Consider the following 115,343-nt stretch of genomic DNA (forward strand, 5'->3'; position numbering starts at 1 on the left):
AGACCAGGTGGTGACCCAGACCTACACGGTGACGGTCAACGATGGCAACGGCGGCACCGTGGATCAACAGGTGACCGTGACCATCACCGGCACCAACGACGTGCCCACCATTACTGCGGCCACCGATGTCACTGGCGCGGTCACTGAAATTGTCGACGGCGGTACCGGTGAAAATACCGCTACCCTATCCGATAGTGGTTCCTTTACCATCGACGATGTGGATCTCACCGATGTGCAAACCGTCAGCATCACTTCCGACACCAGCGGTTACCTCGGCACCTTCACCCCAACCGTCAGCAACAATACGACGGGGGATGGTACCGGCCAGGTGGACTGGACCTTCAGCGTGCCCGATGCCGACATCGATTACCTGGCCAAAGACCAGGTGGTGACCCAGACCTACACGGTAACCATCAACGATGGCAACGGCGGTACCGTGGATCAGCAGGTGACCGTGACCATCACCGGCACCAACGACGTGCCCACCATTACTGCCGCCACTGATGTCACTGGTGCGGTGACCGAAATCACCGATGGTGCCAGTGGCGAGAACACCGCTACCCTGTCCGACAATGGTTCCTTTACCATCGCCGACGTCGATCTCACTGATGTGCAGACCGTCAGCGTCACTTCCGACACCACAGGTTACCTCGGCACCTTTACCCCAACCGTCAGCAACAACACCACCAATGATGGCACTGGCCAGGTAGACTGGACCTTCAGCGTACCGGATGCGGACATTGACCATCTGGCAGCCGGTGAGACCCTGACTCAGAATTACACGGTAACAGTCGATGACGGCAACGGTGGTACTGTTGATCAGGTGGTAACCGTAACGATCACCGGCACCAATGATGCGCCTATTTTAAGTCTTGGAGATCCGGCAACTGGCGGTGGTTCAGGACTACTTGGCGAGGTCTTTGAAACTGATTCAGCAATAAATAACCTGACCGACCTCGGTAATCTGGTCAACAACACACCTACTGCAACGTTTACAGCAAGTAATCTGAATTATGGAAACTTCGGAACTCTGGGAGAATTTCTGGGGGATGATGCTCATACGCTAAGCACTGATATTAGTAATAACGCAATGGAAACCCTTGGTTTCCGCTTCACAGGCTTCATTCAACTGGAAGCCGGCCAGCATGACTTTACAGTCACTTCTGACGATGGATTCCGTCTCAATATTGGCGGGCAGAACATCAGTGAGTTTTTCGGCTTAAGACCCGCTGAAGCAACAACCGGATCATATACAGCTCCAGCGGATGGTTTTTATAGTTTTGAACTGGTCTATTGGGAAAATACCGGAAGTGCAGCACTTCAAGTCACTAGCACTGCAACATTGGGTGCAGTACTGAGCGGAGATAATATCTTATACGACAGCATCGTTTCCTATACAGAAAATGATCCTGCCAGCCCTGTTGCTGACGACCTGGAACTGACTGAACTGGATGTTGAGGATATCCAGTCCGCCACCGTTTCCATCAGCGATGGCTATGTCGCCAGTGAAGATACCCTGCACTTTACTGACCAGAACGGCATCACCGGCAGCTGGGATGCAGCCTCTGGTACACTCACTCTGTCCGGTAATGCCTCACCGGCCAATTACCAAGCCGCTCTGCGCTCCGTTACTTACAGCAACAGCTCCGACAACCCCGATATTACCGGCCGGGTGATCAGCCTTACCGTCTCTGATGGCCATATCACCAGTAACGAAGTCAACCGGGGCATTTCCATCACCGCAGTGAACGATGGACCGCAGCTGATCACTAACGAACTAGCAATTGACGAAGGTGCTACGGTGATTCTCGGTTCTGACAATCTCAGTGCAACCGACCCCGACCACGATGACAACAGCCTGACGTTCATCCTCAGCAACATCCAGAATGGCTCACTGAGCGGTGCAACCGACAACGGTGATGGTACCTTCAGCTTTACCCAGCAACAGCTGCTGGATGGCACTGTCAGCTTTACCCACGATGGCAGCAATACCGCACCGGCCTACCAGGTGACCCTGACCGATGGCCCGGCAATCACCGCCGCCACCTCGGCAACCATTACCTTTACCGAAGTTAACGACGCTCCTACCGCTGCGGACAACACACTCACGGTGAATGAGGACCAGAGTTATACGTTCACCATCGGTGATTTCAATTTCAGTGATGTGGACAGCGGCGACACACTGCAATCCATTACCATCACCAGCCTGCCAGCCGCTGGTTCACTCCTGTTGAACGGGGTCGCCGTCACGGCTAACCAGTCCATTACCGCTTCCGATATCAGTCTTCTGACTTATACTCCCGCGCTCAATGATAATGGTACGGGTTATACCTTTTTCGGGTTTACCGTCAGTGATGGCCAACTCGACAGTAACGAGCACACCCTGACGTTTGATGTCACGGCGGTGAATGATGCTGCTGAAGTAACGAATCTGGATACCCTGAACTACACCGCCAACGGAGATCTCCGGATTATCGATGGTGACCTGACCCTGGCCGACGTGGACTCCACCACACTGCAAAGTGCCACCGTTCAGATCACCGGCAATTTCAACAGCAGCGAAGATGCCCTGTCGTTTACCAATCAAAGTGGCATCAACGGTAGTTGGGACTCAGCCAGCGGCACCCTGACCTTAAGCGGATCAGCATCTCTGGCGGACTATGAAACGGCCCTGGAGTCCATCAGCTACCAGAATACCAGCAATGACCGGGATACCGCCCAGCGAACCATCAGCATCACGGTTAACGACGGTGTTGACAGCAGTATCGCGACAACGACCGCCATTAATGTTAGCCAGTTTAACCAGATTCCCGGTGTACTCGACCAGAACTACTCCCTGTCCCTGACTGGAAATGCCACCGATTATCTGATTGCTAACCCGGTGTCCGATTTCCCATCGGACTCGTTTACCATTGAGTCCTGGTTCAAAACCTCTGGCAGTGGAGATGGACTGTTCTCTTATGCCGTGCCCAGCAATAACAATGAAATCCTATTATTTGGCCAGGAAGACCTGAGGCTTTATATCGGTAGCAGCAATGTTTCAACCGGTATTAATATCGCTGATGGCAACTGGCATCACGTGGCCTGGACCTGGGACAGTGCAACCGGCAGCACCCGCGTCTTTATTGATGGCAGTCAGCAATACTCCGGCACCCTGGCCCAGGGACATTCCATCCAGAATGGTGGTGCCCTGGTGTTTGGCCAGGAACAGGACAGTGTTGGGGGCGGCTTCGATACATCCCAGGCCTACAATGGTCAGATCCGTGACATCCGGGTTTGGAATGCTGATCGCACACAGACTGACATTGATAACCAGAAAGACTCCGCCCTGACCGGAACCGAGAGTAACCTGATCAGCTATTACCCCATGAGTGGTGGCAGTGGTGATGTGGTGGATGCCGGACCTGCCCGCAATGACTTGCAGCGCTTTGGGGCAAGCTGGGAAGAAGCCCCCAGGGAGACCAGTGAAGACCAGGCCTTTGCCATCAACACCATCAGCTTCTCCGACGCGGATTCCGGCAGTGATACCGTTGAAGTTACGCTAACCATCACCAACGGTACCCTGCAATTGGCATCAACCAGTGGTGTCACCATCACCGCCGGTGCGGATAACTCGGCAACCATGACTCTGCAGGGGAATCTGACTGACTTGAACAGCGCCATCAATGGCCTGCAGTATCAGCCAGCCAGCAATTTCCACGGCACAGCAACCCTCTCCGCCAGCATCAATGACCTGGGCAATGCTGACGGTGCCGATGCCCAGAGCAGCAGCATTACCCGCACCATTACCATTAACAGTGTCAATGATGCTGCTGTGATCACCGGTGATGACAGTGCCACTCTCACAGAAGACAACAGCAGTACATTAACCGCCACCGGTACCTTAAGCATTACCGATGTTGACGCGGGAGAGAGCAGCTTCACTGCGGCTACCGTGAACGGCAGTTATGGCAACCTGATCATCGATAACACTGGAGCCTGGAGCTACAGCGCTGACAACAGTCAGGCCGTAATCCAACAATTGGGCAGCAGCGAAAGCCTCACCGACACCCTGACCATCACCTCATTTGATGGTACTGAGCACCAGCTGACCTTCACCATCAATGGCACCAATGATATTCCCGTCGCTGCCAGCAGTACCCTGAGTGTCAATGAAGACCAGAGTCTCTCCTTTACCACGGCAGATTTTGGCTTCTCGGATACCGACAGCAATGACAGTCTGCAATCCATTACCATCACTCAACTGCCTGCTGCCGGGACACTGACCCTCAACGGGTCCGCGATCAGTGCCAACCAGAGCATTGCTGCTGCCAATATCAACCAGCTGTCGTACACCCCGGCACAGGATGCTAATGGCACAGGCTATGCCTCTATTGGTTTTACCGTCAGTGATGGTCTGGCCAACAGTACAGAACAGACATTGACCATCGATGTCTCTGCCATTAATGATGCGGCTGAACTCACAGGGCTGGATGCTCTCAACTACACGGCCAATGGTGACCTCAGGATTATTGATGGTGATCTGACCCTGACCGATGTGGACTCTACCACATTGCAAAGTGCCACCGTGCAGATCACCGGCAATTACAGCAGCAGTGAAGATATCCTGGCATTTACCGACCAGAACGGCATCACTGGCAGCTGGGATTCAGCCAATGGCACCCTGACACTCAGTGGCTCGGCGACACTGGCAGACTATGAAACCGCTCTGGAATCGGTTAGCTACCAGAATACCGCCAATGACCGCAGCACGGCACAACGCACACTGAGCATTACTGTCAATGACGGAACCGATGACAGTACAGCAGCTACCACAGCCATCAATGTCAGCCAGTACAACCAGGTTCCCGGAATACTGGATCAAAACTACTCTCTGTCATTGTCGGGCAATGCATCGGATTACCTGATTGCCAACCCGGTATCCGGCTTCCCCAGCACTTCATTTACCATCGAAACCTGGGTAAAAACCACCGGCTCAGCAGAAGGTATTTTCTCCTACGCCACATCAAACAGTGACAATGAGATTCTATTGTTTGGCCAGGAAAACCTTGAACTGGGCATTGATAACTCATACCTGAGTACCGGTATTGATGTGTCCGATGGTAACTGGCACCACATCGCATGGACATGGGACAGTGCCACCGGTAATACCAAGGTCTTTGTCGATGGTACTGAGCAGTACAGCGGTACGTTAAAACAGGGGTATACCATTGAAGATGGTGGTGCACTGGTCTTTGGCCAGGAGCAGGATAGTGTGGGCGGTGGCTTCCAGTCTTCACAGGCGTATGATGGCCAGATTCGCGATATCCGGGTCTGGGATGCTGATCGTACGCAGACTGACATTGATAACCAGAAAGACAGCGCTCTGAACGGCACCGAGAGCAACCTAGTCAGTTATTACCCCATGAGTGGCGGCAGTGGTGATGTGGTGGATGCCGGCCCTGCCCGCAACGACCTGCAGCGCTTCGGGGCGACCTGGGAAGAAGCTTCCAGAGAGACCAATGAAGATCAGGCCTTTGCGATCAGCACCATCAGTTTCTCCGATGCGGATTCCGGCAGCGGTACCGTTGAAGTAACACTGACCATCACCAACGGTACCCTGCAGCTGGCGTCGACCAGTGGTGTCACCATCACCGCCGGTGCGGATAACTCAGCGACCATGACTTTACAGGGGAGTCTGGCTGACCTGAACTCCGCCATCAATGGCCTGCAGTATCACCCAGCCAGCAATTTCCATGGCACCGCAACCCTCTCTACCAGCATCAATGACCTGGGCAATACCGACGGTGCCGATGCCCAGAGCAGCAGCATTACCCGCAACATTACCGTTAATAGTGTGAATGACCCGGCGGTGATTGCGGGGGATGACAGCGCTACGTTCACCGAAGACAGTGCTGCCACGTTAACCGCTTCTGGCTCATTAACTATTTCCGATGACGATATTGGTGAAGCCAGCTTCAATGCAGAAACCATCAATGGCAGCTATGGAACTCTGACAATTGATGCTGCTGGTGCATGGACTTACACCGCTGATAACAGCCAGACAGCAATACAGGAGCTGGGTGATAGTGAAAGCCTGACAGATACCATTACTGTGTCGTCAGTTGATGGCACGACCCATCAGATAACATTCACCCTGAACGGCATCAACGATGCTCCAGTAGCCAGCACCCCAATTACTGCACAGCCCAATCTGCCCGTAGGGGTACAGATCAGTTTTGACGCATCAGACCTGAAGAGCAAAACCGATCTTGAGTCCGATGGCTGGAACTTCTTCGATAATGATGAAATCCGTGAGAATGATATCCGCGAAACTACTCTGGCTAACGTTGACACTCAGTCTTTTGACGACAATATGAAATACATCAGCCTGGACGGTGACAATAGTTCGGCTGAAGCCTTTTTGATTCAGGACTATCTAAGTGCAGGTGCTCATGACCTGCCAACCATGTATTACAACTTTACCAATGATGAACTGTCAGCCTTCAAGGAAGTCGGTTTCCGAATCTCCATGACGGTTATGGCATCTGGCCAGACCAATATTTCTTTGGGAGAACCTGCCAGTGCCAGTACCAATAACCGCTTCAGCTTTGAAGGTGGTGTACCGGATGATAACCAGTTTCATGACATCATTATTGAAGGCCACTTCACTGCCGGTGATTCTCTGGTCATCGATTCATATACCGTAGATGGCAGTACTGCCTCTTATGCAGTGGCGAATGATGGTCGAAACAGTGCATTTGATGACTTCACTCTGTCGCTAGGAGCCTGGGGATCTTCCACACAATCTGTTGACCACAGCCTGTTATTACAAACAGCGACAATGGAAGCATTACCAAGGGAGTTTGGTACTGATGAAGATGCACTCTTCACTCTACCGCTGCCAGCTAATGCATTCACTGATATTGATGCTACAGACACCCTGACGTACTCCCTGAAATCTGGTGCGCCCAGTTGGATATCCATCAACACCAGCACCGGAGAAGTATCGGGAACCCCAGACAACAGTGATGTCGGAACTCATACTATTACCATCATTGCAACCGACTCTCAGGGAGCCACCGCCGAGAGCAGCTTTGCTGTTAATGTGATAAACACAAATGACGCTCCAGAGCTCTCTGATGCCAGCTTCTCGGTTAATGAGAACGTAGCCAGTGATGGCTCTATTGTTCTTGGCACGATGACCGCAACCGATGTTGATGTCGGCCAAAGTAAAACCTACAGCATTCTCTCTGGTAATGATGACGGGCATTTCGCCATCGACAGCAATACCGGTGAGATTTCTGTTGTTGGCAATCTTGACCACGAAGGAACCGCACAATACAACCTGACTGTTCAGGTAACAGATGATGGCACTCCAGCTCTAAGTGATACCGCCTCGGTAACTGTTGATGTGAATGACATCAATGAAGCACCAACGGCGATGACGCTCAGCAATGCATTCATAGCAGAAAATGCTGTCGGTGCCGTGATCGGAACCCTCTCAGCCACAGATCAGGATGATAGCAATGAAGCATTTGGCATCCATGACTACACGGTCAGCGACAACCGCTTTGAAGTCGTTAATGGCCAGCTCAAACTCAAAGCTGGAGAATCGCTGAATTTTGAAGTAGACGGCAGCACACTGGATGTTACGGTCACTGCCACAGACAATAATTCTGCCGGACTTTCTTTCAGTGAAACCTTCACACTGAGCATCGGTAACCTGAATGAACCACCGGCCATTGATGACCAGACGTTCTCTGTTGATGAAACTGTAGCCAGTGACGGCTCAACAGTGGTTGGCCGGGTTTCAGCTGTGGACGTCGATGCTGGCGACGCCCTGACCTATTCCATTGTTTCTGGCAATGAAGATGGTCATTTCGAGATCGACAACAGCACCGGTGATATCCGTGTTGTCAAGACGCTCGATTTTGAAACAGCCAGTCGTTACGACCTGACCGTTGCCGTTGAAGACAGTCAGGGTGACAGCCGCAGCGCGAATGTACAGATTGACATTAATGACATTAATGAAGCACCTGAACTGGACCGGGGGCTCCAGAATCAATCATCCGGTGTCAGTGCCAGCGTTGGAGACAGCTTTTCCTATGTCATACCCGAGAGTGCATTTAAGGATCAGGATATCGGAGACAGCCTATCCTACAGTATCAGCGGTCTGCCTGCTGGGCTCCTGTTTAACCCAATCACCCGGGCAATTACCGGCATACCTGCAGCAACCGAAGTTGGGGATCATACCGTCAGTGTGGCTGTCACGGATAACGATGGTCTGACCACTTCGGATACCTTCACATTGAGAGTGGGCAATACCAAAGTTCTGGAGGGTGATGAAAACAGCCTGATTAATCTGGCGGCAGAAACCGGTATTAACAGTTATACCATCACAACACTTCCCAGTCTCGGTACTGTGAAAAAAGCGGATGGTACAGCGGTGGGCGTTAATGATGTTCTCACCAGTGCCGAGCTTGAAGGGTTACTCTACGATGCACCAAAAGAGTACGACAATGTCACTGATCTTGGCCAGTTAACCTATCAATACCAGGATGGTGGTACAGAAACCAAATCGGCTCGAATCGTTGTTGAAGCGGTTAACGATCTGCCTGAAATCACCGCCCCCACCAGTAAGGATACATCCACACTCTCCCTTAACCCCATTGCCGGTGTCTATGTAGAAGATGACGACATTGGTTCGGAGATAATGGAGATATCCCTGTCCGTCAACAGCGGTAAATTATTCCTGGGGGCTACCGAAGGTCTTGAATTTATCAGTGGTGGAAACGGTGAGTCGTCCATGACGATTCGCGGCAGGCTAACCCAAGGCCCTGAACCCGTTGCAGACCTTAATTTCAGCTTCCGGGACACTGCAGATCCAGCACTTGACCAGAGAACAGGCATCGAAGGAACACTCTCAGGGACAACTCGCATAGATGATCCGGTTAAAGGAGGTGTCATTCAGTTTGATGCTAATAACGATTACATCAATCTGAACCAGTCCTACGACCTGGGCAGTGAGTGGACGATTTCAACCAAGTTTAAAAACCCTTACCACGACAACAACCTCTGGGGCACACTGACGCGTGGAGAAGGCGATGATCATCAGATCATCATTCATAACACCACGGGGGAACTCGGGGTTTATGACAACAGCGGTGGCACCAACTTCAATGGCTCAGGCTTCTTCATGAATAATCTTGGAGACACCTGGCACACATTAACAGCCGTTGGTAAAGATGGGAAAACCTATTTCTACCTGGACAATGAACACGTTGGAACCAGTGATTATCAATCCACAACCGATGTAAAAAGTATCGGTAACCACCTGTCTGGTGGTAGTCAGCCGTTTGCAGAATTCCTGGACGATTTCCGAATTTATGACACTGCCATTGTACCTGAGCTGAATCTCGACACGGCCATTGGGGCAGACCAGGATGACTTCCATCTGGGATTCACAGACCAGGCCACTGCCAATCGTGATGATGAGCATGATATATCCACCACATTCAATGGCGTAGAGCAGATCGAAGACAATACCCAGGGTGGTGTTGCTCACTTTGACCAGGCCAATGACCGGATATCTCTGGACAGTAATTTCACCATGGGTGATAGCTGGACCATCAGCACTGAGTTTCATACCGCACAGACTGGCATCACCTATGCAACGCTTGCCAAGGGAACCTTGAATCATCACGTCCTGTTGCAAAACGGGGAGCTAGGCTCATGGAATAATGACAGTGCTCAGGGTACCACCGGGTTCTATGGATCCGGTTATTCTCTTTCAAGTCTTACTGATGGGTGGCACACATTAACCGCTGTCGGGGAAGGCGGAAAAACCTACTTCTACATTGATAATCAGCATGTAGGCACCAGTGATTATCAGGCCACTGATGACCTGGTCACTCTGGGCAACAATGCCGGTGGAGGTCAGCTATTTGCAGAGTATCTGGACAGTATTCGAATTTATAACCAGGCCCTTGAGCCTGATCACGTTAACCTCCAGGGACCGGTGCAAAAAGCGCTCGAAGGACTCGCTTATACCCCAGAAAGTGATGCGACCGGTGACATGCTTACCATCACGACCAATGACTTGAACAATACGACGGGGGTTGATGGTGCCAAGAGCGATACCCACAGCGTTAACCTGAATATCACACAGCTCCCCTTCCCTATTGAGGAAGACTTTGTTTCGTCACCAACGGACTGGACGATACAGGGAGATGCTGAATACAAAGCGTCTGTCACCGGTGCAACCGATGGCGGGTTGTTGCAATTGACCGGGTTAGGTAACTCTGAAACCGGCTTTACTGTGATGGATACCCCCTTCTCCTCTTCGCTGGGGATTCAGGTTGAGTTTGATTACTTTGCCGGTGGTGGCAGCGCTGCAGACGGTATGGTGTTCTTCCTGGTGGATGGAAGCCAGACAACAGTCACTGCCGGCGCTACCGGAGGAAATCTCGGGTACGGCCCTTACGGAGCAACATCGGGTCTCTCACAGGCTTATCTGGGGGTTGGTTTTGATGAATATGGCAACTTTGCGGGCAACTCATCAACCCGGAAGGACAGTGTTGTTATTCGTGACGGCGGTAACGGCACCACAGGCTACAGTATCCTGGATCATCAGAAAGTAGACTCCTTTGGTGGGATTGACGATACCGACCTCAACACGGATTCCAGTGGCGATGGCAACGGTTACGACTGGCGCAAGGTGCGTCTGACCCTGGACTCTGAGCAGAAGCTGACACTGGAGATGAGCTGGGACAATGGTGGCAGCTGGGAAACCATTTATAACCAGTACGATTATGCCGCCAATACCTCCCAGACTGTACCAGACACATTTAAGCTTGGCTTTGGGGCGGCCACAGGTGGCGCAACCAACTATCACTGGGTGGATAATGTTTCCGTCAAAGTTCCTACCGATCTGAACGTTACCAACCCGGTAGGGCCTTCAAATGCAGCTGTAGGTGATGAAGTCAGCTGGCAGTTTACTGTAGAAAATACGGGTGATAACCACGCCTTTGATACCCAGATGGACTGGAGTGCTCCATCGGGTCTGGATAACGTTACATGGACGTATACGACGACCAATGGACAGACAAGTTCTGGCAGCGGCAATATTGATACCCTGGTCGACCTGCTCAAGGGAGAATCGGCAACCTTTACCATTACCGGCACATTAACCACGACGGCAGCGGCCAGTATGAGCCAGAGCTTTACGGCAACGCTGGCGGATGCTTATTGCGGCACCACTGATGGCACTAACCTATACAGTTCCAACATTGATACTGATATCCTGCTGTTAAACATGGAGCTCTCTACAGACGTCATCGCAGAAATGACCTACACCGGGGATGGCAGTGTTAAAGTCGCCGATATCACCGTTACCGCTGGCAACAATGTTGATGCCGACCTTACTCTCTCTGGCAGCGACGCAGATAAGTTCACCATTATTGAGGATAACGGACAGTTTTCGCTGCATATCAACCAGGGAACCACACTGGACCACGAAACGGACCCTGACTATGATCTGACCATCACCCTCTCTGATGGTAATGGCCTCAGTGCATCAAACACCAAAAATTTCACTATTCGGGTGGCTGATGTTAATGAAGCACCTACCGAAATAGTGATACCTGTTGGCGGATTGTTCATTAATGAGTGGGAAGATGGGGCTTTATCAGGAAGCATATCGGTAACTGATGCTGACTCATCCAATGGTGCATTTGGTACTCACACGTATACCCTGAGCGACAACCGTTTTACCATAGAAAACGGCGTACTTAAGCTCAAATCTGGAGAAACACTGAACGCAGACACGGAGTCCTCGGTTTCTCTGGATATCACCGCAACCGACAACGGCGGTCTTGCGATAACACGGACGGTCACAATTCAGGTGAATGACCTTCCTCCACAGCCTCCGGTAATTGAAACGGTCACGCTCAATAATGACTTCCAGCCTGTCATTACAGGTACAGCTCAGCCCAATACCACGCTGAGTTTCACCATCAACAGCACCAACTACTCAACCTCTGTCACCAATGATGGCAGCTGGAGCTTTACACCCGCATTAACACTGAATCATGCAGACCCTCTGAATATCGGCATTACGTCTACCGATGCAGGCAACAATGTCAGCTCTTCAACCAGTTACAGTGCCACCATCAGCCGGGGAGATGGACTCGATAATACTCTAACAGGCGGTAATGGCATTGACCTGATGGAAGGTGGTGCCGGCAGTGACCAGATCAATGCCGGTGATGGTAACGATATTATTCAGGGCAACCAGCTCAATACCGGTGGACGGTATGATGAGCTTTTGAGCAATGGCAGCTTTGAAGACTTTACTGTCATTGTTGATCATGGCAACTACCGTGAAGTCACTCTGGACCACTGGAAAGCCATTAATACTGCCTCAATATCCAGCACCAGTGAAACAGTGGATGCAACGTTGCTTCCAGAGATAGAAGCAGAATCCTGGAATGCCAGTGCCCTGTTAAGCAACACCGATAACACTCCGAGGGTAGAGCTCGATTTTACAGGCTCTGCCGTTGACTCGTTGATGCAAAAAGTAACGACTGTTGATGATGCTACCTACACACTGGAGTTTGAGGCCATTGGTCGCAGTGGTGTTGCCGAAAATGATATCGAAGTCTGGTGGGATGGTATCTATGTCGACACCGTATCTCCGGGTACCACTGAGTGGGAAACCTATACATTTGCAGTAACCGGTGATGGTACTGAACAGAGCGTTATGCTCAGGGAGCCTCCTGGCCAGAACAGTGGTGGAGGGCCTGTCGTCAATAATGTGAGCCTCTCCGGATTATTGGCTGATAACTCCGGCAACAGTGGCAATCTCATTCAAAATGGGGATTTTGAAAACTATACCGTGCAGGTTGACCATGGTTCCTGGCAGGAGGCACTGGTCGATGACTGGCAAAACCTGAACACTGGAAGTATCACTTCTGCGCAGTATACCTCAGGTATTGAGGTCGACAGTTTTGGTGAGTCAAATATTGAACTGGCATTCTGGGCTCCCGCCAAAACCGATACCACCGCCCGGCTGGAGCTGGATGGCAACAATTCCGATGTTGATGCCATCTACCAGCAGGTCAACACCCTGAATGGTGAGAACTATATCCTTACCTTTGAAGCCTACACCCGTGCGGCCAACTCCGGTGATGTGGAAGTCTGGTGGGGTGACCAATACATCCAGACCATCAGTATTGGAGCCAGTTGGGAAACCCATACCGTTACGCTCAGTGGTGATGGTTCACAACAAACACTGATGATCAGGGAAGTGCCCGGACAGAATAATGCCCAGGGAACCATTCTGAATAATGTCAGCTTACGTGGTGTTCTTACGGAATCCGATACGCTAAATGGAGGCTCCGGTGATGACCAGATCTTCGGATCCAGTGGTCATGATGTTCTTACCGGTGGAGCAGATGAGGATATCATCACCTCTGGAATCGGGAGAGACCGTCTGGTCTGGCAGGCTGGCGATGAAGGGACGGCAGCCTCTCCGACTCTTGACCGCATTAAGGATTTCGCACTGGGCAGTAATGGAGACATTCTGGATCTGCACGCTCTCCTCTCAGGAGAAGAAAATACGGCACTCGACCAATACATCCAGTTCCGCACCGAAGGCTCTGACAGCATTATTGATCTTAGCCCAACAGCCAATGGGGAAGTTACTCAGCAAATCATCCTTGAAAACGTGGATATAACCACACTGGGTAACAATAATGCGGACATCATCAGTCAGTTACAAAGCAACGGTCAACTGATAGTCAGCAGGCCTCTGTCAATTACCACGCCCATCATGGCCGATGATCAGATCAATACCCTGGAAAAAAGCGGGGTATTTGTTGCAGGTATTGGTGAACCCAACGCTTCTGTAGAAATCCAGATCCGGCACGCCGATGTGATTGATCCTGACATCAGGCCTGACTCTGTTCCGAATGCTGTGGCGTCCTGGACATTGAATGGTGATATGACCGGGACTCACACACTGTCCAGTAATGAGACCCTCAGCTTTACCAATGGTCCTGTCGATAACTGGCAGGCAATTCAGTTTGATGGTTCCAATGATAATCTCTGGGCTGACTCTGACTTTATTTCTGAAACAGATCATGCCGTTTCCCTGTGGTTCAGAACAACAGACTCTGCAGGCGGTTTATTTGAAGTAGTAACTGGTTCCAGTGCTTTTGACCGGGAAGTCTATTTTGAAAACGGCGAGTTGAAAGCTTATGTCTGGCAGAGTGGTGGAGCCGAAATTATCAATGGCGGTGCAAACTTTAATGATGGTGAGTGGCACCATGTTGTGCATACCTATGGTGGTAGCGCTGGCGGGCAGAAGCTGTATGTTGATGGTGTGGAAGTTGCTTCAGGATCCTATGATCATTCTGATTTCACATCACACTCTCATATTCGGTTAGGCTATAGCCTTCCGGGTAGCAGTGGCTTCCTCAATGGTGAAATTGCCGGCGTTGAAGTGTTTGACCAGGGCCTGACAGCCGGTAATGTTGCTTCCATCTATAACACGGTCACTGAAACAGTCACTGTTGATGTTGATGGTACCTGGAGCCTATCTGGAGAAGTACTGGATATTGATGCCCTTTCCGATGGGCAGCTGACAGTGACAGCCACTCAGACAGACACCAGCAATAACGTAACGTCTGTATCAGAGTCCGTGACATTCTCAGGCGTAACGCCAACACTGATGTCTGCGGAAATCATTGCGAATACCGTCAATCTGGTCATGACCTTCAGTGAAGATCTGGATATTAACTGTATTCCGGAGCTGGACGACTTTACGGTGACCATCAATGGCAATGCTGCCAACGTACTGAATGTCTCTTACTTAAGTGCCACGGAAATCCGTTTGAGCCTGGATCAAACCATCAATAACAGCGATACCCTATTACTCGGCTATACACCCGCAGCACATCCGGTTCAGGAAGTGGCGGGCATCAATACACTGGCAGCGATCACAGATGCCAGTGTAACCGTCACCCCTGACACCATGGCACCTGTGCGTCAGGATATGACGGTCGAAGGAACTCAGCTGATGATTGACTTTAACGAGTCTCTGGACAGTGCTGATGTGCCTGACATCAGCGCGTTCAGTGTTTCTCTGCTGGGTGGCGGCACACGATCCGTTACCGCCGTCAATATCTCCGATCAGCAGGTTACCCTCACGCTGGATAGCTCCGTTGGCGATGCCGATATTGTTCGACTGTCCTATGATATGGCCAATGCCAGCAACAGTGGAGGCTCTCCGCTGCAAGATGATCAGGGTAATAATGTCACCGGCTTCACCAGTGTTCTGGTTGAAAACAATACCGACACCACACCTCCAACCCTCAACAATGCCGAAGTGGATGGAGACACTCTGACACTGACCTATTCCGAGGCCTTGAATGAAAGTGCAGGACTTTCCGGCATTGAATGGGGAGCGGGTAAAAATGGTCAGGGAACAGGTCTGGAGTTCAATGGTTTTGAGGGCACCGGTGAAATTAATGGACTATCAACCGGTGGCACCATGACCCTGGCTGCCTGGGTACGCTATGACAGCTTTGCAGAAAACTGGTCCAGAATTTTTGATTTTGGCGATGCAGCAGGGAACGACAATATTATTCTTGCCCACGAAGGCGTCGGAAATAATCTGATTTTTGAAACCTGGAATGGCTCATCGCTAACCACCCGAGTCCGAGTTGATGACTTCTTTACCGAAGGGGAATGGGTTCACCTTGCAGCCACCATTGACAGTAGTGGCACTCACCGGGTCTATGCGAATGGACAGGAAGTGGGATCAGAGAATGGCACTTCCATTCCTGTGATGACACGGACAAACAACTTTGTCGGCAAGAGTAACTGGACTCAGGATGACCCAATGGATGGTGCGATCGATGAAGTGCTGATTGTTGACCGTGATCTGAGCGCTTCTGAGGTATCTGACCTGTTTAATGCAGCCGATTTTGCCACCTATACATCCAGCCTCACTGGTGACACCTATCACGCCTATGACTTTGAGGAAGGCGCAGGTTCTTCAGCCAGTGATCTGAACAGCAACAGCCAGCCAATGACGCTAACCGGAGATTCTGTTGTCGAGGTACAGGTAGGTGGCGTTACACGCAATATCAACAGCACAACCATCAGCGGTAACCAGGTCACATTACAGCTTGCCAGCTCTGTCTCAGATGGAGAGTCAGTCTCTCTCAGTTACTCACCAGCCTCCAGTGATAACAGCAGTAACGCTGACAGGATTGAGGATTTGCGGGGATTTGATGCAGCGGGGTTCAATCATGGTGATGTTACTGTTTTCAATATTACCGACACTGTATCTCCAAACCTGAACAGCGCTGAAGTGACTGGTAACACCCTGACATTGACACTGAATGAATCACTGAATGCCAATGCAACCATAAGTCCAACGCTGTTTACCATCACCGCAGATGGTCAGGATAAGACGATTTCCACCATCACTATTCAGGGACAGCAAATTACGCTGACTCTGAATGATGCCGTCAATGATGGTGAGCTGGTGACCATTGATTACACACCTCCCGCCAGCAGTACAGCCCTGGATAATGATCGTCTGGAAGATCTGGCGGGTAATGACACTGCTGCCATTACCAGTTTCAGTGTGGATAACCTGACGAACACCGAAGGGCAACCCGAAGTGATTCGAGTGTTCAGTGATGACAATAACCAGTGGTATCAAGACAGCAATACCATTACTGTCAAAGTTCAGTTCTCCGAGCGTGTGGAAGTCACTGGTCAGCCAACCCTGCAACTGGAAACCGGGATACTGGATCGACTTGCTACTTATAGTGGCGGTTCCAGTACTGACACACTGTCGTTCACCTATACCGTCACCCGACCCGATGAAACGGCAGACCTCAATGCCATCAGCACTGACGCTCTCAGCCTGGATGGAGGAACACTGACTGACCTGCTGGGCAATAATGCCATTCTGGATCTTCCCGCTCTGGATAGCACCGATGCGTTAGCTCAGCAGAATGACCTTCGAGTTGACAGCGTGATACCCACGGTTGGTGTTCTAAATAATAATGTTGTTTATGAGGCCGGTGTACTTGTTCTCACCGGTGGAGGATTCTCATCACTTCGCTCCCCTGGAGAGCCTACGGATACTGATCTAACCAGTCGTCTGGACTGGAGTAAATTCTCCTGGCGAATAATTAATAACAGTGGAAGTAATACCGATGTCAGCTTTACTGAGTCAGATGTCAGCTCAGTATTTGCCGTCAGTGATCAGGAACTGTATATCAAATTAAGCAGTAGCAAGCTGGCAACCCTGCGCGCAACAACCGGCTTTGGTAATGCAGAAGGTCAGGACCTGGTACGTATAACCAGTGATGGATTCTTCAGGGATGCTGCTGGTAATACCATGAGTGATAGCAACACTGCTGGTGTACAGATATTTGTTCTTCCTCCGGATGGCGTTGCCCCTAGTGTTACTGAAATATTCAGCTTGAGTGCTAATGGTGAGTACGCTATTGGTTCAGTGGTTCGCCTGCAGGTCTGCTTTGATGAGCCTGTCGAAGTCACCGGAGAGCCTATTATGATGCTGGGTACCGGTGAGCAAGCTCGTGCAGCCCGCTTCGTCTCCGGTTCTGGTACACGAGAACTGTTGTTCGAATACACCGTACAATCAGGCGATGAATCCACTGAACTGGACGTATATAGTGCTACTGCTCTGAAAATGAATAACGGTTCGATCAAAGACCTGTCAGGAAACAATGCCTCTCAGCTGGTTCCTTTCGCCTCTGCTGAAGGCTCCCTGGCCAGTAAATCAGACCTGATCATCGACGGTATCGCCCCTGAGGTCAGTATTATTGGACTCACACTCGCACCAGAAGGCGCTGATGACCAGATACTGACTCTGACCGGCAATGGTTTTGAGACCATATTAGGGGGAAGTGAATCAGCTGGGCAGGTGTTACAAGGCAATGACCTTGCCCGCTTCGACTGGAACAATATTTCGTTTGATCTCAGGCAGCCGGACAGCACCTTCGAAACCGTCACATTAAGTCAAAGTGATATCAGCTCGGTAGCCGTTCACAATGATCGTCTGGAAATCATTCTGGATGAAGGCGCTACCCGCATTCAGAACAATGATGGCTATAGTACGATTACTGGTGATGTCAGGCTAAACATCACTCCCGGCTTTATTGGCGATCAGGCTGGAAACGCCTCTACTACCGATGCGATCTCTGATGCCGTCATTACGGTGAGCAGTAATGGTGCCAGTGTTGTGGAGGTTTCTGCAGTTACTGCAGATGGTAGCTATATGGCCGGTGACCAGATCGAGATCCGGGTTCGCTTCAGTGAAAAGGTCACCCTGCAGAACTACGATGAAAATAACGATCCACTGCTGCTGATGCTGAATGACCGACAGCCAGATGGTGGTAACCCCTATGGAGGCAATGCCGTCTATGTTTCTGGTAGCGGTTCCCGGGATCTGATCTTCCGTCATACATTAACCGCCGGTGAAAATGTTGATGACCTGAACTACCGGGATACCGGTTCACTGGTCTTTAACATGGACTTCCTGGGAGGAAGCTCCACCAGCAGCCTTGAGAATGGAGCAGGCAACGATGCCAACCTTGCGCTTCCAGATACCAACAGTCCCCAATCTCTGGCCGGAAACAGCGATATTGTTGTTGATACAACGGCTCCACAGACAACGGTTACCAGTGCTGCTTACGATGAAGACAACAACCAGCTGTTGTTAAAAGGCACATTGTTCGAACAACTGCTCAACAACAGTGAAAGTATGACGGGGAATATTGCGGGTCGCCTGGACTGGAGCAAGCTGGTTATTGATATCGATAAAGATAACAACATTACCCAGAATGTCACCCTGTCTGCAGCAGACATTATCTCCGCAAGACTGGCCGGCACCGATACACTGACCATTCAGTTCACCGACAATAAAGCCAGTGAGCTGGAAACTATTTTCGGTTACAAGGGAGCTGAAGACGGAGTCGATATAGAGTCTGGGTTCCTGGCAGATCTTGCTGGTAATGCGGCCACTAATGCAGTGACCAGCGACCTGACACTGGACTACTCCGATGTTGCAGCGCCAACAGTATTGCAGATCAGGCTTGATGAATCAGGTCATTACAAGCCAGGTGATCAGATTTGCATTCTGATTCAGCTGAGTGAGACCGTTAATATCAGTGGTATTGACCCTGCCAACAGCAGCACCAAACCCACCTTAGCGCTTGATAATGGTACGACGGCTGTGTACGAAAGCGGGGCTGGCAGCGATACCCTGAAGTTTATTTACACCGTCAGTGACAATGACAGTGAAAACACAACAGCGCTTAACTACACCTCTTCATCCGCCCTGTCCGTACCCTCTGGTGTCAATATCTTTGATAATGCCGGTAACAGTCTGATCGAGACTCTGCCAGGCACCAGCAGTAATGATGCCCTGGCACAAACCGGTACCGGTGTTATTGATGTCACCGTCCCTGAAATTGCGCAGGTTCGCAGTATTACAGCGGATGGTGATTACAACGAAGGCAAACAGATACAGCTGGAAGTCACGTTCAGCGAAGCAGTCAATATCACCGGCTCACCTGCACTTCATTTGAACACAGGTGCACAGGCTTCCTACGCTTCAGGCTCTGGAACCAACAAACTGATTTTCAATTATACGATTGGTGCCGGAGAAAATACTGCGGACCTGGATATATTGTCTGGCGAACCGTTTGATCTGGGTAATGGCACGATCAGAGACCTTGCCGGTAATGACCTTCGCAATTATCTTCTGGAAGATATGGGGGCATACTGGCGCTTTGACTCAGCCAGCGGAACAACGGTCAGTGATGACGCACCTGATGACAGTGTGAATGATCAGGCAACCCTGACAAGTGGGGCGACACTGATTACCGGTGGTGTAACGGGTCAGGCACTCAGTCTGGACGGTGTCGATGATTATGTTGCTATTGGGGACTCTACGGAAATCAACAGTTACAGTGGAACCATTGCTGAAAGAACAATCAGTCTTGCGTTCAAACCGGATGAAAGTAATGACTTGAACAGCAGGCAGTTCCTCTACGACGAAGGTGGCTCAACCAACGGTTTCAACATTTATATCGAGAATGGCAATCTCTATATAGGCGCCTGGAGTGAATCCACCAGCTGGAATGGTCAATGGTTAAACGTCGACATCAGCGGTATTGATAAAACCCAGTGGCACACGGTTTCTCTGGTTCTCAACGGCACTGATGGCACGCTTCAAGGCTTCCTGAATAGCGAAGAGTTCGACTCAACTACGGGTGAAGCCGTCAACTCCCATGCTTCAACCTACATTGGTGCACAAGTTGGCAGTACAAAACTGCATACCGGAGACTTCTCTACTACTGGTTCATATTTCCAGGGGCTGGTTGATGATGTCCGCATCTACAACGACACAAGTCCACTGGCCAGTCAGGCAGACCTGAACATAGACACTATTGCCCCTGATCTTGCCGTGACAAATTACTTCTTCAGAGGGGGACGCCCAGGCAGTGGTGACCCCAACGGGTATGGTCACTTCTCCATAGACTTTAATCAGGACCTGCCGGTGGGTGGAGGGGAAAGTGTTGGTGATTACTATGCAGTAGACTGGTCAAAACTGGTGTTTATGGGTGAAGATCGCTTTGGTAACCCAACCTCATTCTACTTTACAGAGGATGATATCAGCTCATTTTCCAGACACACCAATAGCAGTTTGGCCGAGCGAGCAATTGTGTCGTTTAAAGAGGAGTCTTTCTATGAGTTCCTGCACTGGGATGGATTCTCTTACTTTATGGAGGTTGGCTCTAATGGTCGGGTTAATGAGGATGTCAACATCCGGCTTGATCAGGGCTGGTTGATTGACCCCGCAGGAAACCCCTCTACATTCGAGCTGCCGGAACAGCAGCTGAAAATGATTACCTATCATCAGACTCATGCTGTGAATACGGCATACTTAAACGACATTTCTGCCAAAAATGCGGATGGTATTTATAAGCTGGGTGATGAGATCAATATAACCGTAACCTTTGACCAGATCGTTAAGGTTGATACAACGGCCGGAGCCCCTACTCTGACGTTGAATAACGGAAGAACGGCAACGTTGGTAGAAGGTGATGAGACGAAGTCCAAAGTCTTTAACTTTACCTACACCATTCAAAATAGCGATACCGTCAATGACCTGGATGTTACCAGTATCAATGCCAATGGCGGCCGCTTCTACAGTGGTGGTGGTCCCAACAGTGGTGCAATAGACATCAGCTCTACAACGTTGAATAACCTGTCCACTGATGAGACATTGGCTGGCTCAAAGACGATTCATATCGATACTGATATTCCCACCCCCACAATCAGTAACGCTGACTATGATCCGGACGCCAATATAATCCAGCTTGAAGGCACTGGCTTTAATGATATTCTCAGTGCCAGCGCCCCGGCAGAAACAACAGAACTGCGACTGATTCTTGACTGGAGCAAGTTCAGTTACAACGTGAATGGCTCTCTGGCATTGAATTTCAGCAAAGACGATGTGCTCAGTGCCCGTGTGATTGATAACAGTCATCTGAGAATCGAGTTAACTCCAGCCAAAGCTGATGATATTGAGAACAACAGTGGTGGTGACTACAGCAATGATGAGATTGATATCTCTGCGGGCTTCATCAGCGACCTTGCTGGTAATACAGCAACGACAGATGCGCTTTCCGGTGGCTCGGTAGCCCAGAGTGACCTGAAAGTGCCAGAGCTTACGGCTTCCCTTGCTTCTGGTAACGATCTGGTACTGACCTTCTCCGAGAATATCTCTGGAGCGCCCTCCAATTCCGAATTCACTATCACAGTAAACAACACACAGAGAACAATTTCCGGAATTGCAATCAGTGGGCAGGAGGCAACCATCAGTTTTGATGGAAGCAGTCTGTCAGGAGCTGAACAGTTGATCTTCAGTTATACCGGCTCCAGTTTGCAAGATTCAGCAGGCAACCCCGCACAAACCATTAATGATGGGATTGCTGGCACCACATACAACTCAGGCAACACACTGAAAAACCTTATCGGTGATCTTGGTGATGATATCTTTGTGATTGACCATGATGATGTTACCGTTTCTGGTAATCGTGGAGCTGATACCTTTGACTTTAATTTCAATGGCAATGATCAAAACCCTGCTGACCTGATCATTACCGACTTTAACACCAATGAAGGGGATCTATTGAAACTGGATGACATTCTTGTCGATAGTAATAATAGTCTGGATCAACATTTCCACTTTGTTTCCAGTGGGAGTGATACCATCATGGAAATTCGTCCTGAAGCGGATGGAGATATTACCAAGCGGGTAACTTTCAAAGATGTAAACCTTCTCAGTCTTGGCAACAATGACAATGAAATTCTTAATAGCCTGATCAATAACAATAATTTTGATCATGGTGAATAAGTCATGAAAAACACCACTGCTCAGTGTTTATTTTATTAGCGCAGTCCACTCCCCACACAACTGAACAAACCTTGACAGCAATCATGAAAGATGAAATGTTGCTGTGTAATTTATTGCCAGATAAATGGCCTAAAAAAAACGATTAGAACAACTAGCCTTCAAACACAATAGTTGAGAGCCTTCTCGGACTTCTGGAGGATATGCTCTCTCGAGAAATGGAGACGACGGATGTCTGAAGCGTCTGCTGAAAGCCTTAAAAAAACACCTTTATACAACCTTCATCTGGCTCAGGGTGCCAAAATGGTGCCTTTTGCCGGTTATGAGATGCCTGTGCAATACCCATCAGGTGTCAAAACTGAGCACCTTCACACCCGAAATAAAGCCGGTGTTTTTGATGTTTCTCATATGGGGCAGTTGACACTTTCCGGTGATGGAGCAGACCACTTTCTAGAATCACTGGTGCCGGTTGATATTGTTGACCTTCCTGTTGGAAAGCAGCGTTACGCTCTGTTTACCAATGAAGCCGGCGGCATTCTCGATGACCTGATGGTCACTCGCTACGATGACTGCCTTTACCTGGTGGTCAATGCGGCCTGCAAAGAGCAGGATATTCAGCACCTGCAAGCCCATCTGCCGGATGGCGTGACACTTGAACGATTAAACGATCGTGCACTTATTGCCATTCAGGGTCCTATGGCAGTAGATGTCATGCACAGACTGATTCCAGAGGTCGCGGATATGGTCTTTATGGACTCACGACAACTCTCCATTGATGGCGTGCCCTGCTTTATCAGCCGTTCCGGTTACACTGGGGAAGATGGTTTTGAAATATCTATCCCGGAGAAAGAGGCTGAACGTATCACCCGACTGCTGCTCGACCACCCGGAAGTTGAGCTCATCGGCCTAGGCGCCAGAGACTCCCTTCGTCTGGAGTCTGGCCTATGCCTCTATGGCCACGATATCGATGTAAATACAACGCCAGTTGAAGCGAGCCTGATCTGGGCAATCAGTAAAAATCGTCGTCATGACGGTGAGCGTGCTGGTGGCTTCCCCGGGGCAGAGATGATTCTGAAGCAAATTGAAACCAAGCAGGTTGAAACCAAACGTATCGGTCTTATTGGAAGCAGCAGAGCACCAGTTCGTGAAGGCGCTGACCTGGTTGATGAGCAAGGACAGAGTATTGGCCGGGTGACATCTGGAACTTTTGGTCCTTCCGTTGAATCTCCGGTTGCTATGGCACTGATCAATGCCAATTATGCGACACTGGGTACAGAAGTGTATGCCCTGGTCCGGGGTAAAAAGCTGCCAATGACGGTCAGCAAAATGCCATTTATTGAACAGCGTTATTATCGAGGTTAACCCCTGTAAAATAGAAACTGCTGACTGAAGCCTTCAGCTGGCAGTTTGTCCTTTCTTTTATCCCCTGCAATTGATTGACGTTTTTTCCATTTCCCCAGTTATAGACATATCCTCCCTTCGACACTAAAAGCATAAATATTCACAAATAATTGAAAAACAATTGATTTACATCGATAAAAAAATAAATAAAATGCATAAAAATAGATATTTATGCATCCCATGGAGTTTTTCAGTGACACAACCAGACATTACCTCATTAATCCCCATCTTCATCACACTGGTTTTGTCACTGGTCACCCGAAACGTGGTCATTGGTCTATTCACGGGCGTTCTTACCGGCGTGTTCATGATCAATGGTTTTTTCCAGCCTCTGGATACTTTTGGTGTTCTGGTAAAAGGCTATCTGGTGCCACAGCTGACGGATAGTTATAACGCCGGAGTGCTGGTATTACTGGTCTTTATTGGAGGCTTTGTCGCCCTGATGGAAAAGTCAGGTGGTGGCCAGGCTTTTGCCCAGACTGTGACCCATTGGATAAGTTCCAGATTCAGGGCTCAAATAGCAGCATGGTTGGGTGGCATTGTTATCTTCTTCTCAGACCTCGGCACTCCATTGATCGTTGGTCCAGTTTTTCGCCCTTTATTTGATAAGCTGAAACTTTCCCGTCAGAAACTGGCCTTCATAATCGACTCTACCTCCTCACCAGTGGCAATTCTGATTCCATTCATTGGCTGGGGGGTTTACATCATGAGTTTGATCCAGAAGGAATTTACCAACCTGGGGGTGACCATATCGGACTGGGAAGCGTTTATCAGGGCAATTCCATTTCAGTTCTATGCCTTTTTGGCCATTGCCGTTGTCCCTCTGATTGCCTTTAAAAAACTGGACTTCGGCCCGATGGCTGATGCAGAAGCCAGGGCACAGGCAGGCGAAAATACCGGGCTATTCGATGAAGATATGCTCAAGCCATTTACCCACAAAAATGCCAAAGCTTCTTTTGTCTGGCTTCCCCTGCTGGTCATGGCAACCGTACTGTTGAGTATGCTGATACCACAGGGCTTTCCGTTTCAGAAAGTGGCAGGTTCTTCATTCCGTGCTGCACTGTCCAGCGCTTATTTCTTTGCCGCAATCACATTGATATCCATGATGGCTTACAATGGTGTCCGCAGTCTGAACGATGGCATCAATACATACCTGAATGGCATGAGCAAAATGATGTCAGTAGCCATTATTTTGATACTGGCCTGGACCTTAAGTTCTGTGGGTAAAGAGTTAGGTGCAGCTGCTTATATTGCCGAACAGGCACAGGCTGGCTTTCCCTACTGGCTGGTACCTGCGGTGGCATTCTTACTTGCTGCGATCATCTCTTTTGCCACAGGCTCATCATGGGGAACCTTTGCGATTATGATGCCTCTGGTTATTCCCACCGCACTGGCAATTGATGCACCTCTGTATGTTTGTATTGGTGCTGTACTCTCTGGAGGACTGTTCGGAGATCACTGTTCACCGGTATCCGAAACCACTATTCTCTCATCCACAGGCTCAGGCTCTGATCAATTCGCCCACTTCAGAACTCAGCTACCCTACGCATTACTCAATGGTGGTATTGCCCTGATCAGTTTTCTGATTGCCGGCTTGACCGCAAGCCCGCTTGTGCTTATCGGCAGTCTGGCATTGCAAGTTATTCTGGTTTTCACCTTATCCAAAGGCTATATGCATAAATGCTCAACCAATAACCCCATCGCTGCATAAATTTTCAAGCCGGTTTAGCAGAGGCTGAATCGGCTTCAATAACTGTTGAAGCCGACGTTACCAGCAATCACAATAATTTTTGCCTATTAATATTCAGCCAACCCAGTTTAGAAAATTTAATAACAAATCAACCAGATACGTCTTTTCCCTGCTGGAAAGTTAATATTTATTGAGAAATAATGCATAATCAATCTAAACAAAATTTAATCAATAGCTGTCAGACAACCTGACTGCGCTTTTTACCGATATCGATAGATAATTACCGACATTTCCTGACTCTTTCATTAACCGGACAGGAAATTTGAATTTTTTGAATCATACTTTTATGCATGGCTGAGTTTGAGGAGCCCAAGGCTTGTTATGAAGCAGTTTACAGCCGTAAGAAAGAAACAAACCAGCCTTAGTAACTGGTTAACCTTTTTAATCCCATCCCTGATCGGGCTGTTGTTATTTGTCACTCCGGTCAGTCTTGGTGGTGAATTTACCATTCCTGTAGCATTGCTGGCCGGTGGGTTAAAAGCACTTCTGAAAGAGCAGCTGACCGCTATTATCACTATTATCGTGACGTTTACCGGTTTGATGACCATCATCACTAAGGTATTCCAGCCCCAGTCGATCATAAAACGGCCTTTTCTCACTTCTCTATTTGATATCACACCGCTGTGGTGCCTGGTAAGAGTTGCCGGGATGGTCTTTGTCATATTCAGTTACTTTGAAGTTGGTCCTGAAGCCGTATGGTCTGGTGCAACTGGTGGCATGGTCTTGAATGACCTGATGCCCACCCTTTTCTCGGTCTTTATTTTTGCCGGGCTGTTACTTCCTCTGTTAATGAATTTTGGTTTGCTGGAACTGCTGGGTACTCTGATGACCCGGATCATGCGCCCGGTTTTCAATCTGCCAGGCCGCTCGGCCATCGACTGCATTGCCTCATGGCTGGGTGATGGCAGTGTCGGTATTCTGATGACCAGCAAGCAGTATGAAACCTCTTATTACACCCAACGTGAAGCGGCTGTTATCGGTACCACATTTTCTGTTGTATCTATTACTTTCTCGTTGGTGGTTATTGCCCAGGTTGGCCTGGACCATATGTTTACCCAGTTCTACCTGACGGTTTGCTTTGCCGGTCTGGTGGCCGCGTTTATTGTCCCCAAGCTCCCTCCTCTTTCCAGAAAAAAAGATGTTTTTATCTGCGGTAAAGTACGCAGTAATGATGATGAAATCATTCCTGAAAATATAAGTGCTTTTGCATGGGGTCTGGAACAGGCACTGGATAAAGCAGCAAAAATAACCAGCCCAATGAAAGTTATTCAGGATGGCGGCAAGAATGCCATTGATATGGTGTTTGGAGTACTGCCCGTGGTGATGGGAATAGGAACCATTGCTCTGGTGATTGCTGAGTACACCCCTGTGTTCCAGTACCTGGGAATGCCATTCCTGCCATTACTGGAATGGTTGCAGATTCCCGAGGCTCAGGCTGCATCCACCACTATGATGGTTGGTTTCACCGATATGTTTGTGCCTTCTATTCTGGCGGCATCCATTGACAACGACATGACCCGGTTTGTTATTGCCGCATTATCACTGACTCAGCTGATTTACCTGTCTGAAGTGGGCGCACTGCTACTGGGGAGCAAGATCCCGGTCACCTTGTTTGAGTTGTTTATTATCTTTATTCTCAGAACACTGGTCACACTGCCTGTTATTGCGGCTATTGCTCACCTTATTTTCTGATTCAGAATACCCAGGAGGCTGATAGAACATAGCCTCCCTGTGCGTAGCTCATAAGTTTGAGGTACGCGCCTGAATCATTTAATCAGTTTGGCAATTTCACGAAACTGCGGAGCTTCCGCAGATTTCATCAACTCAAAAAGCGCCATTTCAACGGTGGTCAGATCTGCTCCCAAAGCAGACATTTTATCCAGAGCCACCTCTTTACTCTGCATGGTTCTTGATGATACGGCATCTACCAGCACTTCAACTTCATAGCCTCCTGCCAGAAGGTCCATAGCCGTCTGATAGACACAAATATGCGCTTCTATTCCAGTTAACAAAACCTGTCTACTTCCCGTTTTTTCAAGTGCTGAAACAAAATCAGGCTCACCACAGGCACTGAAAGATGATTTTCTTACAGGACTGCAACCAGATAATTCACTGGTCAGCTCAGAAATAGTGTTACCCAGTTTTTCCGGGATCTGTTCCAACCAGAGAATTGGTATATTCAGCAGCTTCGCCCCTTTCACCATAGTCACAATATTATGAAACAGTGATTCATGCTCATGCATCAGGGTTGCCAGTTTTCCCTGAACATCAACAACCACCAGAACTGAACTCTCAAGATTCAGCATAAACATTTCCCCTGATCAGCTTTTGTCTAATAACAATGACTTACCTTCTAGCAACACAATACGTGTTACCCGATGTTAACTTTCGGCATTTATTGATCCATATCCATTTTTTAATCAGTAGATACCGGTATATTCAAGACAGCCCCTATTAGAGGCTAACTCAAGCAGGGTCGCTTCAACAAATAAACATTACTAATGGAGTTCCAGCCGTGACCAGTGTAACCAACCTAAACGACACCAGAGTTGATATGGATATCAGGACAGCAGACTTAAAAGAAGGGATGGAGCACTTTCAAAAACTGAAATTTCTGGCTCATAAAATTGAAACCGACCCTTGTAAAATAATCTGTGAAACCAGCCAAGTAAACGACAGTACTCTGATTCATGCACACTTTGATTTCTGCTGCGCCGTTGAGAAAATTATTTTCCAGATGAACTGCCAGTTTAACAGTGACTATCGGCTACTTTGAGACTATAGAACCCTGATTAAACAATAAGGGGCGCAAGCAGAAACCCAAAAACTACACATAATGAAATACAGATAACTCCTGGAATAAAGAAAGGATGATTGAATACCAGCTTACCAATTCGAGTGGAGCCTGTTTCATCCATTTCAACGGCAGCCAGCAGTGTAGGATAAGTCGGCAGGACAAAAAGCGCACTGACAGCAGCAAATGATGCAATAGCAGTCACCGGGTCAACAATAGCCAGTGCTGCCGGCATCAGGGCGCGAGTGGTCGCAGCCTGGGAATACAGTAGCATTGAGGCAAAAAAAAGCGCTAAAGCCAGCAACCAGGGATATTCATCCAGAATGTCCCCGGCAAGCTCCTGAATACTCTCGATGTGTTCTCCCACAAACGTATTGCCCAACCATGCAACTCCAAGAACACAAATACAGGCACTCATTCCCGACTTGAACGTCTGGGCATTGAGAATATGGTTAGTATCAATATCGGTCACAATGGTGATTAAACAGGCCGCACTCAACATAAAAGCGATGATGGCACTATCCCGGGATAATACCGGATCTTTGATAATCCCCACTTTATCACTGACTAGCGTTGCATAAATCACCACTGCCAGAATGCTTAACCCAAAAATCAGTACTGATGCTTTAGCGCCTGATTTTATTGACGTCTGAACAGTTTCTCTGGGTTTAATCAGGCCTTCAGATAACCGCTGAAGATAGACATCATCCTGATTGAGATCACTACCCAGATAATTACACACTATCGACGTCAGCATAACGGCGATAAATGTCGTGGGAATGCAGATAAAGAGCAGATCCAGATAGTCAACACCAAACGGTTCCAGTAAACCACTGAACACGACCACGGCGGCTGAAACCGGAGAAGCAGTGATCGCTACCTGAGAAGCGATCACTGAAATACTCAGTGGACGTGATGGACGAACACCATTTTCACGGGCAACAGCAGCAATAACAGGCAATGTTGAATAAGCAGTATGGCCTGTACCCGCCAGTAGAGTCATACAGTAAGTGATTGCCGGAGCAAGAAAGGTGACATGTTGCGGCCGTTTTCTGAGCAGCTTGTCTGCAATATGCACGAGATAGTCAAGCCCCCCTGCAACCTGCATTGCAGCCACCGCACCAATCACAGACATAATAATCAAGATAACATCTACCGGAATGGTGCCAGGGCTCAGACCAAGTCCCAGCGTCAGCACAACGACACCCACAGCACCGGCGAAACCAATACCAATACTGCCCAGCCGGGCTCCCAGGAAAATAAATACCAGAACAATGATTAGCTGTAGCCATATCATGCAAAGCCCTCTGAGAGATTAATCTCAACAATCTCAAGTCCATAGGTAGATAATTTAAGATAGCCTGAAAAGAGCAAAAGCCTTTACTGCACAGGGTGATCAATCCCCAGCAGCGTTCTCAATTAAACATGTAACAGCCACCCATGGATTACACCAGCCAAAGTGCAGGCTACATTCCGTGGTTAATCCACAAACACTCATGCAGCGTTTAATAATTTACATCAGGAATCTGTGTCATTCGTCTTCCCTGAGCACTGATGAGATGAACCGACCTCACGGCTACGTGAGAACGCCCTTGGGTAAATATCGACCGAAGACTTCAAAAATTATCACTATCCCGCTATAGCACCGGATTCCTGATGTAAAGCCAGAGACCTTTGATATCAGTTGCCAGGAGCAAACAACTGATATCAACAAATAGTGCAGCGGATCAGGGCGCTCCTATGACGAGGCACGATCCTGATCCGCTGAGCTCGCAACGAAACGTCAACAAGCCCTAAAATTCATCCGGTGGAGGAAACTTAATACTGTGCATAGTATCTTCAATCTCAGGAACCCACATTGATGGAAAAATCCAGGACGTCAGAAAAACACCGGCCATAAGACTGGCTGTCAGGGGGAAATAGTTACTGATACCAAGCTGCCTCATCAGTAGATAAGATACGGAAGGTGCTCCTAGAAATGCCAGCCCTGGTACCATCCAGGAAAATGACCGCCGTGTTGTATAGGTAATCACCTCACTCTTGGAGCGAACCGATGCCTCTGCGGCCTGACAGAGATTTTCGGTATAAACCCGGAATATTGTAGTGTTCGGAACTTGTTTCACCACTTTTTTTCGAACCGTCCTGGTACGCTCTCTGGGAATCATTTTGTCGCCCCGGGTACCCCATTCATAAGTTTCAGGGTGTTCATAATAAATTTCGGTTTCATCTTCCTCCTCAATAACCTCAATATCTCTGGTTCCACCTTCATGCAGCAACACTTCACAATAATTCCAGGCCAAAGGTACTGGTCCCATTGAAAAGTAGCCTTTCCTGTCAACTCTTACAATCTGACCACTTCTGAATGCGCTGCGCTTTGATATTGTTTTATTCCAGTGAAAGAGAAAAGTTCGATCTGCTTCTTCATACCGGCCAGTTCTTTTGAAATAACTGGTATCCTCAAACTCTATAATATTATGAACATCGGTAACCAATTCTTTGGTTGCATAATAAAAATTATAAAGGGATGAGAATAATGAGTTTTCTTCATCCCACAGTTCAAATCTGGGCATGAATGGTTTAACGACATCAATGACAACAAGCTCATTTTTGTGAGTCCCTGACATCTTTTTTCCAACTTCACCAGACTCTGCACCGAGACGTTCCACCAGGACAGGATGGTTATGATATTTACTGTCTATAATTCCCGGGCTTCTTACTTCAGACCCCAGCTTAAAATCAGAAACAACATTTTTTACAGCCCAGCCATAAGGCACCCCTGCAATGGCATAAGGCCAGTTTGTTGTACCTGTATCCTCATTAAGCATATTATCAAAGGTTCCCAGCATTACACTGTCCATATATCTCATGTAATGCTCCCCACGGCGAACCGGATCTATAATGTGATGATTAAAAACATCCTGATACTCTCCTGTAAACTTGGAAAACGGAATGATCAGAGGTTCCATCACCATGTCATTAAATAGATAATTACTACTATCAAGGAAATTCATGAGTAATGATGGGGTATCCTGAGCTTTAGAGTGAACTAAATCTTTGTAGTAATTACTTTCTGTATTTTGTGCATCCGCTTTCAGATCATCCCCTTCAGATTCATCATCTTCATCCAGATAATCTTCGTCAAAATAGTCTTCGTCATCATCGTCATACAGGAAATCATCTGTCAGCTGATCATTTATATAAGGGGGTGACTCTGATACAGCATCCTCATGAATATCGGAAAAGGCATCAATGGATAAAAAAACAAGAAAAAAAACACTAAAAAATGAGAAGTTACGAATATTACAATCCTGCCTCATTACAAACCCCGACAAGTATTTTATTGTTTTCAGACACTTCATCATTCAATGATGAAATATATACTTAAATTTAAAAAAGCTATAAATAAAAAATTCAAACAACAAATAAATATCGGCTCCAATAATTAATAGCACTTATATGACAACTGACACGTAAATTTGTTCCATTCCAGATTATTTATGTCCGAAAATTTGAAAAACACTCTGCTCTCGAGGGCTCTGAAACCTGATAAATTGAATTAACATCAATTAAATTTTCTAAACCCACTAGAAGTAGTGTGAGCTGAACAGAAAGACAATACCCTAAGGGGCATAAATGCGAAATGAGAAGTCATCGCCTTTATGTCCTATAGTTAGTATCTATGCTGATAACCATCAATGTAAAAATTCTGTTTGGTTCTACAGTCAAGCAGGGATTTAAAAAACACAACTGCTACAAGTTACACAAATTGAGTAAAAAATATCAACGTCATAAAAGCAAAGGCTATATGTACTAACAATCACACTCTCTTGCTTGTTCAAAAAGTCAAGATAGTATTGCAGCCTTTCGGTATAAGTAAGCGCCAAGATCGGCAGATATGGGCGTAAAAAAAAAATACTGTTAGACTATCCGGCCTGGTTAAATAACAAGGCAAGAGATCGATGGAAGCCTCTAATCTCAACCCAGCTCCCATATGGAGAAGAGCTGCGGCTATGTTGTACGACTCTCTATTAATTCTGGCTCTTTTATTCATGGCGGGGTTTCTCAATCTCTTCATCCAGCTCCAGATTTTTGGTGACGAGCAATTGAAAGCGATGACAGAGCAAGGCTATAACCTCGGGGGACCTTTTTTCTACACAGCATTACTGGTCATCATGTATGGTTTTTTTGGCTTTTTCTGGACCCGGTCCGGGCAGACACTTGGCATGCAGGCGTGGCGAATCAAAATTGTGGACAGGGAAAATCATTTGATCACTCCGTGGCAAAGCATTATCCGCTTTTTAGTGGCTATTCCCTCATTATCTCTCGCTGGAGCAGGACTTCTTTGGGCTCTCGTTGATCAGAAAAAGCGAAGCTGGCAGGATCTGGCATCATCATCCAGAGTCATCCTTCTGGAAAAAACTGCAAAGAAAAACTGACTATCCCAACTATTAAATCGCTGTATCCCAGGGTCTATTGACGCTTTGTTGTAGACTCTGATGTAGAAAAACTGATAGCGACTTCCCCCCACCATCAACAAGAAAACCCAAAACCAAATAGGAAAAGACCGAAAGCTTTATTGGTATTTTTACCTATACAGCATTAGAATGGAGTCGTAGCGATCCACGCACACCTATATATCGAGCAGTATTTATTGGGCTATTCATTGCAAACAGGTTTTCAGCAGGCAGTATAAAAAAGGGAGACTTTAGTATGAACACCCAACGATTTGAATATTTTTTATCTCAGCTGACGGACGTCTTCCGTCGTATAACTGGCCAATCTGCCCCCTTTGATCGCTTAAACCAACTTGAAGAGTGCAGACTATACTGCCCAGTGACACGAGCTCCACAACGCCCAGTAAAGAGCCAGTTCAAGTACCCATACAAAGACATGTGATTCAGAGACGACACCTGTCAGTAAATATGTACATCAGGTGTCGTCATCTTTTATTACTTGATCAAAAATATATCGAGGTCAGGCCGCTCGCCTCAATAAAACAGCACCCGCCAGCAGACATATCAGGATAGGGATTAAAACAGAAAGCATCGGCGGAAACCCAAACACCAGACTCGATGGCCCCATCAGATTCTGAACAATCATGAACACGATGCCAGTAATCACACCAGAAAAAATCCTCAGCCCCATACTGACCGAGCGCAAAGGGCCAAACACAAAAGAAATCCCCACAATAACCAGCGACAGTATGGAAAGAGGCTGAAGCAGTTTTGTCCACAGAGCCAGATCATACTCTCCAGCATCCAGTCCCTGGGCTGCCAGATACTGTGTGTAGGTAAGCAGCCCGGAGATGGGCAAAGCTTCCGGCTTAACCACAACGACTTTTAACAGGGTCGTTGTCAGGCTGGTATCCCAAGGCTCAACAAGACTTTCTTCAGTGATAAACTTTTCATTCTCCCGCCGGATTGTGGTCACATTTTCCAGCAGCCAGTGGTTCCCCTGATATATACCGCGTTTTGCAAACGAACTCTCCTGAAGCGTCATATCGTCGTCAAAAACATAGCGACTGACGCCATAGAGCACACCATTAGGTTCAACTGCATTGAAGTACATGAACTCGCTGCCTTCGCGGTGCCAGAAGCCTTCTCCTGTGTATGTACCATCGGAAGAACGGGCAATCGCCTTTCTGGTTTCTGCAACCTGCTCCGTCATGGGCGCCAGATATTCACCAAGCAACAATCCAGCAAGGACCATGACCAACGCTGGTTTCATCACGGCACCCAATATACGCCAGAGCGAAACACCGGCAGCTCTCATGACCACCAGTTCACTGTTGGATGCCATGGAGCCCAGTCCTACCAAACAGCCCACCAGCGAAGAGACCGGTATCAACTCATAGAGTTTTTTAGGAATCATCAGCAAGGTATAAATCAACGCATCCAGCGACTGATAATTACCTCTGACATCATCTAACTGCCCAAGAAATGAAAACAGCGCTTCCAGAAATACCAGGATCAGCAAGACAACAACCGTTGCCCCCAGGACGTTCCGGGATATGTAATTATCCAACTTACGCATGACCAGCCCTCCGGCGCGACAGCCAGAGTTTGCCCGGCTCAAATAAATACATCATCAAGGCAATCAACAGAAACAGGCTGTGAATCGGCCATAAGCCAATGTCAGGTGGCAAACGGCCATCTTCAATGGCCCCACGACCACTCATAAGCAGGGCAAGATAAAGCAGATAAAGTAAAATGCCGGGAAGCAGCTTTACATAGCGCCCCTGTCTTGGATTGACCTGAGAAAGCGGCAATGCCAGCAAAACAACAATCGGTATTAATAATGGCAGGGAGATACGCCACTGAAGTTCGGCACGATACCCCAGCTTATCGGAAGCCAAGAGTTTTTCTGTTGGTAGAGCCTGCTCTTTACTGATCTCTTTTCTGGAGTTCCGCTCTTCCATACGTAGACCATAATTCTCAAACTCAATTTCTCTAAGGGGTAAAATTCCGGGAGTCAGATCATAACGATAGCCATCCTCCAGTATCAGGTATCGCTGCCCATCTTCTCCAGCATTGGCCTCAATCCGTGCAGTTTCAGCCATCAGCAGTGTCATGGAGCCCATATTGCTGCTATTCACATTTCGGTTGGCAATAAACACCTTATTCATCTGCTGGTGATCATCGGTCAACTCTTCCGCATAGGTTACGCGCTGCCAGCCAAACTTCTGAAAACGGCCTGAAACCAATGTATCGAACTCGGTAAGTGAGTTCTGCTCAGCAAAGATTCGTTCAACCTTCTGGATACCAAGAGGTGCAACCACAAGACTTAATAACCCCACCAGTAACATAACACCGATGGCAGGAATCATGGTCATGGCCAATAGTTGATTGCGGTTTAAGCCACAGGCACTGAGCACTGTCATCTCGTTATCAACATACAGCCGCCCATAGGCGAGAATAATACCCAGAAACAGGCCCAGTGGCAGAATCATCACCAGGAATTCCGGAATCCGGTAGCCCATGATGGCAAAGAGAAAATCCGCTTTCAGCGTTCCGGTCGCCGCCTGGGCCAGATAGTTCACAAAGCGGCCGCTCATGATGATGAGAAGGACAACCGATGTGACAGCGAGCATGACCTGCAGCATCTGTCGGGACAGGTAACGAAATATTATTAAAGGCATGCCTTGGTGAAGTTCGCAATAATTAAGTCGGACAATTATACGTCAAGCGCCGCAATATAACGGCGCTTTTTACAACAGCAGTCTCCGGCTATACCCAAAGGATTTGGAGTTGTTACGCAGCGGCAAATGAGCGAATCCCCGGGAGCTTAGAAATACTAAGTGACCGGGGTGAGCGAATGCAGCCAACTAAAGTAGCAACTTCAAAGGCGACGGGTATATCTGACAGAGTCGTAGAATAAACATACAATTAATCTGTTTCTTTTCCACGTTCTGGTGCCAGAGCGTCTGGTTGAAATGGCTCAACCATATTATTATCCATAAAATCGGATAACTTGTCCCCTTGGAGAGACGATGGAATTTGTTGTTAAGAGCGGCGCCGCTGAAAAACAGAAAACAGCCTGTCTTGTTATTGGTGTCCACAAAAAGAACCTGCCTGCTTCTGCCACTGCCATAGACTCATTGACCGAAGGGTATCTGAGTGCAGTACTGAAGCGGGGTGATCTGGACTTTAAACCCGGTCACTCACTGATGCTACTGCATACTCACCATGCACCATTTGAACGCCTCCTGCTACTGGCCATGGGTGAAAGTAACAAGCCTCTCACCGAAGCCGAGTTCAAAAAACTGACTGGGAACCTCACCAGCCAGCTCAAAACAGCAAAATCCAAAGAGACCACCATTGCCCTGGAAGACCTGTCTGTAGAAGGTAAGTCACTTCAGTGGATCACCAGACAGCTGGTAGAAGCCATTGAATATGCTTTCTATGAATTCACCCAGTTTAAAAACGACACCGGTAAAGGCCCGAGCCTTAAGAAAGTCGTTCTACTGGCTGACCGAAAAAATGCTGAAGACGTTAAATCCGGTCTGGCCCATGGGCAGGCCATTGGTAATGGTCGGAATGTAGCCAGAACGCTGGGTAATCTCCCTGGTAACATCTGCCACCCAACCTATCTTGCTGACGAAGCGAAAGCCCTTGCTAAAAAGCATGCCAAGCTGACCACCAAGGTTCTGAATGAAAAGCAGATGACTGATCTTGGCATGAGCTCCCTGCTTTCCGTCAGCGCAGGCTCTGAACAGGAAGCCCGGCTGATCTGCATGGAGTTCAAAAACGGTAAGCGTGGAGCCAAACCGCTGATACTTCTGGGTAAAGGCATCACTTTCGATACCGGTGGTATTTCTCTAAAGCCTGGCGCAGCTATGGATGAAATGAAGTTTGATATGTGTGGTGCCGCCAGTGTTTTCGGTGTCATGAATGCCATTATTGAACTGGACCTTCCAATCAATGTTATTGGTATGGTGGCTGCAGCAGAGAATATGCCCAGCGGCAAGGCATCACGTCCGGGTGACATTGTTACCTCCATGTCCGGCAAAACCATTGAGATTCTGAATACTGATGCCGAGGGCCGGCTGGTTCTGTGTGACGCTTTGACTTACGCCGAGCGTTACAAGCCCGAAGCAGTTATCGATATTGCAACTCTGACCGGAGCCTGTATCGTTGCCCTTGGTCATCACACAACCGGCCTGCTCAGTAACAACGAACCGCTGACTGAAGAGCTTCTGAGCGCTTCTAAAGAAGCCATGGACCGAGCCTGGCAATTGCCAATGGGTGAAGAATACGCGCAACAACTGGACAGCAATTTTGCGGATATGGCCAATATTGGCGGTCCGGGAGCCGGAACCATCACAGCGGCCTGTTTCCTGGCAAAATTTGCCGAGGCCTATCCGTGGGCTCATCTGGATATTGCCGGAACCGCGTGGAAATCTGGAAAAGATAAAGGCGCAACTGGCCGTCCGGTACCGATGCTGGTTCAGTATCTGCTGAATAAAATCTAAGTAGTAGTATCAGTAACCATTCCGAAAACAGGCCTTGATTGAGTTCTCTCAAGGCCTGCTTGTTTGCTTCACTTGAGTTATTATTCCTGAATGACCAGAGTTACTTTTTATCTATTAGACAGTCAGGGGCAGAATGCCGAGCAATTTGCCTGTCGCCTGATCGACAAAGCATGGCGCGGTGGGATGCCCATGCATATCCACACCTTTGATGAAAGTAGCTGTAAATCCATGGACCAACTGCTCTGGTCTTGGAGGGAAGACAGCTTTTTGCCTCACGGGATCGTTTCAGACACTCAGAACAGCACTCCTGAAAGTTGCGCACTCGCAAAACAATCCCCCATTACCCTTGGATTTGATAAGCCGCATCTGGAGCAAAGGCGCCTCCTGATAAACCTCAGCCCCGAGATTCCAACCTTCTTCAAAGATTTTTCCCGCGTCTGTGAAGTAGTGGTTCAGAATCCAGACCAGAAAGCAATTTCCCGAGATAAGTTCCGCGCCTATCGACAAGCCGGAATTGAGCCGGAAGTTCATAACATGTCTGCGTTATCGCAGTAGAAGATAACACCGAATAATGGAGTTTACCCTGATACTATTCTTGGAGATGAATAGGAGAGGAAGCAACCTCCAAAAAAACCTCGTGTCGGCGCTCTAAAGCCAAGGAGGCTCGATCAACCCCAAACAAGCTGATAAAACACCCATCATCGATATTCTGACATGCCATGAAAAGTGGAAATAGTACTCTTTCTTTAAATTGAACAGAACTGCTCCCCTTTTTGATCTGAAATGCACTTTTTATATTCTTTCTTCTAAGTGTTAACTCCTGATTTTCGCGTAAAGCATACTCATCCAAAAGTGCTTTCAAAAGTGCATCGTGTTCAATTGCCCGATCCCCCCAAAAACCATAAGAATAAATATAATCCAAGTCAGTGCCCTCGCCATTTAAATTAGCAGCTTTTATTGCCAAATCTCTGGAACTCTCACCTAGTTTGATTTGTGCACGTAGCACATCCATCTTTTTTTGAAATGGTCTGACACCATCAAGAAAAAAAGTTTCCTCTTTGATAAAATCTCTAAGTGTGTAGTAATCAGCCATTGACTGATACAAATGGAACAATCCATCACACTTGACTACTATAAATTCATGAAGGATACCAATTTTCTTATCCTCAGCCACTCCTTCCCGTAATGCACATAGCCCACACTTGAAAACCCTGTTTTCCCCGTCAGCCCCATCAACAGCATCAAACATCAAAAGCAATTTACCCAGGCTGTCATTATAAAAATGAATTTGACGTTTCTCTTGCGACTTGTCAGCTAACTTTCCATACAGATAATTCGCGGTTTCGTAACAAACCGTTGTATCAAGTGCGTGGCATGCATCATCAATGACCGGCGCTACGCGATTTAAAAATAAATGTCCTCTATCATTAAAAATAGAGATATTTCTTTGAGTCAAATCTTTAGCACATTCATCTGGCGTCATTTTACATACAGAATCCAAGGATTGCGCTCTGCTAAAAGCAGACTGATAAGAGCGCTGAGCTATGCTTTCAATACCGGAAAAACTTGCCACAACCTCATCAACGAAATTAGATATAAATACTCTGCCTACATTCATTAAAAAAGAACCTCTATTACATCAAGTAACAGACTTTCCTACCTTTTATTAGTTCCCTACTAGAAAATGCTCCCGAAGAAATCTTTCATTGAAACGTAAAGAGTAAAACCACACCTTGTTTTTAATGAGAGAGTAACGGCCAAAAAATCCAGTTGTCAGCAATGCAGGGTGCTTCCTGAATCAGCCCCAGAGTGTATAATCACTCGTTTATCCAAACCCAGAGACTCCCTGCTCTTCAGGACATGCTTTGGAACCTCTACTGGAAAAGCAGTTATGGAAAAGACGTTCAACCCCCAAGCCATCGAACGCACGCTGTATCAAAATTGGGAAGAGAAAGGCTATTTCGCGCCAGCTTCTGACAAGCGCGGCGAAAGTAAGCCCTACTCAATCATGATTCCGCCTCCCAACGTCACCGGCAGCCTGCACATGGGTCATGCTTTTCAAGATTCCATTATGGACGCCCTGACCCGCTACCACCGGATGAAAGGCTGTAACACTTTATGGCAAGTAGGTACTGATCACGCGGGTATCGCGACCCAAATGGTGGTTGAGCGCAAGATTCTGGCAGAAGAAGGCAAAACCCGTCATGACTACGGCCGTGAAGCGTTCACCGACAAAATCTGGGAGTGGAAAGAAGAGTCCGGTGGCACCATCACCCGCCAGCTTCGTCGTCTGGGTGCCTCTGTTGATTGGGACACAGAACGCTTTACGATGGACAAAGGCTTCTATGCCGCAGTTCAGGAAGTATTTGTACGCTTGTATGAAGACGATTTGATCTATCGCGGCAAGCGTTTGGTTAACTGGGATCCAAAACTGCACACTGCCATCTCAGACCTTGAAGTAGAGAACAAAGAAGTTAAAGGCAACATGTGGCATCTCCGCTATCCACTGGCGGATGGCGAGAAAACCGCAGAAGGCAAAGATTACATAGTGGTTGCCACCACCCGTCCGGAAACCATGCTGGGTGATACCGGTGTGGCTGTTAACCCGGAAGATGAGCGTTACAAAGCCCTGATCGGAAAAGAGGTTATTCTGCCCCTGGTTAACCGTCGAATCCCGATTGTTGCCGACGATCACGCCGACATGGAAAAAGGCACCGGCTGCGTAAAAATCACCCCGGCACACGACTTTAATGACAATGAAGTCGGCAAGCGCTGCAACCTGCCCATGATCAATATCATGACTCTGAACGGTGATATCCGCCAGCAGGGTGAAGCCTACAATATCGACGGCACCTTGAATCAATCTATCGACACCTCGATTCCTGAAGCTTACCGGGGCATGGAGCGTTTCGCAGCTCGTAAGCAGATTGTTGCCGATCTGGATGCTCTTGGCCTGCTGGAAAAAATCGATGACCACACCCTGATGGTGCCCTATGGTGACCGTTCCGGCGTGGTTATTGAGCCTCTGCTGACAGACCAGTGGTTTGTCCGTGCTGCACCGCTGGCCAAGCCGGCTATCGAAGCAGTAGAAGATGGGCGTATTCAGTTCGTACCCAAGCAGTATGAGAACATGTACTTCTCATGGATGCGCGATATTCAGGACTGGTGCATCTCCCGTCAACTCTGGTGGGGACACCGTATCCCTGCCTGGTACGATGATAAAGGCAACGTCTACGTAGGCCGTACTGAAGAAGAGGTTCGGGAGAAAAACAACATCCCCGCTCCCGTGGTATTAAGGCAGGACGATGACGTTCTCGACACCTGGTTCTCCTCTGCACTCTGGACTTTTGGTACCCTGGGCTGGCCAGAGCAGACCGACCGTCTGAACACCTTCCACCCTACCGATGTGCTGGTCACCGGTTTTGACATCATCTTCTTCTGGGTAGCCCGGATGATCATGATGACCATGCACTTCATGAAAGATGAAGACGGCAAGCCACAGGTACCATTTAAGCACGTATACGTGACCGGCCTGATCCGTGATGAGCATGGTGACAAGATGTCCAAATCCAAGGGTAACGTCCTTGACCCTCTGGATATGATTGACGGTATTGACCTGGAGTCACTGGTTGAGAAACGCTGCGGCAACATGATGCAACCCCAGCTGGCCGCAAAAATTGAGAAACGTACCCGTAACACCTTCCCTGAAGGTATTGCAGCCCACGGTACCGATGCACTGCGTTTCACCCTTTACTCTCTGGCTTCCACCGGCCGAGACATTAACTGGGATATGAATCGTCTGGAAGGGTACCGGAACTTCTGTAACAAGGTCTGGAATGCCGCTAACTATGTAAAAATGAACACAGACGATCAAGACTGTGGCACAAACGATGAGCCTGTTGAACTGACACTGGCAGACCGCTGGATCGTCTCTCGCCTGCAGCGCCTTGAAACACAGATAGCCAAGAACCTCTCAGAATTCAGACTGGATCATGCTTCCCAGAACCTCTATGACTTCATCTGGAATGAATACTGTGCGTGGTATCTGGAGCTGTCCAAGCCTGTTCTCTGGGATGAGAGTGCACCAGCAGAACGTAAGCGTGGCACCCGCCGAACCCTGGTGAGAGTACTGGAAACCATAACTCGACTGGCTCACCCATTCATGCCGTACATCACCGAAGAGATCTGGCAGAACATCAAGGTCAGTGCTGGTGTGGAAGGTGACACCCTGATGCTGCAGAGTTATCCAGTTGCCGACACATCGCGGATTGATGAAAAAGCAGAACAGGATATTGAATGGTTAAAATCATTCATTACCGGCATCCGTAATATCCGCGCCGAACTGAATATCGGTCCAGGCAAGCCATTGAATGTATTGCTGCGTAATACCTCTGCGGCTGATGAAGCGCGCCTGAACGAAAACCAGACATTCCTGAAATCCCTGGCCAAGCTTGAAACCATTCAGGTTCTGGCCGCAGGCGAGGAAGCCCCTATGGCCACCACTCAACTGGTTGGTTCCATGGAAGTTCTGGTGCCAATGGCAGGCCTGATCGATAAGAATAAGGAAGCCGCTCGACTCAACAAGGAGATCGCTCGACTGACCAAAGAAGTGTCTATCTTCGAAGGCAAGCTGAATAACGAGAAGTTTATCAGCAAGGCGCCGGCAGACGTGGTTGAAAAAGAGAAGGCAAAGCTGATTGATGCCCAAACGGCGAAAACCAAACTGGAAGAACAGCTGGAAGCCATCAAGGCTCTGTAAATCAGAGCCCTGTGCTTTTCGGTAAGTAAGCAAACAAAAAAGGCTGCATTCAATGCAGCCTTTTTTTATTGATACATAATCTAAACCGTTGCACGACCAGCAGCAGGTGCCAGTAGAATACGCACGGTCATAACCACCAGCAAGGTCAATACACAGAGAATAGCGGCTACCGGCACCTGACTGGCCATAGGGATACTGGCTGCCACCAGCGTTACCAGACCACCGCCCAGGTTTTGCATACCACCAAGCACCGCACCAGCTACACCGGCATTTTCCGGGAATGGCTCAAGTGCAGCAGTCGTTGCGGTAGGAAACAGCAGCCCTGACCCAAGGAAATAGAGTGTTGCCGGCACCAGAATCACCCAAGCATTCAGATACCCCATCAGACCTGCCACCAGCATACTGCCCGAGCCAATAACCAACATCACCACACCTCGACCAATGATGCTTTCCAGACTGTGTTTCTTTGCCATCTGTCCCGCCAGCCAGGAACCAAACAGGTAACCAGGGATCGGAATCACAAACAGAACACTGATCACTCGTGGATCAAGCCCCATCAGTTCACCAAACAGCACACCCGCAGCGGCTTCAAATACCGCAATACCGGCAAAGGTGGCCACCAGTGAGATCATAAAACCATTGAACTGCACATTACTCAGAACATAACGATAACTGGCCAGTGCCCCCATAGACCGTTTACCAACATTTTTATGGGTCTCACCAAAACGCCCTAGCACCAGAAGCCAGACCAGTACACCGAAGCCCGTCAGAAACCAGAAACTGGCCTGCCAGCCAAAAGCTGTACCCAGAAACCCACCCAGCATAGGTGCCATAAGCGGTGTAAAAATCAGCGCCATGCTGATGTAGCTGTTAGCCCTTTGCAAGTGAAGCCCGCTGTATAGGTCACGCATGACCGTACGCGCCATCACTCCACCAACGCCGGTTCCCATTCCCTGAACAAAACTGGCCAGCAGCAGCATTTCAAAGCTATGGGCAAAGCTGCCAATCAGCGAGCCAGCAATAAAAATCACCAGACCAATTAACATTAACGGCTTACGGCCAAAACGATCCGACAAAGGGCCATACAAAAACTGTGAAATCCCATAAGGAATCAGGTAGAGGGCAATTGCCGCCTGAACTGTCCCTGGCACTACCCCGAAGTCCGCCGCCATCTGAGACATGGTCGGTACATAAATCGTATTGGTCAGCTGGCCACAAGCCGTCAGCACCACGATGACAAACAGTACCTGGAAAAACCCCTGTTGTTTCATTACCCCAATCTCACCAAACTGAAAACCAAAGAGCCACTGCCCACCTCAATGGATAGGTCAGAGAAATTAAAAATGTACTTCCCTGAAACCGCTCAGGCTTCAGGGCTAACAAAGATAAGTGTTGCTTAACAACTCAGAGATCAGGACTGATCCTGAGTACATCGCCCGTAACTGATAGAAAGACTGTTTTTATTGTTTCATCAGACTATTAGTAAGAAATGAGACGATTGTTTTGCTCAAAATGTAATCACATCTACCGCTACCGGCAATGGGTAGAGAGCGCAAGACTTAATAAACATAAAATAACCCTACCAAATAACACATCAGCAGATATTGACACCGAATAAATGACTTAAGTCAGAAATTAAACAACAGATAACTGACATTAATCAGCAAATATAACGAAAAATCCACCATTGATATGAAACTCTGTTCGACCTACTCTCCCAGCAGCTGCATAAATTTTTCCCTGAGCAGGTCACGCAGCAGTAATACCGCTGGCGTAATCTGCTGCCGTCCCGGGCAAATCAAGTTCAAAGTGATCCTGGGTGTCTGATAATCTGGCAATAATACCACCAGCCTCCCAGCCCTGAGGTCACGCGCCATATCCAACCGGGATTTGCAGGCAATCCCTTTACCGGCGAGGCACCAGCGACGCACAATATCGCTGTCATTGGCGGACCGGTTTCCGGAAACGGGTATTCTGATACGTTCCTGGTCGGCTTTAGACGTCAACTCCCAGACATCATCCAACCGGTTATTCATCTGAAACAACAGACAGTTATGTTTTTGCAGATCATCAGGCATCTCCGGCATACCGAATGCGGCCAGGTAAGCCGGTGATGCACAGAGAACCCGGTCGATGGTAGCCAGTGTAAAAGCTACCATGGAAGAATCTTTCAGTTCGCCATAGCGAATTACCAGATCAACACGATCCAGGTAGAAATCCGTCAATGAATCGCCTAACAGGAGGTTAATGGACAGATCAGGATGAGAATCCATGATTTCATCCATCCACTCCAGCAAGAGGTTACGACCCAGATCTGAAGGGGCTGAAACCCTCAGCTCACCGGCAACTTTGCCTGACAGTGCATGGATGGATGCCCGACCAGCTTCCAGGCTTTGCAGGGCCTCCCGGCAATAGGTAAGAAATCGCTCCCCTTCCGCCGTCAACCGCAACTGTCTAGTTGAACGAATCAACAGTTGAACCTTCAACTGTTTTTCCAGTCTTTTCAATGCAGCACTGGCGGTTGCTGTGGTGATATCAAGCTGCTCGGCTGCACGGGTGATACTGCCACTGTCAGCGGTATGAACAAAAAGAGCCAGGTCGTCTGTATTCATTATCAAAAATATTTTGAATATGTTTCAAGAATTACCGCGTTTATAACACAACGGCTTTCACCAATAATACCAACATCCATTCGCTGAACATGAACAGTCAAGATAAACGGAGCGTTGAGATGAAAGCTATCGGTTACCTGCAACCCAAAACTATTGATCAACAAGACGCCTTAATGGATATTGACCTGCCAATGCCGCAGGTTTCGAACCGGGATCTAATGGTCAAAGTGAAAGCCATATCCGTAAACCCGGTGGACACTAAAATTAGAGCTAATGTCGGCTCTGAAGATGGACAGTACAAAGTGCTGGGATGGGATGCAGTCGGAGAAGTGGTAGCCATCGGTGATCAGGTTGAACTCTTTAATGTGGGCGATGAAGTCTGGTACGCTGGCGACCTTACCCGGCAGGGGTCAAATGCAGAGTACCAGTTAGTGGATGAACGCATTACCGGCTTGAAGCCCAAGTCACTTTCCAATGCCGAAGCGGCGGCCATGCCACTGACCACAATCACCGCCTGGGAACTGCTGTTTGATCGTCTTGACTTCTCTCCACTGTTCGCTGGCAACGACAGCCAGGTGGCTGAGAAAACGTCCGGCATGCCCAAACCACGCATTCTGATCATTGGTGCTGCCGGTGGTGTTGGCTCCATCCTGACTCAACTGGCAGCAAAGCTGACCAGTGCTACCGTGATTGGCACTGCCTCTCGCCCGGAAAGTCAGGCATGGGTGAGTGATCTGGGCGCAGACCACGTGATCGATCATTCGAAACCACTACAGCCACAACTCGAAGCCATCGGTATCAGTGATGTCAGTCACGTGATCAGCCTGACCCACACAGACCAGCATTTTGACCAACTGGTTGAAGTACTTGCTCCTCAGGGCAAACTGGCACTGATTGATGATCCACAATCCAATATCGACATATTGAAGTTAAAAAGAAAGTCACTATCACTGCATTGGGAGTTCATGTATACCCGGTCAATGTTCAACACCTGGGATATGCAGAAACAGCATGACCTGCTGAGCACCATGTCACAGCTGATTGATGATGGCGTGATCAAGACCACGTTAGGAAATCACTACGGCAGGATCAATGCCACGAATCTGAAGCGGGCTCATGAGCATCTCGAGAGCCATAACGCGGTGGGCAAAATCGTACTCGAAGGCTTTTAAGCAGTCACAATGAGTGGTCAACCAGGGATAAGTCATGAGCAAACCATTAACCATCGTCGCACGCATAGAAGCCAGAGCCGGAAAGATTGATCAGGTAAACAAGGCCCTGCTGAAACTGATAGAGCCAACCCGGCAGGAAAAGGGTTGTATTCAGTATGACCTGCATCAGGACAACGAAAACCCGGAGGTGTTCCTCTTTTATGAGATCTGGGAATCAAGAGCTCTCTGGCAGGCACACATGAACAATGAGCACTTGAAAGTTTATATGAAAGAGACAGAGGGAGCCGTGGAAAGCTTTACACTGAATGAAATGAGCAGAATCGATTAAGAACCTGATGCTATTAACGGATTTGATTATGAAAAAAACGATACTGGTGACAGGCTCAACCGATGGCATCGGACTGGCAACGGCTCGGACGCTGATTGAAATGGGTCATCATGTCCTGATTCATGGACGGAGTGCCAGCAAGCTGAAAGAGGCAGAACTTCAGCTTGCAAAACTGACCACTGATGGCGCTATTGAAAGTTACCTTGCTGACCTTTCCAACATGGATGATGTGACTGCCATGACAAAAGCCATCGCGGAACGTCATCATCGACTGGATGCGGTCATCAACAATGCAGGTATTTTCAAAGTCAGTGAACCGGTTACCCGTGATGGCCTGGATGTCCGGTTTGCAGTCAATGCCATTGCGCCCTATTTGTTAACCAGACAACTGATGCCATTACTGGATGCTTCCAGCAGGGTTATCAATCTCTCATCGGCGGCTCAGGCACCAGTCAACCTGAAAGCCCTGACCGGAGATGTCCGGTTAGAGGACGATCTGACCGCCTACGCTCAGAGCAAGCTGGCGCTGACTGTATGGTCTCATGTAATGGCGGAATCCATGGGCGAATCCGGGCCAGTGATTATTGCCATTAATCCAGGGTCACTACTGGGCAGCAAGATGGTAAAAGAAGGATTCGGCGTTGCCGGTGGCGATATCTCTATCGGTGCGGATATCCTGTGTCGCGCGGCACTGTCGGAGGAGTTTGCAACGGCATCCGGTCGTTATTTCGATAACGATATCGGACAGTTTTCAACACCACATACTGATGCCTTGAATCAACAGAAAAATAAGGCGGTGGTCGACACTATCGAAGCGATTCTATCAACGCAGGTATAAATTGGCAGGTATCCGTGGCTGAGAGTCTCAGCTGCGGTTTTCACTGAATTGTCCCATCACTACTGAAATAGCTGCTTCTCTGATATTGGAGCACAAACAAGCTCTTTCAATGATCGGAAACAACGGTTTGATGGAATACGAGATAACGCTCTCAAAAAATAGAGAAAAGCAGAATCATGATAGTTTGAGGAGTGGGGGTTCATGAAGCCGTGCAGAAAATCTGACCGTAGCAACTCAACATGTTGCTTTTTCTCAACCACGTCTATCAACTCAGACACAGCAAAGTGCTTTTCCTCTTTCGGAAACACCAGGTACATCGGGAAAGCTGGCTCGATGTGGGAATCATGACGAATTTGCGATCCATAAAAGCCCACAGCGCCAGAAACCCTTGACGCAGCAGGTTTCTCAGAAAACTTCCAAATGGCAGATGCTCCAACGCTGAAGCCAAGGAGGCTCACCTGATGGTCAGAAATCGCGATTTTTTCAGCCAGCTTGTTAGTGTATGCGTTCAGACCTACTTCGGAGCAGAAGCAGTTATACGCCTCAGATTCACTAGTAAACCCCATGTTTTTTCCATCATAAGGATCAACCAGCTCAACATTGCCTGGAATCAGCGAGATGAGTTCTTCCAGTGCCGCCGTTAGTCCAAAAATATCTGACACAATAAGACGCTTCATGATTTTCCGGTATTCTTTTCACCCCAGTTCACATCATGGCACCAAGTATCATTAAGGAAAAAGTATAATAAGCATAAATGGCTAATAATACCTCAGCAGTAGCTGCAATGAACTCAGTAGGCCTTGAAAGCACCCCAAGAAAACCAAACTGTCCAGAATAGTTATCCTGTGTATCCAGAAAAAACTCCGTGAGTAATAAAAATAGCGTAAAAACGCTCACATTCTCCCCTCGTTTATACAGCCCCTTTTTAGTCAGATAAATGGTAGGTGCAACCAGAAGATACACAAAATAGAAAAAAGCAACGGCAGGAAAAAGCACACTTAAAAAGACATTGTTGCTTGATAAATCAGTATGAATTACCGATTGGAAGCAAAGAAACATAGTCAAGAGCCGGATCATAAATTCCCTTTACTGTGGCCAACTGGAGCCTTACTCAAAAGCCTGTTGGTTAAAAAGAACATCCCATGTTGCTTCAAACACCACCATTCAACAAATAATAACACACCAGAAAAAGCATGTGACTGAAAGCTTTCTACCTTTCCTTTGTTTCAAGCCTTTCTGTGACTTTTTGAATAACAGTATCAGGAGGAATCACCCCAGTTTTACTGAGCACACAACCGCGGGAAGTACCTTCCGCCACCACCCTGTCTTTGACCAGAAAAGTGTGCTGCATATGGAAGCTCTTATCATCCCAGTCAACAATCTTCATTTTCACTTCATATTTCTGAAAAGGCTTCAGTGGTTTTTTATACTTCATAGTATGCTCAGAGACTACAGGTATCCAACCCTCCTTATGCATGGTCCTGGCCAGACCTGTCCGGATAAACATATCCACTCTTGAGAGGTCACAAATGGTCAGGTATCGCCCATTGTTCATATGAATATTGATATCCAGATCATTAGGGAGCACTCTCAGTATCAGCGAATTTTCCGGTTTTACGACGGGTAGTCTTGGCTTGAAGAAAGATACCAGTAGTAGATAGATCATTCTGAATATTAAGCTCATTCCACGCTCCTGAAAGTGATGAACAACCAATGCATTCACCAGAGAATCTATGGGCTTTTTCATCCCTGGCTATAGGAAAAACCCTGTTATTTTTCTACGGTGCTCCAAGGCTACACATCATAGAGGTACAGCTAGAAGACCAGCGACATTTAACACCACAATCTCAAAAGAATTCAATCAGTGTTAAAAAACCTTCAAATACATCAGCACTATCTGCCCCCTTAGACAGAGGTGGAATGACTGATAAATCGCCCACTCCATGACTCTCTTCACAGAGTATAAATCCACAGATCACGTGGAATGAATGGATTCGCAAATAAAATAATTTGTTGTAGTATGCGCCACCAATTTTTTCCGGGTAACAGCGCTTGATTACTGCTTCCTCAAATGCCTTATATACGGATCTCTCCTGCTATTACGACTTAATGTGTGCAGACATTAACTATCAGGACCAGAGTGATTACGTGCATCGACTCCATCAACTATTCGGTAATAACGGCACAAAACATCTGGATCTTGCCTGTGGCACAGGACCTCATGTACGTCACTTTATTAATAAGGGTTATCAGAGCAGTGGTCTGGATATTAACCAGCCCATGCTGGATATTGCCGGGCTGCGCTGTCCTGAGGCCGATTTTGTGTTGCAGGATATGTGTGACTTTATAGTTGAGCAGCCTGTGGACTTGATTACCTGTTTTCTCTATTCCATTCATTACAGCAATGGCATTGAAAGACTCAGGTCGTGTATTGCCAGTGCTCATGCAGCACTGAATAAGGGCGGCTTATTTTGCTTTAATGCTGTTGAGAAAACCATGATCAGTAACAGCTCTGTGGTGAGCCACACGGTTGATTATGATGACAGCCATTTCGTCTTCAGCTCCGGCTGGAATTATTGCGGCACTGGCGATAAACAGTCACTGAGATTAAGTATTGAGAAAAGTACAGTACAGGAGAAACAGTTCTGGCAGGATGAGCACCCCATGGTCGCCATCAGCTTCAGCGAGCTCGAACGGTTATTAAGCCCTTACTTTGAGGTTTATACGTTTGAGCATGACTATGAAAAAATAATCCCACTGGAAGTAAACGCTGGCAATGCGATTTTTGCCTGTATAAAGCGATGACCTCCAACTGCGGCATCACTTAAGATGCCGTCATTCTTCTTCGATTCATCCATAGCATCAATGATTCAAGATACTCTTTTCACTAAAACCTACGGTAAAAACCGACCCGAAAACTCTGTTCTTTAAATTCCAGGGAATGCTTAAACCCATCTGCCGGGACAGTTCTGAGGCTGCTATCTAAATCAACAATGCCCTTATAGGATGAATGTAAATACTCTACTTTTAAAGACCATGCCCCTTTCAAATGCTGCTCAAAACCCAGGCCCGCAGCCCAACCCAGGGACCATTGCTGATCACTCTTTTGAGCATACTCTGATGCAAATGTATCTGTGAACCTGAAGTTATATTCAAAGTGCCTGAGCACCGGCCCCAGAGAAAGATAAAAAAGAGAATCGCCTGTGAGATAACCTAATCGAGGACGTAAACTCAATGCTATGTTCGATTTGACTCTGGAGTTTATCTCAAAGGTGTGTGCAGGCTGTGTTAGATAGGTAATATTTCCAGAACGATATCGCTCATTGTAATCAGTCAGGTACAAATCAACCTCAACCCCATAGAGGATATTGTCCAACTGCCAGTTTACCCCCCAAAACACCGTGCCACTGACATTACCAGCATTTATATCATGAGATGCAACCGGATCCAGCTGGCCTGGGTCAGTCGTTATAAAATATCCATTAGCCTTGGCGTTGGCTGTCGGGTCTGCGGCTCCTCGAGAATAACCACCCGTAAAGCCAATATATTGCCCTGTCCACGTTGATGAAGATGAATCTACAGTTTTCGCTACTGCTGAACCTGATAGCAATAAAGCAGTAACCCCTGCCAAAAATATTTTGTTGCTCATTATATCATCCCTGAGAGGCTAATATTTTCTGAGATGTGAACCTCTGACTGGTCTTATCAACTAAAAGTTGTTGTAGCATTTAATCAATGCTTAACCTTTAGAGCTGAATCCATATAGCTCACAGGGTGTGAAGCATTTTCTGCAAAAGCTACCACTCCTCAAACAGACTTACATATATCATTAACAGACTTACATATATCATGCATAGCCATAGTTCCAGCAGATATTTCGGCACAGGCCCTATAACCTGTAATTATCTGCACATAACCCATGCCACGGTCGTTAAAGCAGCACTAATCAACAAGATCCAAATACAACCGCAACATGTCCTTATGCTGAATGCCATGTTCAAAAATGGGCTCAGGATAATGGTCAAGAAAGTGGTTTGTAATCACATCAGAAACCCGAAACCCGAGTCGTTGATAAAACGTTAGTTGATAGCCAAACGTACCTGTTCCCAACTCCACCCGTTTGATTGATCGTTGTGCGAGCCCATCAAGCACATAGTTAAGCAACTGCGTTCCAATCCCTCTGCCCTGCAACTCCGGCATGACGGACACATTGAAAATCTCAACGCACCTGTCTGAAATCGTTTTAACAATACAGGCCCCAACAATCCTATCCTGCTCCCTGGCAGCAAAGCACCAGCCACCACTCAGATAAGACTGTATATTTGCCTCAGAGGGATCAGCCTCGAGAAGCAATTCAACAGGAACATCATCAGGATTAACTTCCTCGAATACCACCAATTTGATTTACTCTATTCAGGAAACAGGCTGTCGAGGAGTGTAACCGTTTCTCAAATAAATCTCACCGCCACCTGTTCCCAGCAGGTGTTATAGGCAAAATACTCCACCTTTTTACCGGAGCAATTTAAAAACTCATGCAGTGCTTTTACTTCGTGTTCTTCCCATTTCGGGAAATTGTATAACTCATCAAACAGCACAATAGAGCCTTGCACCAGGCGATGGCCTATTGCATTGAAAATATCCACAGTGGACTGGTAAAGGTCGCAATCGATATGAAGCAGTGCAATGGGCTGGTCTTTTAGCACCTCTCTGGCAAAAACAGGCAGTGTTTCACTGAACAGCCCTTTGACAAGGCGCACATTATTCAACACCAGCGGGGGGAACATCCGGGTTGTGATAGCCAAAAACCCCCTTTGGCAGTGGAAAGTCATTCCTGCTCCAGTCTTCCGGTAATCCATTAAATGAATCAAAACCATAAACGGTAGAGCGTGGATTCAGAGCAGCGATGAAATTAATCGTTCGCCCCGTACACACTCCCATTTCGGCAATAACACCATTCAGCGATATTTGTTCACACACATAAGCCATTAATTCAGCATCAATATCAAAAGGCTCTGCACTATTTAGGTATTCTGTAACAAATTGACTCGCTTCAGCACTCTGACTGAAATGCTTATCTGTTGAGAAAAAATTAATAATCTGGCTGCCTTCAGGTGAATCTGCCTTGATGGTTTCTATGGTTGATGACCAGTCATAAGAAGGCATTATGTATTGATCAAGCATCGTACTTCCTCATTATTGCCAACGACATATTTGATAAAGTAGACAACATCTCAGAAAGACTAATGATCAATACTTAATAAGCGCTCTTATGGAAATCATAAAAGCAGATTCTTAAATGTACTCAACTTTAATCGATCAGCTGCAACCGTTGAAGCACCGATACTTTTTATACAAATACACGATAAAATATTTTTTCCTGCAGCAATTCAATCGGCCCCAAGAAAACCCAGAACGCGATCGACAAATGCAGCCGGGTACTCCATGTGAATCGAATGAGCAGCCCCTTCAACCAGAGAAACACAGGCACCGGGAATTGCCTGCAAAACATCAATAGACTCTTCTGGTGGAAAGAGGACATCTTTTTTGCCATGGAGTATCAGTGTTTTCTGACGAACGGAAGGCAACTGATTACGGAAATCAAAGGCTGCTATCGCCCGTGACTGGTTGGCATATGCCGCAGGGCTCTGGGGATAAGGGTATTCAACCGACAATCGCACAGCCTCATTAACAACCTGCGAATCTTCAAAGAATTGGGGAGAAAATAACCAGTAGTAAAGGCTGCGAAACCATTGGGCACTCTCCATCCCGGTCTTCAGGTAAGCCCCAAAGTCCTCCAGCAGCCAGCGGTTTCTGGCGGAACAAAAGGCTGAAGCCCCTTCCAGAACCAGCTGGGAAACCTTTTGGGGATAGCGAACCGCACAATCCATCGCGATAAAAGCGCCCATGGAGTGACCAAGAACAATCACAGATGGTATTTCCAGCTCATCAAGCAACGCCATACAGTCGTCACTGATCAGCTCAATGGTGGTTTCAACCTCGTGAGGCGTGGTTCTGCCACAACCCCGGTTATCGGGGAGGATTAACATGAAGTGTCTGGCAAGTTCATCAATGACCGGTAACCAGCTCTGAGAGTCGCTGCCCAGGCCTGCAACGAGCATCAACACAGGGCCACTGCCATGAACTTCATAGTAAAGGTCGATACCATTTATTCTGGCAGTTGGCATACGGTTATCTCATCTTTCAAAAGATAAAACTTTAGTTGCTTAACGCTGAAAACGATACCACCTTGAAGGGAAAGGTAAACGATTACAGAGGCAAGGCAAGAACTTGCTTCTTCATTAATGACAGATTCCAGCCCCCCCCGAGGTTCTTTTTCAACGTTTGACCTCAGCTCTCAGCAACGACAGCGGTATCCTGGCTGGATTCCACTGCCATTTTCTCCCGGTCAGCCTTGCTGATGTATTTAGGCTTATTTTTGGGTGCCAATTTGGCTTTAGATCGTTTGGCAAGTGCCTTTAAAATCTGATTGCCTTTTTTACGACGGTTCATATGTCTCTGCTCAACGGGTAAACACCTGCATAATATCAGTATCGAACATCGCGCCAAATCCGTATAACGCGTTCCTCAGGATATTGACTGGTGTTACTCACGAAAAATGGACACGAATTGTTGATTTTTTATTCAAACTCAACAGTCCCCAGATAGCCTGATGCTGGGCGTTACTGACTTGTTGTAAAATATTCCGATGGACACTGGGGGCAGGCCTTTCATTTTGAATTCATGCCAGATGCAATCCCGATCCCACCTTACATTTTTCTGCAACTAGCGGTTCAATAGCGCTTCATTGGTCGGGTATTTCTCAAGCAGCTCAACCAGTTTTCTGGCGCCTTCAATCGGTTTAAGATGGGTAAGCGCTCTTCGCAACACCCTCACTCTCTCAAGATCTTTCGGGTTTAAAAGCAGCTCCTCACGACGTGTACTGCTTTTAGCAATATCCAGTGCGGGAAAAATCCGCTGATTCGCAATCTCACGTGATAACACGATTTCCATATTACCCGTGCCTTTAAACTCCTCAAATATCACCTGGTCCATCCGGCTTCCGGTATCCACGAGAATGGTCGCCAGAATGGTCAGCGACCCGCCGTTCTCAATTTTTCTGGCTGCGCCAAACAGTTTTCGTGGTACCTCCATCGCTCTGGCATCAAGCCCGCCCGACATGGTACGCCCGCTGTTCTTCCGCTCTGCATTGTGCACTCGTGAGAGCCTGGTGAGAGAGTCAATGACAATCATGACATTATGCCCCTCGCCAGCTTCCTGCTGGGCTTTGCGAAGCAGCTTATTCGACACACGAACATGCTGTTCATAGGGCTCATCCGACGATGATGCGTGCACTTCTGCCGGCACACTGCGCTTGAAATCCGTCACTTCTTCCGGGCGCTCATCAATGAGTAACGCATAAAGCTTAATCTCAGGGTACGCTTTCCCCACCGACTGGCAAATATGCTTGAGAAGGGTCGACTTTCCGCAGCCCGGTGGCGCAACAATCAAACCTCGCTGCCCCATTCCGATTGGCGTGATGAGATCCATCGCCCGCGTGCTGAATTGCTGAGAACCAGATTCCAGACGAATACACGGAGAGGGGTTGATGACTACACCGTTTAAAAACCGCTGCTGTGGATCACTTTGAGAGACTTGCTTGACCACCTCAACGCCTTGTTTAGAGCTTTTATTTCTTTTCACCTTCAAAGACAGTGTTTTTCTCGTCATGATATCGATTTATAGCTCTGGAAAATTAAGTGTTAGAGGTAGTTAAGGAGTTTAACGCAGCTTATGCTCTATTCACCGGATTTTTTGGGGCAATATCAAGGCGCGAAGTGAAAGTTTAGCTCCTGAGAGAAAAAACAGAATAAGCACAACGCCGATACTCCCATCAAGATAATGCCCTCCAGAGTTTAATAAGCCTTACCGAGTCTTGCTACTTGGCTTTACCCGGATATTTCATTGTTACTTACACATAATACTTGCGGCAGGGCTATCACTTAAGGTGCATTATAGTGTCCACTAAAACAGGGGAAGTACACAGTCCGTTGCTGCACTTTGTTAGGCCTACACATTTTGACCAACCCGCCATAAAACACCCGATGGATCATGAAAAGTAAAATCCCTCATCTGCCACGGTTGATCTGTTGGCTCGGAGATTTGAATACTATATTTTTCAGATATTCCGTTATCAACCCTTCTTTTATGCCAGGCATCAACATTCTCAACTTGAAAATGCATGACTAAATTTTCGGCAAGCTCTTTCACATAAAAATACTGTAGCAAAAAGCTGCAGGCTCCATCATGAACAAAAGCCACACCTTGAGAGTCTGAGGCAATAGAAAACCCCACATCCCGATAAAACGCCTTTGACTCATCATAATCCTTTGAAGGAACAAAAGCTTTGAGATCAATACTTTTATATTGCTCGGTCATTCTTATCCTCAATTTTTTTATGTTGTAAGAGACTGCGCTTGCAGATGACTAAACATCTACCATTGCACTCAGAGGTATTGAAGACTGATGCCCGCTTTTGAGCATTATTTGCATAGAAGGTGGTAGTGGCTGAAGGCCTCATTGCAGCCCAGGTGAACGGCTTCCAGCCAGTAATGACTAAACCTATTACAATGCTCCCCCAACATTGATGTTTCATTAGCCAGCATTGAGAATAACGCTTATGCCCGTTGTTATGAGCTTCTGGGCGCAAACATGATGATTGCCATGCCTGACAATGCCACTGACACACCCACCAAATCCCATAGGGTTGGACGAATACCGTCAACGACCCATAACCAGAGTATGGCTACGAAAATATAGACGCCACCATAAGCGGCATATACCCTACCGGCGGCTGTTGGATGCAGCGACAATAACCAGGCAAATAACGCAAGAAAGCATGCTGCTGGCAGCAGAAGCCAGACTGATTTCCCGTCTTTTAACCAAAGATAGGGCAGATAACAGCCCAATATTTCTGCGATGGCGGTTACAAAGAATAATCCGATTGTTTTCAACTCTGGCAACTGAAACTCCTCATTTTACCGTGACTCTAGGGCGCCGGTAGAAATAGCAAATTGTGCAGCCAAAAGTGTAGTGACCTATCCACATACTAAATTTGCTAAAAAGGGTCTTCCTTTGTAGGCAGATCAATGTAAATCACTTCGTTGCCGCAGGAACGGCAGGTGCTACCGACTCTCAGTTTGAAATTAACAAAGAAGGTTAGAGTCTTTAGAAATATTGGAGTTCCTTTAATCAGGGCTATCAGTATCATCAGGTAACCTGCTCCCTGGCGAGCACCATACCAGGTTCTATCTCCAAACTCGCCGGTTTCAATGGATGACATTAACGCAGTAAAAACAGCCCAGCCAATTAAATAGAGGATTCCGCCAAAAAAACCACCCAGAAATACGATACCGATTACATCGGCAGTGCTTGCCTTAAAAGACAGCCTGGGATACCTGAATTTGCGACAACATCGATATTTCATAAGGGTCTTATAACTCATCAATCAGGCACGCCACAGAGGCGGATCCAAAGAAAGAAGAAAAAAGAAAAGAGAAAAAAGAAAAGCAAAAGAAAAGGACACCCATTAAATACAGAGAAAAAGCACACAAGAAAATCAAGTTTATTCCCAGGGGCTCAACACATGGCGAAACATCGTCCATACAGCAAGACTCGAATATGATCTTGTCAAAGGATGATCTTCGGTGAGAAAAGGTGAACGACAGACCCAGTTAAACGTTACAGATCAAGATCTACCGAAATGGAGGGGGTTAGGAGGCGCTCCAGCCTTTTGCTATTGTAGATACAGAGACTGACTACAGCACATACCATGAAGCCACCGTTTACCAGTCTGCCTCGCATAGACTTTCAAAGCCCCCAGCCTACCCACTGCACGACGGAAACGGTTATTCCAACTCATGGTTTTCAGCCATTCATTCGGATCGATTTTCAATCTGTAGAGAATGGGAGGGAGGATCTCTGGAATAGAACCTCTCTTGTCCTGCCGCACGATACGCCCCGTCCAGTCCACCAACTCAAGGTAACTGCTCAGGGCAAAAGGAATAGTGGTTTCCGGGTTTTGCCCTTGTGAACGCAAGGGTCTGAGGTGAGTATGCTGTTTTCTGAACCGACCACCACTGGCTTTTGTAGCCCGCTCTTTGACGGAAGTATAATCTGACGTTTCCGGCGTCCTGGCCATTTTTGCCCTGATTGGATTAAGGTCAACATACGCCATACAGGTCAGCAGCGCCGCTTCATCCAGTAAAGCCTGGCTTTTATAGCGACCTTCCCAAAATCGTCCTTTGCAACCATCTTCTTTATTCGCTTCCCTTGCCAGATGCTCATTAAGGCAACGCATAAACCAGCTTATATCCATTCAACGAGAGCGGTATTCTTCAGCAAACTCCCCTACCCGCAGCAACTCCGCTTTATCCAGTGATACCCCGGAAAGAAAACGCTGTACCAGCAAAGGCCCGGTAAAAAGACTTGTCCAGCGTTGTAACACGGTCTTGGTGTCCCAGCTCTCCCCAGACTCACGATTAATGAAGACAACCACATGGTAATGATTCGACATCACGGCATAGGCGCACACTTCAATAGCAAATACTCCGGATAGCTCTTTCAGGCGGTCAACCACCCACTCCCTGCGATGCTCATAGTTTTTGCCACTGAATACATCTTTACCACAGAGAAAAGCCCTGCGAACACAACGAGCCATACAGTGGTAGTAAGGCGTACTGGCGGTATCGATCAGGTTTTTACGAGCGGTGGTCATCGTGACTCCGGCTTAATTTATGATTGTCGGAGTAAAGATAGATCAGCTGTCTGGTTAGTTAAATAATTTTATGGGTGTCCTTTATATTTTCTCCTTTATATTTTCTCCTTTATATTTTCTCCTTTATATTTTCTCCTTTATATTTTTCTTATATTTTTTTCCCTTCTCTAAATTTGAACACTCTTATATTCTTAGAATTCATTCCTAAACTCGACTAAATGCTTAACGCCTAAATCAGGTGCGCCGTAGGCGTCACCTGGATTTACTTGTTGATATGACTCCCGCAGTCAAGCAGGTTGTTTGAACTTAATAATAAACTCGTTATAGAACCTGTTCTGATACTGGAACCTGAATCAACGACGGCTGGCAAGCTGATATACGTGGGCTGGGTACCACTTTTCATGTATCCGTCGTGTGAGCCTGCCTCTCTCTAGGATCGAGGGCTCGGCAGTTAACTGCCTTACCTCCTAACAAGACCGAGGGCCACTCACCGGCCGGGGTTGCAATATCAGAACAGGTAAACCTCCAGAACTTTGCAGAAGAATCTTCTTTTACTTCACGTCTACGCCGACTGCTCCGATTCAATCAGCCCTTTATTCACAATCTCCCACATAAAGGTCGAGAGTTCTCTTGCTATGGCGACAACGACAATATTCTTGTTTTTAAAGCGGGCTGTCAGGCTTCGATATCTTTTGCATAATCTCAACTGGGCTCGCCAGGCAATTTCTCTGACCGGCTTTGGCAGATCTTCCTGCCGGAGCATCAGATCTCTCGTCAGCTTCTCCGGATGCCGGTAACTCCAGGCGGATTCAACCAATGCTTTTCGCGCATGACTATTACCGCACTTGGTAATCGTACCTTGCCGCTTTTTACCGCCACTGGAGTTTTCCGAAGGAACCAGGCCAAGCCATGAGAAGAGCTGTTGAGGATTGGCAAATCGTTTAAAGTCGATGATTTCAGCGACCATGGTCATGGCCGTGATCTGGCGCACACCTTTTAAGGACTGTAATGCCTGAACAACCGGATAACGTCCCCATTCAGGCAGATATTCATCAATCTGCTTCTCCATGTACTCCAGCTGATTTTGTCGATCTTCCACCGCATCCATATACTGCTTCAGCACCACATTCTGAGCCGTAGTGTCAAAGACCCGCTCAGATAACCAGTGCCAATGTTGACGACTCCAACGCTTACCGTGATAAACCTGATCATGTCGCAGCAGGAAACTGTTCAACCGTTGTTTTGCGGACTTCAGATCATTGACCATATCAGTACGGGCACGGATCAAATCCCGCATGGATTCATCTTCAGTGCTCGGAACATAGACTTCACTCAAGTTGGCATTTTTGAGCGCTGTAGCAATTGTTCTTGCATCACGGCGATCTGTCTTGACTTTATCTTTGGGTAGCTTTGATGGTGCAGCGACAATACATTGAAAACCTTTACCAGTCAGGTATCGATAAAGCCAGTAACCACAAGGGCCTGCCTCATAGGCAAAGAAGAGTGTTGAGGCTTTACTCTGCAAACGTCTGATCATGCGATCAATATCACGATGCAGAGTACCTATGGTGCCGAAATCTTGAACACAGTCTTCACGTTGGCTGCCTATGTATGCGACAGCGATAGATTGTTTGTGAGTGTCCAATCCGACAAAAAGGGTGCTATCTTTACTCATCGCTGGCCTCCGATCACTCTTCAGGCTTGCCTGATGCGGCTCTGGTAAAAGCTAGCCCGCGTTTTATTCGGAGGCCAGTTTTTACCGTTCAGCGGGAGTCATTGTGTCTAGGCGTATTCATGGGCATACGGTAAATTCTTTAGATATATGATTATCTCCATCTCTATATCTCATAATTTCTTGCACAATACCTAATGGACTAGGTGGAAGTGGATTCAAATAGACATTAGCCTTTGATTCATAGTCACCATCCAAACCTGTATAATGAAATGATTTTTCTGGCACTGGATTTATAGATTCACCAGTTACTTCATTCCATATTTCTGAAGCATATGATGCACAATTATAATACCCTGTCCACTGGTAATTCTCACGCTTATGAATTGCTTTATTTAACTTGTTAAATTGATCTAAATTAATTTCTTTAGATCTTATTAGACCGGTTCTATATTTTTGTTCTTTATTTATCGTTGTGCCTTCGCCGAACAACCCATAAGTTGTACAAGAATCAGAAGTCCTTAAAGATATCCAAGCATGACCGGCACTGACGGACTCCGCTTCAGATAAAATACTTAGTAACTTGCTCTCACCAGCAAGTTTTGTAACACTTTTTAAACTTCTTAGTAATGTAGGTGCTGCTGTTTCCTGACTTATATTTGCATGGATGGTCAGAACATATTTTTTGTTAAGATCGTTTCCCTGAGCATTTCCGAAAGAGAATAAACCAACAATGAATAAAGTCAGTAACTTATCCAAAACAAATCCTTTATAGATGCTATGTGATGCTTAATAGTGCGACGCCTAACGCTTGGTTCAGCCGCGGCCGAAGGCGGTCGGGTGGAGGGGCGCAGCCCCGGAACGAACTGGAACCATTTGTTATGTGCGGGTTGGCACGTACTACTAAAGTTAAGTTAACTATTTTCTTTGAAAAGTTAACCATTAGCAACTAATGTTACCTTAACTAAAATAAAAGTTAAGTAAATGAGGTTGCTATGAATTTTAATCTAATAGAATATGTCTTAAAAAACAACAAGATAAACCAGAAAGAACTGGCCGAGAAGTTAGATGTGAGTAGAGCACAGATTTCTAAATGGAAGTCTGGCGATTCAATACCTCATGATAGAGAACAAGAACTTATCAAACTTGCTGGCTTATTCGGTTTTGACCCAGAATGGGCAGCTTTTGTAAAAACTGAAGACAATGGTAATGACTGGTTAGAATACATTCGATTCATGAATGACTGTTCACTGGGTAGAAGTAAAGCATGGCAATTTGATGAATCACCTGAAATATATTTTCCCTCTGTACTTTTAATGCTTGCTAAATTTTCTTGTAGCATTCCTGATAAAGCACCTTGTGCTAATGAACTTAAAAATGAAGATTATGAATATACAAAATTCGATGAATTGATTATCGATTTTCTAGAAAGCTATGGTCCTCTGTCTGAGTGGTGTAGCCTATATCTCGCATTTGATAACGATGAATTATTTGAATTTCAGGGTGAACTAGAAGCCTGTGCTGTTGATTTAGCACTATCATATGTCAAGGAAGAGCTGCTACATGAAAATGGCTTAAATATTTCAACATTAGAACAGCATTTTTTGTCAAGCAAAAAGTATATTAGAAAAACACTGTCTTTGATGTGTAGAAAAATGAATAAACTTAAAGTACCTTTTGAAAGAGATTATTTTGAATATATTAATGAGCATCCTTTCACGATAGAAGATTTTCTAATTGAATCAAGCATCAGTAAAAAAAGTGTTGAAAGCTTTTTTACTTACCATGAAAAACTAGTTTTACACGAGACTAGAAGACAATCAGAGTTGCTAGAAGAGCTTCATGTCAAAATAGACAGTTTGCTTTCAGAAGGAGATAAAGAGTACTTCTCATCAGTTCTTGAGAACTGTCCCCCTTCTGCAAATAAGCATCAACGTTGAGTGAGCACATAACGCCTAAATCAGGTGCGCCGTAGGCGTCACTTGGATTTACTTGTTATGTGCGTTTACTCAGTACTTTACTTCTTTAATACCCAAACTTTTGCTCTTTGAGTAGTAATTTACCTTCACGTCAAAGAGGTCGGTTATTTTTTCTAGAATTTGTTTTATCTCTTTGCGCTTCATGGCGTTCTCATTGTCGTTAAACATCAGATGGTAAAACGATGACCAGAATATTGTTGCATCTGAAAATGAGACAGGCTCTGATGGGCCGATGACAGAAAAGCACTCACTATCGCCAATAAGTGCTCCTGCCAAATCAGCATTCACCATCTCGCAAGCTGAGATGAAAACTCGTTTTTTGTCTAAGCAAGGTGAAAGCATGGTGTTTAGCTCTTCAAAAGAAACTGAGTCTAAAGTTGTTTCTAGTGAGTTAGGACTACCATGACATGAAATATGTAAATACCGATAATCACTTTCATCAAATTTATCGATGATTTCATCAAGTTCCTGTTTTGTCCTTATATAATAATATTCTGATGCAATACCATTAAGTTTAAGAATTTGAGAAAGAACTTTGCCTTCAAATCTGTCGGATTTTTCATCGTCAAAATCAAGACTTTCAATTATAAAAACGTTTGGTTTGGACACAATATTTCCTTTAGCACATAACAGCTATTAGACCTCAACTGAGTAATATTGGTTATTGAACTCAGTTAAGAGATATTACCCAATGGCCTTTCTTATGTACTCACATGAGTTATATTATCTGGACATTGAAATTCGTTTAACCCATTGAATATTAATAACAAACACTTCATCTCCAATCAGCCCTCTCAATATTTCTCACATAAGATATTTGCATTATCTCAATATTCGCCAAAAATACTGTATAAAAAAACAGTATCAAGGATATCCATATGCCTTCCAACTTTATGAAAAAAGTGCGCGATACATTGCGTGTCAGGCGTTACAGTTACCGAACAGAACAGGCGTATTGCTATTGGATTCGTTATTTTATTCGCTACCACCAGTTAAAATATCCAGGTGATCTCACTCCAGATCACGTCATCCAGTTTCTTACTTATCTGGCGGTCCAAAAACAAGTTTCAGCATCAACGCAAAATCAGGCACTCAATGCCCTTAACTTTTTATATACACAAGTGCTACAACAACCTTTGGGAGATGTCACCAAAGCCACTCGCGCCAGAAAGCCACCCAAAATCCCTGTGGTCTTTGAACGTGATGAAATCCAAAACATTTTTCAGGTCATTAATCCACATTATCTTTTACCAGTGAAATTACTGTATGGCTCTGGACTGCGATTATCTGAATGCCTGAGACTGAGAATTAAAGATATCGATTTCCATAGACAGATAATCATTGTGCGATCCGGCAAAGGAGGGAAAGACCGAGTGACGATGTTACCTGCCGGTTTAATAAACGGTATCAAGTGCCGTATTAATCAGGTCAGACATTACCATCAGGCCGATTTGGATGCTGGATTTGGTGAAGTCTGGATGCCAGATGCCCTGGCTCGCAAATACCCTAAAGAGGCATTCAGCCTTCACTGGCAGTATCTTTTTGCTTCTTATAAACGATCCATAGAACCCTACTCTGGTAAAGAAATGCGCCATCATATGGATGACAGCACCTTACAAAGGGCAGTAAAACAGGCTATTGCAAAAGCAGGAATCCATAAAAAAGGCAGTTGCCATACTTTCCGGCATTCATTTGCTACCCACCTTTTGGATGATGGGTATGACATCCGAACCGTGCAGGAGCTGCTGGGCCATAAGGATATCAAGACAACCCAGATTTATACGCACGTACTCAACCGTGGTGGGAATGCGACCAGGAGCCCATTAGACAGGCTGATACTCAATGCGACCAAAAACAACGCTACCGCCCCTTCAGCCAGCTTCAGAAGTACTCAGGAGGGTTAGATGTTGAACGACTATTTATGTCTATTTTCATCGCGCAAAATAGTACTATAGAGCCATTACAATTTATAGGTGTTTTACCTATTCTTCTGTCTGCCATAAAAAAATGGCAGCTTACAATAAGCTGCCATTGTCTTAAGCGTGCTTTTCTGCCCTACTGTTTTTTACCGCAGAGCTAACCGTGTGGCTTATTTAATCTCCAGCACCTGCTCTTCGATCTTCTTCTTCCAGATCTGTGGACCAGTCTGGTGTACCGACTCACCACGACTGTCTACGGCCACGGTTACCGGCATGTCTTCCACTTCAAACTCATAGATGGCTTCCATCCCCAGTTCCGGGAAGGCCAGTACTTCTGCCTTTTTCACCGCCTGGGAGACCAGGTAAGCGGCGCCACCCACAGCAATCAGGTAGACGGACTCATTGTCCTTGATCGCTTCAATGGCTGCCGGGCCACGTTCTGCCTTACCGATCATACCGGCAAGACCGGTGGTTTCCAGCATGGTGCGGGTAAACTTGTCCATACGGGTTGAAGTAGTTGGGCCAGCTGGGCCTACGGCTTCATCACGCACAGGGTCAACAGGGCCAACGTAGTAGATAAAGCGTCCTTTCAGATCAACCGGCAGCTCTTCACCGTTGTTGATCATATCCACCATGCGCTTATGGGCAGCATCACGACCAGTCAGAATTTTGCCAGAGAGAAGAACCGTGTCACCTGGTTGCCAGCTCTTGATGTCATCATGGGTCAGGTTGTCTACATTAACCTTGCGTACACCCTCGCCCATATCCAGGCTGACTTCTGGGTAATCATCAATGTTTGGTGCCTTCTGATAAACAGGACCATTACCGTCCAAAGTAAAGTGAGCATGGCGTGTTGCTGCACAGTTCGGGATCATGGCCACTGGCAGAGATGCGGCGTGAGTTGGGTAGTCCTTGATCTTAATATCCAGCACCGTGGTCAGACCACCCAGGCCCTGGGCACCAATGCCGAGCTTATTCACTTCATCCATGATTTCCAGACGCAGTTCTTCTACACGGTTCTGTGGGCCACGCTCACGGAGCTCATGAATATCGATAGGATCCATCAGAGATTCTTTGGCCATCAGCATAGCTTTTTCTGCAGTACCACCAATGCCTATGCCCAACATGCCCGGAGGACACCAGCCAGCCCCCATCGTCGGTACGGTTTTTTTCACCCATTCAACAATGCTGTCGGATGGGTTAAGCATGACCATTTTGGATTTGTTTTCAGAGCCACCACCTTTGGCAGCCAGCTCTACCTCAACGGTATCGCCCGGTACCAGGGACATATGAATAACCGCCGGGGTATTGTCTTTGGTGTTTTTGCGGGCACCAGCAGGGTCTGCCAGTACGGAGGCACGGAGTACGTTATCCGGATGGGTATAGGCCCTGCGAACGCCTTCATTGATCAGGTCTTCAACGGAGCGGTCAGTATCAAAACGAACGTTCATGCCCACGCGGACGAATACGGTGACGATACCGGTATCCTGGCAGATAGGGCGCTTGCCCATCGCACACATTCTGGAGTTCACCAGAATCTGGGCCATGGCGTCTTTAGCGGCCTTGGACTCTTCTTTCTGGTAGGCCTCATAAACCGCATCAATAAAATCAATGGGATGATAGTAGGAAATAAACTGCAGTGCGTCCGCAACACTCAGAATTAAATCATCTTCCCGAATAACAACACTCATTGGTTTTTCACCCCTTGTCCTACGGTTTTAATTCGCAAATTTATTTCGCAGCCAGACCTGACCAGTACAGCAGGCAAACCCCATCGGGTTCTTATTATTGGGCATAGATTATACCAATGCCAAAAGCTAATAACATTGATTAACCGCATAAGGGGTAAAGTTTTTCTTCAAAAGACAGACCTCTATTTTGGTGGTAAGCCATTACAGGCTGTAAACTTGCACACCAAATTCATTATATAAAGCAACTGTCAGGGGCTTTCCCGTGCCGGAGATTCAGTTTCAGGGCAACAGCTACTCACTTGATGAGAAAGAGAACCTTCTGGATGGCCTGTTGCGTCAGCATGCCCGGGCACCTTATTCCTGCAGAGCCGGGGTCTGTCACTCCTGCATGCTCAGGGTGACTGCAGGCTGCGTACCCACAGAAGCACAGTCCTCACTGACAGCGGAGCAAATCAAGAAAGGTTATATTCTTACTTGCCAGACAAGGGTGAGTGAGAGTTTAAGCCTGGCTCTGCCAACCAGGGATGAAGTACCCGGCGTCATTACGGATTTAACGCCAGTCAGCTCTACAGAAGTGACAATCAAGGTATCCACACGCTTACCCTTTGAAGTCTCGGTTGGCGAGCATATTACACTGGTATCAAACGAGGGCTTTGAGGCCAGCTATCCCGTTGCTGACTTCAATGAAGATATACAAACACTGGAGTGCACCATTACTCGATCCGCAGGTGGCAGCCCATTCAGCATCTGGATTCATTCCGAGGCTGCAATAGGCGACCGCCTGATGGTGATAAAGAATGGTTAGCATTTACTCCCTATTTTCATAGGGTAACGATTGAAGCACAAAGAAATGCTTTTTTCCTTTGTGCTCTTTGTGGTTAAAAAAGAATCTTCGCGCAGTACAACAGCCCCCCCCGGAGGCATTAAGGAATGTCCTTAATACCTCGCCTGAGAACAGTTAACTCCTTATTCTTTGACTGGTAAAGCATGCAGGGTTTTGTCATGCCCCATTCTTTCCGGGTCGACATGACTGCGAGAGAACATATCACTGGGCATGCATCCGGTTTCAACATTGATCAGGCTGAAGGAAGGCTGACGTACCACCTCCTGAAAGGCAATGTTTCCGTCAGGCATCACCACTGAATGGGCAAGGTAGGCATCCACCAGCCCATGAGTATAATCAACCCCCTCTGTCTCAAAGCTCTTCAGCACAACAACCTCTCCGGCTTTACATCCCAATGCAATTTCATCGCCTTGCACTGTGCTTTTAATAATGGCTGGATGACGGCTACCCAGTGGGAACTGAATGCTGCCATAATAATGGTTCTCGCCGCTACTCTGTGGCTCTACCAGCACGTCCCAGAAGGCAATCACATTCATATATTCCCTGCCCCGGTTATCCTTGACGATATTATCGCCATGCTCGCCTTTATCCAGGTATGAGCCTGCCACCTTGAAGCGGCGGGTAATGGCCTGATCAAAATTGATGATTTTAGGGTCCTGCTCCGATGCAATCTGGTAAGCGATAGGACGACTGGGCAGGATATTAGCAGCAGCCTGTTTAATCTGTTCTGCTTTTTCCGCTTCCTGTTTAGCTAACAGGGCAGCTTCTTCTTTTTTCTTTTCAGCCTGAAGGCGTTCTTTCTCTCTCTCTTGGCGAATACGCTCCAGCTCCTCTTCCTTTCGCTTCTGCTCTTGAGCTAAAGCCTCTGCCTTATCCCTGTCAGCTTTTGCTTTTTCTTTGGCTTTTTGTTCCGCTATTCGCTTCTCTTCAGCCAGCTTAAGCGCTTCTGCTTTCTGCTGCTCTGCTTTCGCCTCTTCTTCTTTGGCTTTCTCCTCTGCTTTACGTTTTTCTTCAGCCAGTCTCAGCTCTTCAGCTTTCTGTTTTTCCGCTTTGGCTTTTTCTTCTGCTTTACGCTTCTCTTCAGCAAGCTTCAGCTCCTCTGCTTTTTGCTTTTCACGTTTGGCTTTTTCCTCAGCTTTGCGTTTTTCTTCGGCCAGTCTGCGCTCTTCAGCTTTTTCCTTTTCAATCCTGGCTTTTTCTTCTGCCTTGCGCTTTTCCTCTGCCAGCCTCAATTCTTCAGCTTTCAGCTTTTCAGCCTTTGCCTGCTCTCTTGCCTTACGACGCTCCATAGCACGGGCTATTCTGGCCTCTTCCTTTTCTTTTTCTTTATCGGCTGCCGATTTTTCCACCGGCCTTACCTCATCCGCCGCTTTTCCCTGATTTTTCTGCACGTCTCTTGAATGGGGTGCGGGTCTTTCTTTTTTCTTATCAACCCTGACAGGTTTGGTTATTTTTTTAGGCTCTTGTTTTTCCTCAGCGGTTATCACAGGTGCTACTGCTGGAGGACTGACCTCTTTCTCGGCTTGAGGCTTAAACGCTTTCTGTTTTTCACTTTGCCTTGTCTGCTCGGCCGCAGCTAATGCTTTTTCATCCAGTTCAACCTGACCCGATTTTTCGAGGACAGTCGCTTCAGGCTCATTTTCCTTCACCAGCACCACCTCTTCATTCAATTCCTTTTCTGCCAGCCGGATATCCATGAATTGAAGGAAGGTTTCTGCCTGTACCGGGTCAGTCAAATCAAGGGATGCAACCTGTTTGTAAAATTTGAAATCCTTGGAAACACTAAGATTTTGTGGGTTACGATTCACTCTTCTATTTTTATGCCTAGACCGCCCTTTTGGCTCTTCATCCGCCTGAACAGCGTAAGGAGGCACTGCTTTTCCTTTATCACTGTCGGTGGCGTCTACTTTTTTCGCATGGGCAATCGTTGAAGAGGCCGCGATGATCACCGCAGTTGACAGTACTGTCATGGCAAATTTTGCTGTCTTTCCAGCAAAACGTTTATCCGGATTTCCCATGAGATCTACACCCTTAGATATAGTAAAAGGAGGACTTCGCCGTATAGACTGAGAGCACCTGAACAAAGCGCTTCGTACACCAAAGTGGTATGAGCATAGACCATGAAAAAAAATCATCCATAAGCATGGAAGCGAATGGTCTACAGCCTCAGGGAATAGCGTTATATAATGGCTTCCTAAAGCCAGTAAGACAGAATCCTTGTCGTTCAGGCCAGGACTAAAGAGGTGGTGTATGGGAATGAGAGAAAATATCATCAATAAGCTGAATGAGTCCTTACAGAATGACTTCATTGATGTAACGAATGAGAGCCACCTGCACAATACGCCTCCGGGCTCGGAGTCACATTTTAAAGTGGTAATTGTCAGTGAGAAATTTCAGGGAAAAATGCCGGTTAAACGGCATCAGATGATCTACGGCTTTCTAGCGGATGAATTAAGAGAGCAGATTCACGCTCTGGCTCTTCACACTTACACTCCCGCAGAATGGCAGGCAAGAAACCAGTCGGCGCCAGCAACGCCAGATTGTCGTGGCGGCAGTAAAAAGTAAAGAATGAAAAGATATGCAAAAAAACTGTCAATGTTCATCAGGCTCTTCAGCCCGATGAACAGACTGTTGTCGATAAGCTTTAACTCGATACCGAGGTGTGCAAGCCACACTCACGGTGCCCATAGACTTTCGTCGGGTCGTAGTAATCTTCCTCAATAGGAAGATCGTGAGTGACCAGATACTCTTCAACGTCCAGTTCAGTCCAATTCAGAAGAGGTGCAACCCGGTAGTAACCGTCACGGGTCTCACTGACGACATCAAGGTTCTGCCTGAATTCGGTCTGATCCTTACGAATCGCCGTCAGCCAGTAATCTGGAGCTGATACTTTCATGGCACGGGCAAAAGGTTCCAGCTTTACCTGACGGGTAAACTCATCATGTTCAGAAGTATCAACTTCTGGCACACCACCATAAATAGCATCACGAAAACCCCGGCTGTATTCCGGGTGAAAAACCTGGATATTGAGATTCAAACGTCGAATCAGCCCATCGGCAAAGCGGTAGGTTGCCTGGGTACCGTATCCTGAATCAATCCAGACCACCGGGATATCCGGATTCACCTGAGTTGCCATATGAATAATGGCCGCTTCATACGGCCCAAAGTTTGTTGTCAAAACCGGTTTACTGGCACGCTGGACAGCCCACTGAACAATAGCCTGTGGACTCAGTGTCGACAGCTCCTGGTTCATCATCTCCAGATTCATTATTTGCCCCATCAATCCATAACTGAATAGACGCACTATAAGAGCGGTAATTTATAACTACAAAGACTAATATGAACTATAAATATTACTGAACATGATTACAGGCTTTTGCAAAGGGCTGCCGCGTATGGGGAAACATTGGTTTCAATGCAGGCCGTTTCGCTTGCGGGTCAAACTCGCAGCCTAAATGATACAGACGGTTGGTTAGATTGTCTGATCCTTTCGGGAACCAACGACCAGGAGGGGTTACCAACAGGCCATCCAACCAGCCAGTAACACCTCCCAAGATAGACTCATTTTGGGCTTTTTCGACAAGCTCAGAGAATCAGTGCCTGATCGACCAGCAGCGATGAATTCCTGGTCTGCGCTGAAAATCACGGTCAATGGTCGAAGCGGTGATTTCTTCCACCGTAAATTGCTGACTCAGCTCGCCTGCCAGCTGAAAGCGGCGGAAGTTATTGGAGAAATAGAGTACTCCCCCTTTTCGCAGTCTCGCCATGGCCAGGTTGATCAGTTCAACATGCACTTCCTGGACATCAAACACATCCCGCATACGTTTTGAGTTTGAAAACGTTGGCGGGTCCATGAAAATCAGATCGTACTGACGCTTTTCCTGCTTTAACCATTCAACACAGTCAGCCTGTTCCAAGCGGTGCTTACGATCCACCATGCCGTTAAGCAGCAGGTTCTTTCTAGCCCATCCCAGATAGGTATTGGACAAATCCACACTGGTCGTACTGGCAGCACCACCCACTGCTGCATGAACCGTGGCGGTGCCGGTATAACAGAATAGATTCAGAAAGTCCTTTCCTTCCGCTTCTCTGCCAATACGTAAACGCATTTTCCGATGATCCAGAAACAGTCCCGTATCCAGGTAGTCCCTTAAATTCACCAGAAGACGACATTGCCCTTCTTTAACTTCAAGCATGTCACCGGACTGCTCAAGTTTTTCGTACTGACGTTTTCCAGACTGACGTTCACGACGTTTGAAAACCACCTGTTTTTCAGGAATACCCAAAACACCCGGAATAACCTCAAGCGCTTCTAACAGTCGTTGATGAGCTTTGTCTTCATCAATACTTTTTGGCGCAGCGTATTCCTGAACATGAACCCAATCTTTGTAGATATCTACGGCCACCGCATATTCAGGCATATCTGCATCATAGAGGCGGTAGCACTCAATGCCTTCTTTCTTAACCCACTTACCCATCAACCTCAGATTTTTCTTAAGTCGATTGGCAAACATTTCCCCTCCTGGGGTACTGGCTTTAAACGCAGGCGCAGGTTGAATATTTTCAGAGGTTGCCTTTCCAGGCTTATCCGGTTGACGCTCACGAATATCGTAAAGGAATAGCTTACAAGACAATGTTCCATTAAACAGGGTATAGCTCTTTTTAGGCCCCATCCCAAGGCTTCTGGCCAGTGCTGGAGAGGATGTAAAAATACCGGCCTGCCAACCCGGAGTCTCTTGTTTCAGTTTTTCACCCAGGTGCTTGTAGAGATACACCAGACTGGTTTCATCTCCCATGCGCTCACCGTAAGGCGGGTTGGCAATGACCAACCCTGGCTCGATAGCGGTATCAACGGTGAGGTTAGCCAGCTCCTGTTGTTGAATCGTCACCTGTTTACTCAAGCCTGCGCGCTGGAGGTTGGCTCTGGCACGTCCCACAATTTTCGGCAAACCTTCATAGCCGATAATCGTTGATTTCATCGCTGCAAGACCCGCAGTGCGCCGTTCCCGAGCCTCTTCCAGAACACTCAGCCAGAGTTTTGGAACATGCCCCATCCACTTATCAAATCCGTAGCGGGCTCTCAGCAGACCTGGAGCGATGTCGGCAGCCATCATGGCGCCCTCAATAAGTAAGGTGCCTGAACCACACATTGGGTCGAGTAAGGTTCCGCCTTGTTTTGCAACTTCTGGCCAGCCAGCGCGATACAGAAGCGCAGCGGCAAGATTTTCTTTTAATGGGGCCTCGCCCGCTTCCAGGCGATAACCACGCTCATGCAGGCTCTGACCTGACAAATCAATAGCAACAAATGCCCGTTTATCTCTGGCATGAACGTTGATACGCAGATCTGGATTACTGTTACTCACCGATGGACGCCAGCCATGACGATCACGCAGCTGGTCAACAATCGCATCCTTAACAAACTGGGAGCCAAAGCGGGTATGGGTGATATCTGGTGTCGCCCCGTTGAAATCTACCCGAAAGCTTGACCCCTGATCCAGGTGCTCATCCCAGTCGAACGACTGGACCCCTTGATAAAGTGCGTGTTTATCTGAAGAATCAACTTCGCCAATGCGTAACAGAATTCGACTGGCCAGCCGGGACCACAAACAAGCTTTGTAGGCCAGTTCAAGGCTACCGGAAAAGCTGACTCCGGCAACAGTTTCTGCCACATCACTGGCACCGAGCACCTTTAGTTCCGCCGCCAACGGGGACTCCACCCCCTTGGGACAACTGGCAAACAGAGTCAGCATCGTTGTATTCATAACTTCATATTCCTGAAAAAGCTAAACACCAGCTTTTATTAACTAAAAATTCTCAACGTTTTCTCAACAAAAGCGACAGATTTGGATAAAACTTAGAGCATTGACTTTCCTTGGGTGAACACTTTCTTCAGTTGACTCTTTACCCGTACTGTTTTTTGGGGGACAGTTAGCACTATGCGACTAGTTACCCCCACCATTGGGTGAAGTCTGCTGTGTGGTAATACTGAAAGAAAGCCTGAGGCGCCATGGAGGCCGTCAATAACCAAATCAGCAAGAGGCAGTTACCATGTTGAAAAGACACAAAAGGGATAAATCAGATAGAGCCTTTAATAAAGGATACCAAATAGGCCTGTCTGGCCGCTCCAGGGACATCTGCCCCCATCAGGAGCCAGATTTACGCCAGTCGTGGTTAAGTGGCTGGAGAGAAGGTCGGGTTGATAACTGGGAAGGAATGACGGGCATTTCGGGGTTACACCGAATGTATAACTTCTCCCATTCCTATTCAGCTGACCTGCTCTGAATACGCTGGTTAAAAGCCCCTCTAGCGGGGCTTCCAAGAGCCATCCACTCATCTCATAGAAAAACCGTTTTTTTATTGACCCTGCTGTTATTGGCAGGGCACGATGAGATCAGGATGACTGTCTGTACTCATGGTCTTTCTTATGATTCAACCGAGTAAACGGCTTCAGCCGCTTCCCGAATCAACTCCGGGCCTTTGTAAATAAAGCCTGAGTATATCTGTACCAGACTGGCTCCCGCCTTAATCTTATCCGCCGCCGTCTGTGCATCCATAATACCGCCAACACCAATAATTGGCAGCTTACCAGAAAGTTCGCCAGCAAGCAGTCGGATGACTTCTGTTGATTTATCACTCAAAGGAGCACCACTGAGTCCTCCCGCTTCCTCGGCTGTAGCAAAACCACTGACCTTGTCACGGTCCAGTGTTGTATTGGTTGCGATCACACCATCCAACTCATAAGCAACCAGTTCTGCGGCAACTTCAGCAATCTCCTCATCCGTCATATCTGGAGCAATTTTGATCGCCAGCGGCACTACCCTTCCGTACTCCTTAGCCAGCAAAGCCTGCTCTTCTTTGAGTGCAGCAAGCAGGCTCTTTAACGCCTCACCGTATTGCAGCTTTCTCAATCCCGGAGTGTTCGGAGAAGAAAGGTTCACGGCCACATAACCAGCGTGAGGGTATACCTTACGAAGACAGGTCAGATAATCCCGGTTTGCATCTTCAACAGCGGTGGTAAGGTTCTTACCAATATTGATCCCAATTACACCTTTGTACTGGCTCTTGCGAACATTGGCGATCAATTGATCAACACCAAGATTATTAAAGCCCATTCTGTTGATCAGGGCTTCTTTCTCAGGGATACGGAACATTCTTGGCTTTGGGTTACCCGGTTGACCAACCGGTGTCACCGTGCCCAGCTCAAGAAAGCCAAAGCCGAGACTGCCGAGTCCATCAATACACTCACCATTCTTATCCAGACCCGCAGCCAATCCAACCGGATTATCAAAGGTTAACCCCATCACTTCCCGTGGTTTGGAAGGGACTGTCGGCGCAATCAGCCGGGTAAGACCAAGGCGCCCTCCTGCGCTGATCATTTCCATGGCGAAATCATGAGCAGTTTCTGCAGAGAGGCAAAACAGGGCACTTCGTGTCAATTTATACATAAGAGTGATCGATCAGTATGCGCCAGACAAAATTCGGTGGATTATACGACCTGCAATTCCTTTTGTCTCTAAGTGTTAGCACCAACAAGCGACTCAGAGGGGGTCATCAATTGGATATAAATTAACACTGTGCTTTATAACTCGCTTTTGCCATTCCAGAATACAGGGGAAGCTTCTAAAATATTTACAAGAAACAGATGAAACGATCATACCCTTATCTGGTCTGAACAGTTGGTTAAAATTATTCCAATGCTCAGGGCAAAATAATGCTGGCTATTACGTCGCGTTTACCCCCCTTTTCTACGAGTCAAAATCAGCAATTTCACCCAACAGCCAATAAACCCTACAGTCACGGCTCAAATAAAATACCGATCAGCCATCGCAAAACTCAAATTATGTCAGACACCAGCCTATGCTCTTCCGACATAACCCAAATAGACTTGGAGAGTCCGAATCTAGACAGGGACATCTGGCTGTCCCAAAAAAAGAGTTCAAAAAAACCTAAAAAATTAAAGAAACCCAATAAAACTCGGAGAAAGACCAAAGCACCTACAGCCTCCAATCCTGTCAGCACAAAACTTCCACGCGCTTCTTCCCCTGAACTATCACAGGCCAAAATACAAAAAAAAAGCAACGCTCCCACCGTCAGCAAAGCAGCAAGATCAGATACAGTGACAGAGCACAGCTGGCATACAGCAACTCAAAACGACAATGATGGCCACTCGCTCAGCGAAACGAATGCATCTATCCGGCATCAACAGACTGTGCCTCTGGACTACCAGGAAAAAGACCTCTCTCCCTCGAACGCTGACAGCTCTCCAATACAGCCAAACAAGGACCCCATAACATCCCACGCACCACTGCCTTCTGAGCAGGTAGAGAAGACCTCATCCCCAATAGAAGCTGAAAATATCCACTGGCAAACAATGGAAACCGCTATCCAGTCAGGAATTGAAGAGCTGGCAAATACTGTTCTACCGATACCAGCCCAGACTTCGGAACTCTTCAACGCTGATATGGAGTGTCAGGATGAAGTGCTTGAAAATGACCTGGACAACGGGGCTCCACTCGATGTCGACGCAATAGACAGTGACCTGAACTATCAAGGGTTTCCCCTGAATAGAATCCCACTGGATGAGCTCTCCAGTTCAGCCTATGAGTCTGGTGAAAATTACTTGACCCCGGATGACGCACCTTCGGGAAAGCACCATACCGATGGCTTGAAACATGACAGCTCATTGCCACTCGAGGAAATCTACGAACAAAAGCTTCCTGTCTTGAAGCTCTCTCCGGAGGCCTATGGCTGGCCCAGTGATATTTCATTAGATCAGAAAGACGACACACCAGAGCTGCTCATCTCCCTTTATCCACATGGTATTTTGCAGGCCTTACTGATTCTATACCCTGCTACCGCAATTAGGATTATTAAATGCAGGCTTGAAATGCTCAGCACAATTGATGACACCGATCTTAAAGAGCTGAGAGAAAACCTCAGAAAAGTCGAAGATGACATTCAAAACCGGAATCACCACTTTGCTCTCCTGCGACATTTGAAAGCATTTGAAAACAAGTACGATTTATACTCCCTTCAATCAAAGATGGATGCTGACTTCCTGGTACGAAAAGGAAGAATCTCATCGACTCTGCTGGCAACGCCTGTCGAGGAGGTCGAGAGCAATAAGTTCAAGGATCCCCGTTTCGAAAGCTTCCGGACCTGGCCGAGACTCATGGGATGGTGGTGCAAAAGGCGGGAATATATTCTACGTGGTGCCATTGGCCGCCTCGGAGCAACAAAACTTGCAAGATCAAGGCAGCAGGCTACCGCTGAACTTGAAAAGTCCCCCTTAGTCAGGGTTTTGGCTGCCAGGAGTGATATTTCTAAAAAGGATGTATTAAACCAATATATTCAGGAACAGCCGGAAACCATTAAAAGGCTGCTGACCTATCTGGTTTGCTTTAACGTTAAGCGCCAGCGAAGCCTGAGAAAAATACAGGCAGCAAAAATCGTTCTGGCTGCTGATCAGCTGGAACAGGCACCCGACAGTGTTCGGGCTTTATTAGAAAAACTTGTTCAACCAAACCTTGTCCCTGAAATAGAACAGCAGCTGGAGGATGAAATTGATTGGCAACACTCCAAACGCTTTGACTATGAACTAAAGTCTTTTCACCCACCAGACAGGCTGCCCGAATTATTAGATAGACGCCAGCAACTGCTTAACATTGAATCGCTGAACCATCAAAGAACCAATCCACCTTATAAAGGAGATCAAGGCATTCTTGTCGCCCAGAGAAATCAAGCCTCAGCACAGTTAATCCACCTGTTTCTGGCGGCCCAACTCTCTTCAAAAGGTCTACCTCAAAAAAGCCCTGACCTTTGTCCGCCCTGGTATTTTTTAAAACTGCCCTCTACCGACCATATAACAACTGCGCTTGCTCAACCCGGAGAGGGCCCCGAAAAGTCTTTCTATAAGTCGCTCCTGAAGTTTATCGATGCGCTGAAAAATTCTACAGTGGATGATAGCTATGAACATGACCTGTACTGGCTGCAGTGTTACCACGATGTCGCATATTACCAACAACAGCTTCTTATTCACCTGATTGATAAGACTGACACTCACCCACTACTACCATCTAACGATTTCCAGCAGAATATCGATGTTCTCTGGCAATTGGCAAGAGCACGCAAAAACATGGGGCACAGGCCACTAAACCCTGATTCTTATGCCTATTATCTCAGCCACCTTAATTTTGTATGGCAAGAAGAAGAAAGTATTGAAGATAGCATTGCAGAGTTATACAGAAAGCGATACCTGAAACTGCTGAAATACGATCCGTATGAAGAGTTTGAAGCGCTTTTTAAAAAAGCATTCCAGTGGGGCACTGCAGCATGGCGCTCAATTTACTCAAATGCAGAGAAGCTGATCCAAAAGCTTAGACACGCAGGGGTATCTGATTCACTCAACTTTCTCTACCAGGAAGGTGCAGGGTTGATCTCGTCGCTGTTCTCCTCTGGGAATCCAGTATACCATCTTATTAGAGATACTCTGAGCGCAATGCTAGAAGTAGCTCAACAAAATCCGAAGTTTTTCCGCATCATGGTGGGTGACTTTGCTCTTTTGATGCCACAGCTTGAAAATCTTCTTGGGCTGCGAGATCCATCCATAACAGATTTACTCCACAAAATCGATGTCTGTATGCGTGGCCAGGCTCTTGCGTCAACGTTTACCGGAGATAAACCACAGCTGCTGGATTTTAATCCAGCAGAACATCCAGAACGAGCGAGCTTTATAAAAAAATTTCAGTTTCTGATGGATTTTAGTGCCGGCTGCAGTAAGGCTATACAGATAGCACAGATAATAAAGGTTTTTTTAAGCAAAAATGCCAGTGAATTTAAAAGCAATATAAAAAATTTAACATTGAACTATTGTTCTACCTATGTTGCCAGACAATGCGTAAGCCATATGAAGCCACCGGTTATCCGACTGTACAGTAACCTGCGCTATGCTGAGGATATAATGCCCAGCATGACACTGGGACTGACATCAGATTTTCTCGCTTCCATGAGCCCTGAAAAAACAGTCAGGCTTGCCCATCATATTGGCCGAAGTTCCAGTATTGTTGCAGGTGCTCTCAATTTTCTTCTGGACCCCCTTATAACGCGCTTTGATAAATACAGGGAAAAAATTAACAATGTAAAAAATAACCCATTCAGTACGGAAGCTCGAAGCGACTTACAATCGGAAAGAAAAAAAGTCGCAGGCATTCTGGGAATTTCCTCTGTATTTTCTACGACGGCCATTCTATTCATCAACACCTTTAAGATTATTCTTTTTGTCAGCAGCCCATTTTTAACAACAGCCTTTATCGGAGTATCCACATTTCTGTGTAGTGGTTGCTTTATTGCTCGGCGCTACAATAAATTTGATGAAGTCTGGACATCTATATCAAAAGCAATTTCAGAGCAGAAGAAAAGAATATTTGCCAAAGATAGCCCAAAAGCCATTGAGGCAAGAAAGCGGATCAATGAGATTAGCAAGGCCAATCTTGAAAAAATGTCAGAACTCAGAGAACAGGACATTTCTGGCTGGCGAATCTGGAGAGAAAATAAACGCCGAATAGAGTTAAGCAAATACTGGGATACGCTTCCTTATAAAAACAAGGAAAAGCTGCATCAAGACATTAAAACAAAAATCAAAGAAAAGCATTCCGATTTAAAAGAAGATGCTCAACACATACATATCCTCGTGCAGGCCAGAACGCTAATTCAAAATGCGATGAATAATCCAGATTTTAACCAATGGACTGCTGATCGCCTGTCTGACTTCAACCAGCAGTTAGCCAAGCTGCATTTCGCGCCGCTCGATGTCGCTAGTTTTCCCTGCGTGGAAGCAAAGATAAATGCTTTTCTAGAGTGCTTATGCGGCACTGTATGCCCAGGTGAGAGCGTTGAAGCAATAATGGATACCATTGAATCGTTTAACATCAACCTCTACAAGGGAGGCCACCTGGAAAGTGTAGGGCATATGAAAAATCTTAAATCCTCATTTTTACATCCAGGCATGGCTCCAGATGAGCAACCGGCCCAGCAAAGGCCAGCGTCCGGGGAGCCCGTTGAGGAAAATCCATCATTACGTTTTCCTGATTCACATGAACTACAAGCAATTATGGAAAACATAGAGTTGAAGTCTGATGAACAGTGGCTGGAAAGGGAGAATCAGACGCAGGAGAAAATAATGGAAATGGTAACAAGCCAGGCACTTCAGCAATCCCTCGAACAGGGACAGGAATATACCGGAAGCATGGTTGCAGATGTAGTAGGAACTCCATTATTCAAAGCAAACCTTGAGATGAAAATCAAAGACTTTGAAAGAGCTGGCATACCTCAAACTGTCGACGTTACACCGTCATCAATTCTGAATAAGGACCCTGCTCAGCCCTTACATGGGCTTGGTTATAAAGTACTGGAAGCAAGCAAAGCCTTTGCTGGCGGCTAACTTTGTCTCGTTCTAACCAAACTTTCCTGAAAAACATCGGACTTTCTGGCTATCGGTAGAACTACCTTAGCCAGAAAGCAACAAGAAATTAATAGACAAGCATTTATACGCTAACCGAAGGCTCTTCAGCCAGGCCTCTTTCCTTTCTCTCGGCAGCAATGCATGCAGCTGCGGTAAACACCACATCCGTAGAGCTGTTCAGTGCTGTTTCCAGAGAGTCCTGAATAACCCCAATAATAAAGCCGACAGCAACTACTTGCATGGCAATATCATTGGAAATACCAAACAGGCTACAGGCCAGCGGGATCAGTAACAATGAACCACCTGCCACACCTGAAGCTCCACAGGCAGAAACAGCAGCAACAACACTCAGGATCAGAGCCGTTGGCAGATCCACTGAAATTCCCAGTGTATGTACCGCTGCCAACGTCATTACGGTGATAGTAATGGCCGCACCCGCCATGTTGATGGTAGCCCCCAGCGGAATGGATACGGAGTAGGTATCTTCATGGAGATCCAGACTCTTACACAGTTGCATGTTTACCGGGATATTGGCAGCTGAGCTGCGGGTAAAGAAGGCAGTAACACCACTTTCCCGGATACAACGAAGAACCAGAGGGAATGGGTTCTGACGGATTTTGAAGTAAACAATCACAGGGTTAACGATAAACCCAATGATCAACATACTGCTAATCAACACCACCAGCAACTTGCTATAGCCCAGCAGAACACTGAATCCGGTCTGTGCAATCGTGTTGGCAACCAGCCCGAAAATACCAATGGGAGCCAGCTGAATAACAAAGCGTACAATGAAAGAGACAGCCATTGAGAAATCATGAACCATTGTCCGGGTGGACTCACTGCCGTGACGCAGTGCCAACCCCAAACCAATAGCCCAGGCAAGAATACCGATAAAGTTACCCGTTAACAGTGCTTCAACCGGGTTTTGGACTATCTGGAACAGAAGCGTATGGAGAACCTCCATAATGCCTTCCGGAGGCAGAGCTCCCCCACTATTCGTCACCAGCGTCAAAGTGACAGGAAACAAGAAACTCATGGAGACCGCAACAAAAGAGGCCGCCAGCGTTCCGAGAATATACAGAAAGACGATCGGCCGCATATTGGTATGCTGCCCCTGTTTCTGGTTGGCAATGGAAGCAGCAACCAGAACAAATACCAGAATAGGTGCAACTGCTTTCAGAGCCCCGACAAACAAGGAGCCCAGAAAAGAAATTGCAATCGCCGTATCCGGTGAAATAACCGCCAGACCTGCACCCAGGGCAATACCGATGATAATCCTGAGAACCAGGCTGGTGTTTGCCATTCGTTCATATAATGATTGGGCTTGACTCATGATTTACCTGCTGTACTACGTTCAAGTTTTTATCAGTCAAAACTGCAGGGACTGGAAACCACCCCAAATAGTTCCTTTAGTTCCAAAAGGCCTGCGTTCATGGTATTCCGGCTGTACATCCACTATTGATCAGGCTGCTTTTGACAAAGCAATGCTAACAGGCGGGAGGTTTCACCGGAAATTATAATCTCAACAGCAGTTATGCCTGTTTCATTTCACATCAGGGGAGGATTCTGGCTAATATACAGCCAGCAACAGTTCCATTCTAATAACACTTATACTCCTTAAGAATTCAAGGGGGACAATGAAAGAATTGAGGAACTTTTATTGTCTGTATAAAGTGAGTAGCGTTATTCAACGTGCGGGATGCAGAAGCTCCAGCAAACCAAACAATTCATGAAATTCCTGAGCATGAAAGTACAACTGACTTGTGGGGATTACGTAAAGATAGTATCACAGTACTCACGATAAGAAAGCCCACCAAGATCATCATGACACTCTTTTTTGACAGGATTTTCTTTCTGAAAAAAATAAGATAACGACAAATTAATTGGCAGCACAATAAATATTGAAAAATACTCCTGCCTTTTTCAAAAAGGCCACCATAAAGCCCTAGCCAAAGCATCCAATGAAAGCACTTCTAGTCAAGCGGAGCTGAGAGGCTGTCTGATCTTTCCAACTGAACCCTACTTATACCAGGCCGAAGCCGAACTAGCAGCCAATAAAGAAAAGCGGTAGCAAACATCAGAAACACTGCTGGCATCCAGTACTCAGGTATAAATAACCCAGTCAGGAATGCTGCTGGAACTAACAGACAGGCAAATATATTAAAGCCCTGAAAGTACCAGTAAATACCATCACTTTGATAAAGAGCAGGAACATCAACACATTTAAACTGATAGAAGTACCACACCAGCATTGTGCCAGTTATGGGGGCAAACAATGTACCCAGAGTCCCCATATAATGCACATAGCCACTGATAATGTCCGGAAAACAGGAGAGCAAACCAGCAACCAGAGTCACTATAACCGTTGCTCTGAACCGGCCTATTTTGTCGAAAGCATTACAAAGAGACAGTCCACCGGTATAAAGATTGATGACATTAATGGTCCAGTTATCCAGAAAAATAACCAGCGCCACCAGCAGTATAATCAACACATTCGGCTGTAACTGCGTAATGGTTTCAAAAGGGTTGATATTATCCGCCCCTCCAGCAATAACTGCATAGGCCCCAAATGAAGCAGCCAATAGTGTTCCCACCAGGGAACCGGAAATGGTTCCAATCAGCAAAGCATTTCCTGAACGCGTATACCGGGTAAAGTCCGAGGCATCGGTCACACAGGTAAATGATGTTGAAACAATTGTGTTAAACCATAATGCCGCCAGCGGCCACGACCAGTGAAGTCCCTCCATTAACATAACTGTTTCAGGAGCTGCATCGCTGCCACCTGCATCAAGGAGAAACAGCATAAGAGTAATGAACAGAATCAGCTTTGCAGGAAATGAAAATACCGACAGCCATTTAAGATAGTGATAACCAACAATAGCTACCACTCCCTGGAATAAAGCAAAAACCAGTGAAATTCCCCACAAAGGTATATGTAGCTGAAAGCAGTTCCTCAATATTGCTTCTATGGCCAGCGCACCAGCCGCTGTCTGAAAGGCAAACCAGTAGATGGAACACAATAGCCGTAATATAGAAGTAATCCAGCGTGCCCCCCGAATACCAAACACCGCCCGACAAAGTACCTGCCCCGGAATTCCATAGCGAACACCCGCCTGAGAAAACAACAGAAACGGGATCATCCCGATAAGCACAGAAACAAGTTGAATGGACACGGCAGAGACAAAAGAAAGGCCTGCAGTCACCATCATCCCAGACGTGATCAGAGTGCCAGGGTTAATGAACAGGTTGCTGTATATATTGAATAAAGGCCACGCCCCACCAGTTTGCTGGCTATGGGGCACTGGCTGCAGGCCATACTGTTCACAAAGCTTGGGCTGAACGACAGAAATCGACCCAGAGGATGTTGACATTTTTTCTCTTCAATGGTGCTTTAATTCATGAAGAATAGACAAACATCACTTCCAAGTGTTCAAAACAGCAACTCTCTACATAAAATAAAACTTAAAAACAGCTAATTACATCACTAGGCATATCCTCTCAGCCTAAAACATAACGTGTGGAAAAATGCCCTATAAAATAATCAGGAACTATCCCTACACTGAAATTATCTATAGAACAACAAAACAGAATGGGGTGCTCTGGTTTCATGGATGCGGTTCAACCAGTTAATCTTGATGATGGCTGTTCTTCCCAAGAAAATATTGAGCCTCCATTAATTCAAGCAAAAAATTCTCATGGTCAGACAGTATCTGTAGCCAACAGCATTCTCCCTGTATTGAGTAAAAACCCTCATAAGGGTGCACATAGTCATAGTGTACCTACCCAAACCCTTTCAGAAAGAGATCCAAGAGTACTTTCTGATCATAAACCACTGGATTTAATTTGCTGGCTATATCCCCTTCCAAAAGGTAATGATGGCAATTCTGAAAAAATAAAAATTGCTACAAAACTTGCTGAGGAGTTCTCTGAACTTGCTCTTGATGCCTTGGGAACGCTTCCGGAGGATGAACAAAGTAAGGTGCTAAAATCCATGACCTTGGAGCTGTCATCAGAACTGAACAATGAGCAAGTTATAACTGATCAAAAACGACAGGCAAGTTACACCGATACTAATCTTCATCCTTACGAAATGGCCGTGGTTAATTTTGAGACTGAGCTGAAGCAACTAAAGGCATCCATAAATAGATTAAATGAATGGTTTATTGGATACGAGTCTCTTAACAGCACTCTCCGAAAAAAACGGCTACAGCAGTCTATTTTAATGGTTTTTAGCACTGTCATGATAACTCCAGGGCGCAACATTTTTACTGATTATACAGAACTGCTTGGAGCCAGAGCCTACGAAGACTTTAAAATTGTTCACATTTCCCAGTCCAAAAAAAAACGTCTTGAATTAAGGCTTCATGACATCCGCTCAGGATTTTCAAGGTATGCAACTCAAAATATTAACAACATAAGTTGGGACATGTTATCTTCATGTCTGTTTCTGCATTATCACCGTGTAGGTGACAGCCAAACTGCTATTAATTTTTTACAGAAAACTTCAACGCAAGCCTGTGACTACGCTCCCTAGTTTAAAGCTATGATCGCACTTGGCTTCATAGAAGGGCAATATAAGCAGCACATTGACCCCTATCAGGGGTATATTACTATCAAGCAAGCATCGTCATATGCCAGAAAGCTAAAATGTAACAACCAAACGGGACTAATCCCTTGTTTAGGTTCAGGCAATGCAATAGATTTAAAAGATTACTGGAAAGCCCTTTCCCCTGTACTGGAACCTCTGACAGATATCAATGCGGCTCTTGAAAAGTCTTCAAAGGTTGTAAAAGCGCTTTATGAATGTGAAGAGTATACCATCAATGATGAAGATGCATTTTTGGCAGGATTTCAATTTCTGGTATGTGTGACTGCTTCATCACCATACTATCAGGAACTTAAGTCTGTGCTGAGAGATGCTATTGATCGTAATGATATGGATAGTTTCTCTGTAGACGTGTACGTAAAAAAACTGTATCCGAATTATCAAAAGCTTAATGAGGGTTACAATGAAGAAACATTCACAATCTACTTTAAAGCACTAGCCTTTGTAACCTGCCAGCCCCTTGGTTTCATCAGAACGTATCTGTATTTTCTTGATTTCCTTGATCAAGCCGCCAGAGGTCACGAAAAGTCACATGTTTCGAGAAACAGAGCCTTATTGAAACAACATCTATCAACCTTACCGGATGATAGCAGCCTCTTTGCAATTCATACTCAACATATACCACCCTGGCTTTATGAGTCTGCGCCCACAGCGCTCTGGTTTACCAGCAGTCTATGTTATCAGTTTGGGTTTAATACCCATAAAAATGAAATGGCTGCCAAAGTATATGCTGAAACATGTATGAGTATTGAACCTGAAAAAGGTGCCATTCTCATGGCATTGATATTAATGGATCAGGGTAAGCCGTATCAGGCACTGGAGTATTTAGACAAGGCAGAAAAAACCACAGCCGAGATGCACTTACTGAGTGCTGACATTAGAAGAAATCTTTTAATGGAAATAAAGTCTTCATCAAGAAAGGGGAAGTCTGATGTGCAAGAGAAGGAAGAGGATGGTCAGCAGCAGATATTAGACCATTATCTAAAAGCGGGTGAGTCAGGGCTGGCTATTGGCTATCAACGAGCGGCAGAATGGTTATTAGAAACTCATCAAAAAAGAATTACACAATCTGATGTATGGCGCCAAACGGCTGATTATTATTCTCATGCTGCAGGCCTAACAGCTAGCTGTGATCAACTCTTGCAACATCGAACAATCATGTCTGAGTTGTGTAAGGCAGAATTAAAACTATGCGGAGTGCCTGAGATACCTAAAGAAGAAAACTCACAAACTCCTCAACCAAAGGTGGAAAGTCAGGTTGAATTCGAATCCTGTTTGGATCAGTTTATTAATTCGAAGCTGGCTACACAGATGGAAGAATTACCCGCCCCCTCAACATCTTTAGCTTCATCAAAAAAGACCATCAAACCCAAGAAAATCCCTAACCCAAAAAACTCTTTAACTTTTTGGACCAAGGTTCGGGACGTCAATTCAAAGATGAATCCACAATCAGACTGTGAAGATATGATTTTTTCCGCATATCAGGAGCTTAAAGATTTTAAAATTAACAAAAGATTGGATAAATGGGTTAAAGCAATGGTGTTTCAGAATAAAGCATGGAGCTGTAAAAAACGAATTGAGCACCTTCTTTACTCATTCCCTGAAACTGACTACAAAAGGCCAAGACCTCTATTACTGCAAGACTCACTTACCCGAGTAGAGCTCCTCAACGAAGGCTTTCAGTATGTTGGAAGAGGACTACAGACCTTGGGCATTTGCATACCACCGGAAAGTATAGCCAGCTCGAAAGTGAACTTATCTAAACTAACGACAATGGAGCTTCGACAGTTTGCATCTCTAGTTGATACATTAGCCCACTTATACAGTCATTGCGGAGAGTTCAGCAAGTCTAAACAGCTGAGATCACAATATCGAAACCTGTATACAATGTCACATGAACTTCGGAACACCAGATTAATAAGCTAAGAAGGCTTTAGGTTCTATTGAAACACAAGATTGACGTACTCAATTGAGGCCCAAATATTGCGCATGGTCAGGAGCATTCGATTGAGCTAACCCTGAGTAAGTTCTATCAACCTGGTGGCTGCAAAATAGAAAATATCACCCCATTCTTTCCTGCCATTGATGGTGGCTATCTCTCGTTTTCCTAATGTAGGAATACTCAAGTATTCCCATGTAGGCTAACCTGAGCCAGATCCATCAACTCACGATTGGCAACCGAAAACATGGCCAGATCTGCCTGGGGGGCGCTGCGAATATCTGCCAGCATGTTCTGCCAGCGGGAAATCAGTGCATGATTCTTCACAATCCATTCATCAATGGTCTGCTCGATAGGAACCCCATCCTGAGCCAGGCCAATCAGACCTTTCGACAGTTTGCGCTGCTGCCAGTTAAGCTCATCCCTCGCGCTGTCACGGGCCAGTGACTGCCAGTGGTTCGTTACTTCCAGCTGGGAAAGAGCACTACCATACCAATTCAATTCCAGCCGTGCACCTACAGCAAAGAAGGTTCTGATCGCTACCTCTAGAGGTACACCGGTTTCATCTGCTGCGCGAATCACCGGCAATGCACTGAGCAAATAACGCTGCCCTGCAACAATCAGTGCCAACTCCTGCGGAACCCCCTCCGCAACCATGGACTCTACAGCCTTGTTTAACTCAGCTCTTTCTTCTTCACTGAGGGACTCAGCAAAGCAATCCAGAAATTGCCGTACTCTTGGGCCATAATGTTCGACACACTCAGCAGGAGCCAGATCCTGACGCTTCAGGCGGATAAACCAGCGGGTCGTACGTCTCACCAGTTTGATTAATGAACCCATCATTTTATACTGCAGAGCACTGGAAATCTGATGATCCAGCTGCTCAATCATCATCCAGTAACGGGAAACATCAAAAACATCACGACTGGCGCTGAACGCTCGAGCAATCTCGGGAGATGAGGCTCCGGTGGTCATTTGCAGTCGATGAACAAAAGTGATCCCCATCATATCAATCAAATGGTTGGCAATCTGGGTAGAGATTATCTCTTTACGCAGACGGTGCCGTTTAATCTCGTCCGGGAAATTTTCTACCAGAATCTGAGGGAATGCACTGTAGAGTTCCTGTGCAAGATAGTCATCATCAATCACCGTTGAGTTAAGTAGAGCCTCTTTAAGGTCAGCTTTACTGTATGAGACCAGCAGGGATAACTCTGGTCTGGTCAAACCTTGCCCACTACCTGACCGGTCAGCGATTGCTTCATTATCAGGCAGAAACTCAATGGTACGATCCAGCTTGCCCTGCCGCTCAAGGTGCTCCATAAAACGACGATACTCGCCCATTCTTGAAACAACATCCGATTCAACGACCGAAATTGCCTGGGTTTGGCGATAGTTGTTGGTCAAGACCAAACTGGATACTTCGTCCGTCATACTTTCGAGCAACTGGTTCCGCTGCTTAACCGTCATATCCCCACTGGCCACAATATCATTCAGCAGAATTTTGATATTGACCTCATGATCAGAACAATCAACGCCACCGGAATTATCGATAAAGTCGGTATTCAGCCCCCCTCCCTGCAGCGCATACTCCATACGCCCAAGCTGGCTAAGCCCAAGGTTGCCACCTTCACCAACCACACTGGCCTGCACTTCACAGCCATTAATTCTCAGCGGATCATTGGCCTTATCACCGACATCATTGTGGGTTTCGTTCATCGACTTAATGTAGGTTCCAATACCGCCATTCCATAAGAGATCAACCGGGGCTCGGAGCATACTGCGAATCAACTCATTCGGCGGTAGATGGTTGGCCGTGATGCCAAAACGTTGCTGCATGGCAGGGCTTATGGCAATTGACTTTGCCTGTCGTGAAAAGATTCCCCCACCTTCAGAGATCAGACTCGTGTCATAATCAGTCCAACTGGAACGAGGCAGCTCAAACAGTCGCCTCCTCTCTGCAAAGCTCTGATAGACATCCGGGTTGGGATCCACAAAAATATGCTGGTGATTAAAGGCTCCCACCAAAGCAATGGTCTCAGAGCACAACATCCCATTACCGAAAACATCACCGGACATATCGCCGATACCAACCGCAGAGATCACATCCTGCTGGACATGGATTCCTTTTTCCCGAAAATGTCTCTGCACCGAAACCCAGGCGCCTTTGGCAGTAATCCCCATCTTCTTATGGTCATAACCAACACTGCCACCAGAAGCAAAGGCATCTCCCAGCCAGAAGTTGTATTCTGCGGCAATACCATTAGCTATATCTGAAAACGTTGCTGTCCCTTTATCAGCGGCCACCACCAGATAACTGTCACTTTCGTCATAAATCACCACATCTTCCGGATGGACCACATTCCCTTCCACCAGGTTGTCAGTGATATCAAGCAGCCCCCGGATAAAGGTCTTATAACACCGAACACCTTCTGCCATGATCTCTTCCCGACTACCATCCAGCGGCAACTGTTTTGGCACAAACCCACCTTTTGCCCCAACAGGAACAATCAATGCATTCTTTACCTGCTGCGCTTTAACAAGGCCCAGAACTTCAGTCCTGAAATCTTCGACCCGATCAGACCACCTCAACCCCCCTCGAGCGACCTTCCCACCTCTCAGATGGACACCTTCAACAATCGGTGAATAGACAAAAATCTCATAAAGTGGAACAGGCTTGGGAATATCCGGTATCTCTCTGGCTGCCATTTTGAGCGAGATATAGGATTTGGTATTGCCTGTTTCATCCTGCTGATAGAAATTGGTTCTCTGAGTCGCTTTGATAACATTCTGATACCAACGTATTAGCTTGTCTTCACTCAGAACGGCAACCTGATCAAGCGCCTGTAGAATCTTCTGCTGAATCTGTTGCTGATGAGCCAGGCGCTGGGTTTGTGACAGCTCCAGCTGCGGATTAAACCGGACTTCAAACAGCTCAACCAGTAACCGGGCGATATCAATATTGTTGCACAGTGTTTCCGCAATATAGGACTGACTGAAGCCAACTCGCACCTGCTTCAGATAACGGGAGTACGCCCTGAGCATAGCGACCTGTCGCCAGCTTAGACCTGCAGATAACACCAGTCGGTTAAACCGGTCATTTTCCGCCTCCCCAAACCAGATTTTTTCAAATGCTTCCTGAAAGACTGGCCCGACTTTCTGCAAGTCAATATTGATTCGAGAATCAAAGCTTAATTGAAAGTCATGAATCCAGATCGTCTCACCGGAGCTGTTACGAATCAGGTAGGGGTATTCGCCCAACACACGCAAACCAAGATTTTCAATAATAGGAATCTGGTCAGCTAACGGCAGAGGCTCAATAAAATGGTACAGTTTCAGGTGCACCTGTCCGGCTTCATCATTCAGTGACTGATAGAACCCCATGGACAGTGGTCGATGGGCGCTCATTCTTTCGAAATGACGAATATCCGTTACTGCAGACTGGGGCTTGAAGGCCTCCTTATAGGCTGCACTGAATCCCTCGGTAAACCTGGACAGCAGCTTGTTACCCCGCACCTCCCCAAATGCCTCCAGCACGGCTTCTCTGAGATCATCACTCCACGAAGATGCCGCCAGAATAATTTCACGGGTAATCACATCCAGGTTGTAATCAATTCGTCCTTTCAACTTGAAAACAAAATGCACTCTGGCCAGGATCGACTCAGAAAAATACGTGGTAAACTCACTGTCTTCTGCTTCAAGACGGTGACAGAGAATTTTTTCTATTCTCTGACGAAAATCTGTACTGTAGATATCTCTTGGGACAAAGATCAGCGCTGAGCAAAACGGACCATAGGGGTCCTGCCGAATAAAGACTTTAATCTGCTTCCGCTCCTGCATGCGCAGAATTGACATCGCTGTTTGGAACAACTCATCCTGAGTCGTCTGGAACAGCTCATCCCTTGGAAAAATCTCCAAAATCTGTACAAGATCTTTCCCATGATGGCTTTTAGGATCGAGGCCTGACCGTTGAATAATCGCCGAGACCTTATTACGAATATAGGGAATCGCATAGGGTGTTTTACGATAAACAGGAGAGGTGTACAGACCAACAATACGCGCTTCACCAACTATCCTGCCCTGCTCATCAAAGCGTCGTATGGTAATAAAGTCAGGATAAGCTGGACGATGGACACTGGAGCGGACTGATGCCTTGGAGAAAGAGAGCCTTTCTGTCAGTTCGAACAGGTCATGTTCAATAAATGGTTCCAGTGCCAGCTGCCCTGGCCCATCGTCATTGGCGGGCCTCAGCAGCCCTAACAGAGATTCAGATGGGCGTATCAGCCGTCGATCGCCCTCATGTTCAGTGACGATTAGCTCTTCATAACCAAGAAAGGTGAAGTTGTCATCCAGTAACCATTCCAGAAACTCCTGTACTTCATCCTCTTCTTTCAACAAAGCACCTGGCAGGGTATTCAAATGCCCAATCACGGCCGCCAGCCGTTTGACCCGCCCGGTCATTTCATCAAAATCATCCACTACACGACTGACATCACCCAGAACTGCATTCAGCTGGTCCATCAATTGATCCAGCTCGCCCTGATCCTCACAACGATCTATCTCAAGGTAAACAAAAGATTCCCGACTGATGAACTCACCTTCGACCTGTTCATCAGAAAAAAGTAATGTCATATCCTCCGAGCGGCGGGAATAAAGCACTCCGTTACGCAGTAAATGAATAGTGGAGCCATACTCATTCAGTTTCATCCTGACTGAGTCAACCACAAAAGGCATATCCCGATGGAGAATACGGATGACCGTATGGGTAGAGTGCCAACCATGCATATTATATTCAGGATTGATCACCTCAATGCGTGGCTGATCCGGATTATGATACTGAATAAATTTCCAGAATGACTGGGTCGCTCCCAGGAAATCCTGCCAGTTACCAGACACCAGATCCTCTCTGGTATCCAGGGAGTAATACCGGTAGACAAACTCACGAAAACCATCCATTTGCTCTACCGGAATATGGGCAGCCAAGTCATCAATCAGTTTATCCAGTGTCTCTTCACGTTCCTGGCTATTTAACTGGCCCATCCCTGCCGTCTCCAATGTGCATACATATTCGTTGTAAGTGAAATCCTTGTACTAGACCATCGGCCTTGGCGAACCTATATTGAAGGGCGCTGTCAAAAATAAGACTTATAACCGTAAAGCATTCGCCAAGACCCAATGATAGGGCTTATAAATAGTCCAAATGACTTGTAGAATTTCCAAACTGTAATGGGGTGTGTCTAGGAGCTTGTCGGACTTATCACAGACTTACTGCGAAAAAGCCGACAATCTCCTAGTGCTTTCAGATAACTCTGGAGTATTTCAAACCCTTTCATGTACTCCTTTTGAAAGACACAGACAGATTTCCGGGTTGAAATAGCATGTCGACAAGCCACTGTTTTACACAATTCAGTCAGCTGAAAAATTTTCTTTCCAGCACGATCATTGGTCAGGAACACCTCGTCAATCGTCTGTTGATCACTCTACTTGCCGATGGCCATTTGTTGGTTGAAGGTGCGCCTGGTCTGGCTAAAACCCGTGCAGTTAAAGCGCTGTCGGATGGCCTGGATGCTGATTTTCACAGAATCCAGTTTACTCCTGATCTGCTGCCCGCAGACGTCACCGGTACCGACATTTACCTGCCGGAAGATGGCAGCTTTCGCTTCCAGCCTGGCCCCATCTTTCACAACCTGATCCTTGCTGATGAAATCAACAGGGCTCCAGCCAAAGTGCAGTCCTCATTGCTGGAAGCCATGGCTGAACGTCAGGTCAGTGTGGGTCAGAACACCTACTCCCTACCTGATGTATTCATGGTGATGGCGACCCAGAACCCCATTGAGCAGGAAGGCACTTACCCTCTGCCGGAAGCCCAGCTGGATCGCTTTATTATGCATGTACGGGTTGGCTATCCGGATATTGAAGCTGAGCGCGCTATTCTGCGACTGGCCAGAGGCGAAGCCATGCACGCACCGGTTGAGCGCCCGGAAAACCCTCTGAAACAGGAAGAGATTCTTCTGGCCCGTCAGGAAGTCTTGTCGGTTCATATGGAGCCCTCAGTAGAGGAATATATCGTTCAGCTGATCAATGCTAGCCGTAATCCAACCCTGTACAGCGACCAGCTGGCAGGCTGGCTTGAATATGGCGCAAGTCCAAGAGGCACTATAGCTCTGGATAGATGTGCCAGAGCCCATGCCTGGCTGAATGGCCGTGATTTCGTCAGCCCTGATGACGTTCAGGCGATCGCCCACGATGCTCTTCGCCATCGGTTGCTGCTGACCTTTGAGGCTGAAGCGGAAGGAAAAGACGCAGACCAGATTATCAGCCAGTTATTGAAACTGGTACCTGTAGCCTAAAGAGCTGTCGCAAAGCGGTTTTGGAAGAACTATGAGCGGTGCCTATTGCACATTACAAAGTCTGGTGAACCTGCGGCTTCAGGCTAAAGACCTGCCACTGTTCCGCCCCGGACGAAGCCACCAGCAGATGCTGGGTAATGCACGCTCTCCTTTTAAAGGACGAGGCGTGGATTTTGAGGAAGTTCGGGCTTACCAGTTCGGTGACGATATCCGTTCCATCGACTGGCGGGTCACTGCCAGAAGAATGAAGCCACACACCAAAGTCTTTCAGGAAGAGCGTGAACGGCCGGTTATGGTGTTATTGGATCAGAGCCACTCCATGTTCTTCGGCAGCCAGCACAACTTCAAATCGGTCACTGCGGCTGAAATCTCAGCACTGATCGCCTGGGCAACACTGAATCATGGTGACCGCATCGGTGGCGTTATTTTTAACGAGCAGGAGCTTCAGGAAACGCGACCAAAACGCTCCAGAAAAACACTGATGCACTGGCTGAACCAGACAGAAAGAATGAACCGAAAACTTCGAGCTACATCCATATCGAGCCTGGATGCCGAACATGGTCTGACCAGAACCCTAAGGCATGCCCGTCGCGTTGCCCATCCGGGAACCCAGGTCTTTCTGATCAGCGACTTCAACCATATCAATGAAGAAGCAGAACAACACCTGTCCCAGCTTGCCCGCCACAATGAACTGATGGCCATCAGGGTGAGCGATCCACTGGAATCAGAGCTGCCAGCGCCGAATCGATATTCTGTTACCGATGGCATGCACAGCCTGATGATTAATACCCGCCAGCAACAGCTCCGCCAGCAATTTCATCAGCATTACCTGAAACAAAATGAGCAGCTGCAGAAAATGCTTTCACGCTTTCGAATTCCCTTACTGCAAATAACGTCAGCGCAACCTTCAGCACAACAGCTTCTGGGCCTTTACGGTGTCAGGATCAACAGCCAGGACCAGCATCAGAACCAAGAGAACTCATGGCAGCACAAAACCCATTAGATCAGCTCCGCCCCAACCACCTTCCAGACCCTGTTGGTCTCTGGCCACCCGCCATTGGCTGGTGGGTGCTGACAGCAATCGTAATTGCCATACTGGCCCTTCTGACCTTATACATCTATCGTCGATGGAAGAAAAACCGCTATCGCACGGTCGCACTGCACCTGGCCAGCAAGGCACTTTTTGAGTATCAAGAGCATCAGTCCCCACACCGTTTTGCCCGTGAATGCAATGAGCTACTAAAGAGAGTTGCACTGCACGCCTTTTCCAAGCGCGATGTGGCTGGCCTGAATGGTGAATACTGGTGCCAGTTCCTGGCTGAAACAGGAAGCACGCCGGAGTTTCTCAACAACAGCGCATTCAATAATGAACGTTATAACCCTAACGCTTCACTGCACGCTGAAGATATTTACACACTGACCCAGCGATGGATAAAGAAACACCATGCTTGAGCTTGAATGGCCCTGGATCCTGATCGCACTACCGCTACCTTTGCTGGTTTATCGTTTTATTAAACCCGCCAGTGATGTTACTGGTTCAGCACTGCATATTCCCTTCTACCGGGAATTATCATCAATGATTGGCGAACAGAAAACAGAAAAAACGACACCATCAAAATCGCAAAGGATACTTCCATGGTTCATCTGGATGCTTCTATTACTAGCCGCCAGCAGACCCGTGTGGTTAGGGGAGCCCATTGAGTTTCAGAACACTGGTCGTGACTTGATGATGGCCGTTGATCTCTCCGGCAGTATGGAAATCAATGACATGGTTCTCAATGGTCGCCAGATTGATCGCCTCACTGCTACCAAATCCGTAATGAATGACTTTATTGAGCGCCGCCGGGGCGACCGGCTGGGTTTGATTCTGTTTGGTACCCAGGCCTACCTTCAGACCCCTCTAACCTTTGACCGGCAAACGGTGAAAACACTGATGAATGAGTCCGGCATCGGCATGGCAGGCAACAAAACGGCCATTGGTGATGCACTGGGCCTTGCGGTCAAACATTTACGCAAACGGCAGGAAGACAGTCGGGTACTTATTCTCCTCACCGATGGCGCCAACACTGCTGGAGAGATCTCACCATTACAGGCTGCCCAGATTGCCAAAGAAGAGCAGATTAAAATCTACTCCATTGGCTTGGGGGCTGATGAGATGATTGAACGCAGCTTTTTTGGTGCCCACCGGGTCAACCCATCTGCCGACCTGGATGAAAAAACACTGAAAGAGATGGCAGAACTGACGGGAGGCCAGTACTTCCGGGCTCGTAATATTGAAGAACTCAACAAAATTTATGCCCTCCTTGACCAACTTGAACCCACGATACAGGAGGAAGAGACCTTCCGCCCCAGCAAAGACCTGTTTTTCTGGCCTCTGGGGTTGGCTCTGCTGCTCAGCCTGATACCCGCATTCATGCACATTTCTCCAGGAAGCGCCTTTACCCGACCGAATGCTGATACCAGAGGGAGTACTGAAGCTAAAAGGAGAGCACGGTTATGATGGAGTTGATCTCACAGTTTCACTTTTTAAGGCCGCTCTGGCTTCTTATGTTACTCCCCTGCTTTCTGCTGGTTTTATTTCTGTTGAAACAACAGCAGACTCAGGGAAACTGGACAAAAGTCATTGCCCCTGAACTGCTTCCCTGGCTGCTTGAAGGAGACAATAAAAAACCGGTTCGCTGGCCGCTGATACTGGTTTTGTCTGGCTGGGTCGTCACCTGCCTGGCAATGGCAGGCCCGACCTGGATTAAACAGCCGGTTCCCATCAGTAAAAACCAACACCCCCTGGTGGTTGCTGTCGACCTTTCTTTCAATATGTTTGCAGCAGACCTGTCGCCCAATCGACTCACCAGAGCCCGCTTTAAACTGCAGGACCTGTTCAATCTACGCAGTGAAGGGCTCTCCGCACTGGTAGCCTACGCGGGATCAGCACATACCGTTGCCCCCTTAACTGACGACAATCGCACACTAAACAATCTGGTCAAAGCCCTCAGTCCTGATGTTATGCCTGTGCCGGGCAACAATCCCGTTGATGCGATTCGACTGGCCAAAGAACTGATCACCCAGGGCAGCAATGAACCCGGAGATATTCTACTGGTCACAGGCTCAATCTCTGAAGCACAGGCAGAGCAGATTACAGACCTTTTGAAAGATAGCCCGCTTCGCCTTTCCATCCTGGGAACAGGCACCGAACAGGGAGCCCCTATTCCATTACCCAAAGGTGGCTACCTGAAGGATAAACAGGGGGCAATCGTCGTTCCCCAGCTGGATCAAGACCGGCTGCAGGCACTGGCCAAAGCAAATGGCGGGCGTTACCAGACGATGACCCTTGCGGATACCGATCTGAAAGCCCTGGTCCCCGCCACCAGCAATAAGCCGCTGTTTTCTGAACGCGAGTCTGCCGACCAGACATTGGAGCAATGGTATGACGCCGGTTACTGGCTGGTGTGGTTACTTCTACCTACTGCCTTGTTTGGCTTTCGCAGAGGTTGGTTAATGATGGTAATGATTACCCTGTTACCGGTGACACAGGAGGCCAAGGCATTCAGCTGGGATGATCTCTGGCAGACCCGGAACCAGCAGGGACAGAAGGCACTTCAGGCGGGTGACCCTGCAAAAGCGGCAGATCTCTTTGAGAATCCTGCATGGAAAGCACAGGCACTATTTGAAAATCATGAATATGAAGCTGCGGCTGATATCCTCAAGAACCTGAATGACGCTGAAAGTGACTATAACCGCGGCAATGCTTTGGCTAAAGCGGGTAACTTAGAGGAATCGATAGAGGCTTATAAAAAAGCGCTGGCAAAGAACCCAGAATTAAAAGACGCTGCACAAAATCTTGAGAAGGTGACTGAAGAGCTGCAGAAAAAAAAGCGAGAAGAAGAACAACAAGGCCAAGGTGGAGATGGTGGTCAGCAAAATCAAAGTAATCAAAAACAGCAGTCTGGCCAAAAAGATCCATCAGGACAACAGCAGGACTCTGGAGAGAATGAAGGCCTGGAAAGCCAGCCAAGTGACTACCAGCAGGACCCAAATGGAAAACACCAGCAGGAAAGCTCTCTGCCCCCTGAAAGCCAATCTTCCTCCAGCAAGGAAACAATGACTCCTGATGAAGAAGGTCAACAGCAAAGTCAGAAGGAATCATCAGCAGAACAGTCAGAAAAAAGTGCCGACAGTACCGCTAAGCAAGCTAAACCGACAGATCAAAACAGCGCAGATAATCAAACCGGAAAGGCGGTTGCAGATTCACTGAATGACCAACCCCTTTCTCCAGAGCAGCAAGCCATAGAGAGCTGGCTGAGAACTATCCCTGATGACCCAGGTGGCTTATTAAGAAGAAAGTTCCTGCAACAGCAACGCGCTCTTCAGCAAAAGAATATCAGGGAGGGGGCATCATGGTAGACCATCGATTACTCTGGGGATCATCAATCCGTTTTTTATTTTGTTTTCATAAAACAGCTTCACAAACCATGAGAAACAGTCCTGCTAAACGCTTAACCAAACCATTCGGAAGTATGATGGGAAGCATTTCCCTGGTGATGCTGATAAGTCTTATCACACCTCTAATGGCTAATGCGGCGTTTACGGCCAGCGTCAACAGAACCGTTATTGCCAGCCATGAGACTCTGGAACTGACACTTCGAACCGATGTGAATAACAGTGATGCCCCCGACCTGTCACCTTTGGAGTGGAGCTTTGATGTCTTGGGTACCCGGCAGCAAAGCCAGACCAGCATCATTAATGGTAAACGGGAGTACACCCGTGACTGGGTGATCACTCTTGTTCCCAAACAGCAGGGTAATGTTGTCATTCCTCCGATAAAACTCGGCAATCAGCAGTCTGAACCGGTCACCATTACAGTTAGAGGTAAAAAAACAGACGATTCCGGAAGCGATACCAGCCCACTGTTTATGAAGGCTGAAGTCAGCAGTGAAAGTATCTATGTGCAACAGGAGCTGATCTTCACCCTGCAGATTTTCTTCAGCGTTCAGCTTTACGATGATAACCGCTTAAGTGCCCTGGGTATTGACGATACGCTGATTCAACAGTTGGGTGAAACCCAAAAATTCGACACCATTGTTGATGGTATCCGTTATCGTGGCTTTGAGCTGAAATATTCAATTCATCCTCAGGCCGTGGGTGAAATGGTTATACCATCACTCACGTTTACCGGTGTTGCCGCTGAACCCCGTGACCCATTTGGCAGCATCTTTTCAAATAGTGGCAAACCGGTCATTGCCCGCTCACCGGAAATCCGGATTGAAGTAAAACCAAAGCCTGACAACTACCCTGTCAAAGAGACTTGGCTACCCGCAAGAAACCTGACTATTCAGGAAACATGGAGCCAGCCTCTGAACACGTTGAAGGTCGGTGATGCCATTACCCGAACCATTACGGTCGTTGCGGATGGCCTCAGTGCCGCTCAGCTTCCTCCCATACTGATGCCTCAACCTGAGGGTGTTAACAGCTACCCAGACAAGTCCGGCACAGAAGACAGAGAAAGCATCAACGGTATTCAGGGCCAGCGTACTGACTCTATTGCCATGATTCCAACCCATTCGGGTACAATCACATTGCCAGAGGTCGAATACAGCTGGTTCGACACGACCAATGGTGAAACCAGGGTCTCCACTCTGCCGGCAACCACCATTCATGTTGCAGAGGACCCCAATGCCAAGGCACAAACGCCACCTCTGATAACCACTCCAGCAGAGTCAGAAGAACACAAGGCCACCGAATGCCCGGAGCCTACCATTGTTTCCAATGAATCCAATCACACATCCATTCGCCTATGGCAGGGCTTAACCGGTCTCTTCGCACTGTTATGGCTGGCAACCCTTGGCATCTGGCGATTCAAATCAAGCTCCAGAAAACAGGCGAATTGCCATGAAAAAATAATCGATGATTATCATCCTTCTCAGAATCAGGCTCAGGAGGCTGTAGCATTTGACCATCTGGAAACTGCCTGCCAACAGAAAAATGCGCGTCAGGCATTGAATGAATTACAAAACTGGAGTCGTTTGTATCTACAGAATGAAAAACTTGCATCACTGTCTGACTGCCTGAATCAGCTTGGCTCAAATGAGCTCAAAGCAAGCTGTAATGCGCTGGAAGGTAGTCTCTACTCAGCTGAGCCAGGTGTTGCTGATATACATGCTCTGCTAAACACACTGCTTGAAGAGTGCCAAAGAATCAGGAACGAAAAGACTGAAAAAGAAAGTGACCAGGAACTGGGCAATCTCTATCCAGGATAAACTGACTACAGTTGACGGAGTCATTGACCCGTAGGAGAAACCGGTGAAAGTACTCTTTATCCACGGTAATGGCGGTTGCACCGCCGCCCATCACTGGTATAGATCCGCAGCCAAAGAACTTTCGCCACTGGGGTTTGATGTCGTTCTTGAGACGTTCCCGGATAATATCATTGCTCATCAGGACATCTGGCTGAATTTTATGGAAAAGCAGCTAAACGGAGACAGTGAGGTTATTCTGGTCGGCCACTCTTCCGGAGCACTGGCGGCTATGCGCTATGCCGAAACCCACTCCCTGGTTGGAAGCATTCTGGTTTCAGCCTGTCACACTGACCTTGGTGACCCAACCGAAAAAGCCAGTGGTTTTTACGATACTCCATGGCAATGGGAGGCCATAAAAGCTAACCAGCAGTGGATCATTCAGTTCCACTCAGAAGATGACCCTTTGATCCCGGTAAAAGAAGCCAGGTTTGTGCGTGACCAACTGACCCCGGAATATTATGAACTTAAAAACCGGGGACACTTTATGGGCAGTGACTCTGGAGGAAAGGATTTTCCAGAGTTGGTAGAGGTAATTAAACAGAAGTTCTAGGCAAGAGTAAAAGTACTCTAGGTTCGATAAAGCACTTTGACCACATGCCAGCCGAATTTGGTTTTCACCAGATGAGGGGTCAGCAATTCACCGCTAAAACATACCTTGTCAAAGGCTGGCACCATTTGACCTTTCCTGAACTCTCCCAGATGCCCACCTTTTTTACCCGATGGGCAAGTAGAGTGCTTCTTCGCCAGAACATCAAACTTGGCTCCTTTTTTGAGCTGTTTAATAATGTCTTCGGCCAGCTCTTTATGCTTGACCAGAATGTGTAATGCGGCTGCCGTATACGCCATGAGTAAGCCTATTCATAAGAAATCGATTGATTCGTATTATATCGTTCATCATTGAAACAGGAATATTCGTCCGCACCAAGACGGGTTTTCGTGAATCCCGTAATCCATATGTGGTATGTGACATGTGCGGGGATTGACAAAAATGGCTCAGAAGCCATCAGTTGAAAATGCTCTTTCCTCAAGCCAGTAACCGATTGGGGGATATCATCATTTTCATCGTGAACAATAATAATGACAGCAGTGTACTTCGCTTATGACAACCGAAAATAATCTTCCTGAACCTGTGGGACTTGGTAAAGTTCTGGTCACTGGTGGTGCAGGCTTTCTGGGTAAGAATCTTGCCAGAGAGCTTCTGAACCGGGGGCATCAGGTTAGAGTCTTCGACCTGGCAGAGTGTGATCTTGAGCACCCGGATCTTGAGAAGGTACAGGGCAATATCTGTGATAAAACACTGGTCACCAAAGTATGTGAAGGAATTGATACGGTTTTCCATACGGCTGCTGTTATTGAAATTCGTTCAACCAAGGTCGTTAGCCAGCAGGTGAAAAAGCTGTCTTATGACATCAACCTTGGCGGTACACAGAATATTATTGATGCCTGCCTGACTCAGGGGGTTAAACGACTGGTTTATACCAGTTCCAACAGTGTCGTTATCAATGGTCAGCCCATTGCCAATGGTAACGAAGCCCTGCCTTATGTCGATGGATTCCGTGACCTGTATACAGAAACCAAGGCCAAAGCAGAGCAGCAGGTATTGGCGGCAAATGGCCGGAACGGGCTATATACTTGTGCAATACGCCCCAGCGGTATCTGGGGACCCGGCGACCAGACCATGTTTAAATTATTAATCAAGGAGCTGCTCAACGGTTCCTTTAAGGCCCTGGTAGGTGATGGAAAAGCACGACTCGATAACTCGTATGTGCACAACCTGATTCACGGCAAACTGCTGGCTGCCGGCCAACTCAGCAAGAGTGGCAATGCCCCTGGCCAGGCTTATTTCATCAATGATGGAGACCCCATCAACATGATGGAGTTTTCCCGCCCACTGGTAGAACAGCTGGGTTATCCTTACCCGAAAAAACGAATCTCCTATAAGCTCATTAAAACGGTTATCTCAGCCTGGGAGAAACTTCATCAGTGGTTTAAAGTTAGCGAACCACCTCAGTCTACTCTGGCCCTTGAAAGAATTGGTATTGATAATTTCTTCAGCATCGATAAAGCCCGCCGCGACCTGGGGTATGAGCCTCTCTATACAACGGAAAGTGGTATGAAAGAGGCGATGCCCTATTACAAGGAGCTCCATCAAAAAATGAAAGAAGAGACAATCTAGAACCTTTCATGTAAAAGGCTACCTTCTAAAGAAAGTAGCCTGGGAAAAATCAACAACCAAATATTTAGTACATGCGCTCTTCATAAAGGCAAAAGTGCTTGCAGTGAGATCTCTTAAAATTCTGTGTCGAGAGAGGCTTCTACTGGAGAGGGATTATGAGGTGGTAAAACCATTCTCAATATTTCTTTGTACCTTTCTTCAGTGGTTGCTTTGAATAAAAGCAAACAGCTCTTGCCAACTGGAAAGTTTCGGTCCGTCACATTTAAAGTGGGATCTGTATGCCTCAAAACTTTATGATCATCATACATTTCCCACCCCATGTCCGTTTTAGCCGTAGATAGATAATGACCACTAATAGCAAAATCAAGCCAAGGTGCGGATTGATCAGGACGACTGACCAGCTCTGTATGATAAATTCCACCTATTTTCTCAAAATACATCACTTCATCAGAGCCAGTTCTATAATCAATAAAACGGAGACTAATCGCATCGTCAATACCATTACGCAGTGCTTCACCAACTGACTGCCTACAATCAGAACTACCTTGTACTTCAGGTTGTAAAAATAAATACTTCAATGTTGATGTATCAGCCCTGAGAATATCTCGCTCAGCATCCTGACTATCATTCATTGCTAATTTACTAGTCAGCATCTCATCCAGTACATCCTGCAATGGTATTGATGTACTTGAAGCCTTTTCTTCTGACACTGGCACATTAAGTATGCATTGCCAGTCACCTTCTTCAAGTTTAGCTTCCCTCGCTGAAGCATAAACCCGTTCACAATCTCTTATGACGCAAAAACACCGAGAATTATTGAACCTTGCAACATTCGTTAGAAAGTAATTAACAAACTCTACACTATCAAGCTGTTTAAGTGTCTTAAGTGATGGATATTTTAATAATATCTCATCCGCTTCAGCGATTTTTTTTACTGGAATTTCTGGAAGCTGCTCCAGAGTCTTCATCCCCTTTTGACGCTGAATTTCTATCAAGAGTTCAATGAATTGAAAATAAACTTCTTGCTTTTTATCTATATTCTGTCGAGCTACTGAAAGAATGGTTGCACAAGCAGATAGAAATGAATTCATTACCCCATCATTATCATCCTTAATTAGTGAGTGTAATTGAACATGAATCTCTGGTTGTAAAAGAGAAAGTAACTGTAATCCTGCCCCAATAAAACAGGTATTTGTGCCAAAATACCGAGAAAAACCCGAACAACCGGGAACCTCACACAGGTTATCTCCTGATGCCTTCTGCGGAAATACTTTTGGAAACCTATGTTCATCCTGTAAATGCTGCAAATATTTTATTTCACTTTCATTTAGATCAAGGGCTTTTGATAATAGCTGGATTGAATCTTTATTTTCCTTTATCTCTATTAGTATACGGACAAAACCAGGCAATTGATTTCTTCCTTCATTATTAAAATACTGCTTCAGTTTTTTTGGTATTGATGAATAGTCATCTGTCGGTGATATACCTGGTAAATCACGAAAATCTTCGTATTCAACCCTACTCATATCAAGTGCTTTTAAAAACTCAGGACCAACAATCAACAACAGCCTTTCTGTGATTTTTTTTAATTGGCACTCAACATTTTTAAAGTTTTCAGTTATTCCGTCCGTAGGGTTATGACAGTGATGTTCGTGATAGGAAGCATAGACAAAAATCAAAAATCGCCAAGTATTAATCAACACATCATGCTTTATTTCCCCCAATTCAAAATCACTGATTTTATCTATATAACCAAGCTGCTTCTCAACGAGAATTCTCAACCAGGCACTGTCTTCAGTTCCAAAACATAAACCACGCCAGCAATTTAGCCACCAATGAAAGCACTGATCTTTCCTCGTACTGTACAATTCGGTATCCCGAAGCCAGACTTCAATTAATCTTGTATCCAGCCCCCGATTACCATTTTCAGTACTACCAAAGCCAGCCTTATTACAATTAGAACCTGTTGTTTTAAGTATCGATCTTGGCTGATTTTTTTGAACAACAGATAGAAGTTCCACTTTTTCAGGTACTGAAGACCTATGACTTTCATCAACCAACTTGACATAGGGCGCTGCTGAAGACCTTACTGTACTTTCCACGATTCACCTGTATTTTAATTATCAACTTGAAAAACAAGCTATATCTTAACGGCAGTTTAAATTGAGAATCAGTATAATATCAAAGATAGCGTTTCATTTGACTCTAATACAACCAAGAGCAAAAGAGTCGAATTAATAACCCACGAGTTTACTCCATCTCGATAAGCCTGCACAAAAATGTTTCCAGATGATGTTACACTTATTAAACCTGAGAAAAACTTATTAAGTAGTTCAAACTTATAAAACAGAGCTATAAAGAATACAAACTATCAGTTTTTAACAACTAAACTATTACTGTATTTTTTACATAGCGAACAATTGAGGAAATGAATAATGGAACGAATGGCCATTCGTTCAACCCTTCGTTACATCTGCATTGCCTTTGTCGCTTATGTTTCAGGCTATGTTTTCAGCTGGCTATCTTACGAGCCAACGGCCATGATTGGGGGGTTATGGGCAGTTATCTCAGGACTGATTGTGTCTGAACCTGCCACCGTGCAGGAAAGTATTTCTACCGCAAAAACCAGGATTATCGGTTCAGCCATTGGCTCTGTCTTTGCTGCAATCTACCTGCTGTTATTTACATTCGACGCCATTACCTATGCTCTTTTTATTGGTGTGGCTTCACTCCTTTGCTATCAGGTCAACTGTGGGCAACATGTTAAGCTGGCAGCGATCACCATTTCAGTCGTCATCATTGTCTCGACTGTCTCAGACATTAACCCAGTTCTCAATGCCACTCTGCGTCTGTTTGAATCGTGTATTGGTGTAGGCACCGGTGTCCTTATCTCTTATCTTCTGGACAAATGCTTCAGGACAGGTAACGAGCAACTTTAAATCCCTCAATCCCATCAAGCCAAACCTTACAAAAATGTATAGTTCCGGAAACCTTCCTGAAAATCTTCCCGGGTAAAGTGGCCACATCGACAGGGGATGCCCCTGACATGTTAACCCTGGTTATGAGGAAGTTACTGTGAAAACGTCAAACATTGTTAAATCCGCTGCCCTGTCTGCCTTTATTGGTATGAGCGCAATGATGGCCGTAGGTTCTGCCAATGCAGGTGATGCGCCTGCATCCCTAAGCGAAGATGCGGTGCCTCTGCTCAAAGCGGTAGAAATTGCCAGAAACCATACCGGCGCAGAACCACTTGAGGCAGAACGCGAAATAGAAATGGGTCAGGCAGTGTATGAAATTAAACTGGCTGATAAAAACGGTGAAGAGATCAAAACCGTTATTGATGCGCAAACCGGTGAAGTCATTCTGAGCAATCACCGTAGTGGTCACGATAACGACCATGATGACCAGCTTGAAAACGCCCTGTGGCTGTCAGGCATCAGTAATGGCAAATACCTCTCACTGAAAGAGGCGGTTCAACAGTCCGAGTCTGAGTTTGGTGGCAAGGTATGGCATGTGGAAATGGAGGACGACCACAACCAAGTGTCTTATGAAATTGAGTTGTTGAACGCCCGTGGTCAGCACATCGAAACCAGAATTGATGCTATCAGACCTGTCAGCAAATCTTAATAGAAAACCAAATGGTATGCAGGAGTCATTCGATGAACTCATCTGAAACAACATCCGGCCTGTGGTCCCGACTTCGAACAACAGCCATGAAAATACGCAAAAATGGTCTTAAAGAAGTGACTGGCGTGGTATCGTTCTCCCTGTTTTTCATGATGGGGCTGGTAACTCTGGGAGCCTGTTTATTGGCAGGCGTGGCAGCGGTGATCATTGCCAAATGGCAGCACTATAAAACCCGTAAAAATGATGTCGCAGCACCAGCCGATGCACAGGAACCCAACAACAATCCAATCGTTGCGGCATAGCCGCAACGATTGGATTGTACAAAAGAGAATATGACCATGAGGGTATTGCTGGTAGAGGACGATGTAAGCCTCAGCGGTTTTATTGAAAAGGGGCTTCGTGAAGCTGGCCATCAGGTTGAGCTGGTCGATAATGGCAAGCACGCTCTGACACTCTGCATGACAGAGCAGTATGATGTCGCCGTTGTTGACCGCATGCTACCCGGTCTGGATGGGCTGTCGCTGGTAAAGGCGCTTCGGGCTGCCCAGGTGGCAACCCCCATCCTGTTTCTCACCTCATTGGGCGGCGTTGATGATCGTGTTGAAGGGCTTGAAGCTGGAGGGGATGACTACCTGACCAAGCCTTTTGCATTTTCCGAGTTACTGGCCAGGATCACTGCACTTTCCAGGCGGCAGATTCTAAAGTCAACCGAGACAAAGCCTGAGCTGACCTATGGTGATGTCGTTATCAACCTGTTTGAACACTCCGCCATGCGCCAGGGGCAGACTCTGGATTTGCAACCCAAAGAGTTTCGTATACTTGAGCTTTTCCTGCGTCATCCGGGACGGGTAATCACCAGAACCATGCTGCTTGAACATGTCTGGGATATTCACTTTGACCCTCAGACCAGTGTTGTAGAAACACACATCAGTCGTTTGAGAAACAAGCTGGAAAAACCATTTGGCGACACGCTGATTCAGACCGTTCGAGGCGCAGGCTATAAACTGGAGCATAAAACGACGGCAGGTGTGAACTCATGAAATTCCAGTTTCCTGATACTCAGAAGGTACGCCTGTATTTATCGGCATTATGGAAACGCCTGCCCAACCAACTGCCTACATGGCTCAAAAGCTCTGCGATTCAACAGGGTTTAATGTTTGGCGTGGTCTCGATCATCAGCCTGGTGCTAATGGCCTCTGTCACCTTTCTGTATGTGGATTACGAACTGGGTAAGCAGAGCCGAGAAATTGTCAAAGAGTCCAGAGAGCTGGTGAGGGAGCAAAACCGAGATTTCAGTGATATTGATGATGACCCTATCGAAGACGATGAGATTCTCGCCGTTCTGACCTCAGGCTTTATTCTGGCAGGCATATTGGTCTCGATATTCACAACCGTCATTGTGATGGCATTAAGCCGCCACAGTCAGAAGCGAATTTCACGAATTGAGTCAGTATTGAGTTCTGCTGCAGAAGGTAATCTATCAGCACGCACCGGTGAAACGCATACCTACAATGATCTGGCACGGATATCCGTCTCCATTGATGAAATGCTTTCTCGACTGGAAGGCTCCGTTGTGGCCATGCGGGATATTTCTGCCAATATAGCCCATGAGCTTAAAACGCCTATCACCCGATTACGTCATAACCTGCTGACACTGAAGGATGAAGCAGAGCAATCTCACGGCAACAAAACTGAAGCATTTTTCAGGGAGCTGGATAATGCTCTGGAAGATTCACAACGACTGACATCTATTTTTGATGCACTGCTGCGAATCACCCAAATTGAATCGGGCGCACGCAGAAGTCGATTTACTGACATAGATCTGACTCATATCGTGGATACTGTCGCAGAGATTTATCAGGACGTTGCAGAAGATGCGCAGATGGCACTGCATATTGTTAAAGAAAACACCCCGGTTATCATCCAGGGAGATAGGGAGCTATTAATCCAGCAGACAGCAAACCTGATTGAAAACGCCCTGCGTTACTGCCCGACAGGTAGCAGTATTACACTTGGCTGCGGTCTTGATAAAGCAGACGGTGTTGCATGGTTGAAAGTAGAAGATGATGGTCCGGGTATTCCAGATGAAGAGAAAGAACGGGTATTTGAGCGCCTGTATCGTGTTGACAAGAGCCGCACCGATGGCGGCTTAGGGTTGGGACTATCACTCGCTAAAGCAGTGGCGGGGCTACATTACGGTTCAATTATACTGAGCGACAACAAACCAGGGCTGAAAGTTATAGTAGCAATTCCCGTATAGCAGTACAGACCTCACTGAAAATTAGTTACTACGGAGCCCTAGAGCAGACAATTAATTCTACCTGTATGGGTGGCTACTTATCACTCTCAACAAACTATAACTATTTATTTATAGGCTAAATAAACACATCAGAAAATTCCCTATCAAATCGATTCAATAGGGTATTGTGAAGAATTTGAGGTAACTGTTTCTTTAAATAGCATTGTTGATCTTTTGATTTATTGTCCCCAGCCCGGTTGGTATACCATAAATCATGAGCCTCTCGGAGAGCCATTGTTCTTAATCGTTGAGGCTCTGTATTTTTAGGATCGTCAATTCCCAAGTTGTCAAACATTGAACGCATAATCATGCATGCCTCTTCATGCTCTTGGCTTCCTGGATCTAGAACATCTCTGGGGTCTGTACACCCAGAAGCCATATAAATCTCATAAGCAATATGATAAAACCCTTCCACCAGTGCCGCGTAAAGAGGGGTTTTAGGAAATTGATAGACAGCTGGAGGGTCATCCTGCCTTGAAAGCCCACATCGGGTATTAGCCGTTTTGATTGCATCAGGATCAGCACCGTATCTCAGTACGGCTGCGGCCATTTCAAGGTTCCCTTTTAACGACGACATAAGAATCGGTGCTATTTGATCGTCAGACAATCGATCCAAGGTTGCCCCAAAACGTTGGAACAACCCCATCAAACTAATAATCTCTTTTTTATCAATAGAGTTCACAGAATCATCTAAAATGTACCAACAGGCAATAACTTGCTGCAAAGGCGTTGGTATCATTTCATCAGCTCGACCACGTATATTACCATCTGGATCGGCACCTTTTTCCAATAACAATTTAATGATTGCAATAGCCTTACAAGATGACAAACACCTTGCACTTTCAGCTAACCTTATTTTCTCCATTAAAGGTTTAAGAAAAATATCATTCCATATCCTATGGGCAACAATATTTCTTCTTTCTTCCGGTAACAAAGCCAGTTGATTATCCAGGGCACGTGCGAGATTTCTTGCAATGAAGCCATTTGTTATCTCGAGCACATTTTCAATGATTTTATTTTCAGGAAAGTAGCCTAGAGGGTCGTAGTTAGAGATATGGATAGGAGAAGTGGAACTCCGAACAAGAAAAGAAGGATATAATGACGGTTTTAGAAGTTGAGTCACCACAGAAAAAAGCGGGTTATAGCGTCCATGGGTACAAGCATCAGGGTCAGCGCCATAATTAAGCAAGTATTCAACCATATCAACCCTCTGATGGATAGCCGCCTGAAACAAAGGGTTCATTTCACCCATACCATTCAAATCCCCTCCCTTTGCTAATAGCTTGGGAATGAGGGTTTGATAGTTATTATTCTGAAACTTGATACTTGATTTTACTGCACAGGTAACCAATGAGAATGGTGATCTCTCTATCTCCGGACTACCAATCCCTCTCAAAAGGTAATCAGTTAAATGTTCATTGCGACCATTTACAAGAGCAGTTTCCAACGCTCTGGCCACAATATGTGAGCCAGCATGGTAATGAGCATTTGGCTTTAATAATACTTGAATGACCTGCAAACGAACATGCTCATCTATACAGTTTTCATTTTCAATAGCTGTAGTAAGTAAATGATCGATGATTAAGATATACTGAGGCTCAGAAACTACAGACAACATTCTGCGTATTTCTTCAGCTGTGGCCCCTTTCATTATACACGTACCAAGAAACTGCTTAATATCAGAAACATTAGAGATAGGGTAAATACTTTCAGGCAAGCGACTTGGTTCTTCTAGTGGAGCTATTCCTTTTTTCAAATATGAATTGTAATGAACTTGACCATCTATCTGCTGATGAACTGGAGAAAGCCTGGCGATTTCAGCTGATTGCGCCGTGATGGGGTCTTCACAAACATTAATACCCATAGAATTCCGCAAGCAGACCGGTCGCCCTTCTCTCCCGGTATCGATAACAGGCTGAGCAGAACGGAACTGAAGAGGTTTTGCATTACGGACTTGCTCGCTGATACCTTCTGAGCAGTTTTGAGTTACACTCGGATGAGTGTAAGAAACATTCTCAGGAATATCATCAGGTCTAAATAATTCAGTTGAGCCACCAGGCCATAACTGATCTACTGAATCACTTCTGCCTGAAGGTATTACCTGCAGTTCAAATTCAAGAGAATGCGCTTGGTCTGTTGTTTGTGAAGGTTGAATATTCATTCATCAGCCAGCCATTGATCAAAAACAACTCTGACTACTTATAAAACCAGAAGTTCATCAATGAATAACGAAAAAAACCTCTGATTGATATCAAATATATTTTTCAATAAAGTTAAGAACGCTTCAATTAATGAACATTTCAGGATATAAGCTCTGAAACATAGGAGCGTTACTCACTCCCTTTTTCATTATTCCATTACCGGTTTCACCAGAAAGCTGTCGATCAGATAACACTTCAATTTATCCAACCGGTCTTCAATATTGTACTGCTCATCATTCAGCCAGTTCAGCGTCAGACCATTAACCATGGCGACGGTGACTTCTGCACAGAAATCGGGCGTCAGCGAAGGTTTCAGCCGAGCAACGTTGTGCTCATAAAGCCTCGTATACCACTTGTTCATAAAGTTAAGCTGATTCACACCCTGACTTCGGTGGTTTGGGAAGTTACAGACCATGTAGTCAATCAACTCTTTTTCAAGATGATCTGCATGGGTGTAATTCGATTTCATCTGATCGAACATAAAGGTCAGCTGCTCTTCGAGTGGTTTCCCCGACCCAAGGGCTGCCTCAACCAGCTCCTGGTTCAGAACCAGGATTTTTGAATCACAGATTTCAATCATCAGCTCATGTCTTGAGCCGTAGTAGTTGTAGAAGGTTTTCTTGGCTATATCTGCCCTTTCACAAATGGCTTCAACCGTTGCACCGTCAACCCCCTGTCGTCTGATCAGTGCAATAGTTTCCTCACTGATTTTATCCCTAACCGCCTGCTTCTTACGTTCGCGGCGTCCCATTGTCTGGACAGTCAACGATCTAACCTCTTTTCTCTATAGGATTATGCGCTCATCAATTCTGGCTCTGGAGGAGCTCGCATAAAGCGCTAAATTAACCTTAAAAAAGAAGAATCACAATGGTCACCATCATCGGACAGCACCAGAAGCCATTCTTTATTAAGAGGAAGTTTTTTGCTTCACAGACAACGGAACAGTGAAGCAAAAAATAGTTATCTGAAAGTCAGACTTTAGATAACATTTGGTGGAGTCGGATTCACACCATTGAGCATATTGTCGGTACGTTCCTGAATTGCCACACGAATTTTATCCGTCATAGGGGCAATCCAGAACTTGTTCTCACGGATTCCCTGAAGGGCAGTCTCTGCTACTTCTTCTGGCTCAGTGGTCTGCAGCTCCATTTTAAACTGAGCCATAATGGCACGCATATCTTCTACAGAGTGGATACCGGAATCTGGCTTGTTAGGGTCGGTAGGCAGATCTTCCGGACGGTTTCTTTCAGAGTTAAAGATACCGGTATTCACCACATGAGGTCCGGGGAATAATGCATTCACTTTAACCTTGGAGTTCATCTGCTGAAGCTGGAAGTACAGGTTTTCAGTAATCGCCTGGGCTGCGGCCTTGGTTGCTGTGTAGATCGGGGTGTGAGGCAGCATAAAGTAAGCACCATTACCTGAACCGGTGACTACAAAATGCGCTTCTTGCTTCTGGGCCATCAGCTTTGGCATAAATGCGTTGATGGTGTTGATGAGACCCCAGGTGTTTACCCGGAAACCCCACTCCCAGTCATTCATGCTATAGCCCCACATATTACCGGCCTCACCGGTACCAACACCCGCATTGGCAAATACCAGATGCATTTCGCCGTATTTTTCCAGCGTGGCTTCTGCCAAGGCATCCAGACTTTCCTGCTTGGTGATGTCGGCCTGAAAACCAAAGCTGTCAACACCATTAGCCTGTAGTTCACTAACGGTTTTATCCAGAGCCGTCGGTTCAATATCAGAGACAACCACCTTGGCGCCTTCTTTACCCAGCAACAGGGCAATGGCACGACCAACGCCGCTTGCACCACCGGTAATTACTGCAACCTTGTCTTTGAAGTCTTTCATTATTTTTATCTCCACTCTCTTCACATAAGGCTTACATCGAGGTGGATACACACCTCTTAGCACCCACTTTTCAACAATGAACTGCCTGAAATTTGATCTGAGACAATTTTCAGTGCATTTGGATACTTGATTGCAAAGTTACACTGCGGTAACTTATTTTACAACAGTTACCAAGCTGGATTATTTGATCGGTTACTCAGACAAGGCTTTTTACTGAAAACGGGTCGGATGAAAACAACAATAAAATTTGGATTTGGGAGAATCACTCCATGAGCAAGCGCTATAACAAGCCAATTCCTTTTGGCTGGTATGCTGTGGAATACTCAGAAGGTTTGAAAACCAGTGAAGTAAAGCCGGTAAAATACTTTGGTAAGGAGCTGGTGCTGTTCCGAACCGAGTCTGGTGAGGCTTCCCTGCTGGATGCCTATTGCCCTCACCTTGGCGCTCACCTGGGTCATGGCGGTATTGTGAAAGGTGAAAGTGTCAGCTGTCCTTTTCACGCCTGGAAGTTTGATGGCACAGGTATGTTGACGGACATTCCTTACGCTAAACGCATCCCACCCAAGGTAAAAGACAAGCCCTGTATCCGCAGCTACCCAGTGGTTGAGCGGAACCAGATGATCTGGGCCTGGTACCATCCGGATGAAAGCGTCGCTCCTATGTGGGAGGTCGACACTATTGAAGAAGTCGGCGCTGAAGGCTGGACTGAATTCCAGACCTTTGACTGGAACATCAAATCCATCATTCAGGAAACCGGTGAAAATGCTGCCGATATTGCTCACTTTGTGACTGTCCACAACGTTCCTTTCATGCCGGAAAGTGAAGTGGAGATGAAAGGCCACCGTCGTAGTACTATTTTCGATGCACAGACTCACGCAGTTGAAGAAGATGGCTCTGTTAACCACACAGGTGACAACCTCGAAGCCGCGCGTCTTGAGTCATACAACGTAGGCCCAGGTCAGACGTATCAAAAGTTCATGCGTCTGTTTGAAGTGGTATTGATGGCAACGGTCACTCCGATTGATGACCAGACCATCCACCTGCGCTTTAACTTCACCCTCCCTACCGCCCAATCGGACATGAAAAAAATCTATGCCGATGGTTTTGTGCAGGAGCTGGTGCATCAGGTTCAGCAAGACGTTCCCATTTGGGAAAACAAAGTCTACAAACCAACTCCGATCCTGTGCGATGGTGACGGACCTATCGGTCAGTACCGTAAGTGGTTCAACCAGTTCTACGATGAGCAGGAGCTGGAAGAAGCAAACCGCAAGGATGAGCTGCTCGCAACCGCTTAATCCATGCATTATACGGAGCGGTCTTCATGCTGTTAGAGAACCGTTCCGTAATTTTCTCTGGTCATACCCAGGTCGTAGTATCCCCCTGCCCTGGAAAGACCCTGCTAAAAAAATAAGAAAAGAGGCAATCCATGAGCCAAAACCCCGCAGCCCCAATGGGCAAACCCGGTGATATCATCAACTGGCCAATGCTCAAGATCAGCTACGAGACCGATCCGGAGTGTATTGCAAAGCTGCTTCCCCCCGGTGTTGAGCCGGGAAAAAATCCTACCGTTAAAATCATTATCTACAACTTCCCGGTTCTGAATGAGCCTGAGTACGGTGTTGTGGTGAATGTTGCTGCAGACGTTGATGGCGTGGAAGGCGAATACACACTGGGTATCGGTATTGACCAGGAAGCAGCGATCGCAGGCAGTAAAGAGCGCTGGGGACAACCCAAGTTCTTTGCAGAAACCAAGTACTACCGGATTTTTGATGAAGTCAAAGCCAGTGTGACTCATCAGGGCTATACCTTCCTGGAGTTCAGCGGCAAAGTGAAAGGTCCTGTTGAGATCACCGAAGATCTGCAGGATTTTGAAGTCAATGAGTGGTGGGTTAAGTATTCCCGCGCGGTTGATATGATGCCTTACAAGTTTGACTTTCCTCCTCATGTTGTCCAGGTCTATAGCCGGTATGGCACGGCTTATATGGAAGAAGTTGAAGGCACTCTGAAATTGAATGAAAGCCCCTGGGATCCAGTCGCACAGCTGCTGCCCGTCAAGAGTGAGCCAAAGGCATTTCTGTGGACACCGACCTTTAAGGCCCGGAATATTTCATTGAATAAACCACTGGATCCAAAGGGATTCTGGCCTTTTGCTGACACCATTGGCAGCTCCATGTGGCCAGGTGAAAACGGTGCACCCAGCAAAAAATTATTCAAAAAATAGTTTACTGCATGCTTAATACAGTGATTATTTTATGAATAATAAGGCAGTCATCGTTAAGCCGGACGATGACTGCCTTATCTGAAACAGGCAATAGTAATACCCATACAACCGAGAGAATAACGACAATGACGACTGAGTATCTGATACCGGTAAATTACGTCGTTCCGTTGCTCAAGGTAGCAGCGGAAAAAGGCTGTGACGTCCAGAAACTGGCCGTTGAAAACCAGCTTGAGCTGCAAACCGATGATGATTCGCTCACCCTTTCCAGTGATGTCACACCGGATACTTTCCGAAAACTTTACCTGACGGTCTCCCAGTTACTGGAAAGTGAAGTTAACAAATACAGCCATCACGAAATGTCGTCCGGCGCTCTGGAAGCCATGTGCTATGCCCTGGTAGAGTGCAATACTCTTCGCGACGCCTTTAATGTTGCCAGTGAATTCCTTTCCGGACGCAGTACCTTTGGTGGTACTTTACCTGAGGAGCTTCCTCTCTACGAATTTTCTAATGATGGTTCCAGCATTCGCATGCTTCACGCCGGTTACCACGGACTGGAAAGTCACGAAATCAACTCCTCACGACAGCTGCGTATGGTCTATAGCCTGGCGCTTTGGCATCGCTTCTGCTGCTGGCTTACCGGCCAATACCTTGAAGTGCACTCCGTCAGCCTGATGGGCCCCGCTATGCTGAATCTGATGGATTACCGTTTCCATTTTGAGTGTCCAATTCAGTTCAAGCAGGCTGAAAATTTTATTCAGATTAATGCCAGTGCCCTGGATGCCCCTGTTGTACAAACACCTGAAAGCCTGAAGAAGCTGTTAAGCGCTGGGCCATTTGCCCTGTTTAACATAGAGGCGATTCAAGACAGCCATAGCCTGGCGCCTAAAATGCGTTCATTACTGGGCGGTGAGGAGAACGGTGATATACCAAAACTCAGCGAAGTTGCCGAGATGATTGATATCCCCGTGAGAACCCTTCGACGACACCTGGTCAAAGAAGGTTCTTCCTATCAGCAGGTAAAAGATGAATACCGTCGTGATATTGCCATTAAATACCTTAGCCAGTCCGATATCAGCATTACTGCCGCCGCACTGCTAATGGGCTTTGAAGAGCTGAGTGCATTTCACCGATCTTTCAAGAAATGGACGGGGATTACGCCAGGAGAGTTTCGGCGCAGGAACAACATAGATACAACCAAAAGTCATGGAAACTGTTAACTCCCCATAGATACCTGTCATCATTTATTGATCAAGATTTTCTCTAAAACAGTGCCAGGCTGACAACCAGGCACCTTCAACCCTTCCACCAGCACACCAGGCACCAATGACAGCAAGCCGCTGATGCTCATCCAGAAGATAAGGTTTATCAAATGTTACTGGCTTGATATTGGCAAAGCGCCAGTAATGTCGATATTCAGCACTTTTATCAAGCTCGGTATCCATTATCTTCTCAAGCCAATCCAAACCTGTCTGACCTATATCCAGTAACGTTTCTTTACCCTGCTGTTCAGACCACTCAGGTGAGAAATGCAACATCCAGACATCATCAACATCCGGAGCTTTGATAAAACTAGGTCGACTGGATAACCGGGAAACCCAGCGAACAGTGTCATCACCAAAAATACCCTGCACACCCTCTGGAACTTCCCCCCGGGTAGCAATACCTAAAGCCCAACAGGGTTGATGGACGGCCTCAGGTACATCAGTCATCACATCAGAACAGTTTTCCAGAAGGGCACGGCTTTGCTCAGCAGGACTACTGACAATCAACCAGTCGAAACCCGAAAATACGTCTCCATCGGAAGAGACCAGACGCCAACCTTCCCTGAGCTTTTCGACCGCCGATATAGCACATTGAAAATTAACCGTAAGCCCATTACTCAAACAATAAACCAGCTGATTCATCAACGGGGAACCGGTGTAACGCACCGTTTCATCCGGTGAAGGTGTTAACTTTCCCTGTTCAACACAATGAGGTGAAAAATCCCAGACCTGAACGGCAGAAGCTTGCCGCCAGAGCTCTACCTGTTTCTGAAAATCCGGGTCTCTGGCAGTAAAGTACTGGGCACCAATATCAAGCTTACCCCATGATGTTCGTCGATTGGCTAACCGCCCACCTAACCCACGGCTTTTTTCAAAAACCGCTACTTGATGGCCTGCCCTGGTTAGCTGGCAGGCAGATGTTATCCCGGCAAGTCCGGCTCCAATCAGTGCAACCTTCATGGTTTTGCCCCGTAATTAATCATTCAGCGCTCAAGAAAAAACTAATTATATGTTTTCTAACATTATTTTTTATCTGGCAAGCGGGTTGCTTAAATAACTGTACAAACGGTAATCCACTTGTACGTGGTTACCGTAAAGGTAGATGTTATCAGAATAAATGATTATGGGTAGATTCAGAGAAACCTCTGGCTTTAGCTGAATCGTAAACCTTATGTGGAAACCTCCAGGCGTTCAGAAAAATGTAATCTTTAAAGTTTATTCTGATTAATACGATATAAGGACTCCACTCTTTACGACTGAGTCTAACTACGCTCCTCATAAGAAAAGCAATAAAGAGTGTTTATGTATTTCACTGCAAAAGGAATTGCAACTATGAAAAAGCACCTTTTTCTTCTGCCAGGCTTAAATACCGCCAAAGAGCTCTCTGATCTGCTGGAAAATTCTGGCATCGATCACGATCGAATTCACATCGCCCACGAGGATCACACCCGCGCCATGAAATATCATTTAAACGACCTTAATTTTCTGGAAGAGACTGACACCATACACAGCGGGGAGCGTGGTTTCATGATCGGCATTGTTCTAGCCGCAGTGACCGGATTCTTTACTTATAATTTATTGGATGGCCATCCTGCCGGAGGTATTGGAACCGTGTTCGCTTGTCTGATTGCCTTGGGCTTTCCTACCTGGCTTGGCGGAATGATCGGCGCATCAAGCGACAATTATCGTCTGCAACCTTATCACGATCACATTCAGCAAGGCGGTGCTGTTGTAATGGTTGATATCAACAACCCAATTGAAAAAGAACGATTGAATGAAACCATTAAACACTATGCACCTGCAAGAGCTGCCGGCACCACCAGCGGTTTTGATAACCCTTTTTCAGGTCAGTTAATTCCAAGAAAGCACTTGAGCTAGTAACAACTATCCAACTGGTTAACTGTCCACCACAACGGAGAAGGCAAATGACCATTAAAGAATTAAAAAAAACCTTTAAACAAAGCCAGATTCCTGTCCAGCTACTTAGTCAGGAAGGCGATATTTACCTCTGTCAGGTCGATGGAAAACATCTGCTGAGGAATAACGATGCCTCGCCAGCTATTTTTCACAGCATTGGCGAAGCAAAAGAGACCTTGGG

General features: G+C 46.7%; 79 protein-coding genes (1 of these 79 running past the window's edge). 39 read left to right on the forward strand and 40 right to left on the reverse strand.

What is annotated here, in order from left to right; all coding sequences use genetic code 11:
- The first annotated feature begins 10 nt into the window (after positions 1-10).
- The 4 genes from GV64_RS24825 to GV64_RS15765 all read left to right on the forward strand — a co-directional run bounded on the left by GV64_RS24825 (position 11) and on the right by GV64_RS15765 (position 27,296).
- Entirely contained in the window at positions 11-22,456 is a 22,446-nt protein-coding gene (locus GV64_RS24825; RefSeq protein WP_236632959.1) for a LamG-like jellyroll fold domain-containing protein, read from the forward strand.
- A 228-nt stretch (positions 22,457-22,684) separates the two neighbouring features.
- On the forward strand, positions 22,685-23,815 hold the full coding sequence (gcvT, locus tag GV64_RS15755; protein WP_020583987.1) for a glycine cleavage system aminomethyltransferase GcvT: 1,131 nt from the start codon (positions 22,685-22,687) through the stop codon (positions 23,813-23,815).
- Positions 23,816-24,047: 232 nt separating this feature from the next.
- Positions 24,048-25,565: a Na+/H+ antiporter NhaC family protein gene (locus GV64_RS15760; RefSeq protein ID WP_020583986.1), complete on the forward strand. Its 1,518-nt coding sequence runs from the start codon at positions 24,048-24,050 to the stop codon at positions 25,563-25,565.
- 360 nt (positions 25,566-25,925) lie between these two features.
- Positions 25,926-27,296 carry a YjiH family protein gene (locus GV64_RS15765; RefSeq protein ID WP_020583985.1) on the forward strand — a complete coding sequence of 457 codons (1,371 nt, stop codon included), beginning with the start codon at positions 25,926-25,928 and terminating at the stop codon, positions 27,294-27,296.
- 74 nt (positions 27,297-27,370) lie between these two features.
- On the opposite strand, the gene GV64_RS15770 is transcribed toward GV64_RS15765, so the two are convergent.
- Positions 27,371-27,910, reverse strand: coding sequence for a hydrolase (locus tag GV64_RS15770; protein WP_020583984.1), 540 nt, complete (start codon positions 27,908-27,910; stop codon positions 27,371-27,373).
- 209 nt (positions 27,911-28,119) lie between these two features.
- Here GV64_RS15770 and GV64_RS15775 point away from each other — a divergent pair, with 209 nt between their 5' ends.
- Entirely contained in the window at positions 28,120-28,380 is a 261-nt protein-coding gene (locus GV64_RS15775) for a DUF406 family protein (protein WP_020583983.1), read from the forward strand.
- Between the two features lie 16 nt (positions 28,381-28,396).
- On the opposite strand, the gene GV64_RS15780 is transcribed toward GV64_RS15775, so the two are convergent.
- Entirely contained in the window at positions 28,397-29,695 is a 1,299-nt protein-coding gene (locus GV64_RS15780) for an anaerobic C4-dicarboxylate transporter (protein WP_020583982.1), read from the reverse strand.
- A 496-nt stretch (positions 29,696-30,191) separates the two neighbouring features.
- Positions 30,192-31,715, reverse strand: coding sequence for a hypothetical protein (locus GV64_RS15785; protein ID WP_020583981.1), 1,524 nt, complete (start codon positions 31,713-31,715; stop codon positions 30,192-30,194).
- Between the two features lie 642 nt (positions 31,716-32,357).
- Here GV64_RS15785 and GV64_RS15790 point away from each other — a divergent pair.
- A complete protein-coding gene (locus GV64_RS15790) occupies positions 32,358-32,834 on the forward strand; it encodes an RDD family protein (protein WP_020583980.1) in 477 nt (158 codons plus the stop codon).
- 538 nt (positions 32,835-33,372) lie between these two features.
- Here GV64_RS15790 and lptG read toward each other — a convergent pair.
- Positions 33,373-34,431: an LPS export ABC transporter permease LptG gene (gene lptG / locus GV64_RS15795; protein WP_020583979.1), complete on the reverse strand. Its 1,059-nt coding sequence runs from the start codon at positions 34,429-34,431 to the stop codon at positions 33,373-33,375.
- Positions 34,424-35,536, reverse strand: a complete 1,113-nt coding sequence (lptF, locus tag GV64_RS15800) for an LPS export ABC transporter permease LptF (protein WP_033403431.1) — start codon at positions 35,534-35,536, stop codon at positions 34,424-34,426. The genes lptG and lptF overlap by 8 nt, the downstream gene beginning before the upstream one ends.
- A gap of 351 nt (positions 35,537-35,887) precedes the next feature.
- On the opposite strand from lptF, the gene GV64_RS15805 reads away from it, so the two are divergent.
- Positions 35,888-37,369: a leucyl aminopeptidase gene (locus GV64_RS15805; protein WP_020583977.1), complete on the forward strand. Its 1,482-nt coding sequence runs from the start codon at positions 35,888-35,890 to the stop codon at positions 37,367-37,369.
- 90 nt (positions 37,370-37,459) lie between these two features.
- On the forward strand, positions 37,460-37,924 hold the full coding sequence (locus GV64_RS15810) for a DNA polymerase III subunit chi (RefSeq protein WP_020583976.1): 465 nt from the start codon (positions 37,460-37,462) through the stop codon (positions 37,922-37,924).
- Between the two features lie 34 nt (positions 37,925-37,958).
- Here GV64_RS15810 and GV64_RS15815 read toward each other — a convergent pair whose 3' ends face one another.
- Positions 37,959-38,987, reverse strand: a complete 1,029-nt coding sequence (locus tag GV64_RS15815; RefSeq protein ID WP_020583975.1) for a hypothetical protein — start codon at positions 38,985-38,987, stop codon at positions 37,959-37,961.
- 273 nt (positions 38,988-39,260) lie between these two features.
- Between GV64_RS15815 and GV64_RS15820 the strand changes: the two genes are divergently transcribed.
- Entirely contained in the window at positions 39,261-42,128 is a 2,868-nt protein-coding gene (locus GV64_RS15820; RefSeq protein WP_020583974.1) for a valine--tRNA ligase, read from the forward strand.
- A gap of 80 nt (positions 42,129-42,208) precedes the next feature.
- Here GV64_RS15820 and emrD read toward each other — a convergent pair whose 3' ends face one another.
- Both emrD and GV64_RS15830 read right to left on the reverse strand, forming a co-directional pair.
- Positions 42,209-43,399: a multidrug efflux MFS transporter EmrD gene (gene emrD / locus GV64_RS15825; protein ID WP_020583973.1), complete on the reverse strand. Its 1,191-nt coding sequence runs from the start codon at positions 43,397-43,399 to the stop codon at positions 42,209-42,211.
- 438 nt (positions 43,400-43,837) lie between these two features.
- Entirely contained in the window at positions 43,838-44,740 is a 903-nt protein-coding gene (locus GV64_RS15830) for a LysR family transcriptional regulator (RefSeq protein WP_020583971.1), read from the reverse strand.
- Positions 44,741-44,859: 119 nt separating this feature from the next.
- Between GV64_RS15830 and GV64_RS15835 the strand changes: the two genes are divergently transcribed.
- The 3 genes from GV64_RS15835 to GV64_RS15845 are packed head-to-tail and all read left to right on the forward strand — an operon-like array spanning position 44,860 to position 47,078.
- A complete protein-coding gene (locus GV64_RS15835) occupies positions 44,860-45,912 on the forward strand; it encodes a zinc-binding alcohol dehydrogenase family protein (protein WP_020583970.1) in 1,053 nt (350 codons plus the stop codon).
- Between the two features lie 34 nt (positions 45,913-45,946).
- Positions 45,947-46,240, forward strand: a complete 294-nt coding sequence (locus GV64_RS15840; protein ID WP_020583969.1) for a putative quinol monooxygenase — start codon at positions 45,947-45,949, stop codon at positions 46,238-46,240.
- A 28-nt stretch (positions 46,241-46,268) separates the two neighbouring features.
- Entirely contained in the window at positions 46,269-47,078 is an 810-nt protein-coding gene (locus GV64_RS15845) for an SDR family NAD(P)-dependent oxidoreductase (protein ID WP_026258471.1), read from the forward strand.
- A gap of 59 nt (positions 47,079-47,137) precedes the next feature.
- Here the strand turns inward: GV64_RS15845 and GV64_RS15850 are convergent, their stop codons facing one another.
- From GV64_RS15850 to GV64_RS15860, 3 genes are all read right to left on the reverse strand, one after another.
- On the reverse strand, positions 47,138-47,755 hold the full coding sequence (locus tag GV64_RS15850; protein WP_020583967.1) for a dienelactone hydrolase family protein: 618 nt from the start codon (positions 47,753-47,755) through the stop codon (positions 47,138-47,140).
- A gap of 28 nt (positions 47,756-47,783) precedes the next feature.
- On the reverse strand, positions 47,784-48,155 hold the full coding sequence (locus GV64_RS15855) for a hypothetical protein (protein ID WP_152554087.1): 372 nt from the start codon (positions 48,153-48,155) through the stop codon (positions 47,784-47,786).
- A 133-nt stretch (positions 48,156-48,288) separates the two neighbouring features.
- Entirely contained in the window at positions 48,289-48,762 is a 474-nt protein-coding gene (locus GV64_RS15860) for an acyl-CoA thioesterase (protein WP_152554088.1), read from the reverse strand.
- A gap of 425 nt (positions 48,763-49,187) precedes the next feature.
- Here GV64_RS15860 and GV64_RS15865 point away from each other — a divergent pair, with 425 nt between their 5' ends.
- Positions 49,188-49,883 carry a class I SAM-dependent DNA methyltransferase gene (locus GV64_RS15865; protein ID WP_020583964.1) on the forward strand — a complete coding sequence of 232 codons (696 nt, stop codon included), beginning with the start codon at positions 49,188-49,190 and terminating at the stop codon, positions 49,881-49,883.
- 82 nt (positions 49,884-49,965) lie between these two features.
- Here GV64_RS15865 and GV64_RS15870 read toward each other — a convergent pair whose 3' ends face one another.
- The 14 genes from GV64_RS15870 to GV64_RS15920 all read right to left on the reverse strand — a co-directional run bounded on the left by GV64_RS15870 (position 49,966) and on the right by GV64_RS15920 (position 60,283).
- The gene (locus GV64_RS15870) at positions 49,966-50,727 is read right to left on the reverse strand and encodes an outer membrane protein (RefSeq protein WP_020583963.1); all 762 of its coding nucleotides are present in this window, start codon (positions 50,725-50,727) and stop codon (positions 49,966-49,968) included.
- Positions 50,728-51,020: 293 nt separating this feature from the next.
- Positions 51,021-51,473, reverse strand: coding sequence for a GNAT family N-acetyltransferase (locus GV64_RS15875; RefSeq protein WP_026258468.1), 453 nt, complete (start codon positions 51,471-51,473; stop codon positions 51,021-51,023).
- 53 nt (positions 51,474-51,526) lie between these two features.
- Positions 51,527-51,880, reverse strand: a complete 354-nt coding sequence (locus GV64_RS23905; protein ID WP_236632960.1) for a TylF/MycF/NovP-related O-methyltransferase — start codon at positions 51,878-51,880, stop codon at positions 51,527-51,529.
- Complete coding sequence (locus tag GV64_RS24830; protein WP_051087835.1) at positions 51,837-52,259, reverse strand: hypothetical protein; 423 nt, start codon at positions 52,257-52,259, stop codon at positions 51,837-51,839. The genes GV64_RS23905 and GV64_RS24830 overlap by 44 nt, the downstream gene beginning before the upstream one ends.
- Before the next feature lie 206 nt (positions 52,260-52,465).
- On the reverse strand, positions 52,466-53,263 hold the full coding sequence (locus GV64_RS15885) for an alpha/beta fold hydrolase (protein ID WP_020583961.1): 798 nt from the start codon (positions 53,261-53,263) through the stop codon (positions 52,466-52,468).
- Positions 53,264-53,426: 163 nt separating this feature from the next.
- Positions 53,427-53,588 (reverse strand): DUF2986 domain-containing protein, encoded by a 162-nt coding sequence (locus GV64_RS24430; protein ID WP_020583960.1) that lies wholly within the window; start codon positions 53,586-53,588, stop codon positions 53,427-53,429.
- 273 nt (positions 53,589-53,861) lie between these two features.
- Entirely contained in the window at positions 53,862-54,806 is a 945-nt protein-coding gene (rho, locus tag GV64_RS15890; protein ID WP_020583959.1) for a transcription termination factor Rho, read from the reverse strand.
- 339 nt (positions 54,807-55,145) lie between these two features.
- Positions 55,146-55,514 (reverse strand): VOC family protein, encoded by a 369-nt coding sequence (locus tag GV64_RS15895; RefSeq protein WP_020583958.1) that lies wholly within the window; start codon positions 55,512-55,514, stop codon positions 55,146-55,148.
- A gap of 251 nt (positions 55,515-55,765) precedes the next feature.
- The gene (locus GV64_RS15900; protein ID WP_020583957.1) at positions 55,766-56,098 is read right to left on the reverse strand and encodes a YnfA family protein; all 333 of its coding nucleotides are present in this window, start codon (positions 56,096-56,098) and stop codon (positions 55,766-55,768) included.
- A gap of 95 nt (positions 56,099-56,193) precedes the next feature.
- A complete protein-coding gene (locus GV64_RS15905) occupies positions 56,194-56,580 on the reverse strand; it encodes a hypothetical protein (RefSeq protein WP_020583956.1) in 387 nt (128 codons plus the stop codon).
- A 291-nt stretch (positions 56,581-56,871) separates the two neighbouring features.
- Complete coding sequence (locus tag GV64_RS25955) at positions 56,872-57,453, reverse strand: hypothetical protein (RefSeq protein ID WP_020583955.1); 582 nt, start codon at positions 57,451-57,453, stop codon at positions 56,872-56,874.
- Positions 57,454-57,852, reverse strand: a complete 399-nt coding sequence (locus GV64_RS25960) for a transposase (protein WP_020583954.1) — start codon at positions 57,850-57,852, stop codon at positions 57,454-57,456.
- Positions 57,853-58,414: 562 nt separating this feature from the next.
- Complete coding sequence (locus GV64_RS15915) at positions 58,415-59,527, reverse strand: IS110 family RNA-guided transposase (protein WP_020583953.1); 1,113 nt, start codon at positions 59,525-59,527, stop codon at positions 58,415-58,417.
- 117 nt (positions 59,528-59,644) lie between these two features.
- The gene (locus GV64_RS15920) at positions 59,645-60,283 is read right to left on the reverse strand and encodes a hypothetical protein (RefSeq protein WP_020583952.1); all 639 of its coding nucleotides are present in this window, start codon (positions 60,281-60,283) and stop codon (positions 59,645-59,647) included.
- Positions 60,284-60,519: 236 nt separating this feature from the next.
- Here GV64_RS15920 and GV64_RS15925 point away from each other — a divergent pair, with 236 nt between their 5' ends.
- Positions 60,520-61,464 carry a helix-turn-helix domain-containing protein gene (locus GV64_RS15925; RefSeq protein ID WP_020583951.1) on the forward strand — a complete coding sequence of 315 codons (945 nt, stop codon included), beginning with the start codon at positions 60,520-60,522 and terminating at the stop codon, positions 61,462-61,464.
- A gap of 69 nt (positions 61,465-61,533) precedes the next feature.
- Here GV64_RS15925 and GV64_RS15930 read toward each other — a convergent pair whose 3' ends face one another.
- A complete protein-coding gene (locus GV64_RS15930) occupies positions 61,534-62,112 on the reverse strand; it encodes a hypothetical protein (protein WP_020583950.1) in 579 nt (192 codons plus the stop codon).
- 269 nt (positions 62,113-62,381) lie between these two features.
- Between GV64_RS15930 and GV64_RS15935 the strand changes: the two genes are divergently transcribed.
- Positions 62,382-63,407 (forward strand): integron integrase, encoded by a 1,026-nt coding sequence (locus GV64_RS15935; RefSeq protein WP_020583949.1) that lies wholly within the window; start codon positions 62,382-62,384, stop codon positions 63,405-63,407.
- A gap of 185 nt (positions 63,408-63,592) precedes the next feature.
- Here GV64_RS15935 and GV64_RS15940 read toward each other — a convergent pair whose 3' ends face one another.
- On the reverse strand, positions 63,593-65,113 hold the full coding sequence (locus GV64_RS15940; RefSeq protein WP_020583948.1) for a fumarate hydratase: 1,521 nt from the start codon (positions 65,111-65,113) through the stop codon (positions 63,593-63,595).
- A gap of 262 nt (positions 65,114-65,375) precedes the next feature.
- On the opposite strand from GV64_RS15940, the gene GV64_RS15945 reads away from it, so the two are divergent.
- A complete protein-coding gene (locus tag GV64_RS15945; RefSeq protein WP_020583947.1) occupies positions 65,376-65,918 on the forward strand; it encodes a 2Fe-2S iron-sulfur cluster-binding protein in 543 nt (180 codons plus the stop codon).
- A gap of 161 nt (positions 65,919-66,079) precedes the next feature.
- Here the strand turns inward: GV64_RS15945 and GV64_RS15950 are convergent, their stop codons facing one another.
- Positions 66,080-67,975, reverse strand: a complete 1,896-nt coding sequence (locus GV64_RS15950) for a hypothetical protein (protein WP_020583946.1) — start codon at positions 67,973-67,975, stop codon at positions 66,080-66,082.
- Positions 67,976-68,213: 238 nt separating this feature from the next.
- Here GV64_RS15950 and GV64_RS15955 point away from each other — a divergent pair, with 238 nt between their 5' ends.
- Positions 68,214-68,522 carry a BolA family protein gene (locus GV64_RS15955; RefSeq protein ID WP_330218052.1) on the forward strand — a complete coding sequence of 103 codons (309 nt, stop codon included), beginning with the start codon at positions 68,214-68,216 and terminating at the stop codon, positions 68,520-68,522.
- Between the two features lie 79 nt (positions 68,523-68,601).
- Here the strand turns inward: GV64_RS15955 and GV64_RS15960 are convergent, their stop codons facing one another.
- Together GV64_RS15960 and rlmKL are read right to left on the reverse strand one after the other, a co-directional pair.
- On the reverse strand, positions 68,602-69,225 hold the full coding sequence (locus GV64_RS15960; protein ID WP_020583944.1) for a phosphoadenosine phosphosulfate reductase domain-containing protein: 624 nt from the start codon (positions 69,223-69,225) through the stop codon (positions 68,602-68,604).
- Positions 69,226-69,550: 325 nt separating this feature from the next.
- Entirely contained in the window at positions 69,551-71,719 is a 2,169-nt protein-coding gene (gene rlmKL / locus GV64_RS15965; protein ID WP_020583943.1) for a bifunctional 23S rRNA (guanine(2069)-N(7))-methyltransferase RlmK/23S rRNA (guanine(2445)-N(2))-methyltransferase RlmL, read from the reverse strand.
- A 286-nt stretch (positions 71,720-72,005) separates the two neighbouring features.
- Between rlmKL and rmf the strand changes: the two genes are divergently transcribed.
- Positions 72,006-72,239, forward strand: coding sequence for a ribosome modulation factor (gene rmf, locus GV64_RS24445; protein WP_407919921.1), 234 nt, complete (start codon positions 72,006-72,008; stop codon positions 72,237-72,239).
- A 140-nt stretch (positions 72,240-72,379) separates the two neighbouring features.
- On the opposite strand, the gene GV64_RS15970 is transcribed toward rmf, so the two are convergent.
- Complete coding sequence (locus tag GV64_RS15970; RefSeq protein WP_020583942.1) at positions 72,380-73,402, reverse strand: quinone-dependent dihydroorotate dehydrogenase; 1,023 nt, start codon at positions 73,400-73,402, stop codon at positions 72,380-72,382.
- Positions 73,403-74,073: 671 nt separating this feature from the next.
- Here GV64_RS15970 and GV64_RS15975 point away from each other — a divergent pair.
- Complete coding sequence (locus GV64_RS15975; RefSeq protein ID WP_152554089.1) at positions 74,074-78,396, forward strand: hypothetical protein; 4,323 nt, start codon at positions 74,074-74,076, stop codon at positions 78,394-78,396.
- A gap of 103 nt (positions 78,397-78,499) precedes the next feature.
- On the opposite strand, the gene sstT is transcribed toward GV64_RS15975, so the two are convergent.
- Both sstT and GV64_RS15985 read right to left on the reverse strand, forming a co-directional pair.
- Complete coding sequence (gene sstT / locus GV64_RS15980) at positions 78,500-79,750, reverse strand: serine/threonine transporter SstT (RefSeq protein WP_020583940.1); 1,251 nt, start codon at positions 79,748-79,750, stop codon at positions 78,500-78,502.
- A gap of 640 nt (positions 79,751-80,390) precedes the next feature.
- Positions 80,391-81,788 carry a purine-cytosine permease family protein gene (locus GV64_RS15985; RefSeq protein WP_020583939.1) on the reverse strand — a complete coding sequence of 466 codons (1,398 nt, stop codon included), beginning with the start codon at positions 81,786-81,788 and terminating at the stop codon, positions 80,391-80,393.
- A 236-nt stretch (positions 81,789-82,024) separates the two neighbouring features.
- Between GV64_RS15985 and GV64_RS15990 the strand changes: the two genes are divergently transcribed.
- Positions 82,025-82,951 carry a hypothetical protein gene (locus GV64_RS15990; protein WP_020583938.1) on the forward strand — a complete coding sequence of 309 codons (927 nt, stop codon included), beginning with the start codon at positions 82,025-82,027 and terminating at the stop codon, positions 82,949-82,951.
- A gap of 9 nt (positions 82,952-82,960) precedes the next feature.
- A complete protein-coding gene (locus GV64_RS15995; protein WP_020583937.1) occupies positions 82,961-84,949 on the forward strand; it encodes a hypothetical protein in 1,989 nt (662 codons plus the stop codon).
- 196 nt (positions 84,950-85,145) lie between these two features.
- On the opposite strand, the gene GV64_RS16000 is transcribed toward GV64_RS15995, so the two are convergent.
- Entirely contained in the window at positions 85,146-89,999 is a 4,854-nt protein-coding gene (locus tag GV64_RS16000; protein ID WP_020583936.1) for an NAD-glutamate dehydrogenase, read from the reverse strand.
- Positions 90,000-90,337: 338 nt separating this feature from the next.
- Between GV64_RS16000 and GV64_RS16005 the strand changes: the two genes are divergently transcribed.
- The 7 genes from GV64_RS16005 (at position 90,338) to GV64_RS16035 (ending at position 98,152) form a co-directional block, all read left to right on the forward strand.
- Positions 90,338-91,309, forward strand: a complete 972-nt coding sequence (locus tag GV64_RS16005) for an AAA family ATPase (protein ID WP_020583935.1) — start codon at positions 90,338-90,340, stop codon at positions 91,307-91,309.
- A 31-nt stretch (positions 91,310-91,340) separates the two neighbouring features.
- Positions 91,341-92,312, forward strand: a complete 972-nt coding sequence (locus GV64_RS16010; protein WP_020583934.1) for a DUF58 domain-containing protein — start codon at positions 91,341-91,343, stop codon at positions 92,310-92,312.
- Positions 92,291-92,761, forward strand: coding sequence for a DUF4381 domain-containing protein (locus tag GV64_RS16015; protein WP_020583933.1), 471 nt, complete (start codon positions 92,291-92,293; stop codon positions 92,759-92,761). The genes GV64_RS16010 and GV64_RS16015 overlap by 22 nt, the downstream gene beginning before the upstream one ends.
- A complete protein-coding gene (locus tag GV64_RS16020) occupies positions 92,754-93,809 on the forward strand; it encodes a vWA domain-containing protein (protein WP_020583932.1) in 1,056 nt (351 codons plus the stop codon). Before GV64_RS16015 ends, GV64_RS16020 begins: the two co-directional genes overlap by 8 nt.
- Positions 93,806-95,710, forward strand: coding sequence for a VWA domain-containing protein (locus GV64_RS16025; RefSeq protein ID WP_020583931.1), 1,905 nt, complete (start codon positions 93,806-93,808; stop codon positions 95,708-95,710). The genes GV64_RS16020 and GV64_RS16025 overlap by 4 nt, the downstream gene beginning before the upstream one ends.
- 68 nt (positions 95,711-95,778) lie before the next feature.
- On the forward strand, positions 95,779-97,563 hold the full coding sequence (locus tag GV64_RS23915) for a BatD family protein (RefSeq protein WP_157237084.1): 1,785 nt from the start codon (positions 95,779-95,781) through the stop codon (positions 97,561-97,563).
- A gap of 43 nt (positions 97,564-97,606) precedes the next feature.
- Positions 97,607-98,152, forward strand: coding sequence for an RBBP9/YdeN family alpha/beta hydrolase (locus tag GV64_RS16035; protein ID WP_020583929.1), 546 nt, complete (start codon positions 97,607-97,609; stop codon positions 98,150-98,152).
- Positions 98,153-98,169: 17 nt separating this feature from the next.
- On the opposite strand, the gene ppiC is transcribed toward GV64_RS16035, so the two are convergent.
- Positions 98,170-98,448, reverse strand: coding sequence for a peptidylprolyl isomerase PpiC (gene ppiC, locus GV64_RS16040; RefSeq protein WP_020583928.1), 279 nt, complete (start codon positions 98,446-98,448; stop codon positions 98,170-98,172).
- A 253-nt stretch (positions 98,449-98,701) separates the two neighbouring features.
- On the opposite strand from ppiC, the gene GV64_RS16045 reads away from it, so the two are divergent.
- On the forward strand, positions 98,702-99,778 hold the full coding sequence (locus GV64_RS16045; protein WP_020583926.1) for an NAD-dependent epimerase/dehydratase family protein: 1,077 nt from the start codon (positions 98,702-98,704) through the stop codon (positions 99,776-99,778).
- 113 nt (positions 99,779-99,891) lie between these two features.
- Here the strand turns inward: GV64_RS16045 and GV64_RS16050 are convergent, their stop codons facing one another.
- Complete coding sequence (locus GV64_RS16050; RefSeq protein ID WP_020583925.1) at positions 99,892-101,880, reverse strand: hypothetical protein; 1,989 nt, start codon at positions 101,878-101,880, stop codon at positions 99,892-99,894.
- Between the two features lie 333 nt (positions 101,881-102,213).
- Between GV64_RS16050 and GV64_RS16055 the strand changes: the two genes are divergently transcribed.
- The 5 genes from GV64_RS16055 to GV64_RS16075 all read left to right on the forward strand — a co-directional run bounded on the left by GV64_RS16055 (position 102,214) and on the right by GV64_RS16075 (position 105,665).
- Entirely contained in the window at positions 102,214-102,717 is a 504-nt protein-coding gene (locus tag GV64_RS16055; protein WP_020583924.1) for an FUSC family protein, read from the forward strand.
- A gap of 136 nt (positions 102,718-102,853) precedes the next feature.
- Positions 102,854-103,405: a PepSY domain-containing protein gene (locus GV64_RS16060; protein WP_020583923.1), complete on the forward strand. Its 552-nt coding sequence runs from the start codon at positions 102,854-102,856 to the stop codon at positions 103,403-103,405.
- Positions 103,406-103,437: 32 nt separating this feature from the next.
- Entirely contained in the window at positions 103,438-103,707 is a 270-nt protein-coding gene (locus GV64_RS16065) for a hypothetical protein (protein ID WP_020583922.1), read from the forward strand.
- A gap of 30 nt (positions 103,708-103,737) precedes the next feature.
- On the forward strand, positions 103,738-104,445 hold the full coding sequence (locus GV64_RS16070; protein WP_236632961.1) for a response regulator transcription factor: 708 nt from the start codon (positions 103,738-103,740) through the stop codon (positions 104,443-104,445).
- The gene (locus tag GV64_RS16075; protein WP_051087834.1) at positions 104,442-105,665 is read left to right on the forward strand and encodes a sensor histidine kinase; all 1,224 of its coding nucleotides are present in this window, start codon (positions 104,442-104,444) and stop codon (positions 105,663-105,665) included. The genes GV64_RS16070 and GV64_RS16075 overlap by 4 nt, the downstream gene beginning before the upstream one ends.
- Positions 105,666-105,780: 115 nt before the next feature.
- Here GV64_RS16075 and GV64_RS16080 read toward each other — a convergent pair whose 3' ends face one another.
- From GV64_RS16080 to GV64_RS16090, 3 genes are all read right to left on the reverse strand, one after another.
- The gene (locus tag GV64_RS16080) at positions 105,781-107,865 is read right to left on the reverse strand and encodes an ankyrin repeat domain-containing protein (protein ID WP_020583920.1); all 2,085 of its coding nucleotides are present in this window, start codon (positions 107,863-107,865) and stop codon (positions 105,781-105,783) included.
- Between the two features lie 188 nt (positions 107,866-108,053).
- Entirely contained in the window at positions 108,054-108,671 is a 618-nt protein-coding gene (locus GV64_RS16085; RefSeq protein ID WP_152554090.1) for a TetR/AcrR family transcriptional regulator, read from the reverse strand.
- A 212-nt stretch (positions 108,672-108,883) separates the two neighbouring features.
- Complete coding sequence (locus tag GV64_RS16090; protein WP_020583918.1) at positions 108,884-109,762, reverse strand: SDR family NAD(P)-dependent oxidoreductase; 879 nt, start codon at positions 109,760-109,762, stop codon at positions 108,884-108,886.
- 269 nt (positions 109,763-110,031) lie between these two features.
- Here GV64_RS16090 and GV64_RS16095 point away from each other — a divergent pair, with 269 nt between their 5' ends.
- From GV64_RS16095 to GV64_RS16105, 3 genes are all read left to right on the forward strand, one after another.
- On the forward strand, positions 110,032-111,057 hold the full coding sequence (locus GV64_RS16095) for a Rieske 2Fe-2S domain-containing protein (RefSeq protein WP_020583917.1): 1,026 nt from the start codon (positions 110,032-110,034) through the stop codon (positions 111,055-111,057).
- Positions 111,058-111,188: 131 nt separating this feature from the next.
- On the forward strand, positions 111,189-111,983 hold the full coding sequence (locus GV64_RS16100; protein ID WP_020583916.1) for an acetoacetate decarboxylase family protein: 795 nt from the start codon (positions 111,189-111,191) through the stop codon (positions 111,981-111,983).
- Positions 111,984-112,108: 125 nt separating this feature from the next.
- Positions 112,109-113,200 carry a helix-turn-helix domain-containing protein gene (locus tag GV64_RS16105; protein ID WP_020583915.1) on the forward strand — a complete coding sequence of 364 codons (1,092 nt, stop codon included), beginning with the start codon at positions 112,109-112,111 and terminating at the stop codon, positions 113,198-113,200.
- A gap of 24 nt (positions 113,201-113,224) precedes the next feature.
- Here GV64_RS16105 and GV64_RS16110 read toward each other — a convergent pair whose 3' ends face one another.
- Positions 113,225-114,205, reverse strand: coding sequence for an NAD(P)/FAD-dependent oxidoreductase (locus tag GV64_RS16110; protein ID WP_020583914.1), 981 nt, complete (start codon positions 114,203-114,205; stop codon positions 113,225-113,227).
- A 372-nt stretch (positions 114,206-114,577) separates the two neighbouring features.
- Between GV64_RS16110 and GV64_RS16115 the strand changes: the two genes are divergently transcribed.
- A complete protein-coding gene (locus tag GV64_RS16115; RefSeq protein WP_020583913.1) occupies positions 114,578-115,123 on the forward strand; it encodes a hypothetical protein in 546 nt (181 codons plus the stop codon).
- 47 nt (positions 115,124-115,170) lie between these two features.
- A protein-coding gene (locus tag GV64_RS16120) for a DUF6482 family protein (protein ID WP_020583912.1) crosses the window boundary here: on the forward strand, positions 115,171-115,343 show its 5' portion. 82 nt of this gene lie beyond the right edge of the window; the window shows 173 of its 255 coding nt (coding positions 1-173); it begins with the start codon at positions 115,171-115,173; its stop codon lies beyond the right edge, outside the window.

It is taken from the genome of Endozoicomonas elysicola (genome assembly GCF_000710775.1).
GTDB lineage: Bacteria > Pseudomonadota > Gammaproteobacteria > Pseudomonadales > Endozoicomonadaceae > Endozoicomonas > Endozoicomonas elysicola.

Coding starts and splice junctions, on each gene's coding strand:
- gcvT (WP_020583987.1), top strand. CDS start 22,685: ATGTCTGAAGCGTCTGCTGAAAGCCTTAAAAAAACACCTTTATACAAC.
- GV64_RS15765 (WP_020583985.1), top strand. CDS start 25,926: ATGAAGCAGTTTACAGCCGTAAGAAAGAAACAAACCAGCCTTAGTAAC.
- GV64_RS15770 (WP_020583984.1), bottom strand. CDS start 27,910: ATGCTGAATCTTGAGAGTTCAGTTCTGGTGGTTGTTGATGTTCAGGGA.
- GV64_RS15780 (WP_020583982.1), bottom strand. CDS start 29,695: ATGATATGGCTACAGCTAATCATTGTTCTGGTATTTATTTTCCTGGGA.
- GV64_RS15785 (WP_020583981.1), bottom strand. CDS start 31,715: ATGAGGCAGGATTGTAATATTCGTAACTTCTCATTTTTTAGTGTTTTT.
- GV64_RS15790 (WP_020583980.1), top strand. CDS start 32,358: ATGGAAGCCTCTAATCTCAACCCAGCTCCCATATGGAGAAGAGCTGCG.
- lptG (WP_020583979.1), bottom strand. CDS start 34,431: ATGCGTAAGTTGGATAATTACATATCCCGGAACGTCCTGGGGGCAACG.
- lptF (WP_033403431.1), bottom strand. CDS start 35,536: ATGCCTTTAATAATATTTCGTTACCTGTCCCGACAGATGCTGCAGGTC.
- GV64_RS15805 (WP_020583977.1), top strand. CDS start 35,888: ATGGAATTTGTTGTTAAGAGCGGCGCCGCTGAAAAACAGAAAACAGCC.
- GV64_RS15810 (WP_020583976.1), top strand. CDS start 37,460: ATGACCAGAGTTACTTTTTATCTATTAGACAGTCAGGGGCAGAATGCC.
- GV64_RS15815 (WP_020583975.1), bottom strand. CDS start 38,987: ATGAATGTAGGCAGAGTATTTATATCTAATTTCGTTGATGAGGTTGTG.
- GV64_RS15820 (WP_020583974.1), top strand. CDS start 39,261: ATGGAAAAGACGTTCAACCCCCAAGCCATCGAACGCACGCTGTATCAA.
- emrD (WP_020583973.1), bottom strand. CDS start 43,399: ATGAAACAACAGGGGTTTTTCCAGGTACTGTTTGTCATCGTGGTGCTG.
- GV64_RS15830 (WP_020583971.1), bottom strand. CDS start 44,740: ATGAATACAGACGACCTGGCTCTTTTTGTTCATACCGCTGACAGTGGC.
- GV64_RS15835 (WP_020583970.1), top strand. CDS start 44,860: ATGAAAGCTATCGGTTACCTGCAACCCAAAACTATTGATCAACAAGAC.
- GV64_RS15840 (WP_020583969.1), top strand. CDS start 45,947: ATGAGCAAACCATTAACCATCGTCGCACGCATAGAAGCCAGAGCCGGA.
- GV64_RS15845 (WP_026258471.1), top strand. CDS start 46,269: ATGAAAAAAACGATACTGGTGACAGGCTCAACCGATGGCATCGGACTG.
- GV64_RS15850 (WP_020583967.1), bottom strand. CDS start 47,755: ATGAAGCGTCTTATTGTGTCAGATATTTTTGGACTAACGGCGGCACTG.
- GV64_RS15855 (WP_152554087.1), bottom strand. CDS start 48,155: ATGATCCGGCTCTTGACTATGTTTCTTTGCTTCCAATCGGTAATTCAT.
- GV64_RS15860 (WP_152554088.1), bottom strand. CDS start 48,762: ATGAGCTTAATATTCAGAATGATCTATCTACTACTGGTATCTTTCTTC.
- GV64_RS15865 (WP_020583964.1), top strand. CDS start 49,188: ATGTGTGCAGACATTAACTATCAGGACCAGAGTGATTACGTGCATCGA.
- GV64_RS15870 (WP_020583963.1), bottom strand. CDS start 50,727: ATGAGCAACAAAATATTTTTGGCAGGGGTTACTGCTTTATTGCTATCA.
- GV64_RS24830 (WP_051087835.1), bottom strand. CDS start 52,259: ATGCTTGATCAATACATAATGCCTTCTTATGACTGGTCATCAACCATA.
- GV64_RS15885 (WP_020583961.1), bottom strand. CDS start 53,263: ATGCCAACTGCCAGAATAAATGGTATCGACCTTTACTATGAAGTTCAT.
- GV64_RS24430 (WP_020583960.1), bottom strand. CDS start 53,588: ATGAACCGTCGTAAAAAAGGCAATCAGATTTTAAAGGCACTTGCCAAA.
- rho (WP_020583959.1), bottom strand. CDS start 54,806: ATGACGAGAAAAACACTGTCTTTGAAGGTGAAAAGAAATAAAAGCTCT.
- GV64_RS15895 (WP_020583958.1), bottom strand. CDS start 55,514: ATGACCGAGCAATATAAAAGTATTGATCTCAAAGCTTTTGTTCCTTCA.
- GV64_RS15905 (WP_020583956.1), bottom strand. CDS start 56,580: ATGAGTTATAAGACCCTTATGAAATATCGATGTTGTCGCAAATTCAGG.
- GV64_RS25955 (WP_020583955.1), bottom strand. CDS start 57,453: ATGGATATAAGCTGGTTTATGCGTTGCCTTAATGAGCATCTGGCAAGG.
- GV64_RS25960 (WP_020583954.1), bottom strand. CDS start 57,852: ATGACCACCGCTCGTAAAAACCTGATCGATACCGCCAGTACGCCTTAC.
- GV64_RS15915 (WP_020583953.1), bottom strand. CDS start 59,527: ATGAGTAAAGATAGCACCCTTTTTGTCGGATTGGACACTCACAAACAA.
- GV64_RS15925 (WP_020583951.1), top strand. CDS start 60,520: ATGAATTTTAATCTAATAGAATATGTCTTAAAAAACAACAAGATAAAC.
- GV64_RS15935 (WP_020583949.1), top strand. CDS start 62,382: ATGCCTTCCAACTTTATGAAAAAAGTGCGCGATACATTGCGTGTCAGG.
- GV64_RS15940 (WP_020583948.1), bottom strand. CDS start 65,113: ATGAGTGTTGTTATTCGGGAAGATGATTTAATTCTGAGTGTTGCGGAC.
- GV64_RS15950 (WP_020583946.1), bottom strand. CDS start 67,975: ATGGGAAATCCGGATAAACGTTTTGCTGGAAAGACAGCAAAATTTGCC.
- GV64_RS15955 (WP_330218052.1), top strand. CDS start 68,214: ATGAGAGAAAATATCATCAATAAGCTGAATGAGTCCTTACAGAATGAC.
- GV64_RS15960 (WP_020583944.1), bottom strand. CDS start 69,225: ATGAATCTGGAGATGATGAACCAGGAGCTGTCGACACTGAGTCCACAG.
- rlmKL (WP_020583943.1), bottom strand. CDS start 71,719: ATGAATACAACGATGCTGACTCTGTTTGCCAGTTGTCCCAAGGGGGTG.
- rmf (WP_407919921.1), top strand. CDS start 72,006: ATGTTGAAAAGACACAAAAGGGATAAATCAGATAGAGCCTTTAATAAA.
- GV64_RS15970 (WP_020583942.1), bottom strand. CDS start 73,402: ATGTATAAATTGACACGAAGTGCCCTGTTTTGCCTCTCTGCAGAAACT.
- sstT (WP_020583940.1), bottom strand. CDS start 79,750: ATGAGTCAAGCCCAATCATTATATGAACGAATGGCAAACACCAGCCTG.
- GV64_RS15985 (WP_020583939.1), bottom strand. CDS start 81,788: ATGTCAACATCCTCTGGGTCGATTTCTGTCGTTCAGCCCAAGCTTTGT.
- GV64_RS15990 (WP_020583938.1), top strand. CDS start 82,025: ATGGATGCGGTTCAACCAGTTAATCTTGATGATGGCTGTTCTTCCCAA.
- GV64_RS15995 (WP_020583937.1), top strand. CDS start 82,961: ATGATCGCACTTGGCTTCATAGAAGGGCAATATAAGCAGCACATTGAC.
- GV64_RS16000 (WP_020583936.1), bottom strand. CDS start 89,999: ATGGGCCAGTTAAATAGCCAGGAACGTGAAGAGACACTGGATAAACTG.
- GV64_RS16005 (WP_020583935.1), top strand. CDS start 90,338: ATGTCGACAAGCCACTGTTTTACACAATTCAGTCAGCTGAAAAATTTT.
- GV64_RS16010 (WP_020583934.1), top strand. CDS start 91,341: ATGAGCGGTGCCTATTGCACATTACAAAGTCTGGTGAACCTGCGGCTT.
- GV64_RS16015 (WP_020583933.1), top strand. CDS start 92,291: ATGGCAGCACAAAACCCATTAGATCAGCTCCGCCCCAACCACCTTCCA.
- GV64_RS16020 (WP_020583932.1), top strand. CDS start 92,754: ATGCTTGAGCTTGAATGGCCCTGGATCCTGATCGCACTACCGCTACCT.
- GV64_RS16025 (WP_020583931.1), top strand. CDS start 93,806: ATGATGGAGTTGATCTCACAGTTTCACTTTTTAAGGCCGCTCTGGCTT.
- GV64_RS23915 (WP_157237084.1), top strand. CDS start 95,779: ATGAGAAACAGTCCTGCTAAACGCTTAACCAAACCATTCGGAAGTATG.
- ppiC (WP_020583928.1), bottom strand. CDS start 98,448: ATGGCGTATACGGCAGCCGCATTACACATTCTGGTCAAGCATAAAGAG.
- GV64_RS16045 (WP_020583926.1), top strand. CDS start 98,702: ATGACAACCGAAAATAATCTTCCTGAACCTGTGGGACTTGGTAAAGTT.
- GV64_RS16055 (WP_020583924.1), top strand. CDS start 102,214: ATGGAACGAATGGCCATTCGTTCAACCCTTCGTTACATCTGCATTGCC.
- GV64_RS16065 (WP_020583922.1), top strand. CDS start 103,438: ATGAACTCATCTGAAACAACATCCGGCCTGTGGTCCCGACTTCGAACA.
- GV64_RS16070 (WP_236632961.1), top strand. CDS start 103,738: ATGACCATGAGGGTATTGCTGGTAGAGGACGATGTAAGCCTCAGCGGT.
- GV64_RS16075 (WP_051087834.1), top strand. CDS start 104,442: ATGAAATTCCAGTTTCCTGATACTCAGAAGGTACGCCTGTATTTATCG.
- GV64_RS16080 (WP_020583920.1), bottom strand. CDS start 107,865: ATGAATATTCAACCTTCACAAACAACAGACCAAGCGCATTCTCTTGAA.
- GV64_RS16090 (WP_020583918.1), bottom strand. CDS start 109,762: ATGAAAGACTTCAAAGACAAGGTTGCAGTAATTACCGGTGGTGCAAGC.
- GV64_RS16095 (WP_020583917.1), top strand. CDS start 110,032: ATGAGCAAGCGCTATAACAAGCCAATTCCTTTTGGCTGGTATGCTGTG.
- GV64_RS16100 (WP_020583916.1), top strand. CDS start 111,189: ATGAGCCAAAACCCCGCAGCCCCAATGGGCAAACCCGGTGATATCATC.
- GV64_RS16105 (WP_020583915.1), top strand. CDS start 112,109: ATGACGACTGAGTATCTGATACCGGTAAATTACGTCGTTCCGTTGCTC.
- GV64_RS16110 (WP_020583914.1), bottom strand. CDS start 114,205: ATGAAGGTTGCACTGATTGGAGCCGGACTTGCCGGGATAACATCTGCC.
- GV64_RS16115 (WP_020583913.1), top strand. CDS start 114,578: ATGAAAAAGCACCTTTTTCTTCTGCCAGGCTTAAATACCGCCAAAGAG.